Origin of the sequence: Atlantibacter sp., from assembly GCF_032062175.1 — a bacterium.
In the GTDB taxonomy this organism is placed as follows: Bacteria; Pseudomonadota; Gammaproteobacteria; order Enterobacterales; family Enterobacteriaceae; genus Atlantibacter.
In genome coordinates this window covers 1-115,343 of sequence record NZ_DAMBQK010000011.1, presented here as the reverse complement: position 1 = coordinate 115,343, position 115,343 = coordinate 1, and the positions used below count along the sequence as shown (strand labels likewise).

106 protein-coding genes, 5 pseudogenes and 1 other annotated feature (1 of these 112 running past the window's edge) are annotated in these 115,343 nt (G+C 52.8%); of the genes and pseudogenes, 65 read left to right on the top strand and 46 right to left on the bottom strand.

The annotated features are described in order from the left end of the window. The 3 genes in view from RT120_RS12240 to RT120_RS12230 are tightly spaced (at most 56 nt apart) and all read left to right on the top strand, a layout consistent with a single transcriptional unit that may run on beyond the window. Positions 1 to 487: the end of a restriction endonuclease subunit S gene (locus RT120_RS12240; RefSeq protein WP_312982896.1), read on the top strand. The gene continues 815 nt to the left of window position 1, outside the view; 487 of the gene's 1,302 nt are visible here — the last part of the coding sequence; its start codon lies off the left edge, out of view; it ends in the stop codon at positions 485 to 487. Between the two features lie 56 nt (positions 488 to 543). Continuing rightward, a complete protein-coding gene (locus RT120_RS12235) occupies positions 544 to 3,927 on the top strand; it encodes a type I restriction endonuclease (RefSeq protein WP_312982895.1) in 3,384 nt (1,127 codons plus the stop codon). A gap of 17 nt (positions 3,928 to 3,944) precedes the next feature. Further along, complete coding sequence (locus tag RT120_RS12230; protein ID WP_312982894.1) at positions 3,945 to 4,646, top strand: SprT family zinc-dependent metalloprotease; 702 nt, start codon at positions 3,945 to 3,947, stop codon at positions 4,644 to 4,646. A 23-nt stretch (positions 4,647 to 4,669) separates the two neighbouring features. Here RT120_RS12230 and RT120_RS12225 read toward each other — a convergent pair whose 3' ends face one another. The 3 genes and pseudogenes from RT120_RS12225 to RT120_RS12215 all read right to left on the bottom strand — a co-directional run bounded on the left by RT120_RS12225 (position 4,670) and on the right by RT120_RS12215 (position 6,214). Continuing rightward, complete coding sequence (locus RT120_RS12225) at positions 4,670 to 5,566, bottom strand: type I restriction enzyme HsdR N-terminal domain-containing protein (protein WP_312982893.1); 897 nt, start codon at positions 5,564 to 5,566, stop codon at positions 4,670 to 4,672. A 237-nt stretch (positions 5,567 to 5,803) separates the two neighbouring features. Further along, positions 5,804 to 5,917 (bottom strand): annotated as a pseudogene (locus RT120_RS12220) (VOC family protein); the annotation flags it as partial. Between the two features lie 87 nt (positions 5,918 to 6,004). Next, positions 6,005 to 6,214: a zinc ribbon domain-containing protein gene (locus tag RT120_RS12215; RefSeq protein WP_196089984.1), complete on the bottom strand. Its 210-nt coding sequence runs from the start codon at positions 6,212 to 6,214 to the stop codon at positions 6,005 to 6,007. 42 nt (positions 6,215 to 6,256) lie between these two features. Here RT120_RS12215 and RT120_RS12210 point away from each other — a divergent pair. The 7 genes and pseudogenes from RT120_RS12210 to RT120_RS12180 all read left to right on the top strand — a co-directional run bounded on the left by RT120_RS12210 (position 6,257) and on the right by RT120_RS12180 (position 11,822). Then, positions 6,257 to 7,469, top strand: a protein-coding gene (locus RT120_RS12210) for an IS3 family transposase (protein ID WP_312982892.1) whose coding sequence is annotated in 2 segments (ribosomal slippage) — positions 6,257 to 6,561 and positions 6,560 to 7,469 — 1,215 coding nt in all. Because the reading frame shifts where the segments join, the coding sequence is not laid out codon by codon here. A 281-nt stretch (positions 7,470 to 7,750) separates the two neighbouring features. After that, on the top strand, positions 7,751 to 8,626 hold the full coding sequence (locus RT120_RS12205) for a phosphorothioated DNA-binding restriction endonuclease (RefSeq protein WP_312982891.1): 876 nt from the start codon (positions 7,751 to 7,753) through the stop codon (positions 8,624 to 8,626). A gap of 224 nt (positions 8,627 to 8,850) precedes the next feature. Beyond that, positions 8,851 to 9,192 carry an endoribonuclease SymE gene (gene symE / locus RT120_RS12200; RefSeq protein WP_312982890.1) on the top strand — a complete coding sequence of 114 codons (342 nt, stop codon included), beginning with the start codon at positions 8,851 to 8,853 and terminating at the stop codon, positions 9,190 to 9,192. Between the two features lie 219 nt (positions 9,193 to 9,411). Continuing rightward, positions 9,412 to 9,861, top strand: a pseudogene (locus tag RT120_RS12195) (STM2901 family protein). After that, on the top strand, positions 9,855 to 10,181 hold the full coding sequence (locus RT120_RS12190; RefSeq protein ID WP_312982889.1) for a DUF1493 family protein: 327 nt from the start codon (positions 9,855 to 9,857) through the stop codon (positions 10,179 to 10,181). The pseudogene RT120_RS12195 and the gene RT120_RS12190 overlap by 7 nt, the downstream one beginning before the upstream one ends. 17 nt (positions 10,182 to 10,198) lie before the next feature. Then, entirely contained in the window at positions 10,199 to 10,684 is a 486-nt protein-coding gene (locus RT120_RS12185) for a type VI secretion system tube protein TssD (RefSeq protein WP_312982888.1), read from the top strand. A gap of 127 nt (positions 10,685 to 10,811) precedes the next feature. Next, positions 10,812 to 11,822 carry a LacI family DNA-binding transcriptional regulator gene (locus tag RT120_RS12180; RefSeq protein WP_312982887.1) on the top strand — a complete coding sequence of 337 codons (1,011 nt, stop codon included), beginning with the start codon at positions 10,812 to 10,814 and terminating at the stop codon, positions 11,820 to 11,822. A gap of 40 nt (positions 11,823 to 11,862) precedes the next feature. Here the strand turns inward: RT120_RS12180 and RT120_RS12175 are convergent, their stop codons facing one another. The 6 genes from RT120_RS12175 to RT120_RS12150 form a co-directional block, all read right to left on the bottom strand. Next, a complete protein-coding gene (locus RT120_RS12175) occupies positions 11,863 to 12,291 on the bottom strand; it encodes a heme-binding protein (protein ID WP_312982886.1) in 429 nt (142 codons plus the stop codon). Then, positions 12,281 to 13,189, bottom strand: coding sequence for a dihydrodipicolinate synthase family protein (locus tag RT120_RS12170; protein ID WP_312982885.1), 909 nt, complete (start codon positions 13,187 to 13,189; stop codon positions 12,281 to 12,283). Before RT120_RS12170 ends, RT120_RS12175 begins: the two co-directional genes overlap by 11 nt. After that, complete coding sequence (locus tag RT120_RS12165; RefSeq protein WP_312982884.1) at positions 13,183 to 14,010, bottom strand: SDR family oxidoreductase; 828 nt, start codon at positions 14,008 to 14,010, stop codon at positions 13,183 to 13,185. The genes RT120_RS12170 and RT120_RS12165 overlap by 7 nt, the downstream gene beginning before the upstream one ends. A gap of 24 nt (positions 14,011 to 14,034) precedes the next feature. Further along, entirely contained in the window at positions 14,035 to 15,138 is a 1,104-nt protein-coding gene (locus tag RT120_RS12160; protein WP_312982883.1) for a mandelate racemase/muconate lactonizing enzyme family protein, read from the bottom strand. A 57-nt stretch (positions 15,139 to 15,195) separates the two neighbouring features. After that, the gene (locus tag RT120_RS12155; RefSeq protein ID WP_312982882.1) at positions 15,196 to 16,653 is read right to left on the bottom strand and encodes an MFS transporter; all 1,458 of its coding nucleotides are present in this window, start codon (positions 16,651 to 16,653) and stop codon (positions 15,196 to 15,198) included. Between the two features lie 138 nt (positions 16,654 to 16,791). Then, positions 16,792 to 18,441 (bottom strand): signal transduction protein, encoded by a 1,650-nt coding sequence (locus RT120_RS12150; protein WP_312982881.1) that lies wholly within the window; start codon positions 18,439 to 18,441, stop codon positions 16,792 to 16,794. A 583-nt stretch (positions 18,442 to 19,024) separates the two neighbouring features. On the opposite strand from RT120_RS12150, the gene RT120_RS12145 reads away from it, so the two are divergent. Further along, positions 19,025 to 20,386 (top strand): MFS transporter, encoded by a 1,362-nt coding sequence (locus RT120_RS12145; protein WP_312982906.1) that lies wholly within the window; start codon positions 19,025 to 19,027, stop codon positions 20,384 to 20,386. A 51-nt stretch (positions 20,387 to 20,437) separates the two neighbouring features. On the opposite strand, the gene RT120_RS12140 is transcribed toward RT120_RS12145, so the two are convergent. Further along, positions 20,438 to 21,721, bottom strand: a complete 1,284-nt coding sequence (locus tag RT120_RS12140) for a DUF445 domain-containing protein (protein ID WP_312982880.1) — start codon at positions 21,719 to 21,721, stop codon at positions 20,438 to 20,440. Between the two features lie 350 nt (positions 21,722 to 22,071). On the opposite strand from RT120_RS12140, the gene RT120_RS12135 reads away from it, so the two are divergent. The 4 genes from RT120_RS12135 to uspF all read left to right on the top strand — a co-directional run bounded on the left by RT120_RS12135 (position 22,072) and on the right by uspF (position 24,001). Further along, on the top strand, positions 22,072 to 22,530 hold the full coding sequence (locus RT120_RS12135) for an STM2901 family protein (protein ID WP_312982879.1): 459 nt from the start codon (positions 22,072 to 22,074) through the stop codon (positions 22,528 to 22,530). After that, a complete protein-coding gene (locus tag RT120_RS12130) occupies positions 22,524 to 22,850 on the top strand; it encodes a DUF1493 family protein (RefSeq protein WP_312982878.1) in 327 nt (108 codons plus the stop codon). Before RT120_RS12135 ends, RT120_RS12130 begins: the two co-directional genes overlap by 7 nt. 22 nt (positions 22,851 to 22,872) lie before the next feature. Then, entirely contained in the window at positions 22,873 to 23,358 is a 486-nt protein-coding gene (locus RT120_RS12125; protein ID WP_312982877.1) for a type VI secretion system tube protein TssD, read from the top strand. A gap of 208 nt (positions 23,359 to 23,566) precedes the next feature. Further along, the gene (gene uspF, locus RT120_RS12120; RefSeq protein WP_312982876.1) at positions 23,567 to 24,001 is read left to right on the top strand and encodes a universal stress protein UspF; all 435 of its coding nucleotides are present in this window, start codon (positions 23,567 to 23,569) and stop codon (positions 23,999 to 24,001) included. Between the two features lie 27 nt (positions 24,002 to 24,028). Here the strand turns inward: uspF and RT120_RS12115 are convergent, their stop codons facing one another. From RT120_RS12115 to mdtM, 3 genes are all read right to left on the bottom strand, one after another. After that, positions 24,029 to 24,784, bottom strand: coding sequence for a hypothetical protein (locus RT120_RS12115; protein WP_312982875.1), 756 nt, complete (start codon positions 24,782 to 24,784; stop codon positions 24,029 to 24,031). Between the two features lies 1 nt (position 24,785). Then, positions 24,786 to 24,980, bottom strand: a complete 195-nt coding sequence (locus RT120_RS12110; RefSeq protein WP_312982874.1) for a hypothetical protein — start codon at positions 24,978 to 24,980, stop codon at positions 24,786 to 24,788. Positions 24,981 to 25,049: 69 nt separating this feature from the next. Beyond that, entirely contained in the window at positions 25,050 to 26,282 is a 1,233-nt protein-coding gene (mdtM, locus tag RT120_RS12105; RefSeq protein WP_312982873.1) for a multidrug efflux MFS transporter MdtM, read from the bottom strand. A gap of 112 nt (positions 26,283 to 26,394) precedes the next feature. On the opposite strand from mdtM, the gene RT120_RS12100 reads away from it, so the two are divergent. The 5 genes from RT120_RS12100 (at position 26,395) to RT120_RS12080 (ending at position 31,485) form a co-directional block, all read left to right on the top strand. Then, positions 26,395 to 27,111: a GntR family transcriptional regulator gene (locus RT120_RS12100; RefSeq protein WP_312982872.1), complete on the top strand. Its 717-nt coding sequence runs from the start codon at positions 26,395 to 26,397 to the stop codon at positions 27,109 to 27,111. 196 nt (positions 27,112 to 27,307) lie between these two features. Further along, positions 27,308 to 28,285: a 6-phosphofructose-aspartate deglycase gene (gene fraB, locus RT120_RS12095; RefSeq protein ID WP_312982871.1), complete on the top strand. Its 978-nt coding sequence runs from the start codon at positions 27,308 to 27,310 to the stop codon at positions 28,283 to 28,285. 63 nt (positions 28,286 to 28,348) lie between these two features. After that, a complete protein-coding gene (locus tag RT120_RS12090) occupies positions 28,349 to 29,194 on the top strand; it encodes a fructoselysine 6-kinase (protein ID WP_312982905.1) in 846 nt (281 codons plus the stop codon). A 61-nt stretch (positions 29,195 to 29,255) separates the two neighbouring features. Next, entirely contained in the window at positions 29,256 to 30,575 is a 1,320-nt protein-coding gene (locus tag RT120_RS12085; protein ID WP_312982870.1) for an anaerobic C4-dicarboxylate transporter, read from the top strand. Between the two features lie 97 nt (positions 30,576 to 30,672). Further along, positions 30,673 to 31,485 carry an AraC family transcriptional regulator gene (locus RT120_RS12080; protein WP_312982869.1) on the top strand — a complete coding sequence of 271 codons (813 nt, stop codon included), beginning with the start codon at positions 30,673 to 30,675 and terminating at the stop codon, positions 31,483 to 31,485. Here RT120_RS12080 and RT120_RS12075 read toward each other — a convergent pair. Next, entirely contained in the window at positions 31,482 to 32,069 is a 588-nt protein-coding gene (locus RT120_RS12075) for a LysE family translocator (RefSeq protein ID WP_312982868.1), read from the bottom strand. The two genes, RT120_RS12080 and RT120_RS12075, sit on opposite strands and share 4 nt — an antisense overlap. 86 nt (positions 32,070 to 32,155) lie before the next feature. After that, positions 32,156 to 32,608 carry a DUF1198 family protein gene (locus RT120_RS12070; protein WP_312982867.1) on the bottom strand — a complete coding sequence of 151 codons (453 nt, stop codon included), beginning with the start codon at positions 32,606 to 32,608 and terminating at the stop codon, positions 32,156 to 32,158. A gap of 197 nt (positions 32,609 to 32,805) precedes the next feature. On the opposite strand from RT120_RS12070, the gene tsr reads away from it, so the two are divergent. Further along, positions 32,806 to 34,473: a methyl-accepting chemotaxis protein gene (gene tsr, locus RT120_RS12065; RefSeq protein ID WP_312982866.1), complete on the top strand. Its 1,668-nt coding sequence runs from the start codon at positions 32,806 to 32,808 to the stop codon at positions 34,471 to 34,473. A gap of 44 nt (positions 34,474 to 34,517) precedes the next feature. Here the strand turns inward: tsr and RT120_RS12060 are convergent. After that, positions 34,518 to 35,351, bottom strand: a pseudogene (locus RT120_RS12060) (Fic family protein); the annotation flags it as partial. Positions 35,352 to 35,420: 69 nt separating this feature from the next. On the opposite strand from RT120_RS12060, the pseudogene RT120_RS21760 reads away from it, so the two are divergent. Continuing rightward, positions 35,421 to 36,535: pseudogene (locus RT120_RS21760) on the top strand (type II toxin-antitoxin system HipA family toxin); the annotation flags it as partial. Positions 36,536 to 36,677: 142 nt separating this feature from the next. On the opposite strand, the gene lsrG reads toward RT120_RS21760, so the two are convergent. The 6 genes from lsrG to lsrA are packed head-to-tail and all read right to left on the bottom strand — an operon-like array spanning position 36,678 to position 42,426. Further along, complete coding sequence (gene lsrG, locus RT120_RS12045; RefSeq protein ID WP_312982863.1) at positions 36,678 to 36,971, bottom strand: (4S)-4-hydroxy-5-phosphonooxypentane-2,3-dione isomerase; 294 nt, start codon at positions 36,969 to 36,971, stop codon at positions 36,678 to 36,680. Further along, positions 36,968 to 37,858 (bottom strand): 3-hydroxy-5-phosphonooxypentane-2,4-dione thiolase, encoded by an 891-nt coding sequence (lsrF, locus tag RT120_RS12040; protein ID WP_312982862.1) that lies wholly within the window; start codon positions 37,856 to 37,858, stop codon positions 36,968 to 36,970. The genes lsrG and lsrF overlap by 4 nt, the downstream gene beginning before the upstream one ends. Positions 37,859 to 37,869: 11 nt before the next feature. Next, entirely contained in the window at positions 37,870 to 38,886 is a 1,017-nt protein-coding gene (gene lsrB / locus RT120_RS12035; protein ID WP_312982861.1) for an autoinducer 2 ABC transporter substrate-binding protein LsrB, read from the bottom strand. Position 38,887: 1 nt separating this feature from the next. Then, a complete protein-coding gene (gene lsrD, locus RT120_RS12030; RefSeq protein WP_312982860.1) occupies positions 38,888 to 39,892 on the bottom strand; it encodes an autoinducer 2 ABC transporter permease LsrD in 1,005 nt (334 codons plus the stop codon). Next, positions 39,893 to 40,930, bottom strand: coding sequence for an autoinducer 2 ABC transporter permease LsrC (gene lsrC / locus RT120_RS12025; protein WP_312982859.1), 1,038 nt, complete (start codon positions 40,928 to 40,930; stop codon positions 39,893 to 39,895). Further along, on the bottom strand, positions 40,927 to 42,426 hold the full coding sequence (lsrA, locus tag RT120_RS12020; protein ID WP_312982858.1) for an autoinducer 2 ABC transporter ATP-binding protein LsrA: 1,500 nt from the start codon (positions 42,424 to 42,426) through the stop codon (positions 40,927 to 40,929). The genes lsrC and lsrA overlap by 4 nt, the downstream gene beginning before the upstream one ends. Positions 42,427 to 42,643: 217 nt before the next feature. Between lsrA and lsrR the strand changes: the two genes are divergently transcribed. After that, positions 42,644 to 43,612: a transcriptional regulator LsrR gene (gene lsrR, locus RT120_RS12015; protein ID WP_312982857.1), complete on the top strand. Its 969-nt coding sequence runs from the start codon at positions 42,644 to 42,646 to the stop codon at positions 43,610 to 43,612. 43 nt (positions 43,613 to 43,655) lie between these two features. Next, positions 43,656 to 45,242 (top strand): autoinducer-2 kinase, encoded by a 1,587-nt coding sequence (lsrK, locus tag RT120_RS12010; protein ID WP_312982856.1) that lies wholly within the window; start codon positions 43,656 to 43,658, stop codon positions 45,240 to 45,242. Between the two features lie 46 nt (positions 45,243 to 45,288). Here the strand turns inward: lsrK and RT120_RS12005 are convergent, their stop codons facing one another. After that, complete coding sequence (locus RT120_RS12005; RefSeq protein ID WP_312982855.1) at positions 45,289 to 46,290, bottom strand: zinc-binding alcohol dehydrogenase family protein; 1,002 nt, start codon at positions 46,288 to 46,290, stop codon at positions 45,289 to 45,291. A 115-nt stretch (positions 46,291 to 46,405) separates the two neighbouring features. Here RT120_RS12005 and RT120_RS12000 point away from each other — a divergent pair, with 115 nt between their 5' ends. The 9 genes from RT120_RS12000 to RT120_RS11960 all read left to right on the top strand — a co-directional run bounded on the left by RT120_RS12000 (position 46,406) and on the right by RT120_RS11960 (position 55,871). Continuing rightward, positions 46,406 to 47,305, top strand: a complete 900-nt coding sequence (locus tag RT120_RS12000) for a LysR family transcriptional regulator (RefSeq protein WP_312982854.1) — start codon at positions 46,406 to 46,408, stop codon at positions 47,303 to 47,305. A 637-nt stretch (positions 47,306 to 47,942) separates the two neighbouring features. After that, a complete protein-coding gene (locus RT120_RS11995; RefSeq protein ID WP_312982853.1) occupies positions 47,943 to 48,719 on the top strand; it encodes an ABC transporter permease in 777 nt (258 codons plus the stop codon). Beyond that, entirely contained in the window at positions 48,716 to 49,381 is a 666-nt protein-coding gene (locus tag RT120_RS11990) for an ABC transporter ATP-binding protein (protein WP_312982852.1), read from the top strand. The genes RT120_RS11995 and RT120_RS11990 overlap by 4 nt, the downstream gene beginning before the upstream one ends. A gap of 53 nt (positions 49,382 to 49,434) precedes the next feature. After that, the gene (locus tag RT120_RS11985) at positions 49,435 to 50,061 is read left to right on the top strand and encodes an acetyltransferase (RefSeq protein ID WP_312982851.1); all 627 of its coding nucleotides are present in this window, start codon (positions 49,435 to 49,437) and stop codon (positions 50,059 to 50,061) included. Then, positions 50,054 to 51,091, top strand: coding sequence for an N-acetylneuraminate synthase (gene neuB, locus RT120_RS11980; protein WP_312982850.1), 1,038 nt, complete (start codon positions 50,054 to 50,056; stop codon positions 51,089 to 51,091). Before RT120_RS11985 ends, neuB begins: the two co-directional genes overlap by 8 nt. 2 nt (positions 51,092 to 51,093) lie before the next feature. Further along, positions 51,094 to 52,347, top strand: coding sequence for a cytidylyltransferase domain-containing protein (locus RT120_RS11975; RefSeq protein WP_312982849.1), 1,254 nt, complete (start codon positions 51,094 to 51,096; stop codon positions 52,345 to 52,347). Then, a complete protein-coding gene (gene neuC, locus RT120_RS11970) occupies positions 52,344 to 53,519 on the top strand; it encodes a UDP-N-acetylglucosamine 2-epimerase (protein ID WP_312982848.1) in 1,176 nt (391 codons plus the stop codon). The genes RT120_RS11975 and neuC overlap by 4 nt, the downstream gene beginning before the upstream one ends. 2 nt (positions 53,520 to 53,521) lie before the next feature. Next, positions 53,522 to 54,661 carry a DUF6716 putative glycosyltransferase gene (locus tag RT120_RS11965; RefSeq protein ID WP_312982847.1) on the top strand — a complete coding sequence of 380 codons (1,140 nt, stop codon included), beginning with the start codon at positions 53,522 to 53,524 and terminating at the stop codon, positions 54,659 to 54,661. A 13-nt stretch (positions 54,662 to 54,674) separates the two neighbouring features. Continuing rightward, positions 54,675 to 55,871: an alpha-2,8-polysialyltransferase family protein gene (locus RT120_RS11960; protein ID WP_312982846.1), complete on the top strand. Its 1,197-nt coding sequence runs from the start codon at positions 54,675 to 54,677 to the stop codon at positions 55,869 to 55,871. Positions 55,872 to 55,932: 61 nt separating this feature from the next. Here RT120_RS11960 and RT120_RS11955 read toward each other — a convergent pair whose 3' ends face one another. From RT120_RS11955 to ettA, 6 genes are all read right to left on the bottom strand, one after another. Continuing rightward, the gene (locus tag RT120_RS11955; RefSeq protein WP_312982845.1) at positions 55,933 to 57,117 is read right to left on the bottom strand and encodes a capsular biosynthesis protein; all 1,185 of its coding nucleotides are present in this window, start codon (positions 57,115 to 57,117) and stop codon (positions 55,933 to 55,935) included. 14 nt (positions 57,118 to 57,131) lie between these two features. Continuing rightward, entirely contained in the window at positions 57,132 to 59,153 is a 2,022-nt protein-coding gene (locus tag RT120_RS11950) for a capsular polysaccharide biosynthesis protein (protein WP_312982844.1), read from the bottom strand. Between the two features lie 52 nt (positions 59,154 to 59,205). Beyond that, positions 59,206 to 60,876 (bottom strand): polysaccharide biosynthesis/export family protein, encoded by a 1,671-nt coding sequence (locus tag RT120_RS11945; protein WP_312982843.1) that lies wholly within the window; start codon positions 60,874 to 60,876, stop codon positions 59,206 to 59,208. 23 nt (positions 60,877 to 60,899) lie between these two features. Continuing rightward, a complete protein-coding gene (locus RT120_RS11940) occupies positions 60,900 to 62,051 on the bottom strand; it encodes a capsule biosynthesis protein (protein ID WP_312982842.1) in 1,152 nt (383 codons plus the stop codon). A 67-nt stretch (positions 62,052 to 62,118) separates the two neighbouring features. Next, the gene (locus RT120_RS11935; RefSeq protein WP_312982841.1) at positions 62,119 to 63,096 is read right to left on the bottom strand and encodes a KpsF/GutQ family sugar-phosphate isomerase; all 978 of its coding nucleotides are present in this window, start codon (positions 63,094 to 63,096) and stop codon (positions 62,119 to 62,121) included. A 427-nt stretch (positions 63,097 to 63,523) separates the two neighbouring features. Further along, positions 63,524 to 65,191, bottom strand: a complete 1,668-nt coding sequence (ettA, locus tag RT120_RS11930; protein ID WP_312982840.1) for an energy-dependent translational throttle protein EttA — start codon at positions 65,189 to 65,191, stop codon at positions 63,524 to 63,526. A gap of 232 nt (positions 65,192 to 65,423) precedes the next feature. Here ettA and sltY point away from each other — a divergent pair, with 232 nt between their 5' ends. Together sltY and trpR are read left to right on the top strand one after the other, a co-directional pair. Beyond that, a complete protein-coding gene (gene sltY / locus RT120_RS11925; protein ID WP_312982839.1) occupies positions 65,424 to 67,358 on the top strand; it encodes a murein transglycosylase in 1,935 nt (644 codons plus the stop codon). A gap of 61 nt (positions 67,359 to 67,419) precedes the next feature. Then, positions 67,420 to 67,749, top strand: a complete 330-nt coding sequence (gene trpR / locus RT120_RS11920; RefSeq protein WP_312982838.1) for a trp operon repressor — start codon at positions 67,420 to 67,422, stop codon at positions 67,747 to 67,749. On the opposite strand, the gene yjjX is transcribed toward trpR, so the two are convergent. Next, on the bottom strand, positions 67,740 to 68,255 hold the full coding sequence (gene yjjX, locus RT120_RS11915) for an inosine/xanthosine triphosphatase (protein ID WP_312982837.1): 516 nt from the start codon (positions 68,253 to 68,255) through the stop codon (positions 67,740 to 67,742). The genes trpR and yjjX overlap by 10 nt on opposite strands. A gap of 54 nt (positions 68,256 to 68,309) precedes the next feature. Here yjjX and gpmB point away from each other — a divergent pair, with 54 nt between their 5' ends. Continuing rightward, positions 68,310 to 68,957 (top strand): 2,3-diphosphoglycerate-dependent phosphoglycerate mutase GpmB, encoded by a 648-nt coding sequence (gene gpmB, locus RT120_RS11910; RefSeq protein ID WP_312982836.1) that lies wholly within the window; start codon positions 68,310 to 68,312, stop codon positions 68,955 to 68,957. Here the strand turns inward: gpmB and robA are convergent. Further along, positions 68,954 to 69,826 (bottom strand): MDR efflux pump AcrAB transcriptional activator RobA, encoded by an 873-nt coding sequence (robA, locus tag RT120_RS11905; protein WP_312982835.1) that lies wholly within the window; start codon positions 69,824 to 69,826, stop codon positions 68,954 to 68,956. The two genes, gpmB and robA, sit on opposite strands and share 4 nt — an antisense overlap. A 185-nt stretch (positions 69,827 to 70,011) precedes the next feature. Between robA and creA the strand changes: the two genes are divergently transcribed. The 4 genes from creA (at position 70,012) to creD (ending at position 74,068) form a co-directional block, all read left to right on the top strand. Then, positions 70,012 to 70,497 carry a protein CreA gene (creA, locus tag RT120_RS11900; protein WP_312982834.1) on the top strand — a complete coding sequence of 162 codons (486 nt, stop codon included), beginning with the start codon at positions 70,012 to 70,014 and terminating at the stop codon, positions 70,495 to 70,497. Positions 70,498 to 70,509: 12 nt separating this feature from the next. Beyond that, complete coding sequence (creB, locus tag RT120_RS11895) at positions 70,510 to 71,199, top strand: two-component system response regulator CreB (RefSeq protein ID WP_312982833.1); 690 nt, start codon at positions 70,510 to 70,512, stop codon at positions 71,197 to 71,199. Then, positions 71,199 to 72,626: a two-component system sensor histidine kinase CreC gene (gene creC, locus RT120_RS11890; protein ID WP_312982832.1), complete on the top strand. Its 1,428-nt coding sequence runs from the start codon at positions 71,199 to 71,201 to the stop codon at positions 72,624 to 72,626. The genes creB and creC overlap by 1 nt, the downstream gene beginning before the upstream one ends. Before the next feature lie 77 nt (positions 72,627 to 72,703). Next, entirely contained in the window at positions 72,704 to 74,068 is a 1,365-nt protein-coding gene (gene creD, locus RT120_RS11885; protein WP_312982831.1) for a cell envelope integrity protein CreD, read from the top strand. Positions 74,069 to 74,123: 55 nt separating this feature from the next. On the opposite strand, the gene arcA is transcribed toward creD, so the two are convergent. Next, a complete protein-coding gene (gene arcA, locus RT120_RS11880) occupies positions 74,124 to 74,840 on the bottom strand; it encodes a two-component system response regulator ArcA (protein WP_002434287.1) in 717 nt (238 codons plus the stop codon). A 96-nt stretch (positions 74,841 to 74,936) separates the two neighbouring features. On the opposite strand from arcA, the gene yjjY reads away from it, so the two are divergent. From yjjY to thrC, 6 genes are all read left to right on the top strand, one after another. Continuing rightward, on the top strand, positions 74,937 to 75,077 hold the full coding sequence (gene yjjY / locus RT120_RS11875; RefSeq protein ID WP_085949465.1) for a protein YjjY: 141 nt from the start codon (positions 74,937 to 74,939) through the stop codon (positions 75,075 to 75,077). Positions 75,078 to 75,474: 397 nt separating this feature from the next. Continuing rightward, a complete protein-coding gene (locus RT120_RS11870; protein ID WP_312982830.1) occupies positions 75,475 to 76,161 on the top strand; it encodes a tRNA/rRNA methyltransferase in 687 nt (228 codons plus the stop codon). Positions 76,162 to 76,367: 206 nt separating this feature from the next. After that, positions 76,368 to 76,436, top strand: coding sequence for a thr operon leader peptide (gene thrL, locus RT120_RS11865; protein WP_125293266.1), 69 nt, complete (start codon positions 76,368 to 76,370; stop codon positions 76,434 to 76,436). Beyond that, positions 76,375 to 76,492: a sequence feature (Thr leader region), on the top strand. (Overlaps the previous gene by 62 nt.) Before the next feature lie 24 nt (positions 76,493 to 76,516). Further along, positions 76,517 to 78,979 (top strand): bifunctional aspartate kinase/homoserine dehydrogenase I, encoded by a 2,463-nt coding sequence (gene thrA, locus RT120_RS11860; protein WP_312982829.1) that lies wholly within the window; start codon positions 76,517 to 76,519, stop codon positions 78,977 to 78,979. A gap of 1 nt (position 78,980) precedes the next feature. Then, positions 78,981 to 79,910 (top strand): homoserine kinase, encoded by a 930-nt coding sequence (gene thrB / locus RT120_RS11855; protein WP_312982828.1) that lies wholly within the window; start codon positions 78,981 to 78,983, stop codon positions 79,908 to 79,910. Between the two features lie 3 nt (positions 79,911 to 79,913). Further along, the gene (gene thrC, locus RT120_RS11850; RefSeq protein WP_312982827.1) at positions 79,914 to 81,200 is read left to right on the top strand and encodes a threonine synthase; all 1,287 of its coding nucleotides are present in this window, start codon (positions 79,914 to 79,916) and stop codon (positions 81,198 to 81,200) included. A gap of 53 nt (positions 81,201 to 81,253) precedes the next feature. Here the strand turns inward: thrC and yaaA are convergent, their stop codons facing one another. Continuing rightward, positions 81,254 to 82,027 carry a peroxide stress protein YaaA gene (yaaA, locus tag RT120_RS11845; RefSeq protein WP_312982826.1) on the bottom strand — a complete coding sequence of 258 codons (774 nt, stop codon included), beginning with the start codon at positions 82,025 to 82,027 and terminating at the stop codon, positions 81,254 to 81,256. Between the two features lie 78 nt (positions 82,028 to 82,105). Further along, a complete protein-coding gene (locus tag RT120_RS11840) occupies positions 82,106 to 83,539 on the bottom strand; it encodes a sodium:alanine symporter family protein (RefSeq protein ID WP_312982825.1) in 1,434 nt (477 codons plus the stop codon). Between the two features lie 203 nt (positions 83,540 to 83,742). Here RT120_RS11840 and tal point away from each other — a divergent pair, with 203 nt between their 5' ends. The 7 genes from tal to RT120_RS11805 all read left to right on the top strand — a co-directional run bounded on the left by tal (position 83,743) and on the right by RT120_RS11805 (position 91,818). Next, positions 83,743 to 84,696, top strand: a complete 954-nt coding sequence (gene tal, locus RT120_RS11835) for a transaldolase (protein WP_312982824.1) — start codon at positions 83,743 to 83,745, stop codon at positions 84,694 to 84,696. Between the two features lie 122 nt (positions 84,697 to 84,818). Further along, entirely contained in the window at positions 84,819 to 85,406 is a 588-nt protein-coding gene (gene mog, locus RT120_RS11830) for a molybdopterin adenylyltransferase (protein WP_312982823.1), read from the top strand. A gap of 126 nt (positions 85,407 to 85,532) precedes the next feature. Next, positions 85,533 to 86,837, top strand: coding sequence for an MFS transporter (locus RT120_RS11825; RefSeq protein WP_312982822.1), 1,305 nt, complete (start codon positions 85,533 to 85,535; stop codon positions 86,835 to 86,837). 244 nt (positions 86,838 to 87,081) lie between these two features. Beyond that, positions 87,082 to 87,837, top strand: a complete 756-nt coding sequence (locus RT120_RS11820; protein ID WP_312982821.1) for an outer membrane protein OmpK — start codon at positions 87,082 to 87,084, stop codon at positions 87,835 to 87,837. Between the two features lie 74 nt (positions 87,838 to 87,911). Continuing rightward, positions 87,912 to 89,363: a sulfatase-like hydrolase/transferase gene (locus tag RT120_RS11815; RefSeq protein WP_312982904.1), complete on the top strand. Its 1,452-nt coding sequence runs from the start codon at positions 87,912 to 87,914 to the stop codon at positions 89,361 to 89,363. Positions 89,364 to 89,417: 54 nt separating this feature from the next. Continuing rightward, the gene (locus tag RT120_RS11810; protein WP_312982820.1) at positions 89,418 to 90,560 is read left to right on the top strand and encodes an anaerobic sulfatase maturase; all 1,143 of its coding nucleotides are present in this window, start codon (positions 89,418 to 89,420) and stop codon (positions 90,558 to 90,560) included. Between the two features lie 13 nt (positions 90,561 to 90,573). After that, positions 90,574 to 91,818: an IS1 family transposase gene (locus tag RT120_RS11805; RefSeq protein ID WP_312982903.1), complete on the top strand. Its 1,245-nt coding sequence runs from the start codon at positions 90,574 to 90,576 to the stop codon at positions 91,816 to 91,818. Positions 91,819 to 91,865: 47 nt separating this feature from the next. Here the strand turns inward: RT120_RS11805 and satP are convergent, their stop codons facing one another. Then, entirely contained in the window at positions 91,866 to 92,432 is a 567-nt protein-coding gene (satP, locus tag RT120_RS11800) for an acetate uptake transporter (protein ID WP_161659350.1), read from the bottom strand. A 291-nt stretch (positions 92,433 to 92,723) separates the two neighbouring features. Between satP and dnaK the strand changes: the two genes are divergently transcribed. From dnaK to nhaR, 4 genes are all read left to right on the top strand, one after another. Then, a complete protein-coding gene (gene dnaK, locus RT120_RS11795; protein ID WP_125293112.1) occupies positions 92,724 to 94,640 on the top strand; it encodes a molecular chaperone DnaK in 1,917 nt (638 codons plus the stop codon). A gap of 149 nt (positions 94,641 to 94,789) precedes the next feature. Beyond that, positions 94,790 to 95,923, top strand: a complete 1,134-nt coding sequence (gene dnaJ / locus RT120_RS11790; RefSeq protein WP_312982819.1) for a molecular chaperone DnaJ — start codon at positions 94,790 to 94,792, stop codon at positions 95,921 to 95,923. A gap of 240 nt (positions 95,924 to 96,163) precedes the next feature. Continuing rightward, positions 96,164 to 97,342, top strand: a complete 1,179-nt coding sequence (nhaA, locus tag RT120_RS11785; protein WP_312982818.1) for a Na+/H+ antiporter NhaA — start codon at positions 96,164 to 96,166, stop codon at positions 97,340 to 97,342. A gap of 62 nt (positions 97,343 to 97,404) precedes the next feature. Beyond that, complete coding sequence (gene nhaR / locus RT120_RS11780) at positions 97,405 to 98,298, top strand: transcriptional activator NhaR (RefSeq protein WP_312982817.1); 894 nt, start codon at positions 97,405 to 97,407, stop codon at positions 98,296 to 98,298. 21 nt (positions 98,299 to 98,319) lie between these two features. Here nhaR and RT120_RS11775 read toward each other — a convergent pair whose 3' ends face one another. From RT120_RS11775 to rpsT, 8 genes are all read right to left on the bottom strand, one after another. After that, a complete protein-coding gene (locus RT120_RS11775; RefSeq protein WP_312982816.1) occupies positions 98,320 to 99,111 on the bottom strand; it encodes a DeoR/GlpR family DNA-binding transcription regulator in 792 nt (263 codons plus the stop codon). Continuing rightward, the gene (locus RT120_RS11770) at positions 99,104 to 99,745 is read right to left on the bottom strand and encodes an epimerase (protein WP_312982902.1); all 642 of its coding nucleotides are present in this window, start codon (positions 99,743 to 99,745) and stop codon (positions 99,104 to 99,106) included. Before RT120_RS11770 ends, RT120_RS11775 begins: the two co-directional genes overlap by 8 nt. Continuing rightward, entirely contained in the window at positions 99,745 to 100,194 is a 450-nt protein-coding gene (locus tag RT120_RS11765; RefSeq protein WP_312982815.1) for a PTS sugar transporter subunit IIA, read from the bottom strand. The genes RT120_RS11770 and RT120_RS11765 overlap by 1 nt, the downstream gene beginning before the upstream one ends. Positions 100,195 to 100,303: 109 nt before the next feature. Next, complete coding sequence (locus tag RT120_RS11760; protein WP_312982814.1) at positions 100,304 to 101,110, bottom strand: BtpA/SgcQ family protein; 807 nt, start codon at positions 101,108 to 101,110, stop codon at positions 100,304 to 100,306. Between the two features lie 11 nt (positions 101,111 to 101,121). Further along, complete coding sequence (sgcC, locus tag RT120_RS11755) at positions 101,122 to 102,435, bottom strand: PTS sugar transporter subunit IIC SgcC (protein WP_312982813.1); 1,314 nt, start codon at positions 102,433 to 102,435, stop codon at positions 101,122 to 101,124. Positions 102,436 to 102,453: 18 nt separating this feature from the next. Then, positions 102,454 to 102,732 (bottom strand): PTS sugar transporter subunit IIB SgcB, encoded by a 279-nt coding sequence (sgcB, locus tag RT120_RS11750; RefSeq protein WP_312982812.1) that lies wholly within the window; start codon positions 102,730 to 102,732, stop codon positions 102,454 to 102,456. After that, positions 102,729 to 103,850, bottom strand: coding sequence for a M42 family metallopeptidase (locus tag RT120_RS11745; protein WP_312982811.1), 1,122 nt, complete (start codon positions 103,848 to 103,850; stop codon positions 102,729 to 102,731). The genes sgcB and RT120_RS11745 overlap by 4 nt, the downstream gene beginning before the upstream one ends. A gap of 250 nt (positions 103,851 to 104,100) precedes the next feature. After that, positions 104,101 to 104,364, bottom strand: coding sequence for a 30S ribosomal protein S20 (gene rpsT, locus RT120_RS11740; protein WP_125293123.1), 264 nt, complete (start codon positions 104,362 to 104,364; stop codon positions 104,101 to 104,103). A gap of 102 nt (positions 104,365 to 104,466) precedes the next feature. On the opposite strand from rpsT, the pseudogene RT120_RS11735 reads away from it, so the two are divergent. From RT120_RS11735 to ispH, 6 genes and pseudogenes are all read left to right on the top strand, one after another. Then, positions 104,467 to 104,550 (top strand): annotated as a pseudogene (locus RT120_RS11735) (DUF2575 domain-containing protein); the annotation flags it as partial. 140 nt (positions 104,551 to 104,690) lie between these two features. Continuing rightward, positions 104,691 to 105,650: a bifunctional riboflavin kinase/FAD synthetase gene (gene ribF / locus RT120_RS11730; RefSeq protein ID WP_312982810.1), complete on the top strand. Its 960-nt coding sequence runs from the start codon at positions 104,691 to 104,693 to the stop codon at positions 105,648 to 105,650. Between the two features lie 54 nt (positions 105,651 to 105,704). Next, a complete protein-coding gene (gene ileS / locus RT120_RS11725) occupies positions 105,705 to 108,521 on the top strand; it encodes an isoleucine--tRNA ligase (protein WP_312982809.1) in 2,817 nt (938 codons plus the stop codon). Next, complete coding sequence (lspA, locus tag RT120_RS11720; protein WP_312982808.1) at positions 108,521 to 109,036, top strand: signal peptidase II; 516 nt, start codon at positions 108,521 to 108,523, stop codon at positions 109,034 to 109,036. Before ileS ends, lspA begins: the two co-directional genes overlap by 1 nt. After that, positions 109,029 to 109,499: an FKBP-type peptidyl-prolyl cis-trans isomerase gene (gene fkpB / locus RT120_RS11715; protein ID WP_312982807.1), complete on the top strand. Its 471-nt coding sequence runs from the start codon at positions 109,029 to 109,031 to the stop codon at positions 109,497 to 109,499. The genes lspA and fkpB overlap by 8 nt, the downstream gene beginning before the upstream one ends. Next, positions 109,480 to 110,430, top strand: a complete 951-nt coding sequence (gene ispH / locus RT120_RS11710; protein ID WP_312982806.1) for a 4-hydroxy-3-methylbut-2-enyl diphosphate reductase — start codon at positions 109,480 to 109,482, stop codon at positions 110,428 to 110,430. The genes fkpB and ispH overlap by 20 nt, the downstream gene beginning before the upstream one ends. A 63-nt stretch (positions 110,431 to 110,493) precedes the next feature. Here the strand turns inward: ispH and RT120_RS11705 are convergent, their stop codons facing one another. The 3 genes from RT120_RS11705 to RT120_RS11695 are packed head-to-tail and all read right to left on the bottom strand — an operon-like array spanning position 110,494 to position 113,604. Beyond that, a complete protein-coding gene (locus tag RT120_RS11705) occupies positions 110,494 to 111,276 on the bottom strand; it encodes an SDR family oxidoreductase (protein WP_312982805.1) in 783 nt (260 codons plus the stop codon). Positions 111,277 to 111,292: 16 nt separating this feature from the next. Continuing rightward, on the bottom strand, positions 111,293 to 112,720 hold the full coding sequence (locus RT120_RS11700; RefSeq protein WP_312982804.1) for a sugar porter family MFS transporter: 1,428 nt from the start codon (positions 112,718 to 112,720) through the stop codon (positions 111,293 to 111,295). A gap of 14 nt (positions 112,721 to 112,734) precedes the next feature. Then, on the bottom strand, positions 112,735 to 113,604 hold the full coding sequence (locus tag RT120_RS11695) for an SMP-30/gluconolactonase/LRE family protein (RefSeq protein WP_312982802.1): 870 nt from the start codon (positions 113,602 to 113,604) through the stop codon (positions 112,735 to 112,737). A 331-nt stretch (positions 113,605 to 113,935) separates the two neighbouring features. Between RT120_RS11695 and RT120_RS11690 the strand changes: the two genes are divergently transcribed. Both RT120_RS11690 and RT120_RS11685 read left to right on the top strand, forming a co-directional pair. Further along, positions 113,936 to 114,496, top strand: a complete 561-nt coding sequence (locus tag RT120_RS11690) for a glucose-6-phosphate isomerase family protein (protein WP_312982801.1) — start codon at positions 113,936 to 113,938, stop codon at positions 114,494 to 114,496. Then, positions 114,489 to 115,271, top strand: coding sequence for a glucose-6-phosphate isomerase family protein (locus RT120_RS11685; protein ID WP_312982799.1), 783 nt, complete (start codon positions 114,489 to 114,491; stop codon positions 115,269 to 115,271). Before RT120_RS11690 ends, RT120_RS11685 begins: the two co-directional genes overlap by 8 nt. The last annotated feature ends 72 nt before the right edge of the window (positions 115,272 to 115,343 follow it).

The window sequence follows — 115,343 nt, the reverse complement described above, 5'->3', positions numbered from 1 at the left end:
AAATATTTCTTATATTGACGAAGAGGAACATAATAAGATATATAAAGGATCCCCCGTGAAACCAGGAGATATTCTTTTAACTAAGGATGGGGCAAATACAGGTAATGCAGCAATAAATAATTTAGAGGAACCATTTAGCCTATTATCAAGCGTGGCTTATCTTCGAGGATCTAAAAACAAAATATCTCATACCTATTTACTGCAATTCCTCTTGTCCTCTAAAGGGCAGTCTATGATGAAATCAGCAATGACCGGGCAAGCTATCACTCGTCTAACTCTAAAAAAAATTGGTGATTTTAAAATCCCGTACCCCAATATTATAGAACAGAAACAGATTGCGGAAATATTATCCACTATTGATGAAAAACTCAATATCCTTGAAAAACAAAGATCCGAAACTCAACTCCTGAAAAAAGGCCTGATGCAAAAGTTACTCACAGGAGAATGGCGAGTTCCGTTGGATTGTGACGAAGACGAAGCTGCGTAATGAGAAGATGCCCTATTCCGGGCATCTCTTACACAACATGAATGAAGGAAATGGCTATGTCAGGTAAGACTGCAACATCATTCCCGGAATTGGATGGCGTTGAGCGTCCAGCGATTGAGTGGCTAAAGAAGCTCGGCTATACCCATATCAAGGGATGTCAGGTTGAACAAGCGGTGCGGACCGAGCCCTTGATTCTGGAAGATGTCCTCCTCGAAAGGTTGCATGCACTCAATCCCTGGCTGGTCGAAGTCTCCGGCGCGGCTTCCAGAGCAATGAAACAACTGCGTGATATCTGGTTTGAAAATAACAGCGATCTGATGCTGGCAAACCATGCTTTCTGGGAAAACGTGCTGTTTCAGTCCAACCTGCAAGAAAAAGATAAAGAAGGGCGCAAGCGTAGCGTCCGATTTATTGACCAGTCCGGTGCAGCCCATAACCGTTTCCACGTTGTCAATCAGTATGTTGGTAAAAATAATAATGCTGCACCTTTTAAACCAGACCTTTTGCTGTTCATTAACGGGATACCGCTTGCATTAATCGAATGTAAAGCCAGCAACGTCAAACTGAGCAAGGGCATCGCACAGATTGACGGTTACCAGAATTCATTCCCACATCATTTCGCATTTAACATGGTGTGCGGGGCAATCAATCGCAGCCAGGCAAAATACGGCGCGCTTTATGCTCCAGAGCCGTTTTACCTCAAGTGGAAATTTGATCCTAAAAGGCCTGATGAGCACACCATTCTCACTGAAATTAAAGAGTTACTAGGTAAAGAGCCCACAGCACAAGACACTTTGCTGTGGGCATTATTCGAACCTTCTCGCTTTGTTCGTTTTGTTTGCTTCTATCCTCTGTTTGAAGTTGAAGATGGTAAAATGATCAAAAAACTGCCTCGCTATCAACAGTGGCGGGCCGTTGAGAAATCCTTGCTCCGTCTACAGGGGAATGATCCAGCCTTGCCGGGTAAAACACAGGGAGGCGTGATCTGGCATACCCAGGGAAGCGGGAAATCGCTAACCATGGCACTACTGGCACGTTTGATGCGCGCAGAAATATCCAATTTTGAAAATCCCAGTATTCTGGTATTAACGGATCGCACCGATCTGGACCGTCAGATTCACAACACCTTTATCAATGTGGGGCTCAGGGCGTCAAAAGCTGATTCAGTCGCTGGCCTTGAGGCGATGTTAAGCAATGATTACGGCGCGATCTTCACCTCTACGGTTCAGAAGTTTCAGGAAAGCGATGGTAAACAGATCCAGGCAGCAAAAGACTCTGAAAATAGTGATGATACGGATGAGGAGCAGTCCTCAAAGAGCCGCGTCAGACGTGTTTTAAAACGTTTGGAAAACGGCAAAGATGAATGCTGGATAGTCAAAGAAAATAATCTGAACTTCGGTCTGAATAATGCCAGTGGCGAGCCCCTGAAAGCAAAATGGCAAAAAGTTAGTGAAGAAAAAGTGGATTTTCGGGTTCTCAGTACTAAAGCAAATTTCTTTGTTATGGTTGATGAAGCACATCGTAGCCAATATGGTTTTCTCGCGGCCTTTATGCGCGCATCACTCCCCAATGCGAAGTTCATCGCCTTTACAGGTACGCCTCTGTTTAAAGAAGACAAAAACACCCTTGGTGAATTTGGCGGCAAAGAATACATCGATATTTATCGCCTTGATGAGGCGGTGGCAGATGGAGCAACGTTACCCATCAAATACCAGGAAGGTATGGCCGAATGGGCCAGTGATGGTAATCTGAAAGAAGCGTTTGAAACTGAGTTTGGTCAGGAACCTCTGGCACGCAAGAAAAAACTGAAGCAACAGCTGCTGAAAAAGCGTCGCGGAGCCATCAATCGCATTGAACAAAACGCGAAGCATTTGATTGAGCACTTTCTTACCAGCGTAAAACCCCGAAAATTTAAGGCGATACTTGTCTGTGATGGCCGGGATATGGCGGTTCGCTACAAAGATGTTATCGATGGTCTGATGGCAGAACGGCAGGCACAAAATTTACCCACATTCGATAGTAAGATCGTTATTTCTCTGGGAAGCATGACGGATAACCGTACTGGAGCAAGCGAGCAGCAAGCCCACACAGCCACTGGTTCACAAGGGGTTCTGGAGACGATAGAAGAGCGAGTAAAACGTGAGTCTAAAGAAGGGAAGACTCCGGTTGCCGTTCTGAGCGATGATATTCCCACTTTGGTCAATACCGAATTCAAACTGCCTTATGGTCACGAAGCAGAGAACAAACCTGATGGACAAGCCAGGATCAATAACATTGGTTTGATCATCGTTTCCGATATGCTGCTCACTGGATGGGATGCGCCGATTGTCAGTACCCTCTATCTTGATAAGCCGCTGAAAGAACATACCTTACTTCAGGCTATTGCCCGAGTGAACCGTACCCGCAAGGGGAAAAAGGCGGGTTATATCGTCGATTACTACGGTGTTGTTGAAAATCTGGATGAAGCGCTCAAAATTTATGGTGGCGATGTTCTACCTGAACAAGTCTGGACAGATGTAGAATCTGAGCTGCCAAAGCTTAAAGCCGCGCTGAGCAAAGTAGAAGATATTCTGCCGAAAAAACACAATCTGCTTAAGCACCCGGAGCCCTTTAAAGAAGATGCCGACCTGTTTTTAGATCCGGACGTACGGCTTGATATCGTGGAAGACTTCCTCGTTGCTCTTGCGGAGTTTAATGGTCGTTTAGATATTGTATTACCCGATGAGCGTGCGGCCCCGTTTAAACCTTATTTTAAGGTATTCAATGAAATTAAACTGCAGTTGCTGAATAAAATGCCGGAAAGTGCGGATAAGGTACGCATCACCGCTTCAGAATCAGAGCTGCTCAAGGGAATGCTGGACGAACATATTGAATCAAGTGAAGTCAAAAGCCTGCTGGGACGCGAAGTTTCTATCCTTGATGCTGCCGATATGGATCTTCTGCGTAAGCAAAAAAGCAAAGGTAGTGCAGCGCTGGTGATGAAGAATAAACTTAAACACACGATCAGAACCGGTAAAGGCAAAGATCCGGCGTTCTTCGGCGATCTTGAAGAAGAGCTCGCAAGACTGATACAAGAAGAGCGGGAAGGTCGGATCGAACAGGCTTTGTTTCTGGAACAGTTGGAATTGTTCGCACAGCGTGTCAGAGACAAAGATGCGAAGCCCAGCGAAATGGGGCTGAGTACCGCAACTGAGCGGGCAACGTTCAATTATCTGATAAAACAGGTTGCTGAAGCAGAAGCCCTGGCGTGGACGAAAGGATTATTCAATCATCCAGATATTGCAGCTGTCATGCGCTCTCCTATCTGGAAGAAACAAAGTGACATCCACAATGAGATCAAGAAAACGATACGTACAATTTTACGCGGTCTGGGGGGGTGGGACATGACCGTTGCACGTCAGCACACCAATGAGATATTCCAGATAATGCTGAACAACTGACAGTCGAGTCATTAACAATGCCCATTTTTCAATACGGCACCACGGTTATCGAGTGGGAGTTCAGGGTCGACTCAAGGCTCGCTCATCACTACGTAACCGTGGAACGTGGCCATAAGGTACTCCTTCGAGGACCGGATGTGTCGTTGCAGGAACAGCAAGAGTTGATAAGCTATCGCGCCCGATGGATCAAGCAACGTCTGGCTGAAGTCAACCGGCCATTGAAAGATGAGATCGTGACGGGTAGTCGCTTACCTTATCGTGGTAAAACGTTCTATTGTGAAGTCATTCCTTCGCCTGAGCTCACTGTACCCAATATTACGTTCAACCAAAGTCGATTCAAGGTGTTTTCACCCGAGGGCCATTTTGTAAGCCGTCGTCTTTTTAAACCTGCACTGGATGGTTTTTACAGGCAGAAAGCAAAAGAGAAGCTGCATGCGAGGATCCTTCACTGGCAACGAGAAACAGGTCTAACCGCAACGACGTGGAGAATTAAGCACTTCGATGCGCGATGGGCAAACTGCACGGAAAACAACGTACTTGAATTCCATCCCCGTTGTATGGAGTTTTCAAATCGCGTAATGGATTACATCATTATCCATGAGCTGTGTCATACCGTTGAGAAAAACCATGACAAACCATTCTGGTTACTCATAAAGAAATATTGCCCAGAATGGAAAGAGCTCCATGCTCAAGTTGAACATCCTGAAATGCAACTGTAATGCATCACATGGTTGGTGAATATCTACCCGTCAACAGAACTAACATAATCAATATCTATTATTCTTAAAGGGCTATATTGTTCATCTTTGTTCTCATATATTTCCCCCATTATTTTTGCATTGATTTTTAACACTGGAGTGCCCTCCAGTATTTCAATAGAGTATGGCTGCCGTGACAAAGATTCTTTAATCTTAAATGCTATTTTTTTATCTATTTTCCCCAGGATTTTATCCAGCATATTTTTACTGAAATCCAATGAAAGACAGAATACTCCACCATCGAATCCTTCGCTAATTGGGCCAACCTCCACTACAGCAGAGTATAAATGGTCATTGACCCTGGCAATAAATGGTAACCCCAAGGATTTGAAAGAAATAATATCTCCCAGCGGATATCCAAGCTTATGTAAAGCCAATCCGAAGTCAGGTTTGAAGTTGAGTAAACGTGGGTTTGAAAATGCCAGCGGCGATAGTATTTTTTTTAATTCATTGAGGTCGCAGCTCAAATCCTTAAGCTTCACGATAAAAACAGGTTCAGTCTTGTTTATATTAAAAATAGCCAACTGATGACCATTGCATAAAGCATAAACAGATGCTCTAATCTCCGGATGAATAGCATAGCTATAAGCTTGTTCAACATTGTTACCTGATAAAATATTTTCAAAGGGTCCTTTAGCATCTAAGACCCATTTATACTTATCGTCTATTATCAGTAAATAGTCAGGGATGGTTTTAATATTGTTCTTTTTTGTTCCAATATAAACATATGGATGAGGTAGCGCAAAACTTCTGATGATACGATGATTCCCAGAAATAGAATAACCCAAGGCTTTTAATAGCGGAGAAATCAACTCTTCCCTTACTGTATCCTCTTTAACCAATTTACTGTTTAATAATGAAAAATCAAAATCATGGAACATATAAACCCCGATAAGTACGTTCTTATCACATTAAGCTGATAAATAGGTTCTTTTAGCGGAACCAAAAACTAAGTCTCAACATCATCCTGCTTGTAGTTTGCCACAAGAGCGCGAACCAAATCATCCAGTATCCTGAATATGAGCTCGAATGTTTTGTTCAACTTAACGGCGCAGCCTAAATATCCATTTTTACGAGCGGTAAGTGGGGCGCTAAGGCGGCCCCCCGGTTTAACGTTCTCAGAATTGTGCGGTGTAATTCACGAATGCCAGCTTGTTGCCATCGAAGTCTCTGACGTAAGCGCAGTTGAAAGCTTCGCCGAAATGTGGATGCAGGCCTGGTGCTCTCTCGTCCCAGGCATAACGTAAGGAAACATCTGCTCTCCTTTATGGTATCAGGGGAGTGAAGATAGCCCGCCTAAATCACTCAGGCTTTGTTTTTCATTCATCTGCTTTATGAGCCCAGGCGGGCATTGCCGTCAGGTAACGTTTTGCCCGCTTCTGTGCTTCTTCCGGGCCGACTTTTTGCCAGGAATCAAGGAAGCTGGCTAAGCCTGATACCGCTTCTTCCCAGGGTTTAAGATTGCCGTTGCTGTCGCTGCAGTACGCGCAATATTTATCACTGGCACTGTGTGCATCGGGTGCCGACATCGGCATTGTAGTGGCACACTAAATTTGGCCACCTGATTAAAGGTGATATTCTCACCTCAACACAAAACAGGTGACTTAATGAACAAGAAAACTAAGCGTACTTTCACCCCTGAGTTCAGGCTGGAATGTGCACAGCTGATTGTTGATAAGGGCTACTCATATCGACAAGCCAGTGAAGCGATGAATGTCGGCTTTACCACCCTTGAGAGCTGGGTACGCCAGCTCAGGCGTGAGCGTCAGGGTATTACCCCCTCTGCGAAACCCATTACCCCAGAGCAGCAACGTATCCGCGAGCTGGAGAAGCAGGTTCGCCGCCTGGAGGAACAGAATACGATATTAAAAAAGCTACTGCGCTCTTGATGTCCGACTCGCTGAACGGTTCACGATAGTTGCCAGGCTGAGCGACAGTCACACAGTTGTCAGCCTTTGCTCTGCGCTGGAAATACACCGTAGCAGTTACCGGTACTGGCGAAAACGACGTGATACTGTCAATCCGGCGCAAGTCAGGTTGTACAGCGAAATACGCCGGGCATGGAACCAGAGTCGGGGCTCTGCGGGCGCGCGCATTCTGGCTGAAATGCTGACCCAAAACGGCCTCCCGATGAGCCGTTACCGTGCCGGGCGTCTGATGAAATATCTGAACCTGAGCAGTTGTCAGCCCGGAAAACATCAGTATAAAAATGCCCGTCAGGAGCATACCAGCCTCCCGAATCTGCTCGAGCGTCAGTTCGCTGTACCGGAGCCAGACCGGGTATGGTGTGGAGATATTACGTATATCTGGGCAGGGAATCGCTGGTGCTATCTGGCGGTTGTTATGGATCTTTTTGCCCGCAGGATTATCGGCTGGAGTCTGTCAGCGCATGCTGATACCACACTGATAAGCAGTGCTCTGCGGATGGCCTATGAGATGCGTGGCCAGCCGCGTGATGTCATGTTCCATAGCGACCAGGGAAGCCAGTATACAGGGCTGAAATATCAACAAGTTCTCTGGCGTTACAGGATAAAGCAAAGCGTCAGTCGGCGGGGAAACTGCTGGGATAACAGCCCAATGGAACGCTTCTTCCGTAGTCTGAAAACAGAATGGGTGCCGATGAATGGTTACGCAGGTAAGGACGAGGCCCGGCGACAAATCAGCGGTTATATTCTGAATTACTACAACAGTGTCAGGCCTCACCATTACAACGGAGGGCTGACGCCGGAAGAATCAGAGAACAGATATCGTTTTTACTGTAAAACCGTGGCCACTATTACTTGACCACTACAGGTGCCTGATTTTTTAGGGTGATCGAAGGGGGTGGCGAATAGTTGGTGTGCCATCTCCTTTTATCTTCTGCTACCGGGTAAACCACGTTTATTTAGATAGGGCAATTCGCCCGTCGTTGTTCCATTACTTCAATTGGTTCTGCACCTGTAAATTCATTTTTAAGTTTAAAAATAACAGATGCTCTCGAATTTCTTTTTGACTGAGATACTTCCTTGCTCCCTCACCACTTTCCGAGCATGATCGCACAATCCTCCACCCAGAACCCAACCCTCATGACCCGCGATCACACCCTCAAACACGCCATCTCCAAAATCACCCTCTGGCGGAAAGGCGATCAGCGCGCGCCACACAAGCCACTCCTCCTCCTTTACGTCCTCTCCCAATACCGCCAGGGTCACTCTCGCCTGTTCAACTACGGTCCAGAAATCCGCGAGCAACTACTGGATCTCCTTAACCGCTACGGCCCTCAGCGTCGCGATCAGCGCCCCGATATGCCGTTCTGGCGGTTAAAAGGCGATGGGTTCTGGGAATTACAAAACGCCGATCTCTGCTCAACCAGCGGCACCCGTCAGCCGCCACGAGCCGAACTCATCGAACACAACGTCTCAGGTGGTTTTGACGCCGGGAACTTCGCGCTACTGACTAAAAAACCTAACCTGATCGACACGCTGGCAAATCAGCTTCTTGAAACCCATTTCCCCGCCAGTATCCAGAACGATATCGCCGACGAGCTGGGTTTTGATATCCAGTACACCCTCAGCCAGCGAGATCCAAAGTTCCGCCAGATGGTGTTGCGCGCCTACAACTATCAGTGCGCCATTTGCGGTTTCAATATGCGGCACGACAACGCGCCCATCGCTCTCGAAGCGGCGCATATTCGCTGGAAACAACATCATGGCCCTTGTGAAGTGCCAAACGGATTAGCTCTTTGCGCTATCCACCACAAAGCTTTCGATCGCGGTTCAATCGGTCTGAATGAAAACATGCGGATCGTGATATCAGAAGCCGTGAACGGCACCAGCGCGGTTGTTCAACAACTGTTTTGGGATTACGCAGAAAAGGTCATTACCTTGCCGCAGAGTAAATCAAACTATCCAAATGAAAAATTTATTGAATGGCATCAGACGGAAGTATTTAAAAAGGCGTGACGATCATTATTACTGAGGGGGATATATTGTGATAAGTTTATTCTCTTATATAACCACAGAAAATAATTCCAATATCACCCAATAATCCCCTTATTAATTCCTATATTCAATTAGACTTTTATTTAATCACCTGATTAAATATACAGGTCATTAAACGCGGCACGGATGTGCGCCAACACACCCGCGCCGCTAACCACAGCCACTATTATGAAGGAATAGCAACCATGACTATCCGCAATTCTATTGCAGTTTCATATAAACCAGAAGTCTCTCCGGCAAATAACCGTCACGTTACCGTCAGTTATACAACCCGCGCCCCCGATTTCACTCGTGTTCCCGCATTAATAATGCGCGGCCAGTGGCTGGAAGCCGCAGGTTTTTCCACCGGAACCAAAGTTGACGTAAAAATCATGGACGGCTGTATTGTATTAACCGCCCAGCAGCCAGCCCCTGAAGAACCTGAACTATTAAAATCTCTGCGCCAGGTCTGCAAATTATCAACGCGCAAGCAAAAACAGGTACAAGACTTCATTGGCATCATTACCGGTAAACCCACAACGGCATAACTCTCACTGCTCCCGGTCATGTGCCGGGAGCTGCCATGTTTTAAAGCGTACCACTTATTTTCGTACATCACGCTTCCCACAACACTTCATCAGATCGTTAAACGCTAAACTCACGTCTCATCGCGTTCTGTTACATAAAATCAGTCGGTTAGTTCCAATACTGAGCGTAAAGTCAGCATTCTGACTGTCTTTCATACAGGGAATGGAAGGGATTGATATATGGATACAGTAGAGGAACTACAAGGAACGTATTTTTACAAAGGGATCTGTAATATTTCTTCGGGTGAACTTTTTTTCTGGATCTTACTCGACAAGATAGACGAGCAGTTTGGTGGAATTACCGACATCGTTGCGATGGCCTGTATTATCCTTGGGTTGCCACTATTGAAAACAAGAGGTAAGCCGTACGGCGCGACACCGGGAACATCAATTGCTTCAAAATATTTACGTCAGGTTCTGGATGTGTAGTTACCCGTAAGGTTGGCAACATTCACTAACGCTAGTATTAAAACACTAAAGCCAAAGTATGTGACAAATTTAAGTGCTTTCGTAGGTAAATGGGTCCCCGTTGTTGGCTGGTTTATGCTGGCGAGTGATCTCACTCAAATCGTTTATAAAACAGTTTCAACGTATAACACCCTTGTCAGAAAAGAAGATCAGATATGGTAACGGACAGCGAAGTATTACAATTTTTCAGAGATGAGTTGCCTGTTATGGGGACATTATCAGGGAAAATGATCCCGCTTCAGATTGATGATGCTTTACAGTCCTACGCCGAGTTTGACGATCTTTCTTTAGCGATTGATAAATTCGCTGCAAAATTCGATATCGATACCAGCGTTATTAATTTTAATTCTTACTATCCATGGAAAATAGAGTGGTTTTTCCGCAAATGGTTCAACAAGGCACCCGTTAAGCAAATATCAAAGCCTCTGACCGTTCAAATGTTTGCAGAATCGGCTAAGGCTGGCCGTTGGTTATATGATTAATTACAAGGAGTTTGAAAATGGCTGTACCGGTACATTTATGGCTCAAAGATGATGGAGGCGCCCTTATTCGTGGTTCCTCTGATGTAGCAAACAGGGAAGGGAGCATTGAGTTGCGCGGGTTGACTCATAACCTCAGCATTCCCACTGATGGCGCAACAGGTAAACTAACGGGTACTCGCAAACATGCCCCTTTCTTATTCGATAAAGACATAGATTCCTCATCTCCTTACCTTTACAAAGCTGTAGCGACGGGGCAAACGCTGCAAAGCGCCGAGCTGAAGTTTTACCGTATCAATGATGCTGGGCAGGAAGTAGAGTATTTCAATATTCTGCTTGAGGGTGTGAAAGTCGTTTCAGTTACGCCGGTTGTGCATGATACGCGAGTGGTGACGGGTACAGGTCACTTAGAAAGCGTACAGCTACGTTATGAAAAAATTACCTGGCTGTACAAAGACGGTAATATTCAGTTTACCGATGCCTGGAACGAACGCGCGACGGCATAATTAAGGAGGAGCGCTCGCTCCCTAATTTTACTGCGCTAACCCTCACAAATACCCACCCACACTCCCATGCTAACTCGAATTAGTTTACAATTACCCCATTACTTCCCCTATGGAAAATGAAGGGTTTATGGCCAAAACCGTTGAACAAGTCGCCAAAGCGCTGGATATCTCCATCACCACTGTGCGCCTGGTGCTGGGAGGCAAAGCCGATCAGTACCGCATTAGCGCCAAAACGCAGCAGCGTATTAACGATTACATCGCTGAAAATGGCCTGGTCGTTAACCACATCGCCCGCAGCCTGAAGCTGAACAAAACCGAAACCTTAGGGCTGGTGGTTCCGCGCTTATCGAACCTGTTTTTCTCCACCCTCGCGGAAAAGCTCGAATCCTGCTGCCGTCAGGCGGGTTATCAGTTGATGATCGCCTGCACCTACAGCGACAGCGAGCATGAGAAAAGCCTGGTGGAAGGCCTGCTGGCGCGCAACGTTGACGGGATGTTCGTGGTGCCCTCGACGCGGGAAACCCAGTTGCACCACCAGAAGGTAGCGCGCAAGCGTCCACTGGTGATCCTCGACCGCGACTTCGGAGAAGGCGAGACCTCGCTGGTAGTGAGCGATAACTACAACGGCAGCAAAAAGCTGGTGCAGGCCATGACCCAGGCGCTGGACGTGTCGCCGCTGTTCTTTATCGCGGGCGATACCCAACAGCCGTCGATCCAACGCCGTTTACAGGGTTACCTCAGCGAACTGCCCGCCGGGAAAGACTGGGTGCTCTCCGCGAACCACAACCGCCAGGAAGAGGGCAAACAGTTAATGCTCAACTTTCTCAGGCAGCACCGCGATCCGCCACAGGCATTTATCGCCTCGTCGCTGCCCATCCTTGAAGGGACGCTGAGCGGGTTACGCGAAGCCTACGGCTATATCCCGTCGGATATTTCTATCGGCACGTTCGATGAACACCAGATGCTCGGGTTCCTGCCCAATGCGGTATGGTCGATGCGCCAGGATGAAGATGCCTGGGCGCAGCATGCGTTTCACCTGATGCGCCAGAAACTCGACGGAGATACAACCGACGTCAAAATCACCGTGCCGATGACGTTGATTCACCGACCGCTGTCCGTGGAAAGTCGCAAGGGATAAAGAGAGGCCGGGCGACCGAAATGGCCGCCCGGAAAAGCAGTTAGATCAGTTCATTGGCGAAGCGCGTAGCCAGTTCCGCATCCAGCTCCGGCGGCAGGCCGCTAATCCCCACACCGGCAATCGCCAGGCCATCCACCCTCACCGGTACGCCGCCGGGCATCGCCAGCAAACGCGCATCGTGAAAGATCTCCAGCTTTAACGATCCCTGGCTGACTTCTTCCGCCAGCCGCGCCGTCGGGCGGCGAAAACGCAACGCGCTCCAGGCCTTGCGCTGCGCCAGTTGGCGGGGCAGAGCGGGGCAGCGGGCGTGAGCGCCAAAGGCTATCAGCTCGCCATCCGTTCCCACTACCGCAACAGCCAGCCCGGCGGTGTGTGGCTCCGCTTCCGTCTCCTTCAGGAAGCGCGCCAGCCGCTGGCAGACCGCGCTGTCGTCCAGGCGTGGGGATGCGCAGACCAGGCTATCGGGCATCGGCGATATACCCCTGTAACCGCTGATGCAGCGCGTCCAGCTCCTCGCGCTGCGTCGCCGTCAGCGCCACAAACGGCTCGCGGGTTGGCCCGGTGTCCACCACGCCTTTGCCCGCCAGGTATTTCGCTGACTGGAATACGCCGCGCGCGACCAGGTTCTCCACTACCTCGTTAATCTGCTGCTGCAAACGCTGCGCTTTCGGGATGTCCCCTTGCTGGAACGCGTTACGCAGCGCAAGGAACAGCTCCGGTTGCAGGTTCACCGTGGTGCCGACGGTGGCGGTGGCCCCGGCGGAGAGGCTGGACAGGAAAATCTCGTCGAAGCCGTTAAAGAACACCTTATCCGGGTAACGGGCAATCATCCGCTCCAGCGAGTAGAGGTTATGCGAGGTGTGCTTAACGCCCAGCACCTGCTCGTCGCCCAGCAGCGCCTCGGCGGTCAGGCTGTCCAGTTCCACGCCGGTAAACTGCGGGATGTTATACAGGATCACCGGAATAGAGATGGCGTCCAGCCCCCGCCGGTAGTAGGCGATAATCTCCTCGCGGCTGTATTTATAGTAGTAGGGCGGCACCAGCGATACCGCGCTGGCCCCGTCCTGTTCGGCGCTTTTCGCCAGCTCGACGGCGTCCTGGGTGCGCGGCGTGCCGACATGGGCGATCACCGGCACCTTACCCGCCGCCGCGCTCACCAGCGTCGACAGCACCTGTTTGCGCTCGTCGAAGCGCAGCAGCGGCCCCTCCCCGGAGGAGCCGCAGCAGTAAAAGCCTTCCACGCCGCGCGCCAGTTGCGCATGGGCCAGCGTCTCCAGCGCCGCGTAGTTGACGGATTCATCGGCGTGCATCGGCGTGATCACTGCCGAGATAATGCCGCGAAACGCCTGCCATTTTTCACTTACCATGCCGTCCAGCCTCCATCCACCGTTACGGTGGAGCCTGTCATATAGATTGATGCGTCGGAAAGCAGGAACACCACCGCGCCGTTGTACTCGTGGGGTTGCGCCATGCGGCCAATCGGAATGCGATCGGTGTAGTTTTTCTGGAAGCGCGGGTCCTGGTCGCTGCGCTCCACGCCGGAAAGCGTCAGGGTATTGACGCGAATGCCGTCGCGGCCCCAGTAAGTGGCGCAGTAACGGGTGAAGTTATACAGCCCGGACTTGGCCGCCGCGTAGGCCACCGGTTTGACGAACGGAATGCCGGTGTCCTCTTTTTTATAGCTGTAGATGTCCTGCACCGGAGAGACCACCCCGTAGATCGAACCGACGTTGATGATCGAGCCGCCTTTCCCGGCCTGGCGCATCCGCTTGCCAACTTGCTGGGTCATCAGGAAGGTGCCGACCAGGTTCACTTCCACCACGTCGCGGAACACCTCTTCCGGGAAGTCCTCGAACGGGCCGGAGACTTCCGGCGGCGCGCTTGGCTGGGTATCAACACCCGCGTTATTGACCAGCCCGTCCGGCACGCCCCATTTGGCTTCAATCTTATCCAGCACCTGGTTAATGCTGGCCTTGTCGGTAATGTTGATCTCGGCGCACAGCAGACGGTCCGAATCTTTGATCGCCCCCAGCACGCGGTCCACGCGCGCGGCGTCAACGTGAGTCGCCAGCGCCGCCACCTTCGCGCCGCGCGCGTGCAGCGTCTTCACGTACTGCGCGCCAAGCTGCCCCAGGCCGCCGGTGACGATGATGATCTTGTCTTTTACCGAGAATAAGCTGTCTTCCATTGTTCTTTCCCCATCAATACGTTGTTAGATTTTGTGTGTGGCGAGGTAGTCACGATCGAGAATGATGCCGTGGCCCGGACGGTCACTCGGCACGTAGTAGCCGTCCTTCTCTTCGCCCGCTTCGGCGATGATGCGCAGATCCTTCCAGCGCCCGCCGTCGGTCATTTCGGCGTACGAGATATTCGGCACGGTGGCCAGCAGGCTGGCGCTCAGCTCCATGACAAAGTGCGGGGTCATCGGCAGGTTGTGGGCGCGGGCGACGGCAGCAATGTCGAGATAGCCGGTAATGCCGCCCACCCGGCCCAGATCCGCCTGCACGTAATCTGCGCAGCCACTCTCAATATATTGCGTGAACTGGTTTACGTTATAGACATTTTCGCCCAGCGCGATCGGCGTGGTGCTGCGTTCGCGCAGTTTGAGGTGGCCGGTAATGTCGTCGGACGGCAGCGGCTCCTCAATCCACAACAGGTTCAGCGGCTCGAACAGTTTGAAGGCGCGCAATGCCTGCGGGAAATTCCAGCCCTGGTTGGCGTCCACCGCCAGCGGGAAGCCCGGCACCGCTTCCTGGATTTTACGCAGGCGTTCGACGTCTTCTTCCAGCGTCGGTTTGCCGACTTTTACTTTTGCCGCCAGATAGCCGGTGCTTTTCCAGCGTTTCACCTGGTCGATCACTTCGTCGATGGAGAGATGCAGGTTGATGCCGCTGCCGTACAGCGGAACGCGGTCGCGCACCTTGCCGATGATGTCAACAATCGGCGCGTTCAGGGTTTTACCGAGCAAGTCCCAGTAGGCGATATCCAGCGCTGCGAGGGCATGGGTGGTCACGCCCGCGCCGCCCACATCGTGAATGTATTTATACGAACGGTGCCACAGCCCGCGCGGCGACAGCGGCTGGCCGATGACATCCGGAATAATTTCAGCAATCAGCGCGGAGATGGTTTTACCGCACCAGCCGGAGGTGTGGCTGAAGCCTGTGCCGACGTGGCCGTTAGAGCCGTAGACATCGACAATCGCCACTTCGATATCGGTGACGTGGTGGATCTGGTCGCCCCACGGGCCTTCCGGTAGCGGAACGCGGGCGGTCATCAGTTCGATATTTTCGATTACGGGCATTTTGGTGCTGTTCATTATGGTCATCCTTCTTTCAGGACCGTGGCCGCCCTGCGGCGCACGGTCGGGAGCGCGTTAGTTTTTCGAGGTTGAAACCGGGGACTGTTGCCCCTGCAACGTGATTTCCGGGCTATCGGTATGCGGCTGGTCGTGCTCATCGCCCACCGAATGCCCGAACACTTCCGGCAGCAGGAAAATCGAGGCGAGGAAGGCGCAGAACGGCGCGATGGCGATAATCAGCGACGCCAGCGGTACGCCGAGCTTTTCAAACAGCGGCGGGAACACCAGGGTGGTGACGAACGCGGTCACCTTCACGATGGTGTAGCCGATGCCGGAAGCCACGCCGCGATAGCGCGGTTTCGCCACCAGCGAGATCACCGTCATACCGCTTTCTGAATCCCAGTAGTGGCCCCAGAGCATCAGCGCCGCACCGAAGGTGATAAACCCGAAGCTGCTGGTGTAAACCCCCCACGACGAAATCGAAATCCCGATAGTGACCAGCAGGAAGCCGTACTTGCTCAGCCCCTTGTGACCAAGTTTTGGCAGCAGCAGCGGGCCGACGAACGCCGACAGTGCGGCGATGCAGTTCACCGCCAACAGGGCGAGGTTGTTCTGGATCTGCCCGGAGATGCCGACGGTGACGAGGATCAGCGGCAGGTAGAACGAAAACGCATAGTTTTCAAAAGACTGTACCGCACAGGAGAACCAACCGAACAGGGTGGTGCGGCGGGTGAACGGGCGGCGGAACAGGTCGTGCAACGTCTCTTTCAGCGTCGGGTGAGGGATCTGCACGTTCTCGTTGGGCAGGATATCGTCCAGCAGCTTGCCGTCCTGCTCGCCGTAGTATTCGCGGGACGCCTTTTTCGCGTCGATGAAACGGCCACGCTCCACGAACCAGGCCGGGGTTTCCGGCAGTTCGCGGCGCATAAACAGCAGCAGGCACGCCGGGATTGCCGGGACAGCCAGCACGATACGCCAGATCAGATCCGGGTGAACGTCGAGCGCCACCAGGCTGGTAACCAGCAGGATCGCGGCGATAATCCCCAGCGCGAACATAAATTGCCAGCGGTTGGCCATGACCTCGCGTTTGCCTTTCGGCATCACTTCCATGATGTAGGTAAAGCCGTTGGCGACGTCTGCGCCCACCGGGATCCCGGCGAGGCAGCGGATAATTGCCAACCAGTACATATCCGGCGCCAGGCCCTGCAACACCGCGAAAATCGCGAACAAGATCATCGACCACAGGAAGATAGTGCGGCGGCCTAATTTATCGGTCAGCCAGCCGCCGAGCAGGGCACCGATCACCGCGCCCAACTGGGTCCCGGCGGCGGTAAAGCCGAGCAGCCAGGCGCTCGGCTCATAAATATCTTTCAGGGCGAACAGAATATAGGCCATGGAATAGATATCCCATGACTCGATTAATAAAGCGGTGATCATCAGCCAGCCCGCTTTGGTACTGCCCGGGGCTTCCTGAGAATCGAGGCGTCTTTTGGCCTTCTGGATAATGAATTCAATATGTTGCTGCTGGTACATAAAATCCTCTCTTATCCGGGCGGCAAGATTGCACGCCCGAACAGAAACCTGTCGATCCGCACCTGTGTTAAGGCGTCAGAGAAACGGGATGTTTGTCAGGATCGCTAACAACGTAAAAATCACATAAGCGAGTCAGTGTTACTGCACGAGCTGGTGGGCATCGCCTGCCAGATAAACCTGGATGTTTTGCGTCAGCGCCTGGGCGACAAAGGCCGTCAGCACCTCTGGCAACAGCGCCTCGTCGACATAGGCCAGGCTCAGGTGGTTACTCTGGTGGCCCGCCATTAAGTCGTCGCGGGTCACGCCGTCGAGCACCGCATTCAGCAGCGGCCATTGGTAGTTGGTGGACTTGCGGCGGCGCTCGAATTCCGCTTCCGGCAGTTCCACCGCCGTACCGGTGCCGACGTGCAGGATCACCCGGGTGCCTTCATAGTGGGCGCGTGCCCAGATAAAGCGCCCGGCCTTGCCCTGGCCGGCGATGGTGGAACCGCCGTAGGGGAAGAACATCGGCGGCTGGCGGTAGCCGGTCGCGCCCGCAATGCCGCCTTTGAGATGGGCGAACGGGACGGCGCCGGAAATCTCCAGATCCCAGTAGAACGTGCCGTTGTAGTCGCTGCCCCAGCGGATATCGTGAAGGGTGGTTTCGCTTTCCAGACCCAGCGCGCCAAGCAGTTTCGCCAGCATCACCTGCGGGATGGCGCTGCCCATGTCCACTTCGTTGATGCACGGGATCGGCGCGTCGGGGCAGATGATCTCGCCCTGCTCATCCGGGATCGGGAAGCGCTCGCCGTTACCAATCGCCCCTTCGGCGAAATCGGACGCGGCGCAGCTGTCCTTCAGCCCCTGCTGATACTGCACGCCCACTGCCGACAGCCCGAAGCGCTTCACGAAACGCGCCATGGCAATCATCATTGCGCACTGTTCCAGCACCTGCTCGCGGGTGAGTTCTTCGGCGCTGTGGGTGCCAAAGTTAAAGCGCATCCCCCGGGTTTCATACCAGTCGAGGCAGGCCTCGCGCAGCGCCTGCGGCACGTTGTTCATCTCCACCAGCAGCGCCGACTGCGACAGCGACTCCACCGGGATGCCCACGTCGATCATGGCTTTCTGCGGGAAGACGCCGTTGATCATCCCCATGCAGAAGGTGTCGAACAGGCCGACGATTGCTTTATGTTTGAGGATCGACTGGCCCACCTTCACGCCAATCTGTCCGGCTTCGCTGGCCAGCAGCGGCGCGCTGGCCGGGACCGGGCGCAGGTAGCTGAGCTTGTGGCTGAGATGGCCGTCGCGCAACCAGGTCTCCAGCCCACGCATAAATTTTTCGTCGTCGAAGGTTTCTGACCACAGGCGAGAGTAGTTGCGCTCAAGGCTGGTCAGGCTGCCCGCCATGCACAGCATGCCGACCAGGCCCGGCCAGGTGCCGTCGAAGTTAGCGAGCAGCAGGATCGGCCCGCGATGATGCACCAGCGACGGGGCGATATGGTGGGAATATTGCCAGGCGGTGAGCAGCACAATTACCGGCGCGTCCGGGTCGATATGGGCGAACAGATCGCTGCCTTCTTTCTGGCTGCTGATAAAACCGTGACCGCGGCTTTCATTCACCGGATGGGCGCGCCGCATGCGGTAATCCAACTTTTCCAGTGCCGCTTCAAGGCGCTGCTCAAAGGATTTTTGCGTCGGCCAGCAGGTGACGTTCGCCGGTTCGCGTAGGTCCGCATTGGTCACCATAAGGACTTCACCGGCTTGCGGCGTGATGATTTCTTGTTCCGCAGGTAGGGTTAAATTCAACATCGGAATGGCTCCTGTAGGGGTAGTCCAGCGTAGTGCTTAACGGCGCAAAACCCGGACTGAACCGACGTTTTCCCGCGCTAAGCCTCGATATTCCTGGTTAACTCTCACGGCTAACTCGAATTAGCAAATTAGGATAAAAAAAAGCCACTCTCAAATTTTTTGCCGAGGTTTTGTGATGACCATCAAGAATGTATTTTTATATTATTGATTTATTAAGTGTATTTTTATTTTGGCTGAATTTTACGGAGACAGACCGCCTTATGGTCGCTAAACAGGTGCTTGCCGGGCCAGGAAAACGCGACGGCATAAAGAATTTTGAAATACATAAAATATTTTTTATATAACCGCATGAATATAAATGATTATATCAGGAGTTATTCACCGCTTATTGGCTGTGGTAGCACCGTGCGGGATGATTATTTAACCGATCCTGCTCACACTCTTCGCCGATCAACATTGAGAATATCCGTTGATTGCTATAATTAGCTAATTCGAGTTAGCTTGTGGGCGATTTTACCCGTCGCTATCGCCAGCCAGGCGCAGACCAATAACACAATAACAATCGCGGACAGAGGATTTAATGATGACTATGCTTACCTCGCCAGACATAACTTCTGTGAAAGACGAGCAGCTTGCTCTGCCGGCACAGGAAAGAAAAAAGCTGATCACCGTGCTGGGGTCCGGTTTATCCGGCACCACCATCGAGTTCTACGACTTCTTTATCTACGGCACCGCGGCGGCGCTGGTGTTTCCGTCGCTTTTTTTCCCCAATCTGTCGCCGCTGATGGCGCTGCTGGTGTCGTTCCTGACGCTGTCGATTACCTTTGTCAGCCGCCCGATTGGTGCCATCGTGTTTGGTCACTATGGCGATAAGATTGGCCGTAAAAAATCGCTGGTGCTGTCGCTGATGATCATGGGGATTTCCACCTTCCTGATTGGCCTGATCCCGAGTTACGACACCATCGGCAACGCCGCGCCGCTGATCCTGATTTTCCTGCGCCTGTGCCAGGGCTTCGCCATTGGCGGGGAGTGGGGCGGAGCGACCACGCTTATCACTGAATACGCGCCGCGCAACCGTCGTGGATTCTTCGGCACTTTTGTGCAACTGGGCAACGTGCTGGGACTGTTTATCGCTACCGCCGTCTTTGCGCTGGTGGTGATGCTGCCGGAAGACGATTTAATGTCCTGGGGCTGGCGCGTGCCGTTCCTGCTGAGCATCGCGTTGCTGTTCGTCGGCATGTTTATCCGCTCGCGTATTGAAGAAACGCCGGTGTTCAAAGAAAACCAGAAACAGCGCCAGAACGCGCCAAAAGCTGCTGAACAGAAGTTTCCCATTCTGACGGTACTGAAGCATCACCGCCGGGCGGTATTCCTGGCGATGGGTATGCGCATGGGCGAGATCGTGCTGGGTTGGCTGACGGTGGCGTTCTTTATGTCTTACGTCACCCGCGAGCTTAACTTCACCCGCGAAACGGCGCTCAACGGCCTGTTGCTGGCGAGCTTCGTCGGCATCTTCACCTTCCCGTTCTTCGGCTGGCTGTCTGATAAAATCGGCCGCCGCCCGGTTTATCTCGCCGGTGCCACCATTACGTTGATTTTCGCTTTCCCGCTGTTCTGGATGATTGATTCCGGCTCGGTGAAGATGTTTATGTTCGCCACCACCTTCTGCTATTCAGTCGGGCTGGGAATGATGTTCAGCGTCCAGCCGGCTTTTTTCTCGGAACTGTTTGATACCAGCGTGCGTTATACCGGCGTGTCGCTCGGCTTCCAGTTGGCGAATATCGTCGGCGGGCTGACTCCGATGATTGGTACGCTGCTGATTGCCTGGTCCGGCGGGCAGTCGTGGCCGATTTCGCTGTTCCTGGCCTGTATGGCGCTGATTACTATCGCGTGCGTGTGCGTGACCAGGGAAAGTTATAACGATGAGTTAAATGAAGTGAAATAAGCATGTAGTCAGGCTCCCCTCCGCCAGAGGGGAGCTTTTGGTGTGGCACACCTACCACCCTCCTGCGCCCTGCATCCAACCCGGCACCTGCGACAGCAGCCACAGCACCAGCCCAATACAGCCGCCCACCAGCGTCCCGTTGATGCGAATAAACTGCAAATCTTTACCGATGTTCAGCTCAATCTGGCGCGACATGTCGCGCGCGTCCCAGCTTTTCACCGTGTCGCTGATGTGACGGGTTAAAAACGCGGCGAAGTCCGGCGCAACGCGGGTCGCGGCCTGTTCCATATGTTCGTTGAGCGAGTTGCGCAGCGCGTTGTCCGCCACCAGCGTTTCGCCAAACCACTGCCCGGCCTCGGCGATGCGTCGCTGAATGCGTGAATCCTCTGACTGCATATCCGCCTTCAGCCACTGGCGCAGGTCGCCCCACAGTTCGCCGAGATAGCGGTTAAACGCGTCATCATTCTTCAGGTAGCGCTTGATGTTATTGGCTTTCTCAGCCATCTCCGGGTCGCTTTTGAGATTGTCGATAAGCTTCAGCGTGGCGCGATCGAAGGCTTTGCGGATCTGATGCCCGCGATCCTCGCTGATATCATCCAGCAGTGAATTCACCGCATCGGACACCAGCTCCGCGCTGTGCTCGCCTAACCACTCGGTGGGTAAAATTTTGGCTTTCAGCGGATGCTCCGTCTCCAGCCAGTGGACAATCTGCCGGGCAATAAAATCACGGGTTTTGTCGCGCTGGAGCAGGGCGATCAGCTGCGTAATCAGCGAATCCAGCAGCTGTTGGTGGCGATCGTTTTTGGTCATGCTTTCCAGCATCAAAGCGCTGGTACCGGTGAGGTCGACTTTATCTATCGCCTTATGCACGGCACGGCGAAGCAGGCCCTGGATCCGCGAGTCGTCGGTCAGTTCCAGGAAGCCGCTCATCCCCTGGATCAGATACCCGCCGACCCGCTGGGCATTCTCCGGCTGGCTGAACCATTTACCGATCAGCATCGCGGGTTCATGGCGATGAATAAGCGTAACCAGCGACTGAGTATCAAGGAATTTCTCTTCGACAAAGCGCCCGAGGTTTTCGCCAATCCGGTCTTTATTGCGCGGGATAATCGCGGTATGCCGCGAGATAAACGGCAGCGGCACGCGGCGAAACAGCGCTACTACGGCGAACCAGTCGGCCAGCGCACCGACCATCGCCGCCTCAGAAATGGCTTTTAGCCCGCTCACCCACGGGCTGGGCGGCAGGAACAGGGTGGTGACAAAGATTGCTGCGGCAGTCAGCAGCAGCGACAGCGCCAGCAGCTTGGCGCGCTTGAGTTCAGCTAATTTTTCCATCAGGTAAGCATAGAGGCGATGCGCGGGATGGGGTAGGGGAAAAGGTTTAAACAGTGGGCTGGCAAATTGATAGAAATATATAGCTACGGTAGTGCCACCTGCGAAGAAAGTGATCAGGGTCTAATTTGTCAGATATATTCCTGCAATCAATCATTCTTTTTTACTCGTCAGACGTAGCATTTAATAAAGGTTTTGATTAATTGAATGTTTTACTAAAATCATTAATAGCTCTAACCCTCAGTAGAATGTTACTAAAAATTTAATTTATAAGATTATGGCCGAGACCTCATATTTTTAATTAACAGAAGATTAGTGTTCTCATCAGGAATGTAAAACCAAAGGAATGGTAGATGGATACTGTTGAAGAACTAAATGGTACTTATTTCTATGCCGGGAGATCTAATCTCACCGCGAGCGAATTACTATTTATAATTTTTTGTGAAAAAACTGCGGAGCATTTTGGGATTGAAGATGTTGGAGCTTTAGCCGCGCTTCTGGGAGGGATAAACAATCAAACAACGCGGACAAAACCGCGCGATGCGATTGAAGGTACATCGATAATTTCTAAGAAGGTCAGAAAATTTTTTGGAAATAAAATGTTTCCTTTTGGTATAAAATTACCTACCTGGATTGGCGGTTACACACCATGGACAGTGAAAAGAAAAATGGTAAGAAAAATTGGTACCTTTGTTGGTCGCACTATTCCACTTATAGGTGAGGTGATTTTACTGGGTGATGTATTTAAAATTACATATTCCTCTATTCGTGATTATAACCGAATTGTCAGGGGTGGCGATAAAATATGGTAAATAATATTGAAATGCGCGTTATTGCATTGGTTACTCGCTATAGCGGTGTGTATATATTCAGGAAAAAGAAATATGATGACTATACAGCATTTTCAAGTCTCCATTTCGATGTAAAGCTTGATGTCGATGAAGCGGAAGAATTAATGGAAGAGTTTTTCTCAGAGTTTGATGTAGAGCGGGAAAAATTCAATATTGAAACCTACTATCCCGATGTGCCGATTTCGTGGAATCCATTTAAGAAGCAAATAATCGATGTGCCAGATTTTACCATTGGTATGTTAATAGAATCTGCAAGGGCAGGAAAATGGTTATATAATTAATCACCAGCAAGGAGCATAAATCATGGCTGTACCAGTACATTTATTTTTAACCGATGATGGCGGGGCTATTATCCGTGGTTCTTCAGATGTTGCAGGACGAGAAGGCAGTATTGAATTACGCACTGTACACCATAACTTAACTATTCCCACCGATTCTGCAACAGGGAAAGTGACTGGAACCAGGCAACATGGTCCTTTTCAGTTTTCAAAAGATATAGATAGTGCTTCACCTTATCTTTATAAAGCAGCGGCTACAGGGCAAATTTTAAAAAGCGCAGAGATTAGGTGGTACAACATTAATGATGCTGGTCAGGAAGTGGAATATTTTAGAATCACGATGGAAGCTGTAAAAGTGATATCAATCAGTCCACTCATGCACGATACGCGAGGTTGTCCTGGTACTGGACATTTAGAGGATGTCGCGCTTAGTTACGAGAAAATTACCTGGTTGTATAAAGATGGCAATCTCACCTTCACGGATGCGTGGAATGAACGTCCAACAGCCTGATGATGGGGGCTTGTTGCCCCCATCCCTCGCCTGGAAAATATATTCATAATCTGGATAACGGCCGGGCAGGTTTTATTTCTTTTCATTTCTGTACTCTCTCAGTTTCCCCAACGCAAAACCCCCAAACCCCAACCCCCATCACACCCAAACGGTTAAATTTTGACCATAATAACCGTGGGGTTTCACACCACACGCAAAAGGAGGTTGTATGTCCAGAACGATCTTAGTCCCTATCGATATCTCTGAGATGCAGCTGACGACGCAGGTTATTCCCCATGTTCAGGAATATGCCGGGCGGGAGGTTGCGATGATCCACTTTCTGGCCGTGATCCCGGACCATAGTTATTTTGCCGCCTATGGCCTGGAATACACCACCATCGCGCCGGAACGCTCGCAGCGGGAAGCCAATGCGCTGGAAACGCTCAATGAGTTGATCGCCCAGTTCAAACTGCCGGAGGGCCGCGTTAAAACCCACGTGTGTAGCGGCGCGCCGAAGGATCATATCCTGCGGGTGGCGGATCAGATCAACGCCGATCTGATTATCCTCGCCTCGCACCGGCCCAGCATGAGTACGTATCTGTTAGGCTCTAATGCCGCAGCGGTGGTGCGGCATGCCAAATGCTCGGTGCTGGTGGTTCGCTAATCGATCAAGCCCACTGCGGTGGGCTTTTTACCGGCGGTCTAATCCCATTGCGCTTACCGGATCGAACAGCGACAGGCTTTCGATTTGCTCCAGCAAAATCACTTTGCGAAACGACAGCGCAGACTTCGGCTCCGTGGTCAGCGTGATCTCGTGCTCTGCGTACCAGGCGCTGTAGTTGTGCTCCACCACAAATTCCCCGTTTTCCCGGGAGCGGTAACCGCTCAGGAACGGGATCAGTACGATATTGTTGCCCGGACTGCTGCTGTCGAATGACGCGGTGTGCACCATCCCGACGTACACGCGCTGCGATTTGAGCATCACAAACGCCAGTTCGCCTTCTTCCATGCACTGATACAGCAAACCCTCCAGCCCGTTGGCGCGGGTTAGCTGCTTGTAGAGCGAGCGGCGGCCACCGCTGTCGAGCCGCGCGCTGCGCGCCCAGTTGGAGCGATACAGGCAAAACAGCACCGCAAAACTCAGCATGATCACCACCGGCGCCTGAATGCCCAGAAAGCTCCAGTTAATAAACTCCATCTGGTAGCGGTGTGCTTCCGTGCCGAAATACTGCGGCAGTTCGTTCATCGTCAACGAAGCCAGCAGCAAAATCAGCCACACGGCGGCGGTGGCAATCAGCCCCTGCAACACGAAGATGCAGCCGTACAGCGCCACCAGGAAGTAAACATCCCAGCCGAAGGTGCGTTTGTATTTCAGGCGCGTGGACAGGTCGCGGCTGGCGTACCAGTAGCCGCAAACCATCAGCACCATAAAGATCGCGGTTCCCATCTCAGGCCCGCTTTAGCGTTTCAACGTGGCGTTCAAAGTCCTGTTGAACCTGGACGCAGTGGATGTTCACCATGGCGTTGCCGTCGCCATCAATAATGATACGTTCACCGTCATCGATGGCATCCTGGACGTCACCCTGGCTGATGACTTGCAGAAGTTTTTCGGGGCTTGAGAATAGAGATGGCAGCAGTTTCATGAATTTTCCTCCTGGCTACAGTGTAGAAAGTTTGCACGAAAGCCGCGGTGGATGTTTCCGAAACCCGCGCTACGCCAGCGCCGCCTCGCGCGCTCTGACCCGTTTTAACAGCCCCGCCAGGAAGAAAACCACAATCACGCCCGCCACTACCGACAGGGTGTGAAACGCCAGCCGTCCGCCCGCGTGGAAGTAGATCCAGCGCGCTGCCTCCACCGCCGCTGCGCTGGTGCTCAGCACCACAATATTCAGCGATGCGGAAACTGTGCCTTTCGGCAAGTCGTTGGAAAACAGGGTGAAGCGGTACAGCGTCGGGAAAATCAGCCCGATCCCGAAGGCGTAAAAGCTGGTGCCGAGTACCGACCACAGCCAGACGTGCGGGAACAGGATATTGCCGACGATCATCAGCGCCAGCCCGGTGAGTTGGATCGGGATCGCGCTCCACATAAAGCGCGGCGTGGTAGGGTCTTTAATAAATTTCACCACCAGCATATTGGCGACGATCACCGCACCAAAAATCGGCACCTGAGTCCAGGCGTACTGCGAAGTGCTCAGCCCGCCGTCGTCGATCAGAATCACCGGCGAGACCGCCACCCAGGTCATCAGCGGGATATAGCTTAAGGACAGCGTAGCCGCGCCGGTCAGGAAGATGCGGTTGCGAAACACGTTCTTAAAATCCTGCCATACGCTTGCTACGCGAAACGGCGCGCCGCGTTCTTTTATGGTCTCTGGCATGCTGAACAACAGGCCTAGCCAGGCGATGAACCCCATCACCGCAATCACGCCAAACAGCACTTTCCAGTGGACAAACTGCATCAGCGCCGCGCCGGACAGCGGGCCAACTACCGGGGCCACCAGCACTACCGAGGTGATAATCGCCATCAACTTAATGGATTTGGTTTGGCCGTAGGCTTCCTGCACCGTCACATAACCCACGGTGGCGATAAAACAGATGCTGGTGCCCTGAATAAAGCGCGCCGCGAGAAACTGTTCCATCGAGGAGGTGAACAGCGTGGCGGTACAGGCAAGGGTGAAGATCAGCGCGCCGGTAAGCAGCACCGGGCGGCGGCCAATCCGGTCCGACAGCGGCCCGAGCAGCCACTGCAATGCCATGCCGCCCGCCATATACAGGCTGACAGACGCCGGAGCCAGGCTGACGTCGGCGTTAAATTCCCGCACCACGTGGATGATCCCCGGTTGGATCATATCGGTGGTGAGATAGGCGGCGAAATCATACAAAATGAGCGCCATCGGGAAGAATAGCGAGCTGGCGTGCCGGGTCCAAAACGCGGAATTCCATTGCATACTGTCTTTCTCCTTGCTGACGGATCCTCGCTACAGTGTAGCCATAAGCAAATTGTTGTATATTGTAAACCCTATGCTGTCTGTCTTATGACAATACAAAAGGATACATAACGTGAATCTGCCGGATACCTCAAGTGCCAAACCACTGTATAAGCAGCTTGAAGAAGCCCTGAAAGAGGCGATCTTAAGTGGCGAGTACCAGCCGGGGCAGCAGATCCCCACCGAAAATGATCTCAGCGCCAGCTGGCAGGTCAGCCGCGTGACGGTGCGTAAAGCGCTGGATGCCCTGACCCGGGAAAACTTTCTGACCCGCGTATCGGGCAAAGGCACATTCGTTTCCGGCGAGAAGTTCCAGCGCAGCATGACCGGCATTATGAGCTTCAGCGAGCTGTGCCGCTCCCAGGGCCGCCGCCCCGGTTCGCGCACCATCAAATCGGTGTTTGAAGATTGCGATGAAGATACCCGCGCCAAACTGAACATCTCCAACGGGGAAAAAGCGGTGGTCATTGAGCGTATTCGCTATGCCGACGATGTACCCGTCTCGCTGGAAACCGTGTGGTTTCCCCCGCAGTTCGCCGCTTTGCTGAATGAAGATCTTAACAGCCACTCCCTGTACGACACCCTGCGCGACAAACATGGCCTGTGGTTTACCCACTCCAGCAAAACCATCGAACTGGTGTACGCCAGTTTTGAAGTGGCCCACTACCTCGGCGTCGCCAACCGTTATCCGCTGATCTCAATCAAAAGTGAGATGATTGATAACAAAGGCGAAATGTCCTGCATTTCTCATCAGTTGATCGTCGGCGACAAACTGCGTTTTACCGTCTGACCGCGATTTTTAGCCGTTGATCATCACTCCGTTACAGCGTAAATCGGGATCTGCATCGCGGATCCCGATTTTTTTGTAGGGGCCCTCGTTGATCTAAATGTATGGCAATGTTATATATTCATAACAATACATTTAGATACATTGAGTGGCGCGCGGCTGTCACGCGGTTAACGTCAGAAACGACCCAAGGGGAAAAGTGATGAGTATTAAAGAAATCATTAGCGGCATCGTTGAAAGCAAAGCAGAAAAGGGCGGGATCACGCACGTGTACTACGTTGCCTGCGGCGGCTCGTATGCGGCGTTTTACCCGGCGAAAGCCTTCCTGGAAAAAGAAGCCACTAAAGTCACCGTCGGATTGTACAACAGCGGCGAATTTATCAATAACCCGCCGGTGGCGCTGGGCGAAAACGCGGTTGTGGTAGTGGCGTCTCACAAAGGCAACACCCCGGAAACCATCAACGCGGCAGAGCTGGCCCAAAGCCGTGGCGTGCCGGTTATCGGCCTGACCTGGGTGACCGACTCCCCGCTGGTGGCCCACTGCGATTTTGTAGAAACCTACAGCTTTGGTGACGGCAAAGACATCGCCGAAGAGAAAACCCTTAAGGGCCTGCTCACTGCGGTAGAAATCCTCAACCAGACCGAAGGCTACGCCCATTACGACGATTTCCAGGACGGCCTGAGCAAAATCAACCGCATCGTGTACCGCGCGTGGGATCATTTGCAGAACCGCGCCCAGGCGTTCGCCCAGGAATATAAAGACGACAAAGTTATCTACACCATGGCGAGCGGTGCGGGTTACGGCGCGGCTTATTTGCAGAGCATCTGTATCTTTATGGAAATGCAGTGGATCCACTCTGCCTGCATCCACAGCGGCGAGTTCTTCCACGGCCCGTTTGAAATTACCGATGCCAACACGCCGTTCTTCTTCCAGTTCTCCGAAGGCAGCACCCGCGCGGTGGATGAGCGCGCCCTGAACTTCCTGAAAAAATATGGCCGCCGCATCGAAGTGGTGGATGCCAAAGAGCTGGGCCTCTCCACCATCAAACCGACGGTGATCGATTACTTCAACCATTCCTTGTTCAACAACGTTTACCCGGTTTATAACCGTGCGCTGGCCGACATTCGCCAGCATCCGTTAACGACCCGCCGCTATATGTGGAAGGTTGAATATTAATCACGCCAGGATTTGACGCAGGGGCAGGGACGCCCGATTTATCGCTATCAACAAGGAACAATGATGGACATTAAGGTGATTGGCATTGGTGATAATGTCGTTGATAAATATCTTCATTCTGGCGTGATGTACCCCGGCGGCAACGCGCTCAACTTCGCGGTGTATGCCCGGCTGGCAGGTTGCGAAAGCGCGTTTCTCGGCGCGTTTGGCAATGACGCCGCCGCACGGCACGTGCAGGATACTCTTCTGGAGCTGAACATAGACGTCCAGCGCTGTCGCCACTATGTCGGGGAAAACGGCTATGCCTGTATCCGGCTGGTGGATGGCGACAGGGAATTTGTCACCAGTAATAAAAACGGCGTATTACGCGAAAACCCGCTGCAATTATCCGACGACGATCTCGATTATATTGCGCAATTCGATGCGGTCCATTCCAGTATTAATGGATTTCTTGAATCTGAGTTAGAAAAAATAAAGCAACGCAACGTCACGCTGTCGTTTGATTTTTCCGGACGCGGTACGGACGATTATTTTAAACAGGTTTGCCCGTGGGTGGATTACGGATTTATTTCCTGCGGGGCGTTATCGGTCGAAGAGACCATTAATAAAATTTATAGTTTTTACGATTACGGCTGTAAACATGTTATTGCCACGCGCGGACATGAAAAGGTGTATTACTATGCCGGAAATAAACTCATCGAATGGCAACCGGTTTATATTCAACCCGTCGATACCCTCGGCGCGGGCGATGCCTTTTTAACCGGCTTTATGCTGTCCATTCTGGCATGCGGTAAACCCCAACCGGAACACGACGATATTATCCGCGCCATGACGGCAGGAGGAAAATCAGCGAGCCACGTATTACATCATTTTGGCGCGTTTGGTTTTGGTAAGCCGTATTCCGATTAATTGCGTCTCACCGATTACATAAAAACATAACTGGAATTCACTCCATTATCCGGGGGTAAGTATGTTCTGGACAGAATTGTGTTTTATCCTTGTAGCCCTGATGTTTGGCGCCCGTATTGGCGGCATATTTTTAGGTATGGTTGGCGGTCTTGGCGTTGGCGTACTGGTATTTGGTTTTGGCCTGACGCCCTCATCGCCGCCCATTGACGTTATTTTAATTATTCTCTCGGTCGTATTAGCGGCGTCGTCATTACAGGCGTCCGGTGGGCTGGATTTATTAGTCCGGCTGGCGGAAAAAATGCTGCGCCGCCACCCGCGCTATATCACGCTGCTGGCACCGTTTATTTGCTATATCTTCACCTTTATGTCCGGCACCGGGCACGTGGTGTATAGCCTGTTGCCGGTGATCTCCGAAGTGGCGCGGGATTCCGGGATTCGCCCGGAGCGTCCGCTGTCGATTTCCGTGATCGCTTCCCAACAGGCGATTACCGCCAGCCCGATCTCTGCGGCCATGGCGGCGATGATTGGCCTGATGGCCCCGTTCGGTATCTCGATTTCCACCATCATGATGATTTGCGTCCCGGCGACGCTGATTGGCGTGGCGGCAGGAGCGATCGCGACCTTTAATAAAGGCAAAGAGCTGAAGGATGACCCGGAATACCAGCGCCGCCTGGCGGAAGGGCTGCTGAAGCCGATCGGCAAAGCGGAACGCAGCACGGAAATTGCGCCGCGCGCCAAACTCTCGGTGCTGCTGTTCCTGGCCGGTGCGGTAATTATTGTGCTGCTGGGGCTGGTGCCGGGCCTGCGTCCGATTGTAGAAACCGCCAAAGGGCTGCAACCGCTCTCGATGTCGGCAGCGATCCAGATCGTGATGCTCTCCTTTGCCTGTCTGATTGTGTTGCTGTGCCGCCCGCCAGTGGATCAAATCCTCAGCGGCAGCGTGTTCCGCGCCGGTGCGCTGGCTATCGTCTGTGCTTTTGGCCTGGCGTGGATGAGCGAAACCTTTGTCAGCAGCCATATCGACCTGATCAAATCCGAAGTGCAGGTGCTGTTGCAGGAACATACCTGGCTTATCGCCATCATGATGTTCTTTGTCTCGGCGATGGTCAGCAGCCAGGCGGCGACCACGCTGATCCTGCTGCCGCTGGGGCTGGCGCTTGGATTACCGGCGTATGCACTGATTGGCTCCTGGCCCGCGGTCAACGGCTACTTCTTTATTCCGGTGGCCGGGCAGTGCCTCGCGGCGCTGGCCTTCGACGATACCGGCACCACCCGCATCGGCAAATATGTGCTTAACCACAGCTTTATGCGCCCCGGACTGGTGAACGTGATTGTCTCGGTGGCGATGGGTCTGATGATTGGCAAGATGGTGTTAGGTTGATTCAGCTCCCCGGCCCGCTCGTTTCAGGGGCCGTTTTTTTATCGTCTTACGCGCCAAAGATGTGCTAAAAATCAATGCTCACTTACTGAGGTGCATCATGGCGCGATACCCTATCCGGCAACAATTCTGGCGCAGCGACGTGCTGCCCTGGCTCGAAGTGCGTAACGTGGAAGACGGGCGCACGGTCAGCTACGCGCCGCATACCCATGAAACCTTTTCTATCGGGGCAATCGTCGGCGGCACCAGCAGCTACCTGAACGAGAAAACGCGCATCGAGGTCGGCGAGGGCACCGTGGTGCTGATGAACCCCGGCGATCTGCACGCCTGCAATCCGTTGCAAAACCAGCCCTGGGCCTACCGGATGTTCTATATTGACAGCCGCTGGCTGAACGAGCTAACCGGCAGAGAAGCCGACAACGCCTGCCATTTCACCCAAACCTGGACCGCCGATCCCACGATTTTCGACGGCCTGAACCGGCTGTATCACATCGTGGTCGATAGCGAGCGGGATGTGCTGGAAAAAGAGTGCGAAGCGGCGCATCTGATGCTGACGGTCCAGCAGCGGTTGCGCCCGCAGGATCGCCAGCCCGATGCCGCCCCGGCGCTGCTTGCCAGGGTGAAAGAGAAAATCAACGAGGAGTACCACGCGCCGCTCACCCTGGCGGAACTGGCGCAGACCGCCGGGCTGTCGGTCAGCCACCTGATTCGCCTGTGCCAGCAGCATTACGGCGCAACGCCCCATGCGCTGTTGATGAACCGCCGCCTGCATATCGCCCGTGAGCACCTGAAGCGCGGCGCGCCGCTGGCGGATGTGGCTCTGGACGTGGGCTTTGCCGATCAGGCGCATTTCCAGCGCGCGTTCAAACAGCATCTGGCGGTAACGCCGAAGCAGTACCGCGATCTGCTTTAAGCGAAGGCCAGCCAGGCGGCGCACCCCAGTAGCATTGCCGCCAGAACCCGGTTAAACAATCGGATTCGGGCGGGCTGTTGCAGCCAGCCGCTCAGCGACGCGCCAGCCAGCGCCCAGCTCAGAATCGACAGATAGCACACCACAAAATAGATCCCGGCAAACAGCCACAGCGTGGCGTGATTGCCGTCGCTGGCGAACAGTCCCATGCCCGCCACGCAGGCCAGCCAGGCTTTGGGATTCAGCCACTGCATCAGCGCGCCGTTAAACGCCCCCGGCGCGCGCTGCGCCTCGTGCTTATTCATCTCGCCGTTGTCCCGCGCCAGCCGCCAGGCCATCCACAGTAAAAATGCGATGCCGCCGATGCGGATCGCGCCCTGGAGCGCGGGCCACAGCAACAGCAATTCATACAGCCCGTAGCCGGTAGCGAGCAGCAACGCGGTAAAGCCCACCGTCGCGCCCGTGACGTGCGGCACGCTGGCCCGCCAGCCAAAACTGACGCCACTGCTTAACGCCACCAGATTTACCGGCCCCGGCGATACCGACGACACCAGCGCAAACACCATCATCGACCAGACAACACTCATAACCCCTCCTGTTAGCGAAGGGGTTACCGTGCCATGTCAGGCGATGCAGGTATTGAACAAAATACGCATCACGGCGTGGGGGGGGATTAATGCAGGTAAGTGACCGTGCCGTCCGGCACAAACAGCGAGTTGTAGCGCAGTTGGAAAGTGTTGAGCTCGTAATTATCCAGATCCAGCTCGTGGTAAAAGCGCAGGGCAAGGCGGATTTGCGCGTCGGTCAGCGGGGCGCTTAACCGGCCTTTTTGCAGGATGCGATGCCAGCGCAGCAGGTTTTGATCGCTGCCGTCAACGATATACGCCTGATAGATCAGCAGCAACTGGGCGGCGTTTTGCAGATGCACTTCATCGGGACGCGCCAGATACTGAATAAACTCGTGCCCGGACTGCTTGCCCATCTGGTCGATCATCGACTCCACCTGTAACGTCTGAATATTGAGACGTTCGCTAAGCCGCCGCACCGCGCGACGTGAATCGGAGGTCAATACTCGAAAACCCACCACAAACACCACCACCAGGGTAGCCAGCATCAACCAAATCATGATCGCTCCTGCGATAAAAAAGAGTGCTTATCATAGGCTAAACCCGTCGGCGGGAAAAATCGCCGTTGCGCCCCCATCCCAAATCGAAAGTTTACCGCTGTTTAGCGCATAAAAACGTAACTCTGAGGATTTACCCTATAAAGTTTTCCGGGGATTTTCCGATACCCCTTTTTATTTTGCCTCGGGAAACAGTCACCATGCTCAACCGTATCAAAGTCGTCACCAGCCTGCTTATCGTACTGGGGCTATTTGGCCTCTTGCAGTTAACGTCGGGCGGGTTGTTCTTTAACGCGCTGAAAAACGACAAGGAAAACTTTACCGTTCTTCAGACCATCCGTCAGCAGCAGTCCACGCTGAACGCCAGTTGGGTAGCGCTGATCCAGACCCGTAACACCCTGAACCGCGCCGGTATCCGTTACATGATGGATTCCAACCAGATGGGCAGCGGCGCGACCGTGGCGCAGCTAATGCAAATCGCCCAAACCTCGCTGAAGCAGGCCGAAGAGCAGTGGACGGCCTATGAGGCCCTGCCGCGCGACCCGCGCCAGAGCGAGCAAACCGCGCAGGAAGTGAAGCGCACTTACGATATCTACCACAACGCGCTGGCGGAACTGATCCAACTGCTGGGTGCCGGTAAAATCAACGCCTTCTTCGACCAGCCGACCCAGAGCTTCCAGGACGGCATGGAAAAAGCCTACAACAGCTACCTGGCCGAGAACGACGGCCTGTACCAACTGGCGGTGGATGGCAGCAACGAATCCTATAACCTGGCGATGTGGATCCTGATCGGCGTGCTGGGCGCTGTGCTGGCAGTGATGATTGTGGTGTGGATCGGCATTAACAAAGCGCTGATCCATCCGTTGCAGCGTCTGCTGGAAAACATCCGCCATATCGCTAACGGCGATCTGGTGCGCGGCATCGAGGTACACGGCACCAATGAAATGGGCCAACTGGCGGCGAGCCTGCGCCATATGCAGGATGAGCTGGCGAAAACCGTCGGCGATGTGCGTACCGGCGCGAATGCTATTTACAGCGGCGCGAGCGAAATCGCCATCGGCAACAACGATCTCTCTTCCCGTACCGAGCAGCAGGCGGCCTCGCTGGAAGAAACCGCTGCCAGCATGGAAGAACTGACCGCGACGGTGAAACAGAACGCCGAGAACGCCCGTCAGGCCAGCCAGCTTGCTCTGAGCGCCTCTGAAACCGCGCAGAAGGGCGGTAAAGTGGTCAGCAATGTGGTGCAGACCATGCACGAAATCGCCGGTAGCTCGCAGAAAATTGCCGACATCACCAGCGTGATTGACGGCATCGCGTTCCAGACCAACATCCTGGCGCTGAACGCTGCGGTAGAAGCCGCGCGCGCAGGCGAGCAGGGCCGGGGTTTTGCGGTGGTTGCTGGTGAAGTTCGCAACCTGGCAAGCCGCAGCGCCCAGGCGGCAAAAGAGATCAAAGGCCTGATTGAAGACTCCGTCAGCAAAGTGGAAGTGGGTTCGACGCTGGTAGAAAGCGCGGGCGAAACCATGGGCGAGATCGTCAATGCAGTAACCCGCGTGACCGACATCATGGGTGAAATCGCCTCTGCGTCTGACGAGCAGAGCCGCGGTATCGACCAGGTGGGGCTGGCGGTTGCCGAGATGGATCGCGTGACCCAGCAGAACGCCTCGCTGGTGCAGGAATCCGCCGCAGCCGCTGCGGCGCTGGAAGAACAGGCCAGCCGCCTGACCCAGGCAGTATCGGTATTCCGCATCAACGCCGACGCGCGTGAGATTTCACAGGACGCTACCCCGCCAAAAGCGCCGGCTGCGCCACTGGCCACGCGTAAACCCGCGCTGGCGGACAGCGGCGATAACTGGGAAACGTTTTAACCGGTAAGCCCGGAAGGATCAGGGGTTCACGGGCAGTGAACCCCTTATTGATTCAGTTCCCGCAATAGACGGGTGTTGAGAAACAGCTTTTCACGGCCAGCGCTCATTTCTTCCAACACGCCAATTTCTACCAACTGCTTCAGGTACGTTGACGCCGTCTGGCGTTTAGCCACGCCGCGTTCCACAAGGTTTTCTATCCGGCAATACGGCTGCGCAAACAGCGCCTGAATAAGTTCATGGGTGTAGATTTTCGGCAGTTTCTCGCGCACATACTCTGTGGTGTTTGTTATCAGCTCCCGAACCACCGATATTTTGTTGGTGGTCCATCGGGACGTGTTCTCCACCGCCTCCAGCATAAACACTATCCACGCTTCCCAGTCTCCTTGTTCTGTGACCCTGCGCAGAAGGGTGTAATAATCATCACGCCTCTCCAGGATAAAGCGGGATAAATACAGAATCGGCAGGGAAAGCAACCCCGTCTGAATCAGGTACAGCATATTCAGGATGCGCCCCGTTCTTCCGTTGCCGTCGGGGAAGGGATGGATGCGCTCGAACTGGTAGTGCGCAATCGCCATTTTCACCAGCGGATCGACATCATCATCGCTATGGATAAACCGCTCCCAATTCGCCAGTAAGTCACGAATGGCGTCTTCACCCACCGGCGGCGTGTACACCACGTGATTATTGTGGTCGCGCAATACCGTACCCGGCGTTTTTCGGATATCGGTTTGCACGGCGCGCAGATTGGTGCAGATAGCCACCGCTGTGTTTGTACATAGCGGATAGCTACTCAGGTGGGTATGGCCATCATAAAGCGCGGTACGATAGCGCAACGCTTCTTTGGTCGCGGGATCTGCGCCCTCCTCGCGATCGGCATACTACAACAGCCGAGAAAATCCTGGCGCTTATGCCACGTGCAGTGCATTCCTCCAGGAAGGACATAGATGATGATTTCTGAGAATACGCCTGACCGGGCGTATGTATGGATCTGGTTGCCTGATGCCACTCAGCCGGTTGTTGCTGGTGCGCTGAACCGGGACGGGAATCGGTTTATCTTCAATTACGGGCGCAGTTATCTGGAACGGAAAGATGCGATCCCTGTCTATGAGCCGGAACTCCCGTTGGTACGGGGTGCGATTTTTCCCGCGCCGGGACTCCTGCAAGCCAGCGCATTACGTGATGCCGCCCCGGATGCCTGGGGGCGTCGTGTTATCCTGAATCGGTTGATAGGGGTTCAGGGCAGGAATGCCGACCCGGACAGGTTAGATGAGCTCACATATCTGCTCGAATCTGGTTCAGACAGAATTGGGGGCTCGATTTCCAGCTGTCTGCAACGGAGTATGTTCCGCGAGCATCGAGTGGCGCATCTCTCGAAGAACTGATGCAGGCAGTCTCAATGGTCGAAAACGGCATACCGTTAAGCCCGGAACTTGAACAAGCATTATTTCATGGGAGTTCACTGGGAGGAGCGCGGCCAAAGGCAATGATTGAATCCGGAGAGCGTAAATTTATCGCAAAGTTCTCCTCCTCTACGGATACCTATAATGTTGTTAAAGCCGAATATGTTGCGATGCGACTAGCGGCTTGTGCTGGGTTAAATGTTGCCCCTGTGCACCTTCGCCATACAGCGGGGAAAGACGTGTTGCTTATTGAGCGTTTTGATCGTCTACGAAGCCATACGGGATGGCAGCGCCGTCTGATGGTTTCTGCACTGACCATTTTTGGTCTTGATGAGATGATGGCAAGATATGCGAGCTATGAAGATTTGACTGATAGTATACGTCAGCATTTCGATGCACCTAAAGAGACGTTACGGGAGCTGTTTGGGCGTCTGGTTTTTAATATTATTTGCGGTAACACTGACGATCACGCCAGAAATCATGCGGCATTTTGGGATGGTAAAAAACTGAGCCTGACGCCTGCTTATGATATTTGTCCGCAGAGCCGTTCCGGCAATGAAGCAACGCAGGCAATGCTAATTAGCGGTGAAAATCGATTGAGCAACCTTGCGGTTTGCCTGTCGGCTGCGGCTAAGTTTCTGCTCAGCGAGCAGAAAGCCGTTTATTTTTGAAAGCGCTCCTGATGAAATTGTGCAATTGCGCTAATTCGTTACACGCAGCGGATGATATCACCCGGCCCCGCATGGGCCGGGTGATGCTGAGATTTTAGCCCTGACTCTATTACCCAGCCGAACCAGTACCGCTTTATTCTGGCAGCAACCCAATAAAACTCCGCTTCTTCCTCGGCTCCGACATCATTGAATCCAGCGCCTCAACGCACGCCTTGTAGTGCGGCGTTTCCTTATGGGCCAGCACCGCGTCGTCATCCTGATAGGCTTCGTAGATGTAAAACCGCGTCTTTACCTTTGGGTCCTGCAATACGTCAAAACGCAGGTTGCCGGGTTCGGCGACAGCGCCTTCGTGATTGGCGCGGAACACCGTTAAAAACTCATCTACCCGGTCCGGTTTGATGTTGATCTCAACCAGCGTCACATTCATGCCTTTCCTCCGTGTGCTTTCTCTTCCTGCCAGAATTGGTACGCTTCGCGTGCCGACATATTCTCGTGTACCACTTTCTTCACCGCTTTGAGCATGGCGAGCGGCGCGTCGGACTGGAAGATGTTCCGCCCCATGTCCACGCCGCTGGCCCCCTGGTCGATGGCTCGCCAGCACATCTCCAGCGCATCCAGTTCCGGGAGCTTTTTGCCGCCTGCGATCACAATCGGCACCGGGCAACTGGCGGTAACTTTCTCAAAGCCTTGTTCAACGTAATAAGTTTTGACGAACTGCGCGCCAATCTCGGCGGCGATGCGGCTGGCCAGCGAGAAGTAGCGGGCGTCGCGCGCCATCTCTTTACCCACACCGGTGACCGCCAGCGTCGGGATGCCATAGCGCGTCCCTTCATCCACCAGCTTGATGATGTTATTGATCGACTGGTGCTCGTACTCGGAGCCGATATAAATCTGCGCCGCTACCGCGCAGGCGTTGAGCCGCAGGGCGTCTTCCATCGCCACCGCCACGCACTCGTTCGACAGTTCCGCCAGAATCGAGTTGCCGCCAGAGGCGCGCAGCACCACCGGTTTATTGGTAGCGGGCGGTACCTGGCTGCGCAGAATGCCGCGGGTACACATCAGCACATCGGTTTCCTGATACAGCGGCGCGATGGACAGATCGATACGCTCCAGCCCGGTAGTGGGGCCCTGGAAATAGCCGTGGTCAAACGCCAGCATCACCGTGCGATTGGTGGCGGGGTTGAAGATGCGCGCCAGCCGCGACTGCATCCCCCAGTCCAGCGCCCCGCAGCCCTTCAGCGCGAACAGCGTGTTCTTCTGGGGTTGCCCAATACCAAAATCTTTGCCGTCCTTGATGTCGTCTAAATCAGCCATTGTCTCCCCCGTCAGAAATCGTAATTGTTGATGTTGTCTTTGGTAAACACCACGCGCTCCGGCAGCAGGACAATGCCGTTGCCTTTGGCTTCGTAGTCGTAACCCTGGACTTTGTTCGGCTCCACTTTCAGGGTGCCGATGTCTTTCACGTCGACGCTGTCGCCGACGTTAAGATCGCCTTTCTTCAGCAGGGTATCCGCCACGTTGACGGCGATTTTGCCCTGTTGCACCACATCCCACAGACCAAAGGCTTTCACCGTGCCGCGTTCCACGTAGGGGCGCATCACGTTCGGGGTGCTGAACCCGACAATCGCCACGCCGGTGCGTTTGAGGTTTTCCGCCGCCTGGGCCGCCGCCGGCAGCGCGTTGGCGTCCGGCGCGATGATCGCATCCAGATCCGGGTAAGCTTTTAAGATCCCTTCGGCGGTTTGCAGAGATTTGGTGGCGTCGTTATAGCCAAACTGGGTGGTAACCACTTCCCACTCCGGATGATCTTTGGCGATCTTCGCTTTGGCTTCTTTTACCCACTGGTTTTGATCGGTCACGGTAGGGCTGGAATAGAAAAATGCGACTTTCGCTTTCGGTTTAGTGACCTGCTTCGAGGCCATCTCCACCAGCATGCCGCCCAACTGCTCCGGCGTGCCCTGGTTGATGTAGATGCTGCGGCATTCCGGTTTGGTGTCCGAGTCCCAGGTCAGCACTTTTACGCCGCGCTGCATGGCGCGTTTCAGGGCAGGGCACAGGCCATCCGGGGAGACCGCCGACACGATAATCGCGTTATATCCCTGGTTGACGAAGTTGTTGATCAACTGCACCTGGCCCGACACGCTCGGCTCCGTCGGCCCGTCATAAGTGACGTCCGCGCCCAGCGCTTTGCCCGCTTCTTTCGCCCCGTTGCCGCCGCTGGTAAAGAACCCGACGCCCACCAGCTTCGGAATAAAGGCGATGCGATCCGCCGCCTGGGCAGTCACGACGCTCAAGGCCAGTGCCAGAGCACTACATTGCAGCACACGTTTTGCTGTATTCATCTTAAGCTCCTGATTGTTTTATGGCACCGCGGCGAATCTGAACGCGGCGCCATGCCGCACGCAGGGTTTCGCGATGCAAACTCACCGAACGACCAATCACCACCACAATCAACAACGCACCGGACAACGCGCTCGATACCTGATTGGGTATCCCGACCATCTGTAATCCCTGCTGCAAATACCCCACCAGCAACGCCGCCAGCGCCGTACCCACCACAGAACCTGAACCGCCGTAAATATTGGCGCCGCCCAGCACCGCCGCCGTCAGCGCGGGCATCAGCAAATCGCGCCCCAAATCCGAACGGGCTGAACCGAAGTAAGAAACCAGAATCACCGCCGCGATGGCTGACGCCAGGCCCACCAGGCCGTATACGCCGTACAACATGCCGTTAACCGGTAGGGCCGCGTAACGGGCGGCACGGGCGTTTTGCCCGAGTAAAAACAGGTGGCGGCCAAAGCGCGCCCGGTGCGCCAGTACCCAGAAAAGCAGCGTGATAACCAGAAACATCACCAGCGGGACTGGCAGGCCGAACAGCGTGGCGTTGGCGAAAGCGGTGAAACTGTCCGGGAAACCGCCAATGCCTTCATAACCCGTCGCGCCCGCCATCCCGGAAAGCAGCAGCGCGCCGCCGCCGTAGAGGTAAAGCGTGCCGAGGGTGATCACCAGCGGGCTGATGCCGGTGTAGTGGATTAATGCCGCATTGAGAAAGCCGCAGGCCAGGCCGAGCGCCAGGGTTAATACAATCGCCACGCCCATCGGCACGCCGGACTGCATCAGCACGCCCAGCGCGATGGCGCACAGCCCGATGGTGGAGCCGAGAGAAATATCGATCCCGCCGCTGATGATCACCAGCGTCAGCGGCAGTGCCACGATGCCGATGCAGATAAAGTCGCTGGTGCTGAACAGCAGCATATTCACGTCGAGCATGCGCGGGTTCAGCGCACCAAACAGCAGGATTTCCAGTACCAGCAACGCCAGCAGCGCCAGTTCCCAGTTCACTTTCATTTACGCCACCTCTTTTTTGTTTTTGCGACCGGGAAACGGCGCGACGTTTTTCCGCCCCGACGCCCCCGGCACAAAGCGGCTGTATTTCAGGGCCCGCTGGTGGCGCGTTAGCGCCTGGCGCAGCCGCCCGTCGAGCACCAGCACGCCCAGCAGCACCATTCCGGCGATAAAGTCGTTCCACCAGGCGGGCAGTTTGAACAGCACCAGAACGGTGTCGATTTGGGTTAAAAAGAACGCGCCGAGAAAGGCGCCGATCAGCGTGCCGGTGCCGCCGAGCAGGGAGATCCCGCCCAGCACGCAGGCGGCGATGGCTTTCATCTCCAGGCCGCTGCCGGTCTGATTGGGCACAAAGCCGATTTGCGAAGCGAACAGAATGCCGCCGAGCGCCGCCAGCAGGCCGTTAAAAGTGAAGGCCAGCAACCGGGTGCGATCCACTGCCACGCCGAGCTTACGTGCGGCGGCGAGGTTATCGCCCACTGCATAGAAGTCGCGGCCAAAGGCGGTACGCGCCAGAATCACGCTGCCTAACGCCACCAGCGCCAGCACCGCGAAGCCGAACGGGGAGACGCCGATAAACACCGGCTCCGACAGCGCTTTCAGGCTTTGCGGCAGCCCTTCGATCCATTTACCGTCGGTCCACAGCAGCATTGCGCCACGGTACAGCCCCAGCGTACCAAGCGTGGCGACAATCGCCGGGATACGCAGCCACACCACCAGCACGCCGTTGAAAAACCCGCACAGCGCGCCGATAGCAAACGCGAAGCCCATCGCCAGCGGCAGGCTGTAACCCTGGTTAAGCGCCACGCCGACGGCAATGGCGCACAGCCCGACCGTCGAGCCCACCGACACATCGATATTGCGCGTCAGCATCACCATCGCCGCGCCCATTGCCAGCAGGATCAAAATCTGCGAGCTGGAAAAAATCATCGCCAGGGTCTGGGCACTGAAATAGCTGTGGTTAAGGCCCACCAGCACGCCGAACAGCGCCACTATGGCCAGAAACGCGGTCAGTTCACGGTTACGCAACAGCATCTTCACGGACGTTGTCCTCCAAAGGCCAGTTTCATCATCCGGTCCGGCGAAATGGCGTCGCGCGCCAGCTCCCCGCTGAGTTCCCCCTGGTGCATCACCAGCACCCGGTCCGCCAGCCCCGGAAATTCGTCCACGTCAGAGGAGATCATCAGCACCGCCACGTTTTGCGCCGCCACGCTTTTGATCAACTGATAGATATCGGCACGGGCGGAGACGTCCACGCCACGGGTCGGCTCATCAATGATCAGCAGCAGCGGATTGGCTTCCAGGCAGCGCGCCAGCAGTACTTTTTGCTGATTGCCGCCAGAGAGCGTGCGCACGATTTGATTCGGATGGTTAAGTTTGATGCCCAGCGCCCGGTGATAACGCTCGACTACCGCGTCTTCGCGCTTCGGCTGTTGCCACAGCGACGGCTCGTTGAGCGCCACGGTGTTCCAGCGGATGGGGGCATCGAGAAACAGCCCGGAGACCTGGCGATCTTCCGGCAAGTACACCAGCCCGCGATCCAGACGCGCACGGATCGGCGTAGAGGTGATGTCATGATTTTCCAGCCAGACGCGCCCGCCGCGCACCGGGCGCAGGCCGTATAAGGTCTCCGCCAGTTCGGTACGCCCGGAGCCCACCAGCCCCGCCAGACCAACGATCTCCCCGGCGCGCACTTCAAAACTGAGATCGAGAAAACCTTCGCCGGTCAGTTCATCTACTCGCAATACCGGGAAATCCTGCGGCTGGGTGCGGCGGTTGCCCGGCAATGCCAGCCACAGTTTTTGGGTGTCGCTCAGGCTGCGCTCCCGGCTGACCGGGGTCATGGCATGGATCAATTCGCTGTCATTACGCTGCGCGGTTTCGCCGCTCAGCACCACGGCGCCGTCGCGCATCACCGAGACATGGCTGGCGATGGCGCGGATTTCCGGCAGTTTATGGGAGATAAAAATGATCCCCACGCCTGCGGTTTGCAGCGCGCGGATCTGGCGAAATAACCGATCGGTTTCCCCTGGCGTTAGCGAAGCGGTCGGTTCATCAAGAATTAAAATTTTGGCGTTGCGCATCAGGCCGCGCAGGATCTCCACCATCTGCTGATCCGCCACTTCCAGCGTACTGGCGGAAGCCTGCAAATTGAGATGGCAATCGAGCTGGGCCAGCTTTTCTGACAACTGCTGCGCAATCTTTTTGTCATTCGGCAGGCGGAACACAATGTTTTCCTGCACGGTGAGGTTGGGGAATAACATTGGCTCCTGCGGCACCAGATAGATGCCCAGACCGTGCGCCTGCTGCGGCGAGAGCCGGGTAAACGGCTGCCCTTCAATCTGTATTACCCCGCTGTCGGCGGTTTCTACGCCCGCGACAATTTTCATCAGCGTCGACTTGCCCGCGCCATTACCGCCCATCAGGGCATGCACCTGCCCGGAAAGCAGCGTGAAATCAATCGACTTCAGCACGCTCACCCCGGAGAACTGTTTACTTATCGCCTGCACATTCAGTAACGGGTCTGGATTCGTCATCGCCACTCCGAAAATGAACAAATGATTTTTTAAATCTACAATGTTCAAAAAGCGTAGACGGTGAACTATATTTACAACCGTGCAGGGATCACATTTTCAGGCATAATCTGGTCGCACCGCTAAACGGAATAAAAAATGATCTTTTTGCCGGGCATCTCACAGTTTCAGACCAGGCAGGATCGAACACATGATCTAAATTTCAATAAGAGTTCAGCTTATGAGCGAAAAACGAAGCGATGAGGGACGGTATGCCGGTATCGCAATGGCCGAAGAAGAGCTACTGGCACGGGTGGCGTGGTGCTACTACCACGACGGATTGACCCAGAACGATATCGGCGAACGGCTGGGATTACCGCGACTGAAGATTTCACGCCTGTTAGAGAAAGGCCGCCAGTCGGGCGTGATCCGGGTGCAAATCAACTCGCGGTACGAAGGTTGCCTGGCGCTGGAAACCGCGCTGGCCCAGCGTTTTGGGCTACGGCTGGCACGGGTGCTGCCCGCGCTGAACACGCCGCCGATGAACACGCGTCTCGGGATTGGCGCGGCGCAGTCGCTAATGGGCGTGCTGGAGCCGGGCCAACTGCTGGCGGTGGGGTTCGGCGAAGCCACCATGAGCTGCTTACAGCATTTAAGCGGTTTTATCAGCTCCCAGCAGATCCGGCTGGTGACGTTGTCGGGCGGCGTGGGGCCGTATATGACCGGCATCGGCCAGCTTGATGCGGCCTGTAGCGTCAGCATTATTCCCGCGCCGCTGCGGGTGTCGTCGCCGGAAGTGGCGGAGATTTTAAAGCGCGAATCCAGCGTGCGCGATGTGCTGCTGGCCGCCAGCGCCGCCGATGTGGCGGTGGTGGGTATCGGGTCGGTGAGCCAGAAACGCGATGCGACGATCCTGCGCTCTGGTTATATCAGCGAAGGCGAGCAGTTGATGTACGCCCGTAAAGGCGCAGTGGGCGACATTCTTGGTTATTTCCTGCAGGCCGACGGCGAACAGGTCGACGACCTGCCGATCCACCGCGAGTTGCTGGGTATCTCTCTGAATGAGTTGGCTCAGCTACCCACCATCGTGGGCGTGGCGGGGGGTGAAGATAAAGCAGACGCCATTTATGCCGCCCTGTGCGGCCGCCGTATCAACGGCCTGGTAACAGAAGAAGCGACAGCGCGCGCGGTGCTGGCTCTGGCGGGATAATCCAGGGCTTGCTTCGCGAACCCTAACAGAGCGAGGCAAGCCGATGAGTTACCTTTTAGCGTTAGACGCCGGAACAGGCAGTGTCCGTGCCGTTATCTTTGATTTAGCAGGCCGCCAGATTGCCGCAGGCCAGGCGGAATGGACTCACCAGAGCGTGGCGGACGTTCCCGGCTCGATGGAGTTCGATCTTAATACCAACTGGCAGTTAACCTGCCGCTGCATCCGGGAAGCGCTGATGAAAGCGGGCTTAACCGCCAGCGATATCGCCAGCGTCGCCTGCTGCTCCATGCGCGAAGGGATTGTGCTTTACGATCGCAACGGCGAGCCCATTTGGGCCTGCGCCAACGTCGATGCCCGCGCCAGCCATGAAGTGTCTGAACTGAAAGAGATCCACGATTACCAGTTTGAATCCGAGGTGTACCACGTTTCCGGCCAGACCCTGGCGCTGAGCGCCATGCCGCGCCTGCTGTGGCTTGCCCATCATCGCCCGGATATTTATCGCCAGGCGGCGACCATCACCATGATCAGCGACTGGCTGGCGGCGAAACTGTCTGGCGAACTGGCGGTAGACCCCTCCAACGCAGGCACCACCGGGATGCTGGACTTAAATACCCGCGACTGGCGGCCTGCGCTGCTGGATATGGCCGGGCTGCGCGCGGATATCCTCTCGCCGGTTAAAGAGACCGGCACAGTGCTGGGCGCGGTGACGGCCGACGCCGCGGCGCAGTCCGGGTTACGCGAAGGCACGCCGGTGGTGATGGGCGGCGGCGATGTGCAACTGGGCTGCCTGGGGCTTGGCGTGGTGCGCGCCGGGCAAACCGCCGTGCTGGGCGGCACTTTCTGGCAGCAGGTGGTGAATCTCCCGGCAGTACGCACCGATCCGCAAATGAATATCCGCGTTAACCCGCACGTTATCCCCGGTATGGTGCAGGCGGAGTCGATCAGCTTTTTCACCGGGCTGACGATGCGCTGGTTCCGCGATGCGTTCTGTGCCGAGGAAAAACTGATTGCCGAGCGGCTCGGCACCGATACTTACGCGCTGCTGGAACAGATGGCAAGCCAGGTTCCGGCGGGTTCCCATGGCGTGATGCCGATTTTCTCTGACGCGATGCACTTTAATAAGTGGTATCACGCGGCCCCGTCGTTTATTAACCTCTCCATTGATGCCGATAAATGTAACAAGGCGACGTTATTCAGGGCGCTGGAAGAGAATGCCGCGATTGTCTCGGCCTGCAACCTGGCGCAGATCTCCAGTTTCTCCGGGGTAAAATTCGACGGACTGGTGTTTGCGGGCGGCGGCTCGAAAGGCGCGCTGTGGAGCCAAATTTTAAGCGACGTCACCGGATTGCCGGTGCGTGTCCCGGAAGTCAAAGAGGCGACCGCGTTGGGCTGCGCCATCGCGGCGGGCACGGGCGTTGGGCTGTACTCAGATATGGCCAGCGCCGGGGAAAAGCTGGTGAGCTGGCAGCGGGAGTTCACCCCCAACCCCGCGCACCGGGAACTGTACGATGAGATGATGCAGAAATGGCAGGCGGTGTATGCGGACCAGTTGGGGCTGGTGGACAGCGGGCTGACGACGTCGCTCTGGAAAGCGCCGGGGCTGGAGAGAAGGCAGGCGCCAGCGTCATAACGCGTGGATAGACGGCACGCCCATTTGATGGGCGTGCCTGAGTGAATTAAAACGCAATAACCACTTTCCCGCGCATATGCCCGGCCAGCACTTTCTCGTGCGCGTCGCGGATGTTCTCCACGCTCAGGCCATGCAGCGTTTCGCTAAGGGCGCTTTCCACCACGCCGTCATCCACCAGTCTGGCGACGTTATCTAAGATCTCGCCCTGACGCGCCATATCGGCGGTTTGATACATACTGCGGGTATACATAAATTCCCAGTGCAGGGCGGCAGATTTTGATTTCAGCACGTCCTGGCTCAGCGGCTGCGTGTTCTCTACGATAGTGCAGATATGGCCTTGCGGCGCGATAAGCTGCGTGACCGCAGGCCAGTGGCCGTCGGTATCGTTAAGGATAAAGATGTAATCCACGAATTTGATATTGTGCTTCTCCAGCTCGCCTGGCAGATCTTTATAGCTCACCACCAGGTCCGCGCCGCGATCCCGGCACCACTGTGCGGAATCTTCCCGCGAGGCGGTGGCGATCACTTTTACTTTACTGTTGTGCTTCGCGAACGGGATCGCCAGCGATCCGACGCCGCCAGCGCCGCCAATGATCAACAGCGTTTTCTCTTCGCCTGCATCCTGAATGTTCAGACGCTCGAACAGGCCTTCCCAGGCGGTCAACGCCGTTAACGGAATAGCTGCTGCTGCCGCCCAGTCAAGGCTTTTCGGTTTGTGGCCGACGATGCGCGCGTCAATTAACTGATGGGTTGTGTTGCTGCCCGGACGGGTGATATCCCCTGCGTAATAAACTTCGTCACCAGCCTTAAAGCTGGTCACTTTACTGCCGGTGGATTTCACAATCCCGCTGGCGTCCCAGCCTAAAATACGCGGCTCCTGTAAGCCTTTCTTCTGAATGCCCTGATGGACTTTAGTATCAACCGGGTTAATCGATACGGCTTTCACTTCGACCAGCAAATCATATTCGCCGGGCTGCGGCATTTCAGGGTGGATTTCAATAAAGCTGGCAGGATCTTGTGGATTAACGGCAATGGCTTTCACTGACATGGTGCGCTCCGCGTAGCAGATTAAAAGGGTGATGTCGTGGATCAGTCTAGGACACTGCGATAAGGATGATAAGATGGACAATCACTAACGCTGTGTTCGTGTGAGATGAACAATTATGTTTAAACAACTTCAGGATATGGCGCTGTTTGCGCTGGTGGCGGAGCGGGGGAGTTTTACCGCGGCGGCACAGGAAGCGGGACTGCCGAAATCCAGCGTTAGCCAACGCATCAGCCAGCTTGAACAGCTGGTGGGGCTGCGGTTGCTCAATCGCACTACCCGCAAAATCAACCTGACGTTTGCTGGCGAGCGCTATCTGGTGCATTGCCGGGAAATGCTTGATGCCTCCGAACGCGCTGAATATGCCTTACAACAGTTGCGCGATAACCCCAGCGGCAGGCTACGTATTACCTGCCCGGCAGGCATTGGCGCGACGTTGCTGGCGCGAATGAATACTCAGTTCCAGCGCAGTTATCCTAACGTGGTGCTGGAAGTGTCTATTTCTGATGAGGTGGTGGATTTAGTTGAAACGGGTTATGACGTCGCGTTGCGTACCGGCAAACCACAGGATTCTTCGCTGATTGGCCGTATGATTGGCCACAGCCCGCGCCTTCTTGTCGCCTCGCCGGACTATCTGGATAACCATCCCACGCTCGAACATCCCAGCCAACTGACGGAACACCCGTGCATTGTGCATCGCGCCTGGAACGAATGGGTACTGCAAAAAGGGGAGGCGTATTATCGCTGCGATCTGCCGCGCCTGCATACCACCGATAATCTGCTGTATGCGCGGGAGTGCGCGAAAGAAGGGGCGGGGATAACCTTATTACCGTCTTTTCTGGTTGAGGAGTCGTTAGAAAGCGGCGAACTGGCGGTCGTGTTGCCAGCGTGGGAACCGCAGGGAAATGATTTGTATCTGGTCTACCCCAGCCGTAAGCTAAACTCCCCTGCGCTGGCCTGCTATATTGATTTTATTATGAAATTTTCCGGAATTAAGGATAGTTATCGGGAAAAATGACCATAGTATTAGATCATTAATATTAATAGGTGACAAAAACATATTTTGCATAGTATTTGTCTTAGTGAGTAATGGTAAATTCTTATTTTTTTTGTGGTCTTCTGTTTTATTACTTAAGTGAAACTTTCACATTAAATTTTTTTATGAACAAAACATTCTTATTTTTAATTTCCCGTCATTAATGAACCTTCGATATCTTATTGATATTTATACTTTTTTATAGAAATTATGGATTTATAAGATTTATTATAGAGATGCCTAATAATCGTTGCGCATGCATGATTACGCATTGTAATCACTTCTGGCTAATAAAGATAAAGAGATTAATAGATCAAAACGATTAGGATTAATCCTACGTTACGGTTAATTTTATTGGGCTTTTTGAGAAGGAACTCCAGTCGATATCCAGGATTGATGGGCTTTAGCGCAGCTTTACCAGATTTGGTTAACCTCGTTTTAGTTTGACCCACCTCGCCATAGGGCCTCCGGCACACGAACGGACAACTTGTCCCATGATTCCTCTGAGTGTTTTCTTCTTTGTCTTTCTCTCATCGTTGCCTGCGTTGTACAGCATTTGGTTGCTGCAAAGCCAGGGGCGGTAGCGTGTCCAATACCCCTAAAAAATTGTGGATTTACTATGGCCAGAAGTGGGCTCGAGGTGCAAAAGGCCGCTGTGCATGCCCTCTTTTTACGTGAACTGAAAACGCGCTTTGGGAAGTATCGCCTTGGGTACTTATGGGCATTGATTGAACCGTCAGCACATTTGCTGATTCTAATGTTTATCTTTGGGTTTATTCGTCATAGAACAATGCCTGATATATCATTTCCGGTTTTTTTATTAAATGGCATTATTCCTTTTTTTATTTTTAATAAAATAACAAGTCGGTCAATTGGTGCGATTGAAGCAAATAAGGGGTTGTTTAATTACCGGCCTGTAAAACCTATTGACACGATAATATCACGAGCTATGCTCGAATCATTAATATACGCACTCGTATACATTACATTAATGATTGTTGTCAGATTTTGCGGTGAAGAATTTGAAGTTAATAACATACCTACTCTGGTTGCGACTTGGGTTATGCTTATACTTTTTTCATGTGGTGTTGGTCTAATATTTATGGTGATAGGTAGAACGTTTCCTGAGACGGAAAAATTCTTACCTATTATTGCAAAGCCTCTGTACTTTGTTTCCTGCATCATGTTTCCGTTACATGCAATCCCAAGAGAATATTGGTCTTTTTTTCTGTGGAATCCCATTGTTCATGTCGTGGAGTTAAGCCGATCATCCGTAGTTGCTGGTTATCATACTGAAGGAGTCAGTCTTAGTTATCTTGCATTATTTACATTAGTAACTTTATTTTTGGGGCTGGCTCTTTATCGCACCCGTGAAGATGCGATGTTAACATCATGATTAGAATAGAGAACCTTACAAAGACATATCGAACGCCGCAGGGAAGACATAATGTATTTAAAGATCTCAATATTGAATTACCAAGCGGTAAAAGTGTGGCGCTTATTGGACGTAACGGTGCTGGTAAATCAACCTTATTGCGTATGATTGGTGGTATTGACCGCCCTGACAGTGGACGTATTATTACAAATAAAACTATTTCCTGGCCGGTTGGACTTTCAGGAGGGTTTCAGGGAAGCCTGACAGGCCGCGAAAATGTAAAATTTGTTTCTCGTTTATATGCTAAGCAAAATGAACTGCAAGATAAAGTCGCGTTTGTGGAAGATTTTGCCGAGTTAGGTAAATACTTTGATATGCCTATAAAAACTTACTCATCTGGCATGAAATCTCGGTTGGGATTTGGCTTGAGCATGGCATTTAAATTTGATTATTACTTAGTAGATGAAGTCACTGCAGTGGGGGATGCAAAATTCAAAAAAAAATGTGCTGATATTTTTGATAATATTAGAGGCAAGGCTGAAATAATAATGGTTTCACATGGGTTGAAATCACTTAAAGACTATTGCGATGTGGCTGTTTATCTAGACAAAAAAGGGTCGGGAAAATTATATAAAGATGTTTCCGAAGCTATTGAAGTCTATACAGAAGATTCACTTAAATAACATCGTTATTCATAAACAATAATCAAAAACGCCTTACTGAAAATAGGTGTTATATGAAATGTAAATTAATAATATTCGGGGCCGGTGGATTTTCAAAATCAATTATTGATAGTTTAGACCCCGATAAATATGAACTGACAGGATTCATTGATAAGTACAAAAGCGGTATTCATCAATCATACCCAATACTTGGCAATGATATATCTGAAATCGATAACAAAGATGAGTTTTACTATTTTATTGGTGTTGGTCAACCTTCAGCAAGAAAATACTATTTAAATCTAGTACGTAAACACAATCTAAAACTGATCAATGTTATCGATAAAACTGCTTTGTTATCAAGTGAAGTAACTTTAGGCGTAGGTGTTTTTATTGGCAAATTGTGTATATTAAACCGCGGTTGCACTATACACGATGCGGCAGTAATAAATACTCGCGCATTGATCGAACATGGTAACGAAGTAGGTTTGTGCAGTAATATATCAACGAATGTTGTACTCAACGGAGATGTTCATGTTGGAGAGGAGACATTCATTGGTAGTTGTACCGTTGTGAATGGACAAATAAAAATCGGGTCGAAAAGTGTTATTGGCTCAGGTTCCGTTGTAATTCGTAATATCCCGAATAATGTGGTAGTTGCTGGCTCACCAACTAGGTTAATAAGAGAAATAAATGAATAATATCTATATTGTCGCTGAGATTGGTTGTAATCATAATGGTTGTATCGAAATTGCAAAAGAAATGATACTACAAGCTAAAAATGCAAATGTCGATGCAGTTAAATTTCAGACGTTTAAAGCCGACAAATTAATTTCGTCAATAGCGCCAAAAGCAGAATATCAAATCAAAAACACAGGTGAAGTTGAATCTCAATTAGAGATGACAAAGAAGCTTGAACTTGGGCATGACGAATATATTGGTCTAATGAATTATGCTAAAGAGCTGGGGTTAGATGTTTTCTCAACCCCGTTTGATATGGATTCGGTCGAATTTTTAGCATCGTTAAAACAAAAAGTGTGGAAAATCCCATCAGGCGAATTACTCAATTTGCCGTATCTTGAAAAGATTGCTCAACTCCCTATACCTGATATTAAGATTGTATTATCAACGGGTATGGCCACTATTGATGAAATCAAACAGTGTGTATCAATATTTTTGCGAAATGGAATTACGCCTACAAATATTACAATACTCCACTGTAATACCGAATATCCTACTCCTTTTGAAGATGTCAATCTGAATGCTATTAATGACTTAAAAAAGCATTTCCCTGAACACAGTATCGGGTTTTCCGATCACTCAAGTGGTTTCTATGCAGCACTGGCATCTGTTCCATTCGGTATTACTTTTATAGAAAAGCATTTTACTCTCGATAAAAATATGCCAGGGCCAGATCACTTGGCCTCTATTACTCCCGATGAACTGAAACATTTGTGCCAGGGTGTCAGAGCGGTTGAAATGGCGTTAGGATCGAGTGAAAAAATCGTAACTAAATCAGAAGAAAAAAATAAAATCGTTGCGAGGAAATCAATTATTGCCAAAACAAATATCAAGAAAGGTGATGTTTATAGTGAACATAATCTTACCACTAAACGCCCTGGTAACGGCATTAGTCCGATGGAATGGTATAATTTAATTGGTAAAGTCGCAGAGCAAGATTTTATTGAAGATGAGTTAATCATCCATAGCACATTTAAAATGCAAAAATAAATATGAAATCGAAATTAATAGCGATAATCCCGGCGCGAAGCGGATCGAAAGGTCTGCCTAATAAGAATGTATTGATGCTTATCGATAAACCGCTTATGGCCTACACTATCGAAGCGGCAATTGAGTCGAATGTATTTGATAAAGTAATAGTCACGACAGACTCACAATATTACGGCAGTATTGCTGAGAAATACGGAGCAGAAGTTTTAATGCGGCCTGAGGAGTTTGCGACTGATAATGCCAGTTCATATGATGTCATAAGCCATGCATTAAACAGCTATGCAGAATATAGCGATTTTGCTCTGTTACAGCCAACATCGCCTTTCAGAAATGCTCAGCATATTTTTGAAGCAGTGAGCCAATATTACGCACAAGAATACGAGTGTGTAGTCTCCGTGACGCAGAGCGACAAACCCTCATCAATTATTAAACCATTAGATAGCTCACTTACTCTTGGATACTTTGATTTAGACTATAGCAATTACAATAGAAATCATAGTATTGAGTATCATCCTAATGGCGCTTTATTCATTGCAAGTAAACAACATTATCTTAAGAAAAAACATTTTTTTGGTAAAGATTCGCTTGCCTACATAATGAACAAAGAGTGCTCAGTTGATATTGATGATAAAATGGATTTTGAGTTGGCGATTGTTATTCAGCAGAAAATAAATAAAACGAAAGTACTAAACGAAGCCATCTGCAAAAGGATTAATGAAAAAGAAAGGCAAATGAAAGACAAAAAGAATATAACTTTCATTGGACATTCTTTATTCGATTATTGGGATATTGAAAACCTTAACACTAAGTCTATTAATAATCTTGGGATTGCTGGAATTAATTCTTATCAATATAATCAGTTGATAATTAATAAGGAATTGATATCTACTTTTGGCGATATTGTTTTTATTTTTTCTGGTACAAACGACATTGTATTAGATAATTGGCAAAAAGCGGATACTTTATCACTTAATAAAACGCTTTGTGAGTATATTAAAAGCAAAAACCCGCAAGCTGAAATTTATTTTTTATCTGTGCCGCCAGTGTTTGGTCGGCTCGATCGTAGTAACCGTATTATTGATGAATTAAATGATTACCTTAAAGGAAAAATGGATTTTGCTAGTTTTGTTTGTTTAGATAGCGTTCTTAAAGATGAATATGGCAATTTACATCAATCATTTACTTATGATGGATTGCATTTCAACGACGCAGGCTATGATGCGCTGGAAAAACATCTCAAAGGAATTATATTATGAAAAGAATATTGTATGTCACGGGTTCTCGAGCAGAATATGGAATAGTCAAAAGATTATTATTAAAATTGAATAATGATTCCACTGTGGATCTGCGTATTGTGGCTACTGGAATGCATTGCGACCATATTTATGGAAACACGATCCATATCATTGAAGAAGATGGTCTAATTATCGACGCATCTATCGATATCAAAATTGATTCCGCATCTAATGCTCATGTATTAAAGTCAATGGCAATTTGTTTGGAATCGTTCGGTGACTATTTTGAGAAAAATAATTATGATGCTGTAATGGTTTTGGGCGATAGATATGAGATTTTCAGCGTTGCTATTGCGGCCGCAATGCATAATATACCGCTCATCCATATTCATGGTGGGGAAAAAACGTTAGCAAATTATGATGAATTTATCAGGCATGCTATTACCAAGATGAGTAAGCTTCATCTTACTTCAACTGAAGAATATCGAAATCGCGTAATCCAACTGGGTGAAAACCCAGATTTTGTTTTCAATATCGGCTCCTTAGGAGCTGAGAACGCGTCCTCGTTGCGATTACCCCAGCTTCATGAAATGGAAGCAATGCATGGAACCTTTACTAAGCCCTATTATGTTGTCTTATTTCATCCTGAAACGTTAACATCACATTCTATTGAAGAACAGGTTGATGAACTATTAACTGCGATAGAAACCTTTAAAGATACGTATGATTTTGTGTTTATCGGAAGTAATTCAGATACTGGCTCAAATATTATTCGTGAAAAAATTAACACCTTCTGTTGCAAAAATAAGTTTAGAAATCTAGTCTCTTTACGTACCGAAGAATACTTGGCGCTAAATAAATACTCATGTGGTTTGATTGGGAATTCATCATCTGGCTTAATTGAAATACCCTCTCTAAAAGTCCCAACAATAAATATTGGGGACAGACAAAAAGGGAGAGTTAGAGGGAAGAGCGTTATTGATGTTCCGATTCATTCTCAAGCTATTATCAAGGCAATCAAGCTGACCTATAATCCTGCCTTCCTGGATGAGCTTAAGCACTTCAACAATCCTTATGTAAAAGAAAATTCATTAGATAATTGTATTTCAATTATTAAACGATTTTTGCAGGCACCTCAACACGATTATAAAGATTTTTACGATTTACCGTCATTCACAACCTTTAAGCATTAATGATGAATCATCGTCCTGTTGTGTGTTTTGTTTTCCGTTACGATTCTCATTTTCTGGCATTGAAAAACATTTTCGAATATATGTCTGACCGTGCCGTGGACATTTTTTTTTGCGGGTTGGATGATCAATCTTATCATTTTATAAATAAAACAATAGGCAATAAAAGTCCTGTGTTTTATCCAAATAATGTCTCTTCTTTTCTTGAATATGTTCAAGTTGACTATATATTTTGTGCTACAGGCGGTCGGGATCTTAATACAATAACGAAGGCAGTTGCTTCGAAAGACGCAATGATTATTTCATGCTTTCCTGGGATTTTATTGTCATCACAACTGGAATCATTTATTTCTAAAGTAAGAAGCCATTATGTTTTACTGAATTGTCGTAAAGATTATAAAATCTATAAGTCTATTTGTAGAATTGTTGGAGTACCCTTTAATGGCGTTCATTTTGGATCGCCATGGGTAAAAACTCTTTCCAATCGCAAAACAAAAAGTAACCATTGTATTATTATCGATCAACTTCAGGAACCCTACACCAAAAATAGTAGAGTCGCTTATGCAAATTTTCTTGCGTCAATTATCAAAGATAACCCATGTAAGAAATTCACCTTTAAAAGCCGCAACCATTTAATCTCGCCTGGAGAGATGATTTTTGATATCCAGGAATATTTAATGCTCTTCGACTTTAATAATTTGTCATTTACTGAAGTAAGCATTGAAGATTTATTGCTTGAAGTTGATGAGTGTATCACTATTTCTTCATCTGCAGCTATAAATTGCCTGGTAAATGGCATCAATGTCTATTTAATCGATGGTTTTACAGATTCATTTCGTGGCCAGGATTACTTTTCGGATTCAGGTCTTTTAACTCACTATGATCATTTCGCTTTTAACCGCCCTTTATCCGCTAATAAAAATTGGCTAAATAATCATGTTGTTTATTCGCAATGCGCGCAGAAGGAGTTCCTGTATAATTTACTAGTAACTAAATCTTTCTGCGCTAGTAAAAATATTAATATTAAGCGATCGCGTAATTTTATTATTCTTTTAATCATAATTAGATTCTTTTGGGTGTTTTTGAAACGAGAAAATTGGGTAGTATTGAAAAGAGTTAAAAATGTTTTATCAAGATTAGCTTAAGCTTGGGGTTTTAATGTTTTCTAAAAAGATAAAAAAACTGGTTTTTAAACCAAAGCAGTTTTTTAATGATTCATGGTTTTTTAATGCAAACAATAAAACTAATGAATTATTGTCGGGTAATCGCTTTAATTGCAAAAATATATTTATCATCAGCAATCTTGGACAATTGAAAAAGGCTGAAGAGTTTATTAGGAGATATAATAAAAGGAATAACGGATTAATTGTGTTAGCTACCGAAAAAAATTTGCAAATGCCCAAGATAATTCTTGAGCAAATGGAAAAAAAATTATTTTCTTCAGCTAATTTATTAACTATACCTGTTTTCCCTAACGCATTTTCTTTCCAAAAAGCAGCCTGGTTCTATCATGTTTATAAGAAAATCGTAGAGATATCAAATGCTCAACATGCTTACTTTATGAGCTACGAGTATCATTATTCTATTTTCTTATCTTTATTCAAAAAAAACAATATTAGATGTTCTTTGATAGAAGAAGGTACTGGGACCTATAAAAAATTATCTCAGTCTAGCTTTGCTAATGTTAATTTCTTTTCAGGGTATTTTAATGCAATAAAATCTTTTCGCTATCCAGATTTACGATATGAAAAGGTTTATGGATCATTTCCAGAACTCTTGAAAGAGAGATTTCAAGCAAAAGAATTTATTGAATTCACCAATGCACCATCAGCAAAATTATCTCCAAAAGTTAATATCGTTATTGGTAAATATAACCTAACCAGCCATGATATCATTTATGTCAACCAAAAATATGCTATTAACCAGACTTTGTTTGCTAAAAGTTTAGTATCTATCCTTCAACGTTTAGAGAAAGATAAAGGTTCGAGAATATTTATTAAGCTTCATCCCAAAGAACCTGTTAAAAACGTGTCTATCATTAGCAAAGCTATCAAAGATGCTAAGTGTAAAGATATTGTTTTGATAACTGAACCTGATTTTTTAATAGAACCTGTCATAAAAAAATTCAAGATTAAGATGCTAATTGGTTTGACATCTTCTTCTTTAGTTTACTCTCCCTTAATTTCAAATAAATGTCAGCCTTACTCGATAGCACCGCTTATGCTTGAGTTATGTAACAATAAGCAATCTCGAAAAGGCATTATAACTCTGAGCCAGCACTTTGACATTTTGAAGAATTTTACAAACGTTAGAATCATATCATCTTTCAGCGATCCTATTTTTAAACATCAATAAAATTTGCAACTACAATTAAAAGGGCGTTTTGTAACGCCCTTTTTTATTGCGCTGAGCACTCTTATTTATAGAAAACATTATTAATTTGAGTGTGTTGTAATAAGTAATTGCGAAAATTATTTAATAATAACATGTCAGGTTTATGATGTTTTTTCCAGAAGCTGTTAAGGTTACCCTGGTAAGTTAATCCCTTCATGTCATAAATCGCTTTTCCCATCACTTTTAATGGCTTGTTGTGGATTAGCGCTGAAATACCCGCAGTACTATTAATCGTAATAACAGCCTTTGAATGGGTAAGTAACTTTGGCATTGATAAGTCATGTATATATATTATTCTTCCTTTGACATGGTATTTAGCTTCAAGCTTTTTAATTAGAGGACTATAGAGCCTGTGGCCCCGGTCCATTGGGTGGTGTTTAAATACCAAATAGTCCGAAGAGCATGCATATTTGCTGAAAGAATAAATAACTTCGTTTATATAGTCTCTAATGTCATCATATGGGCTGTGGTTTCTGATTTGACTATCGTTATAAACCTGTAATATTGCAAGAAAGTATTGATTATCAAGATTGTTCGTCAAATAATTAAGTCGCTTATGCTGTAATAGTGCATACCACTTCTTTCGATACCATGCACGTATCCAGCAACGTGCTTCATAAATGGGAGAGAATGATTTATGATGTCTGTAGTTCGGAAAATTTTTTTTATATAAACTTCCCATAAGATAATACCACGTCGCATGAATATTTCTTTTAGCTATAGATGGAATGAAATGTTTAATTTCTTTTTCTTCATAAGGTGGGTGGTTTCTATAGAAGTCAGGATCTTTAGGAAGTGTTGAAAAAGCATTTACCCCTTGTTTTTCTAAGGTAATAAAATGCGGCCTTAAATATCCTTCTTCAAAAACCAAAAATTGAATTTTCTTCGATTTTGACCATGAAGAGGCGGCTTGATGCAGAGGGCGGCAATCACCGAAACATATTATTGTGTCAAAATTATACTGCTCCCATGTTTTCTTTAGCCATGATGGGAACTCATGTACTGTTTGCGTATACCGTACATGCCTATTTTTACGATTGTAAAAATAATCTCCACCATTAAATATTACACTTGTGACTTCACGGTCCTGAGATATCAACCAATCTGCTAAATCTGAAAAAAATGGTCCCATTGGTCCTTGTAGCAAAAGATATTTTTTCCCACTGAGAAGCATCTCTACTGCAAAATTAGATGTTATATTTTTCATTTTGCTCGCACTCATTAAATAACAACTTTTATAACCATTTTTATTTTTCTTACTTTACGAGCTATCCAACTTATCAATCCTGACACAGCCTTCATCTCACCACGCGGCGCGCTCTTCAATACGCTGACCGCGTCCTCTACCGTTATGGGCTCCTGCCGGACCGGATGGATATAAGTTGGATACGCGATTAGCGCCTGATAAACCACATCATCCAGGCTCAGCTTGCGGGCGCGGCGCGGCAGGGTATGTTCATCATGCGTTAGCCCCCAACCGGCATAAAACGGCATTCCATAGCAGTAGACCTGTTTGCCGTGTAGCAGCGCCTCAAAGCCCGAAAGCGAGGTCATGGTGTGTAGCTCATCGGCTAGCTGGATGCAGTCGATAATGTCCGCATCCCGCGCTTCACAATCTGCCCATGCAGCCAGATCTTCCGGGGCAATTTGCCCCATGCGATTACCCACCACCACATCAGGATGGGGTTTGTAGATAACAAACGCGTCAGGATTGCGCTCGCGCACTGTTCGCAGTAAATCGCGGTTGGTGTTGATGGATAACGTGCCGGTGGCGATGGAGGCGTCGTCCTCTACCTGTCCGGGTACCAAGAGAACACGTTTACCCGTGGCCCTGGCAGGCAGTTGCCATGCGCCGCCGAGGTTATATTTGCTTAGCTTATGCGCCACCAGGCTCTGGCGTAACGCCTGCGCACGTTGGGACTGCGATGCGGTTAACGCACTGGCGTTGAGCAAATTTTCCAGGTCGCTGGGACGACGGGCGTCGTAGTAGATACCGGTTTTATCGAGCACCAGCGAGAGCGGAGGCAGTAAATCGGAACCCAGGCCTGATGAGCGAATAAAGCCATCTTCCATGCGCCATAGCGGCAGCGATTTTTGATTGGCTGAGGATTGCCACGTCGCTTCGCCGCGCGTACCCCACACCACGCAGGCGGTTGCGTCTTTACCGCGTTTTGAAAAGTTGAGGCGATTATCAGCGGTTTTAAGAAACGGCTTTAATACCGAGCATTTCCATAAGCTCAGGCCGGGTGCCCAGATATGGCCCGCGCGGGCTAAAATATGGCGGCGTTGTAGGGCCAACCATTCCATCACAATACGCAAGTCTGCGGGTTCGCCGGTTACCGGGTTGCGGTAGCGGGTATAACGCAGATAGGCGGCGGTGAACAGCGCGTCCAGCGTGGCAGGCTGCCGCCGCGCGGCAAGCATGGCGGCATTCGCATGGCGATCGTCTGTCAGGCCCCATCCGGCGTACCAGGGTTGCCCAAAACAGACAACGGGTTTACCCGCCATCAGGGCCTCAAAGCCGTACTGAGAGGTCACGACGTAGACTTTATCCATATGGCGCAGCAGCGACTGCGGGCTAACATCCTGAGCGAAAAGCTGGATTTGCGCGTCGTTGCGCAGCCCGGCGAAATAGCCTGCTTTTTTACCACACAGTACATCAGGGTGGACTTTCACCAGGATCCGCGCATCAGGGTTTTCACGCCGCGCGGTTTCCAGCATTTCTGTAAAACGTGAAGGGTCTGCATTGCCTTTGCTGACGGAGACATCGCCAACGGTTTGATCGACCACCAGCACCTGTTTGCCGGACCAGGCATCGGGGATCCAGGGCGCAGCCTGATTATATTTAGAGAGATCGTAGCTGACGATGTCCGCCATCAATTGGCGAGCCTCGTTTATCAGCGGCGCGTTGCCAGCGGTATCCTGAATCAGGGCTTCGAGCGTGCTTGGCGTAGAGGCGTCGTAATACATACCCTGGTAATCAACGACCATCGACAGCGGTGGGCAACCCGTTACGCCCAGCCCAAGCGAACGGATAAAACCATCCTCAAGACGCACGACAGGCAACCGGGCCGCTTGTGCCAGGTCGACAGGCTTACGGGCGCTGGGACGAAAGCCCCACACCGCAACGGCCTCAATACCCGGCGGGACCGGGCGTTGTGATGACAATTTTTGATGGGGTCCAGGCAAAAAGCTTTCGCGAAACGGAATGCGCCAGATACCACCGGAAAAAATGCCTAACACCGTGTATGCCTCTCCCTGATTAACCCTGCCCACGTAGGGGCAGGGCCGATGGTTACAACGTCAGAATAACTTTTGCCGCCACGGCCAGTTGGTACAGGATCGTGGAAATACCGCGCGTAACTTCGATGTTCTTCGACTCGTACTTCGGCAATACCATAATCTCGTCACCGGCACGCATTTCTTTAACGTCATCGGCGTTCAGCGCTTCACCGTTCTGGCGGATCACGATGATTTTGGAGTTACCCGATTTCTGCGTCAGGCCGCCGCATTTCTCGATGTACTCTTCCGGATCCAGGCCTTTCTCCCAGCTTACGGCGTTCGGGAACAGCACTTCGCCGTGAACTATCACCAGAGACGTTTTTTCCGGGATGCTAATCACATCGCCATCTTCCAGCAGTACCGAGTCGATGTTTTTCTCGTTCAGCACCACCTCGCCTTTAGGCACCACGGTGCGGGCTTTAGCCACAAAGCGGCTGACCAGCTGCGCTTCCTGCATGCGTAAGCGCGCTTCTTCTTGCGTGGATGATTGTGCGGAAAGCGAAGCCTGCTCCAGTTTTTGCAGGGATACGTCGAGCATCTCTTTTTGACGCAGCGCCACGGAGCGGCGGTACAGTTGGATGGCATCCATCTGCGACATGCTGTTCGGGCGCACCTGCGACAGGACCTGGCGCATCGTTGCGCCGTACGGCAGCACAATAGCGTGCTCGCCGGAGTGTGCGCCTTCTACACGTACCTGGATAGTGCCGGCATAGCGGTCGGAACTGACAACCAGTTTGTCGCCATCCTGCAAGGTGCGGCCCGGCGCAGAGCTCAGCGGATAATATTCGCTGCGCTTCATGGTGCCCTGCTGGCGAATAATCGTCATATGGGTGGCACCCGGCTTAGGCCGCGCCCAGCTCAGGGCTTCAGTCACAGGGATGGTGCTGTTGGCGAATTCAAAGTCATAGCTGTTGAACACGTCGCCTTCAACGCTAAAGGTGTGCTGGCGTGGGCCAACCACGATGGTGTCGCCATCGGAGAACTGCGACAGCGCCAGATTGCCGCTGAGCAGGAAGTCATACAGATTGACACGCGAGCGCACGCGGGTGCCGCGTTTGACGACAATATCCACATAGCTGCCGCGATCGCTGTCAACGCCGCCCGCTTTGCTCAGGTACGAAAGCAGCGAGTCAGACGCTACGCCGCCGTAAAGGCCAGGATTGCGGACATAGCCAGTGACGAACACTTTTACCGGCTGCGCCTGCACCAGCGAGGCATAGACGTTAACGTTCGCCTGGTACACTTCTTTCACTTTGCTGGTGACTAAAGCATTCAACTGCCCGTTAGTGATCCCGGCGACTTTCAGCGGGCCGACGTTAGGCAGGAAGATATTCCCTTTCGGATCCACCGTTAACGCGCCGTCGAAGCTGAAAGCGCCCCACAGGCGGATTTGGATGGTATCGCCCAGGCCAATCACGTAGCTCGGGTTAAAACCGATGCTGGCGCCGCTGTCTGCGGTAGAAGAAGTGAAAAGCTGGGCACCGAACATACGGCTCATTAACGCCGCGCTGGCGGGAGGAGGCGAGTTATCAAACCCATCGCTGGAAACGGCTGGTTGGTTCTGGCCAGGCAGCAGATCCGGCATTGGCGCGCCCGTGAGGTTAGGGTCGGCATTAATGCCAACGGCGTTAGCCTGTGCTAACTGACAGGCCAGGGCGACGCAAATCCATTTTAATAATTTCATAGCAAACTCAGTGATGACTCTTATTAATCTTTATGATCTTCAATAACCGCCAACAGCAGTTTTATGGTTCCGAACAGTAAACCGCACACCAGCAACCAGCTGGCGAGCAGGTAAGGAATATTCGGGAAGCGTGATTCTTCAGGACGTTGCGGCGAGCTGATCACAGACAGCACTTTCAGCTTACGGGCCGATTCAACGCGCGTTTTTTCAATTGACGTGAGCGCCAGCTTGTAGATTTCGGTATCAAACGCCACCTGGGATTTGATCTCTTCGAAATCCACCGCCATACGGTTGAGCTTATGGCCGTCCGGCGCGGTGATTTTGCTTTTCTCTTCGTCAATCTGGCTGGCAAGAGAATCAATGGCATTACGCGCGCTCACCACCTGCGGCGCATCTTCGCGCAGATAGGTCAGCAGGTTTCGCAGCTCGGCTTCCATCTGGATCTTCTGGCCCATCAGGGTGTTGACCAGGGTACTGGCGGCCAGCGCCTGAGCCTGCGGATCGAGCACGTTATTGCTGTTCTGATAAGTCAGCAGCAGGCGTTTGCTTTCATCCAGTTTGGCGCGCGCTTTTTCCATCTCGCTTTCGGCGAACTGCTGTTGGTCCCTGGCGATACGGTGGGAAAGTTCGTTAATAAAGCGCTCGGATTCTTTCAGTACCGCCTGGTTGAAGCGTTGCGCGAATTCCGGGGTGAAGCCCTGTGTCTGGATGGTTAACAGGCCGTTTTTATCATCCCAGGAGACCGCGATGCGGTTGCGGTAATAATCCAGAAACTTCTCTGCGGTCACGTGCTGCGGTAGATGATAGAGAAAATCCAGGCCGCTCTGGCTGAATGCCTCATGAAAGTTAAGTTGCTTATCGAGGATAGCCAGCATATCCGGCGAGTTGATGTACTCTTTCAGATACAGGGCATCTTCGACCGAGCTGGGATTGGATGCGCCTAACAGCAGCCCCACGTTGAGGCTGCTGCCGTCGATATCACTGGAACGCTTAATGGCTACGGTAGATTCGCTGACATAGCGTGGTTGGCTAAAAATCACCAGATAGATAATCAGCAGCGTCATTGGGATCAACACGACTAATTTTCCCAAATGTCGCTGAATAGTTTCCAGATTAATAACAGCCAATCTACGCTTTACCGCTGGAATACCGGTTCTTACTTTCTCAATAAACATGCCAGTTTCGTCATCTACAGGAGCGATTTACGCTCGGTTTCTTTTGCAGGAAATCCCTGTCAAATCATCAATTGAAAATACGTAATAAGCCGACGATGTCGTCATTTTCAGTGACCAGCAGCGAAGAGACGCGGCGTTTCTGCATAATCTCTTCGGCTTCCACCACCATCATTTGCGGGCTGATTGTCAGCGGTTGGCGCGTCATCATTTGTTCAGCGGTGGCCGTCAGGAAATCGTCATGTTTTTCCATAAAACGACGCAGGTCGCCGTCGGTGATAATTCCCGCCAGGCGTTGCGCTACGGTCACCGCCACCATGCCCTGGCAGCCGCTGGAGATTTCCTGGATGACTTTTTTAAAGTCGGCCTGGGCATCGATGGTAGGTACATGGCCCACCATGACATCGCTGACGCGGGTAAGCAGCCGGCGTCCTAAAGAACCGCCTGGGTGATAGCGGGCAAAATCGTCAGAGCGGAACTGCCGTTTTTCCATTAACGCAATGGCTAGCGCATCGCCAATCGCCATCGTGAGCGTGGTGGAGGTGGTCGGCGCAAGATTGTTGGGGCAGGCTTCGCTGTCCATATGCAATTCCAGCACCGCATCGGCATGTTTTGCGAGGGTGGATTGACCGTTGTTGGTGATGGCAACAATGCGATTGCCGAAATTTTTCAGCGACGGAATCAGCTTGAGGATCTCATCGGTTTCACCGCTGGCGGAAATCAAAATCAACAGATCGTAAGGCGTAATCATCCCCAGATCGCCGTGAAAGGCTTCAGCGGGATGAATAAAGAAACTGGGTGTGCCGGTGGAGGCCATCGTGGCGGACATCTTCCTGCCCACGTGCCCCGATTTTCCCATGCCGGACAGGATCACATGGCCTTTGCATTCCAGCATCATTTTAAGGGCGGTGGCGTATTGTGCCGCGTCGAGTTGGTGCGACAGCCTGGACAAGGCCTGGCCTTGTTCGCTTAAGGTGCGTTGAACCGAGCCAATCAGGGTTGCGTCCACAATGATTGGCGTTACGTCAATTTGGGATTGCTCAGGCATACTCATTCCTTTGAAAGATCGTCGCAGCGGGAGGCCGTGACTGAACTTAATCATTAAATTCGGTAATGAATCTTGGCGTATTTCGTCTACGGCGTCGTGCTTCAGGATTAGCGCTGAACAGCAATACTGGAGGGAATGAAGCAAATATTGCTAACGTTAATGTCAAACAAAGCATTCGCGTAGTACCAAAGTACTACAAGCAAGCGGAAAAGCAGGGGATTTTTAACACAGTAGAACTGTCGAAACAAGGACAATGAGAAAAATCTGACAATAGGGTTAAAGAGCGAAGAGATCGTTCAACCAATGTCCCCTGGTCCCTGTTTTACCCGGGGTAAAATTATCTCAATAAATCAAAGAAGTGCTCAACTGCTAATAATAGCAGTGGTGAAGGATAAAAAAATGGCCCTCTGCTTGAGGGCCATTTTCGTTACTTAGCGATACGTTTGTACTTGATACGCTTCGGCTCCAGCGCGTCAGCGCCGAGGGTGCGTTTTTTGTACTCTTCGTACTCGGTGAAGTTACCTTCGAAGAATTCCACTTTACCTTCATCCTGATAATCAAGGATGTGAGTAGCGATACGGTCAAGGAACCAACGGTCGTGCGAGATAACCATCGCGCAACCCGGGAATTCCAGCAGGGCGTTTTCCAGCGCGCGCAGGGTTTCGATATCCAGGTCGTTGGTCGGTTCGTCGAGCAGCAGCACGTTGCCGCCTACCTGTAGCAGCTTCGCCAGGTGCAGACGACCACGCTCACCACCGGACAGTTCGCCCACGCGTTTGCCCTGGTCGACGCCTTTGAAGTTAAAACGGCCCACATAGGCGCGGCTTGGCATTTCGGTGTTGCCGATACGCATGATATCCAGCCCGCCGGATACTTCTTCCCACACGGTTTTGCTGTTGTCCATGCTGTCGCGGAACTGATCCACAGACGCCAGCTTCACGGTTTCACCCAGGGTGATGGTGCCGCTGTCCGGCTGTTCCTGGCCTGACATCATGCGGAACAGGGTGGATTTACCCGCGCCGTTTGGACCGATGATGCCGACAATCGCGCCTTTCGGTACTGAGAAGGTCAGATCGTCGATCAGCAGGCGATCGCCATAGGATTTACGCAGGTTAGTCACTTCAACCACTTTATCCCCCAGGCGTGCTCCCGGCGGAATAAACAGTTCGTTGGTTTCGTTACGTTTCTGGTATTCGGTATTGTTAAGCTCTTCAAAACGCGCCAGACGGGCTTTGCCCTTAGACTGACGGCCTTTCGCGCCCTGGCGTACCCACTCCAGCTCTTTCTCAATGGACTTACGGCGAGCCGCTTCCTGAGACGCTTCCTGAGCCAGACGCTGATCTTTCTGCTCCAGCCAGGAGGAGTAGTTGCCTTCCCACGGAATACCTTCGCCACGGTCCAGCTCCAGGATCCAACCGGCAACGTTATCGAGGAAGTAACGGTCGTGGGTAATGGCCACGACGGTGCCTTCGAAGTCGTGCAGGAAGCGTTCGAGCCAGGCCACGGATTCCGCATCCAGGTGGTTGGTCGGTTCGTCGAGCAGTAGCATGTCTGGCTTTTCCAGCAGCAGACGGCACAGCGCGACGCGGCGGCGTTCACCCCCGGAGAGATTGGCGATTTTGGCATCCCAGTCCGGCAGGCGCAGCGCATCGGCGGCACGCTCCAGTTGGGTGTTCAGGTTGTGGCCGTCGTGGGCATGGATGATCTCTTCGAATTTGCCCTGTTGCGCGGCAAGTTTATCGAAGTCGGCGTCCGGTTCAGCGTATTTGGCATACACTTCATCGAGGCCTTTCAGGGCGTTAACCACTTCGGCAACCGCTTCTTCCACGGATTCACGTACGGTATGTTCGGTGTTGAGCTGTGGCTCCTGCGGCAGGTAACCGATTTTAATGCCAGGCTGCGGACGCGCTTCGCCTTCGATATCGGTATCAATGCCCGCCATGATGCGCAGCAGGGTAGATTTACCGGCCCCGTTCAGGCCCAGTACCCCGATTTTTGCACCGGGGAAGAAGCTCAGAGAGATGTTTTTAAGAATATGGCGTTTCGGCGGAACCACTTTGCCGACACGATGCATGGTATAAACGAATTGAGCCACGTTGCGACTTCGCCTCTTTATATTCATTGGTGATGTGATTAGTGGCGAAGTGTAGCCTTTTTCCCTGGCTAATCCCAGCATCGTGGGCGCGGAGTGTTAGCTCGCCCGCAGCCCGCGGCAAAAGTAAAAAAGTGTCCGCGACGTGGCGCAACCGCAATCCCCTGGTTAGCATAAAGTATCGTATTACAGCGGCATGATGCCGCAGCCGTTAATCCATCATGAGGGATTTCGAGTGATGAAAGCTAAACAGACCGCCTGGCGAGTGCTGACTGCGGGCGTGTGTCTGATGACCATCAGCCAGACGGTATGGGCTGATTCGCTGGAAGCGCAGCGCAGCCGCTACGCCCAGGTGAAGCAGGCATGGGATAACCGCCAGATGGATACCGTGGCGCAACTGATGCCCACCCTGACCGAGTATCCGCTCTATCCCTATTTGCAGTACCGCCAGTTAACCGACGATCTCATGAATCAGCCGGCGTTGACCGTTACGCAGTTCGTCCGCGCTAACCCAACGCTGCCCCCCGCCCGGACCCTGACCAACCGGTTTGTCAATGAACTGGCGCGCCGGGAAGACTGGCGCGGGCTGCTGGCCTTTAGTCCGCAGGCGCCTTCCGCGACGGAAGCGAAATGCAACTATTACTATGCGAAGTGGAACACCGGCGATACCGTTACCGCGTACAGCGGGGCGAAAGAGATCTGGTTGACCGGGAAGAATTTACCGTCGGCCTGCGACCGCTTGTTTTCCGCCTGGCGCAGTTCCGGACAGCAGGATCCGCTGGCGTACCTTGAGCGCATCCGGCTGGCAATGAAAGAGGGCAATACTCGCCTCGTCAGCAATCTGGCGTCGCAGATGCCTGCGGATTACCAGACCGTCTCCAGCGCCCTTGTCAGCCTGGCGAACGATCCTAATAGCGTGCTGACCTTTGCCCGAAGCGTCGGCTCGACCGATTTTACCCGCCAGATGGCGGCAGTGGCTTTTGCCAGCGTGGCGCGCCAGGATGCAGAAAATGCCCGGTTGATGATCCCATCGCTGGTGCAGGCGCAACAGCTTAACGACGCGCAGGCACAGGAGTTGCGCGATTTGGTGGCGTGGCGTCTGATGGGCAACGACATCACCAGCGAGCAGGCCCGCTGGCGCGACGATGTGATTATGCGTTCGGAGTCGACGTCGCTTATCGAGCGGCGAATTCGTATTGCGCTGGGCACGGGCGATCGTGTCGGGCTGAATACCTGGCTGGCGCGGCTGCCGATGGAAGCCAAAGAAAAGGACGAGTGGCGCTATTGGCAGGCTGATTTACTGCTGGAGCGCGGACGCACTGAAGAAGCCAATCAAATCCTGCGCTCGCTGATGCAGCAGCGCGGCTTTTACCCAATGGTAGCGGCCCAGCGGCTGAATGAAGATTATCCGTTGCGGGTGGATAAAGCCCCGAAAATGGACGCTGCATTATTCCAGGGGGCTGAGATGGCCCGGGTGCGCGAGCTGATGTATTGGGGGCTGGATAACACCGCGCGCAGCGAATGGGCGAACCTGATCACCAGCCGCCCCAGCCAGGAGCAGGCGGCGCTGGCGCGTTATGCGTTTGACCGCGACTGGTGGGATCTCAGCGTGCAGGCCACCATTGCCGGTAAGCTGTGGGATCATCTGGAAGAGCGTTTCCCGCTGGCTTATGAAAACCTGTTCAAGCGCTACGTCAGCGGTAAAGACATTTCACAAAGCTACGCGATGGCGATTGCCCGCCAGGAGAGCGCCTGGAACCCGAAAGTGCGCTCGCCGGTTGGCGCGTCGGGGCTGATGCAAATCATGCCCGCCACCGCCACCCATACCGTGCAGAAGTTTGGTATTTCTGGTTACAGCGGCGTGAATCAGCTGCTTGACCCAGAAACCAATATCAATATCGGTACTCAGTATCTGGAATCGGTGTATCAGCAGTTTGGCGATAACCGCATTTTCGCCTCGGCGGCGTATAACGCCGGGCCGGGCAGGGTACGCACATGGCTTGGCAACAGCGCAGGCAGGATCGACGCGGTGGCGTTTGTCGAAAGTATTCCGTTCTCAGAAACCCGCGGCTATGTGAAAAACGTGCTGGCTTATGACGCCTACTACCGTTATTTCATGGGCGATAAACCGGTTCTGATGACCCAGAATGAGTGGCAACGTCGTTACTGATGATGAGCAATATGTTATGCTGCTGTACTAGTTAAATAGTATGAAGGTAGGGCGGCATAACATGACTCAACAATCACCCTGGTCTGCAGCGCAGGATGAACAGAGCCAACAGGAATGGCTACGTTTTGTGGATCTCCTGAAGCAGTCCTTCGACAACCAGCTTCATCTTCCTTTATTAACGCTGCTCCTGACGCCGGACGAACGGACGGCGCTGGGAACGCGCGTGCGTATTATTGAAGAATTGCTGCGCGGCGAGATGAGCCAGCGCGAACTGAAAAGCGAGCTGGGCGCGGGGATCGCCACGATTACGCGCGGCTCTAATAGCCTGAAGTCTGCCCCGGTGGAGTTACACGCCTGGCTTGAAGAGATCCTGCTGAAAACTCAGCGGTAAACGGCGTTGTGAAACGGCGATAACGCCAGCACTACCGCCTGATGGTAAACGCTGCTACGGGTCAGCGCGCCGGCGGTAAACACGCCAATCGCGCCTTCTTTACGGCCGATTTCATTAATACCGGTATACGCCGACATCACCGGCCCGAGGGCCTGGCCCGCGCGCACTTTTTCCAGGATCACGGCGGGAAGGGGCAGCGTGGCGGATCGCGCTTCACCGCGCTGCTGCGCATTTTCAATGACCACCCAACTGAAGGTGCTGTCGTCGTCAATGCCGGCTTCAATTGCCACCCAGAAATCAGCGTCCGGGCACTGCGAGCGGGCATTGGCGACGCGATTGCGTGCGCCGAGCCGCGTTTCATGACTTCCAAAAGGCTGTTCCGGCACGCCGCTCTCGACGTCCACTGAGGTGATGTGGCAGGATCCTGATGTAAATATCTCGTTAAATGCCTGCAGAATCGCCTGAATTTTGGCGGGATTAGTGGTAGCGCAGATAACGTGGTACATAATGTTTAACGTCTCGTCTCAATCAATATCGTCGCAGTATAACGGATAAAAAGCATGTTACAGGTATACCTTGTTCGTCACGGTGAAACGCAGTGGAATGCAGAGCGTCGCATTCAGGGCCAGTCTGACAGCAAACTCACCGAGAAAGGTGAGCGCCAGGCTTTTCAGGTGGGGGAGCGCGTCAAAACGCTGGGCATTACCCACGTGATTGCCAGCGATCTGGGGCGGACGCGCCGCACGGCGGAAATTATCGCCGATGCCTGCGGCTGCGAAGTGACTTACGATCCGCGTCTGCGCGAGCTGGATATGGGCGTACTGGAACAGCGCCATATTGATGCGTTAACCGAAGAGGAAGAAGGCTGGCGTCGTCAGCTGGTTAACGGCACTGCCGATGGCCGTATTCCTGATGGCGAATCGATGCTTGAACTCAGCGAGCGGATGCATGCCGCGCTGAATGCGTGCCTGTCACTGCCGAAAGGTAGCCGTCCGCTGTTGGTCAGCCACGGGATGGCGCTGGGTTGCCTGGTGAGTACCATTCTTGGCCTGCCGGCCTGGGCGGAGCGCCGCTTGCGGTTGCGTAACTGCTCGATTTCACGCGTGGATTACCAGGAAAGCGCCTGGCTGGCGTCGGGATGGGTAGTGGAAACAGCGGGCGACGTCTCGCATCTGGACGCTCCCGCGATGGATGAGTTACAGCGCTAAGCGCGGCGGACCGGGATCAGATAGTCGCAACGCAACTGGATTGGGCGCTCGCCACGTTTGGCATCTTCAGCGGGGAAGTAGCGCTCAATATCTACGCCGCGACGGCGCGTAAGGCCCAGCTTCGGCATCACGGTGCCATACAGGAAAAAGATATATTCCTGCAAGCCGGTTCCCAGCCCTTCATAGGTAAACTGCACATAATCGCCGCCTTCTACCGTCACCGGATGGCAATCCTGAATATGGCCGTTGATCAGATCGGGCGACAGGGCGGTGGTGTAAAGCACTTCCTGATCGTCGTCTCTTTCCAGGCTTGGGCGGGATTCATTCAGTCCATACAGCACGGGCGGAATATCCGGTGAATTCCCCAGAAACGCTTCCCAGAACTGAACGCGCATTTCGTGGCGTAATTCAGCCATCTCCTCCAGAGAGCAGACGTAGCTTTGGGTTAGCCCTGTCAGGTGCAATACGGGAAGCGTGACGAATTCATGGACAGGAAGCGGTGAATTATCCAGGCTGAGCGGCGAACGCATACCCTGCGCATTCCAGTCAGGTGAGCGGCGGTAAAGCGCTGGCGTCACTGAGAACTGTTTTTTAAAGGCCCGGGTAAAGGTTTGTTGCGAATCAAAGCGGTATTGTAACGCGATATCCAGAATAGGCCGCGAGGTCAAACGCAGGGCGACAGCAGATTTAGACAGGCGGCGCGCCCGAATATAAGCGCCGATAGCATGGCCCGTCACTTCTTTGAACATTCTTTGCAGATGCCACTTGGAATAACCGGCTTTCGTTGCCACATTATCGAGAGACAGGGGTTGATCAAGATGGCCTTCCAGCCAACTTAGCAAATCGCGAATAATCCCGGCCTGATCCATACATTTTCCTCATCCATAATACACCTGGGTGTTTTCGGTAGCGGATAGTAGCATTGTTTAGTCTTTTAGCGATGGGTGTTTTTTTTAACAAAATGTGCCAGATTTGGCCTTAATATATTCTCAAATTAATAATAACGTGAAATTTAAAGATATTTATATCATCAACATTCTCAATTGGTAACAATATGAAATATAAAGCATTAACCCTGGCAGCATTCTGCTTGGGCCTGAGCGCGAGTGTGAACGCGGAAGAAATTGGCTCGGTGGATACCGTATTCAAGTGGTTAGGCCCGGACCATAAAATCGTGGTTGAAGCCTTTGACGATCCCGATGTGCAAAACGTGACCTGTTATATTAGCCGTGCCAAAACCGGTGGTATTAAAGGCGGGCTGGGGCTGGCAGAAGACACGTCCGATGCAGCCATTTCCTGTCAGCAGGTGGGGCCGATTACGCTTTCGGAAAAAATCAAAAGCGGCAAAGCGCAGGGTGAAGTGGTGTTCCGAAAACGCACTTCGCTGGTATTCAAGAAACTTCAGGTGGTGCGTTTTTATGATATGAAACGTAACGCCCTCATTTATCTCACTTACTCCGATAAAGTGGTGGACGGTTCGCCGAAAAACGCGCTCAGCGCCGTGCCAATCATGCCGTGGAATAGCCCGCAACAACCATAAAGGAATATCCGGATGACCCCTTCCCTGATCTGGCTGGTGGAAGACGAAATCAGCATCAGCGAAACGCTGGGTTATGTGTTGCAGCAGGAAGGGTTCCGCGTGCGGACTTTCGAGCGCGCCCTGCCAGCGCTGGCCGTGTTTCATGCCGAACCGCCGGATTTGGCCATTCTGGATGTCGGGTTACCGGATATCAGCGGATTTGAACTGTGCCGCCAGCTACTCGCGAAAAACCCGGCGTTACCCGTACTATTTTTAACGGCCCGCAGCGATGAAGTCGATAAACTGCTGGGGCTGGAAATGGGCGCAGACGACTATGTGGCGAAGCCTTTCTCGCCGCGCGAAGTTTGCGCGCGCGTACGCACTATTTTGCGCCGCGTGAACCGCGTAAAAGAACCTGAAAGCGTACTGAGAATCGGTTCTTTTGAGCTGAATACCCTTGCGGCATCCGTTGTCTGGTGCGGCGTACCGTTGAAACTCACCCGCTACGAATACCTGCTGATGAAAATGCTGCTGGAGGCACCGGGACGCGTGTTCTCGCGCCAGCAGCTGATGGATCACGTCTGGCAGGATGCCCAGGAAAGCTTCGATCGCACCGTTGATACGCATATCAAAACCCTGCGGGCCAAATTACGCGAGATCAATCCGGCGTTATCGCCCATTAACACCCATCGGGGTTTAGGCTACAGCCTGGTGGTGTGTTAATGCGCCTCGGAATGCGCTTGCTGCTGGGCTATTTTTTGATTGTCGCCGTGGCGGCGTGGTTTGTGATTTCTATCTTTGGTGAAGAGATCAAACCCGGTGTGCGCCGCGCCACCGAAGGCATGCTCAACGACTCCGCCACGCTGTTAGCCGAAATCGCCCGTGATGATCTGCTCTCCGGCCAGCCTGAGCAGGGGGAACTGGCGCGCGCATTCGCCCGGCTGAATCGCCATCCGGTCAGGGCGAACATCTCCGGCATCATTAAAGACAAAAATGAGTACCGCGTTTATCTCACGGACGCCACAGGAAAGGTGGTTTATGACTCATCGGGCCAGGCGCTGGGGCAGGATTATTCACGCTGGAACGATGTCTGGCTGACGCTGCGCGGGAAGTATGGCGCGCGCAGTTCTCCACGCGATCCCAACGATCCAGAAAGTTCGGTGATGTATGTGGCGGCACCCGTCAGAAATAATGACAAGATTATCGGCGTTCTGTCGGTAGGGAAACCGAACAGCGCTCTGGAGCCGGTGATCCGCCGCAGTCAACGGCGGATCCTGATTGCCGGCGCGGCATTGTTGGGGATCGCATTATTAATCGGCCTGGGCGTGGCGCTGTGGATCAATCGTTCTATCAGTAAACTGGTGCGCTACGCCGACGCCGTCACCCAGGATCGGCCTGTGCCGTTGCCCAATCCCGGCAGCAGCGAATTGCGCAAGCTGGCCCACGCGCTGGAAAATATGCGCGTTCGCCTGGAAGGTAAAAATTATATTGAGCAGTACGTTCACGCGTTAACCCATGAGCTGAAAAGCCCGCTTGCCGCCATTCGCGGCGCGGCGGAGATCCTGCGTGAAGCGCCGCCGCCGGATGTCATCACCCGGTTTAGCGACAATATCCTTCAGCAAAATCTTCGGATGCAGCAACTGATAGAAAAGCTGCTCCAACAGGCCAAACTGGAAAATAAGCTGGAAATCCATCGTACGCCGATTGAAGTCGCCTCGCTGTTTGAGATGCTGATGGAAAACCATGCCCCGCAGGCGGCCACACGCGGCATCAGATTGCTGGTAGGCGATGGCAGCGCGACGGGCATTGTGGTTGCGGGTGACAGGGAACTGCTTGCGCAGGCGTTAAGCAGCCTGATTGATAACGCGATAGATTTTACCCCGCCAGGCGGTACGGTGGAGGTGCGGGCAGCCCAACAGAATGAGGAATGCCTGGTGACCGTCACGGATACCGGCAGCGGTATTCCTGATTTTGCCCTGGAGCGAGTATTCGAACGTTTTTATTCTTTGCCGCGTAGCCACGGCATGAAAAGCAGTGGCCTGGGGCTGGCGTTTGTCCAGGAGGTGACCCGGCTTCATTTGGGTAACGTTACGCTTCGCAACAGGCCAGAAGGTGGTGTGGAAGCCTGCATTCATTTGCCGGTGGCCTGACTTCACCTGAACTTCACATAACTTCATTTAGCCCCCATTTTCACTGCGTACAGTGCCCTCAATTCACAGGAGGGCTTATGCTGAAATCACCGTTATTAATCAAAATTGGGGTTCTGATCGGCAGCGTTATTTTATTGCTGCTGCCGCTATCGATGCTGAAAGGCTTAATTAACGAACGTTCGCAATATCGCGACGATGTCAAAAATTCTCTCGAGCAAAGCACCAGTGGCCCGCAAAAACTGCTGGGTCCGCTCATTGCGCTACCCATTACGGAAATGATCTCGGTGCAGGAAGGAGGCAAAGAGGTCACGAAGCCGTCGAGTTTTATTCATTATTATTTGCCCGATGATCTGGTGATTGATGGAAATCAGCAAATCGAGACGCGCCATATCGGCATTTATGATGGACAAGTTTGGTCTACGGCCATGAAAGTCCGTGCCGTTTTTAATACCGGAAAATTTAATGAATGGCGCAAGCCCGGTTTTGAAATCGGTAAGCCATTTATTGTGCTTGCCGTTGGTGATTCACGCGGTATCGGGAAAGTCGGAAAGGTGACCATTAACGATAACGCGCTCCCCGAGATTGAACCGGGTACAGGGCTGGCTTCCCTGAAGCAGGGGGTACACGTAAATATTCCCGATAGCCTTTATCAGGATGACCAACTCAATCTGGCATTTTCCATGGAATTAACCGGGACAGGTTCTTTTTCCGTCGTGCCGCTGGGCCGAATGAGCCAGTTATCGCTCACCAGTGACTGGCCGCACCCAGGATTCCTTGGCGACTTCCTGCCGCGGGAACGTGAAGTCAGCGCCAGTGGTTTTAAAGCGTTATGGAGGAGCACCTGGTTTGCTAACAACATCAACACCACGTTTGAAGAGGGTGGGGATTTATACCGTGAAATTAATGGATTGCCCGCCTTTAGCGTGACGCTGGAAACCCCAGCCGATCAGTATCAGCTTATCGACCGGGCGGTAAAATATGCGGTGCTGCTGATTGCCATGACATTTATGGCGTTCTTTATCTTTGAAACCTTAACGGCAACCATGATGCACCCGATGCAGTATCTGTTGGTTGGGATGTCACTGGTGATGTTCTATCTGGTGTTGCTGGCGCTGTCTGAACACATTGGATTTAATCTGGCGTGGCTAAGCGCCAGTCTCGTTTGTGCTCTGATAAACGGTTTTTATCTACAGGCCGTCATGAAAGGGTGGAAGCGAAGCCTGGCCTTCAGCGCAGGGCTGTTAACACTGGATGCGGTGTTGTGGCAATTGCTACGTTCGCAGGAAAGCGCCCTGCTGTTGGGGGCGGCGGTATTGCTGGTAGTCCTGACAACAGTGATGTTCCTGACGCGTCATATCGACTGGTACGCGTTATCAAAGCGCACGCCGCGATTAAAACCGCAGGTAGCAGAAGGGGACGAGCGGGAAAGATTGTGGAAGTAAAGTAAAGCAAAAAGGGCGGAATTTCCGCCCTTTTTATCTGTCGCTGCTGGCCGGGTTATTCCTGCAGATCGCCGCAGAAACGGTAACCTTCGCCGTGGATGGTGGCGATGATTTCCGGGGTATCCGGGGTTGATTCGAAATGCTTACGAATGCGGCGGATAGTGACGTCGACAGTACGATCGTGCGGTTTAAGCTCACGACCCGTCATTTTCTTCAGCAGTTCTGCGCGGGACTGAATCTTGCCCGGATTTTCACAGAAGTGCAGCATGGCGCGGAATTCGCTACGCGGCAGCTTATACTGTTCACCGTTAGGGCTCACCAGCGAACGGCTGTTGATGTCCAGCTCCCAACCGTTGAACTTATAGCTTTCAACATTGCGACGCTCTTCGCTGATGGTGCCAAGATTCATGGTACGCGACAGCAGATTACGTGCGCGAATGGTGAGTTCACGCGGGTTGAATGGCTTAGTGATATAGTCGTCCGCGCCGATTTCGAGGCCGAGAATTTTATCGACTTCATTATCGCGGCCGGTCAGGAACATCAGCGCCACGTTGGCTTGCTCACGCAGTTCGCGCGCCAGCAACAGGCCGTTTTTGCCCGGCAGGTTGATGTCCATGATCACCAGGTTGATGTCATTGTCAGAGAGGATCTGATGCATCTCAGCGCCATCGGTGGCTTCAGACACATCGTAGCCTTCTGCTTCGAAAATGCTTTTTAACGTGTTGCGTGTTACCAACTCGTCTTCAACAATAAGAATGTGCGGGGTCTGCATGTTTGCTACCTAAAATTGCCAACTAAATCGAAACAGGAAGTACAAAAGTCCCTGACCTGCCTGGTACATACTGAAAATTAACATGCCCGGCGTAACATGACTAAAGTACGTAATTGCGTTCTTGATGCACTTTCCATCAACGTCAACAACATCATTAGCTTGGTCGTGGGTACTTTCCCTCTGGACCCGACGGTGTCAAAAACGGCTGCCATCCTAACCATTTTAACAGCAACATAACAGGCTAAGAGAACGGCGACACCTAATAAAACTACGCTTCGTTGACATATATCAAATTCAATTGTAGCACGATAACAATTTCTTGAAATCATCGTCGCTGAATACTCGGGATAATCACAATTTTGCAAACTATCCGATAGTTTCATGCGTTAACTAATTAATAGACTGAATCCAATTTTAAGGCAATATCTTAATAAAATTTATTCATGCTAAACAGAATGATATCATACTTTTATTAACATATTGCTTGAAGCTTTTATAGAAGAAAACTTAAATAATCCTGATAAAACACCTTGTTCAAATACTGCGCTTTTTGTTATCGCAATGTAAATTCTCGCCGCGTAATATGTTGAGCTCTATCACGTTTTTTTGTCATTTATTGGCATGAGAGAACTGAATGCTATTTCCAATAATTCTGGTATCACCCGCCAGACCAGAAAATGTCGGTGCCGCTGCGCGGGCAATGAAAACGATGGGTTTTAGTGAGTTGCGCATTGTTGCCAGCGACGCCCACTTACAACCTGCTGCACGGTGGGTCGCCCATGGTGCGGGCGATATTATTGATAATGTTAAAATTTACCCGACACTTGCCGATGCGGTTGCCGACGTTGACTTTGTCGTTGCGACCACCGCACGAAGCCGGGCGAAGTTTCATTATTACGCCACGCCGGAGCAACTGGTGCCGTTATTGCAAGAAAAGCAACAATGGATGAGCCGAATTGCGCTGGTATTTGGCCGGGAAGATTCCGGTCTGACGAATGATGAATTATCACTGGCAGATATTTTAACGGGCGTGCCTATGGTTGCGGATTACCCTTCACTAAACCTGGGGCAGGCAGTCATGGTGTATTGCTATCAATTAGCATCATTAATGCAAACGACGCGGGAAGAGAGCGAACCGGTGCCGGGACAGCAACTTGACGCGTTGCGCCGTCGCGTTAGCGTATTGCTTGAAAAACTCGACGTTCAGGATGACAACAAAATGTCTGACTGGCTGACTCAGCGTTTAGGGCTTCTTGAACAGCGCGATACCGCCATGTTGCACCGTTTACTGCACGATATCGAAAAAAAACTCACAGAGTAAAACTCTGCCTTTTAAGCAATCCATGGTGATAAGGTTGGGGTTATTCGCCGTTCACTCGTCGTATCCGATATTTTATGACCCGGCGGCAGAATGGTGAGTGATGGTTGCGAAAAGTGACTAAATGAGAAATTCATTGACTTGGCGCAACAGATACTTTAACCAATAGGGTACAGCAACAGAAATTAGATACAGAGCACACAACATCCATGACTCGCATCAGCCTGAACACCATTATTACAACCACCACCATTACCACAGGTAACGGGGCGGGCTGACGCGTACAGGAAAAACTGAAAAAAGCCCGCACCTGAACAGTGCGGGCTTTTTTTTCGACTAGAAATCAAGGGGTAATACCATGCGAGTGTTGAAATTTGGCGGTACATCAGTGGCGAATGCGCAACGTTTTCTGCGCGTAGCCGACATTCTGGAAAGTAATGCCAGACAGGGGCAGGTGGCGACGGTTCTCTCTGCCCCGGCGAAAATTACTAACCATCTGGTGGCAATGATTGAAAAAACCATTGGGGGTCAGGATGCGCTGCCGAATATCAGCGATGCCGAAAAAATCTTTGCCGATCTGCTTAACGGCCTGGCCGCTGAGCAACCCGGTTTCCCTCTGGCGCAACTCAAGGCTCTGGTCGACCACGAATTTGCCCAGATTAACCATATCCTGCACGGCATCAGCCTTCTTGGGCAGTGCCCGAACAGCATCAATGCGGCGCTGATTTGCCGTGGTGAAAAATTGTCGATTGCCATTATGGCGGGCCTGCTTGAGGCGCGCGGCCATAAGGTCAGCGTTATCGACCCGGTTGAAAAACTGCTGGCGGTGGGCCATTACCTCGAATCGACAGTGGATATCGCTGAATCCACCCGTCGTATCGCCGCCAGCCGTATTCCCGCCGATCATATGATCCTGATGGCCGGTTTTACTGCCGGGAATGAGAAGGGCGAGCTGGTGGTGCTGGGCCGTAACGGTTCTGACTATTCCGCCGCCGTGCTGGCCGCCTGTTTGCGCGCCGACTGTTGTGAGATCTGGACTGACGTCGACGGCGTATATACCTGCGACCCGCGCCAGGTGCCGGACGCCAGGCTACTGAAATCGATGTCGTATCAGGAAGCCATGGAGCTTTCCTATTTCGGCGCAAAAGTTCTCCACCCCCGCACTATCGCCCCTATCGCCCAGTTCCAAATCCCCTGTCTGATTAAAAATACCGGCAACCCGCAAGCGCCAGGCACTCTGATTGGCGCCAGCAGCGATGAAGACGGCCTGCCGGTGAAGGGCATCAGTAACCTGAATAATATGGCGATGTTCAGCGTCTCCGGTCCGGGGATGAAAGGCATGATCGGCATGGCGGCGCGTGTGTTTGCGGCGATGTCCCGCGCAGGTATTTCAGTGGTGCTGATCACCCAGTCTTCGTCTGAATACAGCATCAGCTTCTGCGTGCCGCAGGCCGACAGCGTGCGGGCGCAGCGGGCGATGCAGGATGAGTTTTATCTGGAGCTGAAAGAAGGATTGCTGGAGCCGCTGGCGGTAATGGAGCGTCTGGCGATTATCTCCGTCGTCGGCGACGGTATGCGCACCCTGCGCGGCATCTCCGCCAAGTTCTTCGCGGCGCTGGCACGCGCCAATATCAACATCGTGGCGATTGCCCAGGGCTCGTCTGAACGCTCCATTTCGGTGGTAGTCAGCAATGATGATGTCACCACCGGCGTGCGCGTCACTCATCAGATGCTGTTCAACACCGATCAGGTGATTGAAGTGTTTGTGATTGGCGTCGGCGGGGTCGGCGGGGCGCTGCTGGAGCAGCTTAAGCGCCAGCAGGCGTGGCTGAAGCAGAAGCATATCGATTTACGGGTGTGCGGCGTTGCCAACTCAAAAGCGCTGTTGACTAACGTTCATGGTCTGGATCTGGAAAACTGGCGCGATGCGCTGGGCCAGGCATCGGAGCCGTTCAATCTTGGCCGCCTGATCCGCCTGGTGAAAGAGTATCACCTGCTCAACCCGGTGATCGTTGACTGTACCTCTAACCAGGCGGTGGCCGATCAGTACGCGGATTTCCTGAGCGAAGGTTTCCACGTGGTCACCCCGAATAAGAAAGCCAATACCTCCTCGATGGATTACTACCATCAGTTGCGTCAGGCGGCGGCGAAATCACGCCGTAAATTCCTCTACGACACCAACGTCGGCGCGGGCCTACCGGTTATCGAAAACCTCCAGAACCTGCTGAACGCCGGTGACGAGCTGCAACGCTTCTCCGGCATTTTATCCGGCTCGCTGTCGTTTATTTTCGGCAAGCTGGACGAGGGGATGAAACTCTCCGAAGCCACCGCCACAGCGCGTGAAATGGGCTATACCGAGCCGGATCCGCGCGACGATCTCAGCGGCATGGACGTGGCGCGTAAATTGTTGATTCTGGCACGTGAGACCGGGCGCAGCCTGGAACTTTCAGATATTGTCGTTGAACCGGTGCTCCCGGCGAGTTTTGACGCGGAAGGCGACGTCGCCAGCTTTATGGCTCGCCTGAACCAACTGGATGATGACTTTTCTTCCCGGGTGGCGCAGGCGCGTGATGAAGGCAAAGTTCTGCGCTATGTTGGCCTTATCGAAGAAGATGGCACCTGCCGTGTGAAAATTGCTGCCGTAGATGGCAACGATCCGCTGTATAAAGTTAAAAACGGCGAAAACGCCCTGGCGTTCTATAGCCACTATTATCAGCCGCTGCCGCTGGTACTTCGGGGTTACGGCGCGGGTAACGATGTGACTGCCGCAGGCGTGTTTGCCGATTTGCTGCGTACCCTGTCATGGAAGTTAGGAGTTTAAAATGGTCAAAGTATATGCCCCAGCCTCCATTGGGAATGTCAGCGTGGGGTTTGATGTATTAGGCGCGGCGGTGACGCCCGCCAGCGGCGAGCTGTTGGGCGATTGCGTCACGGTTGAGGCGGCGGAGCAGTTTTCGCTGACCAATCGCGGGCAATTCGTCAGCAAATTGCCCAGCGAGCCGCGTGAAAACATCGTCTATCAGTGCTGGGAGCGTTTTTGCCAGGAGATCGGCAAAACCGTGCCGGTGGCGATGACCCTGGAAAAGAATATGCCGATCGGCTCCGGTCTGGGCTCCAGCGCCTGTTCCGTGGTGGCGGGCCTGATGGCGATGAATGAATTTTGCGGCAAGCCGCTTAACGATACGCGCTTGCTGGCGCTGATGGGCGAACTGGAAGGGCGCATCTCCGGCAGCATTCATTACGACAACGTCGCGCCCTGCTTTTTAGGCGGGTTGCAGTTGATGCTGGAAGAGAACGGCATTATCAGCCAGCAGGTGCCAGGCTTTGATGAGTGGCTGTGGGTCATGGCCTATCCGGGTATTAAGGTTTCCACCGCCGAAGCGCGGGCGATTTTACCGGCGCAGTATCGCCGCCAGGATTGCATCGCTCACGGGCGTTACCTGGCGGGCTTTATTCACGCCTGCCACACCCGCCAGCCGCTGCTGGCGGCGAAGCTGATGCGCGATGTGATTGCCGAACCGTATCGCACCAAACTGCTGCCGGGCTTTAGCCAGGCGCGTCAGGCCGCTGCCGATATCGGGGCGCTGGCCTGCGGGATTTCCGGCTCCGGTCCGACCCTGTTTGCGGTGTGCGATAACCCGGAAACGGCGCAGCGCATGGCGGACTGGCTGCAACAACACTACCTGCAAAATCAGGAAGGCTTTGTACATATTTGCCGTCTGGACACGGCTGGCGCACGAGTACTGGGATAACGCATGAAACTTTATAATCTGAAAGATCACAACGAACAGGTCAGTTTTGCGCAGGCCGTTACGCAAGGACTTGGCAAAAACCAGGGGCTGTTTTTCCCGCACGATTTACCGGAATTCAGCCTCACTGAAATCGACGAGATGCTGAAGCTGGATTTCGTCTCGCGCAGCGCAAAAATCCTCGCGGCGTTTATTGGCGATGAAATCCCGCAACAGATCCTGGAAAACCGCGTGCGCGAAGCGTTTGCCTTCCCGGCACCGGTGAAAAGCGTGGAGCCGGATATCGGTTGCCTGGAGTTGTTCCACGGCCCGACGCTGGCATTTAAAGATTTCGGCGGCCGTTTTATGGCCCAGATGCTGACCCACATCAGCGGTGACAAGCCGGTGACTATTTTAACCGCCACCTCAGGCGACACCGGCGCAGCGGTAGCCCACGCGTTTTACGGCCTCAAAAATGTGCGCGTGGTGATCCTCTATCCGCAGGGCAAGATTTCCCCGCTACAGGAAAAACTGTTCTGCACCCTGGGCGGCAACATTGAAACCGTGGCGATCGATGGCGACTTTGACGCCTGCCAGGCGCTGGTGAAACAGGCGTTCGACGATGAAGAACTGAAAGTGGCGCTGGGCCTGAATTCGGCGAACTCTATCAACATCAGCCGCCTGCTGGCGCAGATTTGCTATTACTTCGAAGCCGTGGCGCAACTGCCGCAGGAAGCGCGTAACCAACTGGTGGTTTCCGTGCCCAGCGGCAACTTCGGCGATCTCACCGCCGGGCTGCTGGCAAAGTCCCTCGGTCTGCCGGTGAAGCGCTTTATCGCTGCCACTAACGCCAACGACACGGTGCCGCGTTTCTTACAAAACGGCGAATGGCAACCGAAGGCCACCGTGGCGACGCTGTCTAACGCAATGGACGTTTCCCAGCCGAACAACTGGCCGCGCGTGGAAGAGCTGTTCCGTCGTAAAGTGTGGCGTCTGAATGAACTCGGCCATGCGGCGGTGGACGATAACGTGACTCAGGAAACGATGCGTGAGCTGAAAGCGGGCGGCTATGTGTCTGAACCGCATGCGGCGATTGCTTATCGCGCGTTACGCGATCAACTGCGTCCGGGGGAATACGGGTTATTCCTCGGTACGGCGCATCCGGCTAAATTTAAAGAGAGCGTAGAATCGATTCTGGGTGAGACGCTGGATCTGCCGACAGAGCTGGCTGAGCGCGCTGACCTGCCGCTGTTGTCGCACTCGCTGCCGGCAGATTTCGCGGCGTTACGTCAGTTGATGATGACCAAAGCCTGATAAGCCTTAAACCCAATGGCCCGGTCTGCGAAAGCGCCGGGCCTTTTTATTGCTTAGCGTTCAGGACGCTTAAATACCAGCTCGGTTTCACTCGACATCGCCCGGTCCCAGGCGTAGCCGTCAATATCAAACTGGGTGAGCTGTTCCGGCAGAGTCAGGCGGTTTTCAATCACGTAGCGGCTCATCAATCCGCGCGCTTTTTTAGCGTAGAAACTGATGACTTTAAATTTGCCATTTTTCTCGTCGAGGAATACCGGCTTAACAATCTTCGCGTTCAGCTTCGCCGGGCGCACCGCTTTGAAATATTCATCAGACGCCAGGTTAACCAGGACATTATCGCCCTGCGCCGCCAGCGCGTCGTTCAGGGTATGGGTAATGATGTCGCCCCAGAAAGTGTAAAGATCGCTGCCTTTGGCATTCTCCAGCTTAATACCCATTTCCAGCCGGTAAGGTTGCATCAGATCCAGCGGACGCAACACGCCATACAAGCCCGATAACATCCGCAAATGACGCTGGGCAAAATCGAAATCCGCCTCGCTGAAAGTGTCGGCCTGAAGCCCGGTATAGACATCCCCTTTAAACGCCAGGATCGCCTGGCGCGCATTATCGGGAGTAAAGTCAGGATGCCAGTCATGGAAGCGGGTCGCGTTCAGGGAGGCGATTTTATCGCTCACGCCCATCAGCGCTTTGATCTGCGCTTCAGATAAATTGCGCGCTCCGCCAATCAACTGCTGGGAGTATTCCAGCAGCTCGGGCTGGGTATAGCGTTTCGTCGCCAGCGGGCTTTGATAGTCCAGAGTTTTAGCAGGTGAAATCAGTAACAGCATTGCTTTTCCTTACAGGCTTTTTGGTGACTGTAACAAATTTTGATGCAAAGGTGACCAATGGATGCAATCAGTTTGCGCTCACTCTCGCGGGATATTTTCCCAGACATCCGGCGCAAGCTGGTGTTGGATATCAGGAAAGCGTGCCGGATCGAAATGCGGTTTCACCCCCAGCTTTCGCTGGCGTAGATAGTCCGCAGCGAGGGTTTTCACAACGGGCGACAGCAACAGAATGGCCGTCAGGTTGGTGATTGCCATCAGGGCCATAGAGATATCGGCCAGATGCCATACCAGCGTCAGGTTGACGACTGCGCCCAGCATCACCATCACCATTACGCTTATTCTCAGCAGCCAGATATTGCGCCGGGTATCGATACGCAAAAACACCAGATTATTTTCCGCATAGGCGTAGTTGGCGACAATAGCGGTAAACGCGAACAGCAACACGATAAGGCCCAGATAGCCGCTGGCCCAGTGCCCGGACAGGCTCACCAGTGCATGTTGGGTGAGCAAAATCCCCTCATCCGGCGTCAGGGGTTTTTCCGGTAGCCCGGCGATCAGGATAATCACCGCCGTGGCGCTGCAAATAATCACCGTATCGACAAACACGCCGATCATCTGCACGATGCCCTGCGCGGCAGGGTGGGGCGGCCATGACGAGGCCGCTGCCGCCGCGTTAGGCGTCGAACCCATGCCCGCTTCGTTAGAAAACATGCCGCGCTGAAAACCGCTGGTCAGCGCCTGGCTGAAGGTATAGCCCATGACGCCGGACGCCGCTTCCTGCCAGCCAAATGCGCCAGTAAAGATCGCGTCGATCACGCCCGGCATTTTGTCGAGATGCAGAGCGATAACCACCAGCCCCGTCAGTACCCATAGAATTGCCATCACGGGCACCAGCCATTGCGCCAGCCGGGCGATCCCGCGCATGCCCCGGACGCAGACCAGCAGGGTTAGCGCCGCCAGCACGCTGACCGTCAGCCATTTGGGAATTTGCCAGGCATGATCCAACGCAAAGGCCACAGAACTGGCCTGGACGGCATTAAACACCAGGCCAAACGACAGCAGCAGGAACAGAGAAAACAGCACGCCCATCCAGCGCATACCGAGCCCGCGCTCCATATACCAGGCCGGGCCGCCGCGAAACTGCCCGTTGCGGTCGCGGCCTTTATACAGTTGCGCAAGCGAGCATTCGGCAAACGAGGTCGCCATGCCGATCAGCGCCGTTACCCACATCCAGAACACCGCGCCGGGGCCGCCCATTGAGATCGCCAGCGCTACGCCCGCGATATTGCCGCTGCCGACGCGCGCCGCCAGGCTGGTGCACAGCGCCTGGAATGCCGTTAAGCCGTCGGGTTGCGGGGTAAAACTCTTTCTTAATGCCCGGAGGAAAAAGCGGATATAGCGGAACTGCACACATCCGCTGCGCAACGTGAACCATATCCCTGCGCACAGCAGCAGATAGATGAGGATAGAGCCCCAAAGTATTTCGTTGATAAACGTCAGAAAATCCGGCATTCACGTCCCTCTTGATCAACTCACCCGGTTTGCGCAACAGCACTGACCGCTATCCTTTGTGATACTTTGCAGGCTATCGAATACCGTAGTTTATCACACTGTGCCTGCCTGAATTGCTGCGGTTGCGCTGTTCGGGCGTCGTGTTATCATCACCGCAGACCGATTACATCTCCCTAACACGCAGTTTTGAAGAGACCTCTATTATGACGGACAAATTGACCTCCCTTCGTCAGTTCACAACCGTAGTGGCTGATACCGGAGACATCGCGGCAATGAAGCTGTACCAGCCGCAGGATGCAACCACCAACCCTTCTTTAATTCTGAACGCCGCGCAAATTCCTGAATACCGTAAACTGATTGACGATGCGGTGACCTGGGCGCGTGCGCAAAGCGATTCCCGCGAGCAGCAGATTGTGGATGCGTCGGATAAGCTGGCCGTGAATATCGGCCTGGAAATCCTGAAGCTGATCCCGGGCCGCATCTCTACGGAAGTGGATGCGCGTCTTTCTTACGATACCGAAGCGAGCATCGTAAAAGCCAAGCGTCTGATCAAGCTGTATAACGATGCCGGCATCAGCAACGATCGCATTCTGATCAAACTGGCTTCTACCTGGCAGGGTATCCGCGCCGCAGAGCAGTTGGAAAAAGAAGGCATCAACTGTAACCTGACGCTGCTGTTCTCCTTCGCCCAGGCGCGCGCCTGTGCTGAAGCGGGCGTGTTTCTGATCTCTCCGTTCGTGGGCCGTATCCTCGACTGGTACAAATCTAACACCGATAAGAAAGAATACGCTGCTTCTGAAGATCCGGGCGTGGTGTCAGTCACTGAAATTTACGAGTACTACAAACAGCACGGTTACGAAACCGTGGTGATGGGCGCAAGCTTCCGTAACGTGGGCGAAATCCTGGAACTGGCGGGCTGCGACCGTCTGACCATAGCGCCGGCACTGCTGAAAGAACTGGCGGAAAGCGAAGGCGCGGTTGAACGTAAACTGGCCTTCAGCGGCGAAGTGAAAGCGCGTCCTGAGCGTATCACCGAGTCTGAGTTCCTGTGGCAGCACAACCAGGATCCGATGGCGGTTGATAAACTGGCTGACGGCATCCGTAAGTTTGCGGTTGACCAGGAAAAGCTGGAAAAAATGATCGGCGATCTGCTGTAATTTTTCCCGTGGCCGGGTTCGCCCGGCCACACGCTCTGCGTCACGTAATCCCCGCTTCCCCTGTCTGCATTTCCCCGCTCGGTGTATCATTCCGTCACTTTTGAATCATTATCGGAATGGATATGGACACATTACGTATTGGCCTGGTTTCTGTTTCTGATCGCGCGTCCACCGGCGTTTATCAGGACAAAGGCATCCCCGCGCTTGAAGCATGGCTCGCGTCGGCACTCACTACCCCGTTCACCGTTGAAACGCGCCTCATCCCGGACGAACAGCCGGTTATCGAACAAACGCTCTGCGAGCTGGTGGATGAGATGGGCTGCCATTTAGTCCTGACCACTGGGGGCACCGGCCCCGCTCGCCGCGATGTGACCCCTGACGCGACGCTGGCCGTCGCCGACCGTGAAATGCCCGGCTTTGGCGAGCAAATGCGCCAGATTAGCCTTAACTTTGTGCCGACGGCGATTTTGTCGCGCCAGGTTGGGGTGATCCGTAAACAGGCGCTGATTCTTAATCTTCCTGGCCAGCCAAAATCGATTAAAGAAACGCTGGAAGGGCTGCGTGACGCGAGCGGTAAGGTCGCCGTCGCGGGTATTTTTGCCAGCGTTCCCTACTGCATCCAACTGCTTGATGGACCCTATGTAGAGACATGTGCTGATGTGGTAGCTGCATTTCGTCCCAAGAGTGCGATTCGCGAGATAAAACCCTAAAATCTCCCGTGGTGTGACATAACAGCGAAAGCAACTGGTGTAATGCAATTGATACGGTATAGTAATTGTTACTTTACAGTTATCGTATAACGTTATTAAACCACCTCTGTTTACACACGGTCTCTTATGTCACAACACAATCGTCCTCTGAATCGTCAGGATTATAAAACGCTGACTCTCGCCGCCCTCGGCGGCGCGCTGGAGTTTTACGACTTCATTATCTTCGTTTTCTTTGCGGCCGTGGTCGGCGAGCTGTTTTTTCCCACTGATATCCCCGAATGGCTGCGCCAGGTGCAAACCTTTGGCATCTTTGCGGCGGGCTATCTGGCACGCCCGCTAGGTGGCATCATCATGGCGCATTTTGGCGATCTGGTTGGCCGTAAGAAAATGTTTACGCTGAGTATCCTGCTGATGGCGGTGCCGACCCTGGCGATGGGCTTATTGCCGACTTATGCCACCGCAGGCATTGCCGCGCCGCTATTGCTGTTGCTGATGCGTCTGTTACAGGGCGCGGCAATTGGCGGCGAAGTGCCCGGCGCATGGGTATTTGTGGCTGAACACGTCCCGGCGCGGCGTATCGGTATTGCTTGCGGAACGCTGACCGCGGGCCTGACGGTGGGGATCCTGCTTGGCTCGGTCGTCGCCACGTTGGTCAACACCAGTATGACCCCGCAAGCGGTACATGACTGGGGCTGGCGCGTACCGTTCCTGCTTGGCGGTGCGTTTGGCCTGGTCGCGATGTATTTACGCCGCTGGTTGCAAGAGACGCCGATTTTCCTCGAAATGCAGCAGCGCAAAGCGCTGGCGCAAGAGCTACCGGTTAAGGCCGTAGTGGTACGGCATAAAAAAGCGGTGGTGGTCTCAATGCTGCTGACCTGGCTGCTGTCTGCGGGCATCGTGGTGGTGATTTTGATGTCGCCGGTCTGGCTGCAAAAACAGTATGGCTTTGCGCCTGCGTTGACGCTTCAGGCGAACAGTATCGCCACCATCATGCTGTGCTTTGGTTGCCTGATCGCCGGGCTGGCGGTAGACCGTTTCGGGGCCAGCAAAACCTTTATCATCGGCAGCCTGCTGCTGGCATGTTCCAGCTGGTTTTTCTACCACCTGTCCGGTGCGCACCCTGAGCAACTGTTCTTACTGTATGGCACGGTAGGGTTGTGCGTTGGCGTGGTGGGCGCGGTGCCATACGTCATGGTGCGCTCCTTCCCGGCCGAAGTGCGCTTCACCGGGATCTCGTTCTCTTATAACGTGTCATATGCCATCTTCGGCGGCTTAACCCCTATCGCAGTGACGATGTTAATGGGTATTTCACCGATGGCGCCTGCCTGGTACGTTTTAGCGCTATCGCTGATGGGGCTTGGCCTGGGCATCTGGCTGCGGCAGGATATTTATCAGGCAGATGTTACATCTGAACGCATGGCCCTCCATTAATTGTTGTGAACCCGCTAACCTGACGCCGTCCGCTTACCGCTGACGGCGTTTTTTTTGGGATGTCCTGTTTGCCAAATCAAGACGTTAACCGGCGCTTATCCCCAAATTTTGTCACCCCGCCCGAGTGTGATAATTTTCACAAATAATGTGTGAAAATTATCACGAATCTTTTAGTACGCTCTCCTTACCATGCTCTCCGATGAATAAACGGTTTTTTGGAAAATACCATCAGGGAGTTACAACGATGAATATAAATGACCTCAGGGGTACGCTGCTCGCGCTGGCTGTTTTATTTGTTGGGCAAGGACAGGCGTTGGAATTAAAAACGTCTTACGGCTCAGTTAATGCCGGGTACGCCAACTGGAATGACGGCTTTGTCAATACCCACCGTGGAGAAGTCTGGAAAGCGACAGCAGATTTCGGCGCTGTCTTCGATAAAGCAGAGTTTTATTCTTTCTTTGAAAGCAACGTATTAAATCACCCGGTTGAAGGGCGCAACCACGTGCTTTCCGCGCAAACTCATGTCCGCTTACTGGATTCTGACTTTAGTTTTATGGGCAAACTTTATGGTCAGTTTGAAAATAAATGGGGTGACGAGCTGAATATGATGTACGGCTTCGGCTATTTAGGCTGGGCTGGCCCGCAGGGATTTATTAAACCTTACGTCGCGCTGCATAACCTCTCATCTGATTACACCTCAAAAGAGTATGGCCAGGCGAATGGCCTGAATGGCTATATCGTGGGCTGGACGGCCGCCTGGTTTTTCGACCTGTGGGGCGAAAAGATGGTGCTCGCTAACTGGAACGAATTTGAACTGGACCGTAACGATGCTTATGCAGAACAACAGCACAGCAAAAACGGTATTAACGGCGGATTAACGCTTACCTGGAAATTCTATCCGCATTTAAAAGCCAGCATGACCTACCGTTATTTCGATAACAAACTCGGCTATGAAGATTACGGCGATCAATTGATTTATATGCTCGGCTACGAATTCTAATTAATAAGGAACAGGCGATGAAAAAACATATTTTGGCCATACTGGTCAGCGCCGTATTTTGCGCGCCGGTGGCAATGCATTCTGCCATGGCGGCCACGCCGTCATTAGAAAATACGCCGCAAAAACCCAACGTAGTGATTATTCTGGCGGATGATTTAGGCTATGGCGATTTGGGCGTTTATGGTCATCCGATTGTCAAAACCCCAAATATCGACCAACTGGCGCAGGAAGGCGTGCGTTTTACTCAATATTATGCCCCTGCGCCGCTTTGCTCGCCGTCCCGAGCCGGGTTATTAACTGGACGGACGCCATTCCGTACCGGCATTCGCTCATGGATACCGACAACAAAAAACGTGGCGCTGGGGCGTAATGAAAAAACCATCGCCAATTACCTCAAAGACCAGGGCTATGACACCGCCATTATGGGCAAATGGCACCTCAACGCCGGTGCGGACCGCCATGACCAACCGCAGGCAGAAGATGCTGGCTTCCAGTACACCCTGGTGAATGCCGCCGGATTCGTTACCAGCGATCTGGATAAGGTTAAAGATCGCCCGCGTAACGGCGTGGTCTACCCCAACGGTTTTTATCGTAACGGGAAAGCGCTGGGCACGGTCAATCAAATTAGCGGCGAGTTTGTCAGCCAGGAAGCGGTTAACTGGTTAGATAATAAAAAGGACTCCAACCCGTTCTTTATGTATGTGGCGTTTACCGAAGTTCACAGCCCGCTGGCATCGCCGAAAAAATATCTCGATATGTATAACGCGTACATGAGCGCGTACCAGAAACAGCACCCGGACCTGTTCTACGCCGACTGGGCAGATAAACCGTATCGTGGGCCGGGCGAGTATTACGCCAATATCAGCTACATGGATGCGCAGGTCGGTAAGCTGCTGGCGAAAATTAAAGCCATGGGCCTGGAAGACAACACCGTCGTGATCTTCACCAGCGATAACGGCCCGGTAACGCGCGAAGCCCGCAAGTGGTATGAGCTTAACCTGGCGGGTGAGACCGATGGGCTGCGCGGTCGTAAAGATAATCTGTGGGAGGGCGGTACGCGTGTTCCTGCCATCGTGAAATACGGTAAACATTTGCAGGCGGACACGGTATCTGAGGTCCCGGTGAGCGGTCTCGATGTCCTGCCGACCATTGCAGAATTAACCCGCTTCGATTTGCCGAAAGACCGTGTTATTGATGGGGAGTCCATCGTGCCGGTGCTGGAAGGGAAAGCTTTCACCCGCCATAAACCGATCCTGACCACCATTGATATGCCATTCCAGGACGATCCGACCGATATGTGGGCGCTGCGCGACGGCGACTGGAAGATGATTTTCGACCGCGACAGCAAACCTAAATACCTCTACAACCTGAAACAGGATCGCGGCGAAACCATGAACCAGCTCGGTAAGCAGCCAGAGGTAGAAAAACAGCTGTTGGCGGCGTTTGAGGATTACAAAACCAGTATTGAGCATGACGCGTTAATGGACGCGCGGGGCGAGAAACCGACCCCGGTTGACTGGAACTAGCAGCAACAGCGGCCCTGCGTCAGTCGTGGGGCCGCTAATCAAAGGAAATGAATCATGAAAAGCTGCCATCTGATGGTCAAACCCACCGGCGCGTTATGCAATCTCGGCTGCGATTACTGTTTTTATCTGGATAAAGCACGCCTCTACCCGCAACGCCATTCGCGTTGTATGGATGACGAGACGCTCAGTCGGCTTGTCCAGCAACAGATTGCCGCCCAGGATACCGATGAGGTGATTTTCGCCTGGCAGGGCGGGGAGCCAACGCTTGCAGGGCTGGCGTTTTTTCAACGCGCAGTGGCGCTGCAACAGCAGTTCGCCCAGGGTAAAACCATCATCAACACCTTCCAGACTAACGGCATTCTGCTTGACGATGCCTGGTGCCGGTTTTTCAGGCAACATCAATTTTTGATTGGTATTTCGCTGGATGGCGATGCGGCGTTGCACGACGCTTACCGCAAAACCAATGCCGGTAAACCCACGCATCATAAAGTGGAAACCGCAGTGAAATTGCTGCAAAAACACGGGGTGGCGTTTAACACCTTAACGGTGGTCAATGCGCTTAACAGCCAGCATCCGCAACGGGTATATGACTATTTAAAAAAACTCGGCAGCCGCCATATGCAATTTATTCCGCTGCTGGAAACCACAGAAGAGGGTGTGAGCGAGCGCAGCCTTAAACCCGCTGACTTTGGTATATTCCTGAAAACGATTTTTTATCAGTGGGTGCGGCACGATATTGGCCTGATTGAAGTGCCGGTTTTTGAACATGCCTTTGCCGTTTGCTGCGGTCTCCCGGCATTAAGTTGCGTATTCGCACCCACATGCGGTAGCGCGTTCGCGCTGGAGTTGAATGGGGACTTGTATCAGTGCGATCACTTCGTCAGCCCGCAATTTCTGCTCGGCAACCTGCACCAGAATACCCTGCGCGAGATGCTGGACAGCGATGCGAACCGAATGTTTGGTCACAACAAATCACCTCTGGCGTCAGAGTGCGCTGCCTGCAAGGTAAGATCCGCCTGCCATGGCGGCTGCCCGAAAGATCGCATAGCGCTCTCTTCGGATAGCCCTGAAAAGCTGAATTATTTTTGCCCGAGCTACCAGGCGTTTTTCCGGTTCGTTCAACCTTACATGCTGATGATGAAATCGCTGATTGAGCAGGGTTACTCGCCTTCTGATATTCGTCATTATGTGACGTAACGAGCGGCCTGTGATGAATGCCTGGGCGCATGTTAATTGCTGCAAGACGATCGGGTGCCGGTTATTCGGCGTAACGAACAGTTCTCTCTATCAGCACATTGGACGTAACTGCCGCTGCCCGGAATGCGGCTACTATTTTCCGTTCATCTCTCCAGGCGCGTTACGCGCGTTCAGCCAGCAAAGTAACCAGCATTATGCCGGTGTGCTGCTTTACTGCCCCACCTGCGGGCAGGAAAACGCGCTGGTACGGCACGGGCGAAGTACCAGCGGGCAGCAGCGCTGGCGTTGTCGGGCCTGCAATTTCAGCTTTAGCCATTATGCCGAGCCCATCGCCTATGACAGCAAACTCAATCCACTTCGCGAAGCCATCGCGACCGGTGAGCCCTTCAGGTTGATCTATCAGGAAAGCCAGCTTATTAGCCGCGCACTGTCGCGCCTGGCGTTTCTGGCGGGACTTGAGCAAGTGCACGTACCGCCCTTATCCCTGAATGCGGAATTCTCTACCACTTCATTTACCGTTGGGTTTAATGGCAGTGACAACCAGCTTTATTTTATCGTCACGGCGGATAATAAAACGAGCCGCGTTATTGCCGTGTCGACAAACTATGTCGCGCTAAAAGAGGGGATTGACCGGGAGTGGTGGTATCCCTCGCGGCCCGGTGAAGCGCGCAGCGCGCAAAGCGCGATACGGCAGGTTTTCGACAAAGACCGCATTATCAGCCGACGCCCGCTGCTGTTTGATGTGGCCTACGGCCTGGCCGAGCTTAAACGAGACGATCCCGGCGTGGTGGTGAAACCGGTCATTGCGGCCTATCGCCACTTTGCGCTGGTTCACGCATTAACTCACAAAAGAGTGCTGTCCGTTCAACACTGGCTGGAGCATGAATGCTTTCTTTATGGCGCATGCCTGATGGCGAACCGCCATGAAATCGCCACCCAGCGCAGCCATATCGGCTTTGTTTATGAATGTGGTACCCGTGACGAAACCCGGCGCATACGCAGCGATACTGTGGTTTCCAGTATTATCTGGCGCGATATCTGGCGCTGCTATTCCCACAAGGGTTACGACATGGCGGTGTGCTATCTCACCGGAAATCCCGGGCAGGCGTCATTTCGCCATGCCACGCTGCAACCAGCTAAAGCGTTTGAGTTGTGGCTGAACCGGCACCCCGTCTGGCCGCAGTTAAACCGGCTTGCGCCGCGCAACGTGGCGCGTATGTTGGAGTATCTGGCGGCGGAATATAACCGGGGGCGTTAAAAAAACGGCCGCCAGACGGCAGCCGTTGAGTGAAGATGCGCTGAATCTTAGTGCTGTTCGCCAATCGGCAGCACGGTGCGGCCATATTGCTCGTTGAGCACTTCGCCCATCGCCAGGTAAATCGCGCTTGCGCCGCAGATCAGGCCAATCCAACCCGCTACGTGAACGATGCTCTCGCTGTCTGCCAGGTGGCCAATAGCCAGCAGCGCGAACAGAACGGTCAGGCTCAGGAACACGAATTGCAGAACGCGTGCGCCTTTTAGCGTACCGAAGAACATGAACAGGGTGAAAATGCCCCAGATGCCTAAGTAAACACCCAGGAAGTGGCCGTTAGCCGCTTCTGCCAGGCCCATTTTAGGCATCAGCAGGATCGCAACCAGCGTCAGCCAGAAGGAACCATAAGAGGTGAACGCGGTTAAACCGAAAGTATTCCCTTTCTTAAACTCCAGCAGGCCCGCGAAAATTTGCGCGATGCCGCCGTAGAAAATCCCCATTGCCAGAATAATGCCGTCCAGCGGGAAAAGACCGATATTGTGCAGGTTAAGCAGAATAGTGGTCATGCCGAAACCCATTAATCCCAGCGGAGCGGGGTTAGCCAACTTCGTGTTGCCCATAAATCCTCAAAAACATGTGAATGTAGAGATAGAAATTCCCGCCGCCAGAAAGTGTGATCCGTGTCGGGCGCGGCATAATAATCAGCCAATACCCCGCCGTCTATGATCTGCACAGGTAAAAGAAAAAATTTTTATTTGTTGCCCCTTGATGCGCAGCGATACGACCCCATCTTGTAGTCAACCGCAGTGAGTGGACGTGAAAAATAATGAAGGGGCAGTTGAAACTCACGGTTTCGCCCTTATTACAGGTTCACAACCACATAATGACGAATTTTTAGTGGAGACGTTTAGATGGGTAAAATTATTGGTATCGACCTGGGGACGACTAACTCTTGTGTCGCGATTATGGATGGTACAACCGCACGTGTTCTGGAGAACGCCGAGGGTGACCGCACCACGCCTTCTATCATTGCTTATACACAGGATGGCGAAACTCTGGTAGGTCAGCCGGCTAAACGTCAGGCAGTGACTAACCCGCAGAACACGCTGTTCGCGATTAAACGCCTGATCGGTCGCCGCTTCCAGGATGAAGAAGTGCAGCGTGATGAAGCCATCATGCCGTATAAAATCATCGCCGCCGACAATGGCGACGCATGGCTTGACGTGAAAGGCCAGAAAATGGCACCGCCGCAGATCTCTGCTGAGGTGCTGAAGAAAATGAAGAAAACGGCTGAAGATTACCTGGGCGAACCGGTAACTGAAGCGGTTATCACTGTACCTGCGTACTTTAACGATGCTCAGCGTCAGGCAACCAAAGATGCCGGTCGTATCGCAGGTCTGGAAGTAAAACGTATCATCAACGAACCGACCGCTGCCGCGCTGGCTTACGGTCTGGATAAAGAAGTCGGCAACCGTACTATCGCGGTTTACGACCTCGGTGGTGGTACTTTCGATATCTCTATTATCGAAATTGACGACGTTGACGGCGAAAAAACCTTCGAAGTACTGGCGACCAACGGTGACACCCACCTGGGTGGCGAAGACTTCGACAGCCGTATGATCAACTACCTGGTGGAAGAGTTTAAGAAAGATCAGGGTATCGATCTGCGTAACGATCCGCTGGCGATGCAGCGTCTGAAAGAAGCGGCAGAAAAAGCCAAAATCGAGCTGTCTTCTGCTCAGCAGACCGACGTGAACCTGCCGTATATCACTGCAGACGCCACCGGTCCGAAACACATGAACATCAAAGTGACTCGCGCGAAACTGGAAAGCCTGGTCGAAGACCTGGTGAACCGTTCCATCGAGCCGCTGAAAGTGGCACTGCAGGATGCTGGCCTGTCCGTATCCGACGTGCAGGACGTGATCCTGGTCGGCGGTCAGACCCGTATGCCGATGGTGCAGAAAAAAGTTGCCGAGTTCTTTGGCAAAGAGCCGCGTAAAGACGTTAACCCGGATGAAGCTGTGGCTATCGGTGCAGCGGTTCAGGGCGGCGTGTTGACCGGTGATGTGAAAGACGTACTGCTGCTGGACGTTACCCCGCTGTCTCTGGGTATTGAAACCATGGGCGGCGTGATGACGGCGCTGATCAGCAAAAACACCACCATCCCGACCAAGCACAGCCAGGTGTTCTCTACTGCGGAAGACAACCAGTCTGCGGTAACCATCCATGTGCTGCAGGGTGAACGTAAACGCGCCAGCGATAACAAATCTCTGGGCCAGTTCAACCTGGACGGGATTAACCCGGCACCGCGCGGCATGCCGCAGATCGAAGTGACCTTCGACATCGATGCGGACGGTATCCTGCACGTGTCTGCGAAAGACAAAAACAGCGGCCGCGAGCAGAAAATCACCATCAAGGCATCTTCTGGTCTGAACGAAGATGAAATCCAGAAAATGGTGCGCGAAGCGGAAGCGAATGCGGAATCTGACCGTAAGTTCGAAGAGCTGGTACAGACCCGTAACCAGGCTGACCACCTGGTGCACAGCACTCGCAAGCAGGTTGAAGAAGCAGGCGATCAATTGCCAGCTGACGACAAAACCGCTATCGAGTCTGCGCTGACCGCGCTGGAAACTGCGCTGAAAGGTGAAGATAAAGCAGATATCGAAGCCAAAATGCAGGCGCTGGCCCAGGTTTCCCAGAAGTTGATGGAAATCGCCCAGCAGCAACACGCGCAGCAGCAGGCTGGCGGTGCTGACGCTTCTGCGAACAACGCGAAAGATGATGATGTTGTCGACGCAGAGTTCGAAGAAGTTAAAGATAAAAAATAATCGCCCTTTGAACGGGTAAAACACTGATACGGGCGAAGAGGATCTCCTCTCCGCCCGTTTATTCTTGTATTCCCGGATGAATTTGCGTTGCGTAACGGTCAACGCGGGCGCGGCGTGAATGAAACAGGGAATAAGGGCAGATAAAAGAAATGGCGAAAAAAGACTATTACGAGATTTTAGGCGTCCCGAAAACCGCGGAAGAGCGTGAAATCAAAAAGGCTTATAAACGCCTGGCAATGAAATATCACCCGGACCGTAATCAGGGTGATAAAGACGCTGAAGACAAATTCAAAGAGATTAAAGAAGCCTATGAAATCCTGACCGATGCGCAAAAACGCGCGGCCTACGATCAGTACGGCCATGCGGCATTTGAGCAGGGCGGCATGGGCGGCGGCGGATTTGGCGGCGGCGGTGCGGATTTCAGCGACATCTTCGGCGATGTGTTCGGCGATATCTTCGGCGGCGGACGTGGCCGTCAGCGCGCGGCGCGCGGCGCAGATCTCCGTTACAACATGGAGCTGACGCTGGAAGAAGCGGTGCGCGGCGTCACTAAAGAGATCCGTATTCCGACTCTGGAAGAGTGCGACGTGTGCCACGGCAATGGCGCAAAACCGGGCACCCAACCGCAGACCTGTCCGACCTGCCACGGCGCAGGCCAGGTACAGATGCGTCAGGGCTTCTTTGCGGTGCAGCAGACCTGTCCGCACTGTCAGGGCCGCGGTACGTTGATCAAAGATCCGTGCACCAAATGCCACGGTCATGGACGCGTTGAGAAATCGAAAACCCTGTCGGTTAAAATCCCGGCAGGCGTGGACACCGGCGACCGTATTCGCCTGGCAGGCGAGGGCGAAGCAGGCGAGCACGGCGCACCAGCAGGCGATTTGTACGTCCAGGTACAGGTGAAACAGCACCCGATCTTCGAACGTGAAGGCAACAACCTGTATTGCGAAGTGCCGATTAACTTCGCGATGGCAGCGCTGGGCGGTGAAATCGAAGTGCCGACGCTGGATGGCCGCGTGAAGCTGAAAGTGCCGCACGAAACCCAAACTGGCAAGCTGTTCCGCATGCGCGGCAAGGGTGTGAAATCGGTACGCGGCGGTGCTCAGGGCGACCTGTTATGCCGCGTAGTGGTAGAAACCCCGGTGGGCCTCAACGAGAAGCAGAAGCAACTGCTGAAAGATTTGCAGGAAAGTTTCGGCGGCCCGACGGGCGAGAAAAACAGCCCGCGTTCCAAAAGCTTCTTTGATGGCGTTAAGAAATTTTTCGATGATCTAACGCGCTAAGCTCCATTCGATACACAAAAAACCTGTATCTACACTGAGTAGGTACAGGTTTTTTTTTAAATATTTTCAGCAATTAAAGTACTCAGAAGCTTCCTGAAATGCATTAAAACTCGTTTTTTAATTCGGAAATTACGATCTGAATCGGCGTAATAAACTGTTTTTAACGAATTTTAAGGCGCGGTAATATAGAAAATATATCGTATTTTAATGGAAGATATGGAATTATTGAGGTAGTCAGGCATGTCAAAATTGATTCAACGTTTTCTGGCAAACGAAGCATCCGGCGGCGTGATATTAATTATCGCCGCCGCGCTGGCTATGGTCTTCGCCAACCTTGAAAGCACCCATGCGGGATATCAGCAGTTTCTCAGCACACCGGTAGAAATACGGTTTGGGGTGCTTGAAATCAATAAAAATCTGCTGTTATGGATTAATGACGCGCTGATGGCGATCTTCTTTTTGTTGATCGGGCTGGAAGTGAAGCGGGAGCTATTGCAGGGCTCCCTGGCCAGCCGCCGTCAGGCTGCATTTCCGGCTATTGCCGCCATAGGCGGAATGGTGATCCCGGCAGCGGTGTACCTGCTGCTCAATTTCCAGGACCCGGCAACCCGTGAAGGGTGGGCGATCCCGGCAGCGACGGATATCGCGTTCGCATTAGGCGTACTGGCCTTACTGGGTAAGCGGGTGCCACCTGCATTGAAAGTCTTCCTGATGGCGCTGGCGATCATTGATGATTTAGGCGCGATTATCATCATCGCGCTGTTTTATACCCATCAGCTTTCGATGTTGTCGTTACTGGTGGCTGCAGGTGCGATTACGGTATTAGTGCTACTCAATCTGCTAAATGTCCGCCGCACCGGTATTTATATTCTGGTGGGCGTCGTACTCTGGACGGCAGTACTGAAATCCGGCATTCATGCCACCCTGGCGGGGGTGATCATCGGCTTCTTTATTCCGCTGAAGGTGCAGAGAGGGCATTCTCCGGCCCGGGAGCTTGAGCACATACTGCATCCGTGGGTCGCGTTTTTGATCCTGCCGCTGTTTGCCTTCGCCAATGCGGGCGTTTCGCTTCAGGGCGTCACGCTGGAAGGACTCACGTCCCTGCTGCCGTTGGGCATTATTGCCGGGCTGTTTATTGGAAAGCCATTAGGCATCAGTTTGTTTTGCCTGCTGGCGTTAAAACTCAAGCTGGCCTCGCTACCTGAGGGGACCACGTTTAAGGAGATTATGGCGGTTGGGGTGTTGTGCGGCATCGGTTTCACCATGTCCATCTTCATCGCAACCCTGGCATTTAGTCATGCCGATCCCGCGTTCATTACGTGGGCAAAACTGGGCATTCTTATCGGCTCGCTACTGGCGGCAATCGTAGGCTACGGCCTGTTACGGATACGATATTCAGGCGCGGCGCTTCGCGCCTGAACAAAAAAACACAGGGAAGCGTTCTTGCCGAACATCACTATTAATCAGGGAGCGAAAGCGATATGTCACACATCAATTACAACCACCTTTACTACTTTTGGCACGTGTATAAGGAAGGGTCGGTTGTGGGAGCGGCGGAAGCGTTATATCTGACGCCGCAAACCATCACCGGGCAGATTAAAGCGTTAGAAGAGCGGCTACAGGGTAAGCTGTTCAAGCGCAAAGGGCGGGGCATTGAGCCCAGCGAGTTGGGGGAACTGGTGTTCCGCTACGCCGACCGCATGTTTACGCTCAGCCAGGAGATGCTTGATATCGTCAACTATCGCAAGGAATCGCACCTGCTGTTTGACGTGGGCGTCGCGGATGCGCTATCGAAACGCCTGGTCAGCGGCGTGCTGGATGCCGCGGTGGTGGAAGATGAACAGATCCATTTACGCTGTTTTGAATCCACCCATGAAATGCTGCTGGAGCAGCTCAGCCAGCATAAGCTGGACATGATTATTTCGGATTGCCCTATTGATTCCACCCAGCAGGAAGGGCTGTTTTCGGTCAAAATTGGCGAGTGCGGTGTCAGTTTCTGGTGCCAGACGCCAGGGCCAGAAAAGCCGTTTCCTGCCTGTCTGGAAGAACGCCGGTTGCTTATTCCTGGCCGCCGTTCAATGCTTGGCCGTAAGGTGCTGAACTGGCTTAACTCCCAGGCGCTGAATATCGAGATATTGGGTGAGTTCGACGATGCCGCGCTGATGAAAGCCTTCGGCTGCGCCCATAATGCGATTTTTGTCGCGCCGACGCTCTATACCCAGGACTTTTTCGACGATAAAACGGTCGTGGAAATTGGCCGGATTGATAATGTGATGGAAGAGTATCATGCGATTTTTGCCGAGCGCATGATCCAGCATCCAGCGGTGCAACGCATCTGTAACCGCGACTATTCCTCCTTGTTTGTTACGCCTTAACAGGCCCGGAGAGCGGTGCTGTCACCGCTCTCCTTTGGCGCGAATAATCTGAATACCTGCCTGTAGATAGCGCTGCATCACGTCACTGGCTAACCCGCTGTCGGTAATAATCGTTTTAATGCAGGACAGCGTGGCCACCCTGTGCGGCTCAACCTTATCAAACTTTCCATGATCCGCCAGCAATATCACCTCTCTGGCGCGCTGAATGATGCGGCTTTTAACGCCCACTTCAAACATGGTGGCATTGGTGATACCCGCTTCGAGCGAAAGCGCATCGCAGGATAAAAAGGCGCGCTCTACCGAAAACGCATTAAGCATTTCCAGCGCCAGGCTCTCTCCGATTGAGAAATAGCCCGGGCGAACCATCCCCCCGATAATGTAGCTTTCAACATTATTAAAACAGCCCAGTTGATTGGCGATTTTTATATCCACAGAGATGGCTTTGACCTGGACATTGCCCAACCGCTTAGCCAGTTCGAGACAGGTCGACCCTGAATCCAATATAAAGCAGTCGCCATCGTGGATCATGGCTCGTGCTGCGATCGCGATTTCCTGTTTCGCCTGGCTTTGCAGGCTGTTTTTTAAATCAAAAACGTATTCTTTATCTGAAGTGCTGCTGTCGAATTCCAGCCATCCATGACGGCGCACCATCCCCGGATAGTGGCTGGCGATAAAATGAAAATCGCGTCGCACCGTGGCATGGGCATAGCCAAACAGTTCAACAGCCTGGCTGGATGAAAGCCGGCGATGTTGCCAGAGGTAATGCAGCATCTGTTGGATGCGATCGGGGCGGGTTTGAGAGCGATCATCCATGTGACGCACTCCTGAAGTGTTCCAGCATAGCCGCGGGGTCATCAGCGGAAAATAACGCGCGCCCCAGAACCAGATGTTTTGCGCCTGCCTGTTTCAGTTGCTGCCCGGCGGGTTCGGCAATCCCGCCGTCAGCCCAACATTCGGCATCGGGAAAATAGCGCGCGCAGGCGGCAACTTTGTCGATTAACGCGGGGTTAAAACATTGACCGTGCCCATCCGGCTCGCTGGTCATCACCAGACAGCCGTCGAGGTGTTCTTTGAGATAAATATAAGGCTCAGGCGGCGTGGCGGGGTTAAACGCCAGGCCTGCGCGGGCACCGGTGTCGCGGATCGCCGCCAGCGCTTCAGCAGGGTTATTCAGCGTCTCTGCATGAACAAAAATCCATGCGGGCTTATACGGCGATAATGCTCGAAACCACGGCCAGGGGTTGGCGACCATCAAATGAAAAGAGAGCGGGTGCCGCGTGGCTTCAAAGACACTCCGGACGGTTTTCAGACCAAAAGTAATATTCGATATAAAGCTGGTGTCTTCAATATCCAGGTGCCACGAGCCTATGGGGCTATCCTCAAACTGGCTTATTGCCTGATGCAGGTGAAGCGGGTCAGCGGAAGCGAGAGAAGGATGCAAAATCATCATTCACTCCTGATGAACGATTGCTTTAAAAGCTGAAACAGGGCGCGATCGTCTTTAGCCTGGCGCAGCGCCGCGATAAACGCATCGTCTCCCAGCCATTGGCTGATGCGCTGAATAGTGGCGATATGGCGTTCGGCGTCCGTTGCGCTTAACGCAATCAGCAGCCAGACCGGATCGCAGTCTTCATGACCAAAGGTTACGGGCTGCTGAAGCGTCGTCACGGCAATCTGGTTATGTATTGCGCCCTGCTCAGGCCGGGCGTGGGGTAACGCGATCCCGGGTGCTACAACATAGTAAGGCCCCCAGGCCAGCGTATTAGTTATCACGCCCTCCAGATAAGCGGCTTGCGCCGAGCCATAAACGATCAGCGGGTCCACCGCAATCGCTACGGCTTCTCTCCAGTCGGCGGCTTTCCGGCAGGCTTGTACCCATTTCACATCATTCAACATGGCGCATTGACTCCCTTACCAGAGTGGGTATGGTTAAAACGCTCCCGCCGGTACTTTTGGCGAAGACAGCGGGAGCGCCCCGGGGGATAAGCGTTTGCTTATCCCTTTCTTACTGCCTTATCTGGTGCACTTTTTCCATAAAGCGGCTTACCCGTTCCTGATCGACAAAGTTGGCGAAGATACCGTCTTTTTTGAACCAGGTTGCGGTGACGCAGCCATCGGCGATGGTCAACTGTTCTTCCACGTTATCGAGGCAAACGCCGGTATTGGCCAGCACCACCGTATCCGGTACGGTCTCTTTCACGCGCTTTAATACGGCGCTGTCTGTTTTCGCTCCGGCAGTCAACCCGGATACGCATAACGCGTCGGGATGGTTATTAAACACGGTCGATTTGGCAATGGAACAGATATCGCGATCCCCCAAATATACGGCCGCCTCGGGCACGATATTAAACAGGGTCTTCACGTGGCCTGCGCCGATCCGGTGCTGATGGCGAATGGTTTCGCCGACATTGGTATCCCAGATGCCAAAATCGCTGGCGTAAACGCCGGTGAAGATCTCCCGGATGAATGATGCGCCGGTCGCCATGGCTAAATCGAAGGAGGCGACGGGGTCCCACAGCACATTCACACCGTAAGGTACGCGGACTTCCGACATCAGTTGTCCAATGATCCGCGCCATTGCCGCCGTGGTTTCAGGCCGCACTTTGGTGAGGTAGGGCAGGCTAAACTCATTAGAAAACATCACCGCATCGACGCCGCCGTTTTGCAGCGCCATCAGATCGTCATGGGCGCGATCGATAACCCAGTTGATCCCCTTTTGGTGATCGAATCCCGGGTCGCCCGGCAACGCTCGCAGATGACACATGGCAATGACCGCTTTTTCAGTACCTATAACGCTTTTAAGCCAACTCATTTACTGACTCCTTATTCCGACAATTCACGTTTTCGTAAAATCAGGACTACCGTTGCCGTCAAACCGGCAGCAACCACTATGCCGATCGCTCCCAATGACATGATTTCGGCGATTGACCAGCCAAACATATTGCCGACAGAAAGCGCGCTGATTTGCGCACCGTCCTGCGCGAAGCTGAAGCCGCCTTTTAGCGCCATCTCGGTGAAGTAAGGCGCAAATTGCGTTGCGATCAGCAGTACGGTCACCATGACGATCACGCCGCTGATCAAGGTGCGCAATAAATCACCGCGATGGATCACCGTTGCCATACAAATAAAAAACGGCGCGACGGGCAGATCCGCAAGCGGCAGAACTTTATTGCCGGGCAGGATGCTGGCGAAAATCAACATAATGGGGATTAACAGCAGGCCTACCGCAATAGTGGTGGGATGTCCTAGCGTCACGGCTGAATCCAGCCCGATATAGACTTCCCGACCATGAAAATGCTTTTGAAAAAACTGGCGAGCGCCATCCGAAATGGGCAGCAACCCTTCAACAATCAGGCGGATCATACGTGGAAACAGCACCATGATTGCGGCAACCGTGATCATTAACGTGGCGGTGCCTTTAAAGCCTTCACCCGCCGCGAGCCCGAAAATTAACCCCAGTACCACGCCGATAATGACGGGATCGCCTACCATGCCGTAACGTTTCTGAAGTTCGCTGGCATCAATGTTTCGCCCTTTCAGGAACGGAATTTTGTCGTATAACGTATCCAGTAAAACAAACAGCGGAACGGAGCTGGAACCATAACCCTGCGGGATGGAAATCCCTTCCAGTCCAACAATGCTCTGTACCCGACGGGCGCTCCAGTCAGCCATTTTCAACGACAACGCGGCATGGCAAATTGCCGCCAGCACGCCATAAATCATGCTGCCGGTCATCAGCTGCGTGACGGTGCCGGTAATCGCAAAGTGCCAGTAATTATAAATATCCACGTTCATGGTTTTGGTCAGGCGGGTCAGCAACATGCCGATGTTGAGTAAAAAAATCACCGGAATAATGATGGCGCCAATTGCCGTGGCATACCCAACGCCAGAGGCCGGGCCAGCCCCTACATCAAGCACATGAAGATTCAGACCAAAACGTTCGATCATGATTTTTATCGGTGGGTTCAGGCTATCTATCGCCATGACGATAACCAAACCCATTCCGACAAAACCAATGCCCACCGTAACACCGGCTTTCACTGCCTGAAGCACCGGGATACGGAAGATAAGACCGATTAAGATCATAATGATGGGAACAAACACCGTCCCGCCAAGAGACAAAATGTAGTCAAACATAACGCCTCCTTATCATCGCTAGTGGTTGAGCAGCGCTTTAATTTGCTGCTTCAGCGCGTCATCGTTGATACCGGTCAACAGCGCCGCGCCATTCAGCGTGGGCACTCCATAATCGGTGGCGGTTTTCATGGACGTCACGATCAGATCGACGCCCCGGCAATTGAGCGGGATTTCGCTCAGACAGCATTGCGTGGTGGTAGCGGGAATGCCCTGTTGCGCCAGATAGTCCTGAAGCTTTTGGGCAATCATGGTTGAGGTCGACATGCCAGTACCGCATGCCACAAGGATCTTTTTCATAACAGAGGGTGCTCCTGAAGGGTGCCCGGAATGGGCTCAATGGGAAATGACTCAGGGCGCTGCTGCGCCAGAGCCGTCAGTAAATCGATGCAATGCCCCAGGTCGCGCAGGCTGGCGACTTCGGCGGGTGAATGCGTGTAGCGGCAGGGAAGTGAAAGGCTGGCGCAGGGGATACCGTTTTGCTCAACCTGAATATATCCCGTTTCGGTAATCACGCCGGGTGCCACCTCGCGCTGGACCGGAATGGCGGCCTCACGGGCCGTTTGCTCCAGCATGGCGATAAGCCGTGGCGGCGTAATCAGGCCAGCCAAAGTCCCGCGGCCGTGATAGTTCAGGCAGGTAATGCCCACGCCCTGATTTACGACCACATCGGAGTAATCATGCAGATCGGGCGTATCGCAGGACGGTGTAATATCAATGCCAATCGCCAGGTCCGGTTTAATGCGGGATAACACCGGGACGATACCGCGAATATTGAACTCTTCCTGAACGGAGGCGACCAGATACAGGGCGATGGACAAGGGCTGTTGCCTGATGCCCTGCGCCACGCCCAGCAGCGCGGTGCAGCCAAGCCGATCGTCAAGCGCTTTACTGCATACCAAATCGTTGGCCAGCATTTTCGGGGGGTTATAGAGCGTGATGGGCGTGCCCACGCGGACCCCCATTTGCTCGGCATCCGCTTTAGATTGAGCGCCAATATCAATCCACAGCTTATCGAGAGGGGGAGATTGAGTTCGCTCATCCGCTTTAGCGAAGTGATAGGCTTTAATTCCAATACAACCGGGCACCGGACCCTGTTCGGTATTCAGGGTGACACGCGAACCAGGCATGGTAATTTGCGCAGGCCCGCCTACGCGTTCAAAACGCACAAAGCCGGAAGATTCGATTTTGCGCACCATAAAACCGACTTCATCCATATGCGCGAAAACCATCACTCTGAGCGCATCCGGGTGTTGGCTGCCGTAGCGGGCAACAACATTCCCTAACCGGTCACGCCAGACTTCATGCGCAGTCGCTGAGAATTGTTGCTGCATATAATCGGCAAGCGCTGTTTCGTGGCCGGAAATACCATCGAGCGACAGTAAGGTGAATAACGTTTCTTTGAGATCGAAGGTCATGGCGCAACTCCAGTAAAATTCACTCATTTGTTGAGCGATTTATAAGCGGCGAATGACGTAATAAGTGTGATGAATATCACCTCGGTGGTGATAATTTGACTAAATCAAAAAGATATGTGATCGATATGAAGCTATTTCGCGCAGCTAAGTTGAGCGAATACCAGAAAGAGGGCCGTGATTCAGGCGGGAAACAGGCATAAAAAAACCCGCGTTAAGCGGGTCTTTTTTACAAAGCGACAACAGCGGGCGATTAAGCCAGTTTGTTGATCTGCGCGGTCAGGTTAGCCTTATGGCGCGCTGCTTTGTTTTTGTGGATCAGACCTTTAGCGGCCTGGCGATCCACGATCGGTTGCATTTCGTTGAATGCGTTCTGTGCTGCTGCTTTGTCGCCAGTTTCGATAGCTGCGTATACTTTCTTGATGAAAGTACGCATCATAGAACGACGGCTAGCGTTGTGTTTGCGAGCCTTTTCAGACTGAACGGCGCGCTTCTTAGCTGACTTGATATTAGCCAAGGTCCAACTCCCAAATATGATCTATATGGACAATTCAAAGGCCGAGGAATATGCCCTCTTAGCCCCGTTTTGTCAATGGATTTGTGCAAATAAGCGCCGTTAATGAAGCGACACTTGTTACGTAGTGATGGCGCAGGATTCTACCAGCTTGCGTTGCGCGAATACAGCCTTTCGGGGACAAAAATAGTAAAGGTTTGCCGCAATTCCTTATGATTGACGCTAAGTGCGCTAAAACAACCGGTTTCCGGGCGGTATCTGCAATCGTTGGTTAACCTTGAGAGCGGTACACGCTATAATCCGACGATTTTCACCCTGTTGAGCCTGTCATGAAGCTGATACGCGGCATTCACAATCTGACCTCCGAACACCGTGGTTGTGTCCTCACAATTGGTAATTTCGATGGCGTACATCGTGGCCATCAGGCATTGCTTGCCGGATTGCGCGAGGAAGGACGCCGCCGCAATTTGCCCGTGATGGTGATGATTTTCGAACCTCAGCCGCTGGAGCTGTTCGCCGCGGACAACGCCCCCGCACGGCTCACCCGCCTGCGTGAAAAGCTGAAATATCTGGCGGAATCGAATGTGGATTACGTGCTGTGCGTCAGGTTCGACCGGCGCTTCGCCGCGCTGACCGCACAGACTTTCGTCAGCGATCTGCTGGTGAAACGCCTCGGCGTACACTTTTTGGCGGTGGGGGATGATTTCCGTTTTGGCGCTGGTCGTCAGGGGGATTTCTTGTTATTACAAAAGGCTGGCCTGGAATATGGCTTCGACGTGACCAGCACCCAAACTTTTTGCCACGGCGGTGTGCGCGTCAGCAGCACAGCGGTGCGCCAGGCGCTGGCGGACGACGATCTGGCGCAGGCGGAAAGCCTGCTCGGTCATCCGTTTATGATTTCCGGTCGCGTGGTGCACGGCGATGAGCTGGGCCGCACCATCGGCTTCCCGACGGCGAATTTACCGCTGCGTCGTCAGGTTTCCCCGGTTAAAGGGGTTTATGCGGTTGAAGTCAGGGGGCTGGGCGATACGCCTTTGCCCGGCGTTGCTAATATCGGCACACGCCCGACGGTGCAGGGAATGCGCCAGCAGCTTGAGGTTCATCTGTTAGACATTGCAATGGACCTTTACGGACGCCATATAGATGTGGTGTTGCGTAAAAAAATACGTAATGAGCAGCGATTTGCCTCGCTCGATGAGCTGAAAGCGCAAATCGCCAGGGATGTCGTAACGGCCCGCGAATTTTTTGGGCTGGTTACCCGCCAGACGATGGGAAACAAGACCAGTTAGCCGGCTTTAGGCCTGTTGGTGTTAATCAAACCGAAATACGGAACCGAGAATCTAATGAGTGACTATAAATCTACCCTGAATTTGCCGGAAACAGGGTTCCCGATGCGTGGCGACCTCGCCAAACGCGAACCGGGAATGCTGGCGCGTTGGACCGATGATGACCTGTACGGCATCATCCGTGCGGCGAAAAAAGGCAAAAAAACCTTCATTCTGCATGATGGCCCTCCTTATGCGAATGGCAGCATTCATATTGGTCACTCGGTTAACAAGATTCTGAAAGACATTATTATCAAATCCAAAGGGCTGGCGGGGTATGACTCCCCGTATGTACCGGGATGGGATTGCCACGGTCTGCCGATTGAACTGAAAGTCGAACAGCTGATCGGCAAGCCGGGTGAGAAAGTGTCTGCGGCGGAATTCCGCGCCGCTTGCCGCAAATACGCGGCCGAGCAGGTTGAAGGCCAGCGCGCTGACTTTATCCGTCTGGGCGTGCTGGGCGACTGGTCGCACCCGTACCTGACGATGGACTTCAAAACGGAAGCCAACATCATCCGTGCATTGGGCAAAATCATCGGCAACGGCCACCTGCATAAAGGCGCCAAACCGGTGCACTGGTGCGTGGACTGCCGCTCTGCGCTGGCGGAAGCGGAAGTCGAGTACTACGACAAAACCTCCCCGTCTATCGACGTGACGTTCAACGCCGTTGATGCCGACGCGGTAAAAGCCAAATTCGGCGTGAGTAATGTGAATGGCCCGATTTCGCTGGTGATCTGGACCACGACCCCGTGGACCCTGCCGGCTAACCGCGCTATCTCCCTGCATGCGGATATCGAATACGCGCTGGTGCAGATTGACGGCCAGGCGCTGATCCTGGCGAAAGAGCTGGTAGACAGCGTGATGAAACGCGCCGGTATCACCGATTTCACCGTGCTGGGCACCGTGAAAGGCGATGCGCTGGAGCTGCTGCGCTTCAAACACCCGTTCCTGGATTTCGACGTGCCGGCCATCCTCGGCGAGCACGTCACGCTGGACGCTGGTACCGGTGCGGTGCATACCGCCCCTGGCCACGGCCCGGACGACTATGTGATCGGTCAGAAATACGGTCTGGAAACCGCTAACCCGGTAGGCCCGGACGGTGCATATCTGCCGGGCACTTACCCGACGCTGGATGGCGTTCAGGTCTTTAAAGCCAACGATCTGATCGTCAACCTGCTGCGTGAAAAAGGCGCGTTGCTGCACGTTGAAAAACTGCTGCACAGCTATCCGCACTGCTGGCGTCACAAAACGCCGATCATCTTCCGCGCCACGCCGCAGTGGTTCGTGAGCATGGATCAGAAAGGCCTGCGCGCGCAGTCCTTGCAGGAAATCAAAGGTGTGCAGTGGATCCCGGACTGGGGCCAGGCGCGTATCGAGTCGATGGTGGCGAACCGCCCGGACTGGTGTATCTCCCGTCAGCGCACCTGGGGTGTACCGATGTCGCTGTTCGTGCATAAAGAGACTCAGGAACTGCACCCGCGTACTCAGGAGTTGATGGAAGCCGTTGCCCAACGCGTTGAGCAGGACGGTATTCAGGCGTGGTGGGATCTCGACCCGCGCGACATCATGGGCGACGACGCCGACAGCTACGAGAAAGTGCCGGATACCCTGGACGTGTGGTTCGACTCCGGTTCAACCCATGCCTCTGTGGTAGACGTTCGCCCGGAATTCGCCGGCCATGCGGCAGATATGTATCTGGAAGGTTCTGACCAGCATCGCGGCTGGTTTATGTCCTCCCTGATGATCTCCACCGCCATGAAAGGCAAAGCGCCGTACCGCCAGGTACTGACCCACGGCTTCACCGTGGATGGTCAGGGCCGCAAAATGTCCAAGTCCATCGGCAACACCGTGTCGCCGCAGGACGTGATGAACAAACTCGGCGCGGATATTCTGCGTCTGTGGGTGGCATCTACCGATTACACCGGCGAAATGGCGGTCTCTGACGAGATCCTCAAGCGCGCCGCCGACGCCTATCGCCGTATCCGTAACACCGCGCGCTTCCTGCTGGCGAACCTTAACGGCTTCGACCCGGTGAAAGACAGCGTCAGGCCGGAAGACATGGTGGTGCTGGATCGCTGGGCGGTAGGCTGCGCCAAAGCGGCACAGGAAGATATCGTGAAATCTTACGAAGCCTACGACTTCCACGAAGTGGTCCAGCGCCTGATGCGCTTCTGCTCCGTAGAAATGGGTTCGTTCTATCTCGATATCATCAAAGACCGCCAGTACACCGCGAAAGCGGACAGCGTGGCGCGCCGCAGCTGCCAGACCGCGCTGTATCACATCGCAGAAGCGCTGGTACGCTGGATGGCGCCGATCATGTCCTTTACTGCCGATGAAATCTGGGGTTACTTGCCGGGCGATCGTGAAAAATACGTGTTTACCGGCGAATGGTACGACGGCTTGTTTAGCCTGGCCGGTAACGAAGCCATGAACGATGCCTATTGGGACGAGCTGCTGAAAGTGCGTGGCGAAGTCAACAAAGTCATTGAGCAGGCGCGTGCCGACAAGCGCATCGGCGGCTCGCTGGAAGCGGCGGTGACGCTGTACGCGGAACCGGAACTGGCGGCGAAACTCATGGCGCTGGGCGACGAATTGCGATTTGTCCTGTTGACCTCAGAGGCGCAGGTTGAAGAGTATGCACAGGCGTCCGCCGAGGCTCAGCAGAGCGAGCAGCTCAAAGGCCTTAAAGTGGCGTTACGTAAAGCCGATGGTGAGAAGTGTCAGCGCTGCTGGCATTACACCACCGATGTCGGCCAGGTAGCGGAGCACGCTGAATTGTGCGGCCGCTGTATCAGCAACGTCGCCGGTGACGGCGAAAAACGTAAGTTCGCCTGATGAGTAAACCGATCCTTTCAACAGGGCTGCGCTGGCTGTGGCTGGTGGTGGTCGTGCTGATTGTCGATTTGGGCAGTAAATACCTGATCCTCCAGAACTTCGCTCTGGGGGATACGGTGTCCCTGTTCCCATCGCTCAATCTGCATTATGCGCGTAACTACGGCGCGGCATTCAGCTTCCTCGCCGATAAAGGCGGCTGGCAGCGCTGGTTTTTTGCCGGTATCGCTATCGGTATCTGTGTGGTGCTGGCGGTGATGATGTATCGCGCCAAAGCGACGCAGAAGCTCAACAATATCGCCTATGCTTTAATCATCGGCGGGGCGTTGGGCAACCTGTTTGACCGCCTGTGGCACGGCTTTGTGGTCGATATGATCGACTTCTACGTCGGCGACTGGCATTTCGCTACCTTCAACCTGGCGGACACGGCAATCTGCGTCGGCGCGGCGCTGATCGTGCTGGAAGGTTTCTTTGTCTCGTCCGATAAAACTGCCCGGGAAAAGAAAAGCCATGAGTAACAGCGTACAGAGCAACAGCGCCGTCCTGGTCCACTTCACGCTGAAGCTGGAAGAGGGTTCCACGGCGGAATCGACCCGCAATAACGGCAAACCTGCTCTGTTCCGTCTGGGGGATGGCTCGCTGTCCCCTGGCCTCGAAGCACAACTGCTGGGAATGCGTGCGGGGGAGAAAAAATCCTTCACGCTGCCGCCGGAATCCGGGTTTGGCATTCCCAGCCCGGACATGATCCAGTACTTCTCGCGTCGGGAATTTATCGACGCCGGAGAGCCGGAAATCGGGGCAATCATGTTATTCACCGCCATGGATGGTTCGGAAATGCCTGGTGTGATCCGCGAAATTAATGGCGACTCCATCACGGTGGATTTCAACCATCCACTTGCCGGGCAGATCCTTCATTTTGATATCGACGTACTGGAGGTTGATCCGGTACTGGAGACGTTGAATGCAGATCCTGTTGGCTAACCCGCGCGGTTTTTGCGCTGGCGTTGACCGTGCAATCAGCATTGTCGAAAACGCACTGACGATTTACGGCGCGCCGATTTATGTGCGCCATGAAGTGGTGCATAACCGCTATGTGGTGGACAGCCTGCGCGAGCGCGGCGCGATTTTCATCGAGCAAATCAGCGAAGTGCCGGACGGCGCGATCCTGATTTTTTCGGCGCACGGCGTGTCCCAGGCGGTACGCAACGAAGCGAAAAGCCGTGATTTAACGGTGTTTGACGCCACCTGCCCGCTGGTGACCAAAGTGCATATGGAAGTGGCGCGCGCCAGCCGTCGCGGGGAAGAGGCCATTCTTATCGGCCACGCCGGGCACCCGGAAGTGGAAGGCACCATGGGCCAGTACAGCAACCCGAAAGGCGGCATGTATCTGGTGGAGTCCCCGGAAGATGTGCTGAAGATTACCGTGAAAGATGACAGTAATCTTTCCTTTATGACCCAGACCACGCTGTCCGTGGACGACACGTCTGATGTCATTGACGCGCTGCGCAGCCGCTTCCCGAAAATCATCGGACCGCGCAAAGACGATATTTGCTACGCCACCACTAACCGCCAGGAAGCCGTACGCGCGCTGGCATCAGAAGCGGATGTGGTGCTGGTGGTAGGGTCGAAAAACTCCTCCAACTCCAACCGTCTGGCAGAACTGGCCCAGCGGATGGGTAAAAAAGCATTTCTGATTGACGATGCCAGCGATATTGACGAGTCGTGGCTACAAGGCGCGGCCTGCGTCGGCGTCACGGCAGGGGCGTCTGCTCCCGATATCCTGGTGCAGAATGTCCTGAAGCGGTTGCAGGCGTTAGGCGGCGGTGAAACGCGTGAACTGACGGGCCGTGAAGAGAATATTGTCTTCGAAGTGCCGAAAGAGCTGCGTATGGACGTGCGGGAAGTCGAGTAATCGCTGTTCCGGGCCATCCAATAAAAATGCCAGACAATTTGTCTGGCATTTTTTTGGCTGAAGTCAGGCGTCGTCTTCATCCTGCATAACCGCGCTGCGTCCACCATCCATCACGATAGTGGTCCCGGCGATAAACCCCGCCTTATCGCTGGACAGAAACAGGCATAATTCGCCAACTTCGCGCGGTTCGCCAATGCGCCCGACCGGGTGCTTTTTGATGGTTTTTTCACGTACCGCCTGCGGGTTAGAGTGCGAGTCAAACCAGGCCTGGTTGCCCTCGGTATCAATAAATCCCGGCGCGATCCCCACGGTGCGAATATCGGGCCCCCATTCTATCGTCAGGCTTTGCACCAGCGACAGCAGCGCCCGTTTGCTGATGTTATAGGGCGCGCAGCCGGGCATAGTTGAAAACGCGTGATTCGACGTGATGACCAGAATCACGCCCCGGCTTTTTTGTAATGCGCTGCGCGCGCATTTCGCCAGAAACCAGTGGGAGCGCAGGTTCAGATCGAAATTATGCGACCAGTCGCTTTCTGAACAATCGATACCCCTGAAGACATTTTTACCGGCATTCGATATCACGACGTCGATGCGTCCGAACCGCGCTTCTGCTTCACTGACGAAATGGGCGATCTGCGCGGTTTCCGTCACATCGACTGAGTAATAAAAAAAACGTTTCGGGTAATGGGCGAGCAGCGCCCCAGCGAGCGGCGCGTTTTCTACGTCGGAATGCGCACAGCCAATAACGATGTCCCCCTGCTCAAGAAAGGTTTGGGCAATGGCATAGCCGATGCCCTGGCTTGCACCAGTGACGATGACAACGCGGGGTAATAATGAACTGGACATAAATACCTCAAACTTGTTATTTCACCATGGCGGCGCTGGATGAGAGAGAGTGATGCGGCTTCTGCCCGATATGGCGTAACGCCTCGCCGCGCATCAGATTGCGTTCAATATGCTCAAGCGAAATATTCTTCGTTTCCGGCACGAAGAGAAAAGTCAGCGCGATACAGATGACGTTCAGTACGCCATAGAGCCAGAAGGTGTTCGGGCTGCCGATGGTGTCGATCAGCGTCAGGAAGGTGGCGCCAATGATCATATTGGCTATCCAGTTCGCCATGGTAGAGCAGGTCACACCAAAATCGCGGCCCGCCAGCGGTTGTATTTCTGAGCACAGTACCCAAATCAGCGGGCCCGCGCTCATGGCGAAACCGGTAATAAATATCAGCAAAACGATGACGGCGATGTACTGCCCGGCAGGCGTCGCGATCCCGCTGTAAAACATGTATCCCAGAATGCCCATACAGATCGCCATCACACCAAAGCCCAGCTTCAGGATCGGTTTGCGTCCCCAGCGATCCACCAGCCCAATCGCAATAAACGTCGCCAGGACGTTGGTCAGCCCGGCAATCACCGTACCCCACATCTGCTCCCGGGTAGTGGAAAAACCGGCGATCTCAAAGATTTTCGGCGCGTAATACATGATGACCGTCATGCCGGTAAATTGTTGCATAAACTGCAACAGCACGCCGAGGTAGGTTGAGCGGCGAAAGTGCGCGTTGTGGCGAAAAAGCTGCCAGCCGCGCTGTTTCATTTTTACGCTTTCCCGAATCTGATTAAGCTCATCCATGGCTTCACTGTCCGAGTTGCGCAGCAGTTTAAGCACCCGGGCGGCGAGATCGTTTTTATTGCGCATCGCCAGCCAGCGTGGGCTTTCCGGTAGCGTGAGCACGCCGACGAATAACACCAGCGCCGGGAAGGTAATAATGCCCAGCATCCAGCGCCAGTGCCCGCCTGCACTCAGGGCGGTATCGGACAGGAACGCTGCCAGGATGCCGATAGTGATCATCAACTGATACAGCGAAATCATACTGCCGCGGATCCGCTCCGGGGCGATTTCCGACAGATAAAGCGGGGCGGTAAAAGACGCCACGCCCACGGCAAGGCCGAGAATAAAACGGGAAACCGCAAGCAACCCCATGCTGGTGGTAATAGCGCAGCCAACAGAACCTATTACGAACAGGACTGCCCCCAGCAACAGGCTTTTCCGGCGTCCAAGAGAGGAAGACATCGGTCCGCTACACAATGCGCCCAGCGCGGCACCAAACATCATTATGCTGACAACGATCTCCTGATGGTGACTGGTTAAGTTAAATTCGTCGGCGATAAACGGCAACGCGCCGGCAATAACGCCCATATCCAGACCGAAGAGCAGTCCGGCAAGGGCGGCCAGGAAGCAGACGAGGATAGTCTGCCTGTTTATTGGGTAAGGGTGGGGAGAAGTGTTCATGATCGTTCCTGCTGTTAGAGTCGAAAATAACGGGCGGGGACGCCCGTTAAGGCTGTTGGTACACATAGCAGTGCGCCGTCCGTCTCTGACGGCTGTGACAATCCCTGGCGCGCGGAAGTGATATACAGATCGGAAAGGGTCGGGCCGCCGAACGTACAGCTACTCGGCTGTAAAACGGGTAATGGCAGGCTATCCAGCTCGATGAGCTGCCGCCCATCGAGCTGATAGCGGACCAGACGGGACTGGCCCCAGCGGGCGTTGATCAACTGCCCGTTAGTGGTTAACGCGGAGCCATCCGGAACACCCTCAACGGGATGAACGGCAACGGAAGTCAGAGCGTTGGTGCGGCTATCGGCGCAGTAAAAGCGTTTGCGAAATGAATCAGCAAACCAGATATGATCGCCATACCAGTGCAGCGTATTGGGCACCCATTGCTGGCTGAGCAGGCGCTGCGGCGCGTTATCATCACGGGCAAGCCGATACCAGCTTCCCAGTGCTTTTTCTGCTACGGGATCCATGGTGCTAAACCAGAGCGCGCCATCCGGGGCGATGGCGGCTTCGTTTGGCCGGGTGCCCGTCGCCGTTTCGGGATAATCACAATAAGGTTCGACACCCCCTGATGCGTAATCGTAGAGGCGAATACCGCACTGGCTAACGATTAAAAACGTCTCTGGCCGTTGGGTCAGTAATACCGCGCTGGTAAAGGGCGGCATCTCACGTGCTTCCAGACGTTGATTCTCCATAGGCCAGTAGCGCAGCAGGCGTTGCTGTAAAATATCGACCCAAAGCAGCGACTGGCTTCTGACGCACCATATCGGGGTTTCTCCCAACAGTGCGCGATACTGACCCACGACGACAGGCGCATTAACGAATGGTGAACACATTGGCTGATTTCCTTAACGAGCGTACCATAGTGCAAGTAATACAAATTAACATTTCTTGTATGACAAGATGGTAGGATAAAAAATCAACGTGTTTTGTGAATCAGATCGAAAATAAAGCGGGTGATGGAAAAATGCGTCTATCGACATAGCTGCAACATTCCTCCGCAAATCGCCACGCAAGCGGCTTGAACGCTGTTAATGGAAGCCCGGAGCCGGTCACGTTGGTGCCCTGAATCTGTGATCCGGCTAACAGGTTACGCGCTGCCGACTACAGGTTAATCGATTAATCTGCCAGGATTGTGCTGTTGTTCTCCTCGGGCCGGAGATAAACATGAATGAGTTATTGATCCAACCCTTCCAGCTTGCCTGGGCAACGGGTGCGCTAAGTCACGGTCCCCTGATCCGCAAAACCACCCGTCTGGGGGATCTCACCGCTGTTTTCGCCGATCGCGACGCGATCCAACCGTCTGCCAGTCAACCCGCTTATGATGTCGACATGTTTGATACTCCTGGCGGTGAAGGCGAGCTGTATGTCGGCGTCACGCATCTTTACCCCGGCAAAGTGGGCCACGAATACTTTATGACCCGCGGGCATTTTCACCAGCGCCGTGAACAGGGCGAGGTTTATTTCGGCCTGGAAGGCGAAGGCATGCTGCTGATGCAAAACGAACAGGGCGAAGCGTGGACGGAACCCGTTTTTGCGGGCTCCGTCCATGTTATCCCTGGGTTTACCGCCCATCGCTTAATCAACACCGGCTCGCAAACCCTGCGCGCGCTGGCCGTGTGGCCGAGTATCGCCGGGCATGACTATACCTCGCTGCCGCACGGCTTTGCGTTGCGGGTGATGGAAGAAGAAGGGCAGGCGCGGATCAAGGCGGTTCAACATGGCTGATACAACCACGACGTACGGCCTGAATATGACCATACACCATCAGCCGCTGGGATTTAGCTACGGCGAAGACGTGATTGGGCCGATGCCGGAAGTGCGTACCCTCGACCAGATCCGCGCCTCGCTGCGCAACCCGGACTGTAGCGGGCCGGAAGCGGTATATGCCATTGCAATGGACGTTGCGCGGTTGCAGGATCGTGAAGAATTGCAAAAGCGCATGCTGCTGTTCGGCGTGGTGACCTATGCGGCGGGCCAGTTGGGCGATGAACCGGTGCGCAGCCAGGGCCATATTCACCGTATCAGCCAGCACAGCGGCTGGTCTCCGCCGGAGCTGTACGAAATCTGGCAGGGCAAAGCGATCATCTATATGCAGGAATTTGTGGAGGACGATCCGGGGCGCTGTTTCGCGGTGATTGCCGGGCCGGGCGAAAAAGTGCTGGTGCCGCCGGGATGGGGACACGCGACGATTTCCGCCTCTGTTAACGAGCCGCTGACCTTCGGGGCCTGGTGCGATCGCGAATACGGCTTTGAGTACGACGCCGTGCGGGCGCATAAGGGACTGGCGTGGTATCCGCTGGTGCAGGATAGCCATATCGTCTGGCAGCATAATGACCACTATAGGCCGGGGCGCTTACAGGTAATTACGCCGCGCCGCTACAGCGAATTCGGCATTACCGATGCGCCCATTTACCCGCAGTTTATCGACAATCCTGCCCGTTTTCAGTTCATCTCTAAACCCGATAGGGTCGCCAGTCTGTGGCACAACTTCCATCCATAAAAAACCGGGGCGCAGGCCCTAATGCCGATCAGTTAAGGATCGGTTGACCGATCCGGCAGTTGTGCAAAAATC

Coding starts and splice junctions, on each gene's coding strand:
- RT120_RS12235 (WP_312982895.1), top strand. CDS start 544: ATGTCAGGTAAGACTGCAACATCATTCCCGGAATTGGATGGCGTTGAG.
- RT120_RS12230 (WP_312982894.1), top strand. CDS start 3,945: ATGCCCATTTTTCAATACGGCACCACGGTTATCGAGTGGGAGTTCAGG.
- RT120_RS12225 (WP_312982893.1), bottom strand. CDS start 5,566: ATGTTCCATGATTTTGATTTTTCATTATTAAACAGTAAATTGGTTAAA.
- RT120_RS12215 (WP_196089984.1), bottom strand. CDS start 6,214: ATGTCGGCACCCGATGCACACAGTGCCAGTGATAAATATTGCGCGTAC.
- RT120_RS12205 (WP_312982891.1), top strand. CDS start 7,751: ATGACCCGCGATCACACCCTCAAACACGCCATCTCCAAAATCACCCTC.
- symE (WP_312982890.1), top strand. CDS start 8,851: ATGACTATCCGCAATTCTATTGCAGTTTCATATAAACCAGAAGTCTCT.
- RT120_RS12190 (WP_312982889.1), top strand. CDS start 9,855: ATGGTAACGGACAGCGAAGTATTACAATTTTTCAGAGATGAGTTGCCT.
- RT120_RS12185 (WP_312982888.1), top strand. CDS start 10,199: ATGGCTGTACCGGTACATTTATGGCTCAAAGATGATGGAGGCGCCCTT.
- RT120_RS12180 (WP_312982887.1), top strand. CDS start 10,812: ATGGCCAAAACCGTTGAACAAGTCGCCAAAGCGCTGGATATCTCCATC.
- RT120_RS12175 (WP_312982886.1), bottom strand. CDS start 12,291: ATGCCCGATAGCCTGGTCTGCGCATCCCCACGCCTGGACGACAGCGCG.
- RT120_RS12170 (WP_312982885.1), bottom strand. CDS start 13,189: ATGGTAAGTGAAAAATGGCAGGCGTTTCGCGGCATTATCTCGGCAGTG.
- RT120_RS12165 (WP_312982884.1), bottom strand. CDS start 14,010: ATGGAAGACAGCTTATTCTCGGTAAAAGACAAGATCATCATCGTCACC.
- RT120_RS12160 (WP_312982883.1), bottom strand. CDS start 15,138: ATGAACAGCACCAAAATGCCCGTAATCGAAAATATCGAACTGATGACC.
- RT120_RS12155 (WP_312982882.1), bottom strand. CDS start 16,653: ATGTACCAGCAGCAACATATTGAATTCATTATCCAGAAGGCCAAAAGA.
- RT120_RS12150 (WP_312982881.1), bottom strand. CDS start 18,441: ATGTTGAATTTAACCCTACCTGCGGAACAAGAAATCATCACGCCGCAA.
- RT120_RS12145 (WP_312982906.1), top strand. CDS start 19,025: ATGACTATGCTTACCTCGCCAGACATAACTTCTGTGAAAGACGAGCAG.
- RT120_RS12140 (WP_312982880.1), bottom strand. CDS start 21,721: ATGGAAAAATTAGCTGAACTCAAGCGCGCCAAGCTGCTGGCGCTGTCG.
- RT120_RS12135 (WP_312982879.1), top strand. CDS start 22,072: ATGGATACTGTTGAAGAACTAAATGGTACTTATTTCTATGCCGGGAGA.
- RT120_RS12130 (WP_312982878.1), top strand. CDS start 22,524: ATGGTAAATAATATTGAAATGCGCGTTATTGCATTGGTTACTCGCTAT.
- RT120_RS12125 (WP_312982877.1), top strand. CDS start 22,873: ATGGCTGTACCAGTACATTTATTTTTAACCGATGATGGCGGGGCTATT.
- uspF (WP_312982876.1), top strand. CDS start 23,567: ATGTCCAGAACGATCTTAGTCCCTATCGATATCTCTGAGATGCAGCTG.
- RT120_RS12115 (WP_312982875.1), bottom strand. CDS start 24,784: ATGGGAACCGCGATCTTTATGGTGCTGATGGTTTGCGGCTACTGGTAC.
- RT120_RS12110 (WP_312982874.1), bottom strand. CDS start 24,980: ATGAAACTGCTGCCATCTCTATTCTCAAGCCCCGAAAAACTTCTGCAA.
- mdtM (WP_312982873.1), bottom strand. CDS start 26,282: ATGCAATGGAATTCCGCGTTTTGGACCCGGCACGCCAGCTCGCTATTC.
- RT120_RS12090 (WP_312982905.1), top strand. CDS start 28,349: ATGGACATTAAGGTGATTGGCATTGGTGATAATGTCGTTGATAAATAT.
- RT120_RS12085 (WP_312982870.1), top strand. CDS start 29,256: ATGTTCTGGACAGAATTGTGTTTTATCCTTGTAGCCCTGATGTTTGGC.
- RT120_RS12080 (WP_312982869.1), top strand. CDS start 30,673: ATGGCGCGATACCCTATCCGGCAACAATTCTGGCGCAGCGACGTGCTG.
- RT120_RS12075 (WP_312982868.1), bottom strand. CDS start 32,069: ATGAGTGTTGTCTGGTCGATGATGGTGTTTGCGCTGGTGTCGTCGGTA.
- RT120_RS12070 (WP_312982867.1), bottom strand. CDS start 32,608: ATGATTTGGTTGATGCTGGCTACCCTGGTGGTGGTGTTTGTGGTGGGT.
- tsr (WP_312982866.1), top strand. CDS start 32,806: ATGCTCAACCGTATCAAAGTCGTCACCAGCCTGCTTATCGTACTGGGG.
- lsrG (WP_312982863.1), bottom strand. CDS start 36,971: ATGAATGTGACGCTGGTTGAGATCAACATCAAACCGGACCGGGTAGAT.
- lsrF (WP_312982862.1), bottom strand. CDS start 37,858: ATGGCTGATTTAGACGACATCAAGGACGGCAAAGATTTTGGTATTGGG.
- lsrB (WP_312982861.1), bottom strand. CDS start 38,886: ATGAATACAGCAAAACGTGTGCTGCAATGTAGTGCTCTGGCACTGGCC.
- lsrD (WP_312982860.1), bottom strand. CDS start 39,892: ATGAAAGTGAACTGGGAACTGGCGCTGCTGGCGTTGCTGGTACTGGAA.
- lsrA (WP_312982858.1), bottom strand. CDS start 42,426: ATGACGAATCCAGACCCGTTACTGAATGTGCAGGCGATAAGTAAACAG.
- lsrR (WP_312982857.1), top strand. CDS start 42,644: ATGAGCGAAAAACGAAGCGATGAGGGACGGTATGCCGGTATCGCAATG.
- lsrK (WP_312982856.1), top strand. CDS start 43,656: ATGAGTTACCTTTTAGCGTTAGACGCCGGAACAGGCAGTGTCCGTGCC.
- RT120_RS12005 (WP_312982855.1), bottom strand. CDS start 46,290: ATGTCAGTGAAAGCCATTGCCGTTAATCCACAAGATCCTGCCAGCTTT.
- RT120_RS12000 (WP_312982854.1), top strand. CDS start 46,406: ATGTTTAAACAACTTCAGGATATGGCGCTGTTTGCGCTGGTGGCGGAG.
- RT120_RS11995 (WP_312982853.1), top strand. CDS start 47,943: ATGGCCAGAAGTGGGCTCGAGGTGCAAAAGGCCGCTGTGCATGCCCTC.
- RT120_RS11990 (WP_312982852.1), top strand. CDS start 48,716: ATGATTAGAATAGAGAACCTTACAAAGACATATCGAACGCCGCAGGGA.
- RT120_RS11985 (WP_312982851.1), top strand. CDS start 49,435: ATGAAATGTAAATTAATAATATTCGGGGCCGGTGGATTTTCAAAATCA.
- neuB (WP_312982850.1), top strand. CDS start 50,054: ATGAATAATATCTATATTGTCGCTGAGATTGGTTGTAATCATAATGGT.
- RT120_RS11975 (WP_312982849.1), top strand. CDS start 51,094: ATGAAATCGAAATTAATAGCGATAATCCCGGCGCGAAGCGGATCGAAA.
- neuC (WP_312982848.1), top strand. CDS start 52,344: ATGAAAAGAATATTGTATGTCACGGGTTCTCGAGCAGAATATGGAATA.
- RT120_RS11965 (WP_312982847.1), top strand. CDS start 53,522: ATGAATCATCGTCCTGTTGTGTGTTTTGTTTTCCGTTACGATTCTCAT.
- RT120_RS11960 (WP_312982846.1), top strand. CDS start 54,675: ATGTTTTCTAAAAAGATAAAAAAACTGGTTTTTAAACCAAAGCAGTTT.
- RT120_RS11955 (WP_312982845.1), bottom strand. CDS start 57,117: ATGAAAAATATAACATCTAATTTTGCAGTAGAGATGCTTCTCAGTGGG.
- RT120_RS11945 (WP_312982843.1), bottom strand. CDS start 60,876: ATGAAATTATTAAAATGGATTTGCGTCGCCCTGGCCTGTCAGTTAGCA.
- RT120_RS11940 (WP_312982842.1), bottom strand. CDS start 62,051: ATGTTTATTGAGAAAGTAAGAACCGGTATTCCAGCGGTAAAGCGTAGA.
- RT120_RS11935 (WP_312982841.1), bottom strand. CDS start 63,096: ATGCCTGAGCAATCCCAAATTGACGTAACGCCAATCATTGTGGACGCA.
- trpR (WP_312982838.1), top strand. CDS start 67,420: ATGACTCAACAATCACCCTGGTCTGCAGCGCAGGATGAACAGAGCCAA.
- yjjX (WP_312982837.1), bottom strand. CDS start 68,255: ATGTACCACGTTATCTGCGCTACCACTAATCCCGCCAAAATTCAGGCG.
- gpmB (WP_312982836.1), top strand. CDS start 68,310: ATGTTACAGGTATACCTTGTTCGTCACGGTGAAACGCAGTGGAATGCA.
- robA (WP_312982835.1), bottom strand. CDS start 69,826: ATGGATCAGGCCGGGATTATTCGCGATTTGCTAAGTTGGCTGGAAGGC.
- creA (WP_312982834.1), top strand. CDS start 70,012: ATGAAATATAAAGCATTAACCCTGGCAGCATTCTGCTTGGGCCTGAGC.
- creB (WP_312982833.1), top strand. CDS start 70,510: ATGACCCCTTCCCTGATCTGGCTGGTGGAAGACGAAATCAGCATCAGC.
- creC (WP_312982832.1), top strand. CDS start 71,199: ATGCGCCTCGGAATGCGCTTGCTGCTGGGCTATTTTTTGATTGTCGCC.
- creD (WP_312982831.1), top strand. CDS start 72,704: ATGCTGAAATCACCGTTATTAATCAAAATTGGGGTTCTGATCGGCAGC.
- arcA (WP_002434287.1), bottom strand. CDS start 74,840: ATGCAGACCCCGCACATTCTTATTGTTGAAGACGAGTTGGTAACACGC.
- yjjY (WP_085949465.1), top strand. CDS start 74,937: ATGACTAAAGTACGTAATTGCGTTCTTGATGCACTTTCCATCAACGTC.
- RT120_RS11870 (WP_312982830.1), top strand. CDS start 75,475: ATGCTATTTCCAATAATTCTGGTATCACCCGCCAGACCAGAAAATGTC.
- thrA (WP_312982829.1), top strand. CDS start 76,517: ATGCGAGTGTTGAAATTTGGCGGTACATCAGTGGCGAATGCGCAACGT.
- thrB (WP_312982828.1), top strand. CDS start 78,981: ATGGTCAAAGTATATGCCCCAGCCTCCATTGGGAATGTCAGCGTGGGG.
- thrC (WP_312982827.1), top strand. CDS start 79,914: ATGAAACTTTATAATCTGAAAGATCACAACGAACAGGTCAGTTTTGCG.
- yaaA (WP_312982826.1), bottom strand. CDS start 82,027: ATGCTGTTACTGATTTCACCTGCTAAAACTCTGGACTATCAAAGCCCG.
- RT120_RS11840 (WP_312982825.1), bottom strand. CDS start 83,539: ATGCCGGATTTTCTGACGTTTATCAACGAAATACTTTGGGGCTCTATC.
- tal (WP_312982824.1), top strand. CDS start 83,743: ATGACGGACAAATTGACCTCCCTTCGTCAGTTCACAACCGTAGTGGCT.
- mog (WP_312982823.1), top strand. CDS start 84,819: ATGGACACATTACGTATTGGCCTGGTTTCTGTTTCTGATCGCGCGTCC.
- RT120_RS11825 (WP_312982822.1), top strand. CDS start 85,533: ATGTCACAACACAATCGTCCTCTGAATCGTCAGGATTATAAAACGCTG.
- RT120_RS11820 (WP_312982821.1), top strand. CDS start 87,082: ATGAATATAAATGACCTCAGGGGTACGCTGCTCGCGCTGGCTGTTTTA.
- RT120_RS11815 (WP_312982904.1), top strand. CDS start 87,912: ATGCATTCTGCCATGGCGGCCACGCCGTCATTAGAAAATACGCCGCAA.
- RT120_RS11810 (WP_312982820.1), top strand. CDS start 89,418: ATGAAAAGCTGCCATCTGATGGTCAAACCCACCGGCGCGTTATGCAAT.
- RT120_RS11805 (WP_312982903.1), top strand. CDS start 90,574: ATGAATGCCTGGGCGCATGTTAATTGCTGCAAGACGATCGGGTGCCGG.
- satP (WP_161659350.1), bottom strand. CDS start 92,432: ATGGGCAACACGAAGTTGGCTAACCCCGCTCCGCTGGGATTAATGGGT.
- dnaK (WP_125293112.1), top strand. CDS start 92,724: ATGGGTAAAATTATTGGTATCGACCTGGGGACGACTAACTCTTGTGTC.
- dnaJ (WP_312982819.1), top strand. CDS start 94,790: ATGGCGAAAAAAGACTATTACGAGATTTTAGGCGTCCCGAAAACCGCG.
- nhaA (WP_312982818.1), top strand. CDS start 96,164: ATGTCAAAATTGATTCAACGTTTTCTGGCAAACGAAGCATCCGGCGGC.
- nhaR (WP_312982817.1), top strand. CDS start 97,405: ATGTCACACATCAATTACAACCACCTTTACTACTTTTGGCACGTGTAT.
- RT120_RS11775 (WP_312982816.1), bottom strand. CDS start 99,111: ATGGATGATCGCTCTCAAACCCGCCCCGATCGCATCCAACAGATGCTG.
- RT120_RS11770 (WP_312982902.1), bottom strand. CDS start 99,745: ATGATTTTGCATCCTTCTCTCGCTTCCGCTGACCCGCTTCACCTGCAT.
- RT120_RS11765 (WP_312982815.1), bottom strand. CDS start 100,194: ATGTTGAATGATGTGAAATGGGTACAAGCCTGCCGGAAAGCCGCCGAC.
- RT120_RS11760 (WP_312982814.1), bottom strand. CDS start 101,110: ATGAGTTGGCTTAAAAGCGTTATAGGTACTGAAAAAGCGGTCATTGCC.
- sgcC (WP_312982813.1), bottom strand. CDS start 102,435: ATGTTTGACTACATTTTGTCTCTTGGCGGGACGGTGTTTGTTCCCATC.
- sgcB (WP_312982812.1), bottom strand. CDS start 102,732: ATGAAAAAGATCCTTGTGGCATGCGGTACTGGCATGTCGACCTCAACC.
- RT120_RS11745 (WP_312982811.1), bottom strand. CDS start 103,850: ATGACCTTCGATCTCAAAGAAACGTTATTCACCTTACTGTCGCTCGAT.
- ribF (WP_312982810.1), top strand. CDS start 104,691: ATGAAGCTGATACGCGGCATTCACAATCTGACCTCCGAACACCGTGGT.
- ileS (WP_312982809.1), top strand. CDS start 105,705: ATGAGTGACTATAAATCTACCCTGAATTTGCCGGAAACAGGGTTCCCG.
- lspA (WP_312982808.1), top strand. CDS start 108,521: ATGAGTAAACCGATCCTTTCAACAGGGCTGCGCTGGCTGTGGCTGGTG.
- fkpB (WP_312982807.1), top strand. CDS start 109,029: ATGAGTAACAGCGTACAGAGCAACAGCGCCGTCCTGGTCCACTTCACG.
- ispH (WP_312982806.1), top strand. CDS start 109,480: ATGCAGATCCTGTTGGCTAACCCGCGCGGTTTTTGCGCTGGCGTTGAC.
- RT120_RS11705 (WP_312982805.1), bottom strand. CDS start 111,276: ATGTCCAGTTCATTATTACCCCGCGTTGTCATCGTCACTGGTGCAAGC.
- RT120_RS11700 (WP_312982804.1), bottom strand. CDS start 112,720: ATGAACACTTCTCCCCACCCTTACCCAATAAACAGGCAGACTATCCTC.
- RT120_RS11695 (WP_312982802.1), bottom strand. CDS start 113,604: ATGTGTTCACCATTCGTTAATGCGCCTGTCGTCGTGGGTCAGTATCGC.
- RT120_RS11690 (WP_312982801.1), top strand. CDS start 113,936: ATGAATGAGTTATTGATCCAACCCTTCCAGCTTGCCTGGGCAACGGGT.
- RT120_RS11685 (WP_312982799.1), top strand. CDS start 114,489: ATGGCTGATACAACCACGACGTACGGCCTGAATATGACCATACACCAT.